The sequence below is a fragment of the Enhygromyxa salina genome, assembly GCF_002994635.1.
Classification (GTDB): Bacteria; Myxococcota_A; Polyangia; order Nannocystales; family Nannocystaceae; genus Plesiocystis; species Plesiocystis salina_B.
In genome coordinates this window covers 57,672-164,691 of record NZ_PVNL01000044.1, presented here as the reverse complement: position 1 = coordinate 164,691, position 107,020 = coordinate 57,672, and the positions used below count along the sequence as shown (strand labels likewise).

Genomic DNA, 107,020 nt, shown 5'->3' with positions numbered 1-107,020 from the left:
TTTCGGGGGCGAGAGTGGGTGCTGCGGCGTGCGCGAGGTGGATTTTTTGGCTCCGCGCGCCGAAGATTGGCGCGAAAGTGCGACTCTGGCGGCTTCACGGAGGGTCTCAGGCCTCTCGGTGACGGGTCGTCCGAAAAGACTCCCAGTCCGGATCTCCTCGGTGACGGGTGGGTCCGAAAAGACTCCCAGTCCGGCTCTCTGGATCCCTCCAAGTCCCCCCTCACCCCCCCGTCACACGCAAAGACTCCAAGTCCGGTGCCCGTCCTCCAACACTTCGCAGACGAACTCTGGCTAGCAACCGGCCCCCGCATACACATGCTCGGGATCCCATTCGACACCCGCATGTGCATAATCCGCCTATCCAACGGCGCCATCTGGCTACACTCCCCCGTAGCGATCACCGTAGAACTAATCGTAGCCGTCGAGTCCCTAGGCCCAGTCAAGCACATCGTCGCCCCCAACAAATTCCACCACCTATTCGCCCGCGAATGGATCGACGCGTTCCCCTACGCCACCGCCTGGGCCGGTCCGCACCTGACCGAGCGCGTCCAGACCCGCTTCGATCAAGATCTAGGTGACCAGGCCGAAGCCTGCTGGTCTCAGGACATCGATCAACTAATCTTCCGCGGCTCAAAGGTCCTCACCGAGACAGTCTTCTTCCACCGGCGCTCACGAACCCTGATCCTCACCGACATCTTCCAAAACCACGAGCCAACCGCCGACAACTGGCTGTGGCGAACCCTCAAGCGACTCAACGGCGTCGGCGCCCCCGAGGGCGGCGTCCTCCGAGACTGGCGCTGGACCCTACGCGACCGCGAGGCCGCGCGAGCGGCCAGGGATCGCATGCTGGCATGGGACTTCGATCGCTTGGTCATCTCGCACGGCCGCTGCATCGAGCACGGAGCCCACGAGCACCTCGAGCAAGCGTTCGCATGGCTCGACTAGCCGCGAGCAGGTGTGAACCAATGAGCGACGCCGTGCCCACGAACCCAGAGCACGGCGTCAGCAACCAATCCGCCGCCCTCACTCGGGCTTGGCAGGGATCGCCGCAGCGAACTTGCCCTTGAGCGAGTTCCCTTCCTTGTCGTGGCTCAGATCAATCTCGCCACACACCCAGCTATCGTCGAGGTGGCTCAGCGTGATCTGCCCCTTGTTGAAGAAGCGCTGCTTGTGATTGTCGTAGATCCCCGCAGCGTTGGTCGCCCGGTAGCTGGCGGTGTAGTCCGTGACGTAGGGCTCGGCCATGTCGGCTTGCTTCTGCACGACCTTCTCCTTGCCGTCGTCGCCGTTCTCGATCACCCACTTCTCGAGCCCAAATTTAATCCGCGCCTGACCGCCGCGCGGCATCGACCACTGGTTCTTCTCGTCCTTGTCGTAGTTCGAGAACTCGACCGCGTAGCCCAAGTTCTGCCAGGCCCACTTGGCTTCAATGTTCCGCACCACGAACGGGAACGGCTTGCCCGCGACGGTGGCGACCAGCTCGACCTTGCTCGGGCACCCCTCGGGCACGCCCGTGAGCTCGGCGACCTTGCCGTCGGTCGGCAGCGCGGTCGGCCGCTCGCCGTCGGCTTGCGGCGTCAGCTTCTCGGCCCCGACCTGGGCAGCCACGACCGGCTCGAGCCGATCGTCGAGCGAGCCATCGCCGAGCTGACCGCGGCCGTTCTTGCCCCAACACTTGACGCTGTTGTCCTCGAGCAGCGCGCAGGCATGGTGCACACCCACGGCGACCTGGACCGCGCCCGTCAGCCCCTTGACCGGCGCAGCCTTCTTCTTTCGATCGTCCTGGGTGCCATCGCCGAGCTGGCCATAGCTGTTCGGGCCCCAGCACACGACCGTCTTGTCGGCCTTGACGCCACAGACGAAGCCCTGCGCGTCGAGCTGGGTGATGTCGGTCGCGCCCTCGACCGGACCCGGCGTGTTGCCGAAGTCCTGACCCCAACACACCACGCTGCCGTCCTTCTTCAGCGCGCAGTTGGTGTTGGTCGCGACAGCGAGCTGGGTCGCGTCGGCGAGCCCGGTCACGGGGACCGGGACATTCGTCTTGGTGCTCGTGCCGTTGCCCAGCTGGCCACTCGAGGCGTAACCCCAGCACGACACGCCGCCGTCGGCCTTCATGCCGCAGCAGTGGTTTTGTCCACAGCCCACGTCGGCGGCGTCGGTGAAGTCCTTGACGGCCGTCGGGGTCTTGATGTCCGAGTCGTCGCTGCCGACCCCGCCCACGCCGAACGCGTTCGAGCCCCAGCACTTGGCGGTCTTGTCGGGCCACACACCGCAGGCGTGCCCGCTCGCGGCCGCGTACTCGACGAGGTTGGCGAGCGCGGCGTTGGCCATGGGCGAGGCCTGGTTCTTGTACTCACCATCGCCAAACACCAGGCCGTTGTGCCCCCAGCACTGCACGCTGCCGTCTTCCTTCTGCGCGCAGCTGGTGTCGGTGTAGCCGTCGGAGTGCCCGCCGCCCCACGAGTACGAGGCGGTCGACCACAGCTTCTTGGCCCCGCTGACGCCCACGACCTCGACGGGCGTGTAGCTCTCGAGGAAGTCGGCGGCCTCCTTGCCGACGCCGAGCTGTCCCTCGATGTTGGCGCCCCAGCAGCGCACGGTGCCGTCCTCGATCAGCGCACAGGTCGACAGCGCGCCAGCTTGAATCGAGACGATCTTCTTGGTTGCCGCATCAGCGGCGGCGTCGTCGCCCGGCGTCGCGCCTGGTTTGGCGGCGCCTGGTTTGTCAGACGAGTCGCCGGCGGCGGGCTCATCGGACTTGCAGGCGAAGGACCCGAGCGCGAGCAGGGCGAGGAGAGTGATTCGAGGTCGTTGCATCGGGGGACCATACACACGTTGTTGAGCCAAATGCGCGGTGTTTGGTCACATCAAACCCACTCGGAGGGCGGGCTCCGTGGCCCCCACTTGGGCAGGCTCAGCCGCGCTACCTTCCCGAGAGCGACCGCAATCGCTGAAATAGCGGCTCGGGAACCAGCCGAACGACGAGCATGATCAGCCACCAAAACCACGGGACGTAGATCGCATGGCGGCGACGCTCGAGCACCCGAACGATCGTCCGCGCCACGGCTCGCCTGTCGGCGAACAGGGCGTTCTTTCGATGGCTGGCGGTCATCGGCGTGTCGACCGGGCCAAGCTTGATGTTGTGCACGAACACGCCGCGCGGACGCAGGCGGCTGCGCTGGCCCTCGAGGTAGCGGGTCAGCCCGCCCTTGGCCGCGCCGTAGGTGAAATTTCGCGGACGGCCGCGCTCCCCCGCGACCGAGGTGATCGCCGCGAGGTGGCCTGCCCCCTGCGCCTCGAGCTGATTCGCCAGCGGGATCAGCAGCGAGATCGGACTGGCGAGGTTGGTGGCGAGGATCTTCAGCGCTTCGTCGAGCGACGCCTCCGAGCGCCGCTGATCACCGAGGTAGCCGTGGGCGATCAGGGCGACGTCGATCGTCCCCAGCGCCTCGATCGCCGCGGCGATCCGCCCGGCGTTGTGCTGGAGCTCGTCGAGATCACCGCTCGCGTGACCACGTAGATCCGCGCCAAGCTGCTCGAGCTCGCCGACCAAGCTGGCGAGGCGGTCGGGATCGCGGGCCAGCAGGTACAGCGAGCAGCCCTGCGCCGCGTACAGGCGCGCGACCTCGCTGGCGATCGCTGAGGTCGCGCCAACGATCAGGACCCTGGTACCGCTGCCAGCCATCGGCGCCTCAGCTCACCGTTGGCGCGAGGCCGAGGCCGGAAGATCCGCCCACCGCCGCAGCGCCTCGAGATCCAGCAGGTCCTCGCCGTCGAGGAAGCGCGCGAGATCGTCGAGGCTGTCCTCACCCCAAAACAGCTCGCCGTCGACGACCATCGCAGGAATGCCGAACACGCCCGCGTCGATCCCCGCCTGGGTCTGGGCCATGAGGCCCTGCTTGTGCGCGGGGCTGGTCGCGGCGGTCAGCAGCGCCTGGGCGTCGAGGCCCGCGTCGCCGAGGAGCTGACCCACGACCTGTGGATCGTCGATCCCGGGCCCGCCAGCCCACACGGCCCGAAACAGGGCGTCGATCAGGGCGCGTCGTTGCGGCGCAGGCAGGTCCAGCGCCGCGAGCCGAAGCCCCAGGAGCGGGTTGAAGGGGTGGCTCGGCGGCGGGATCATCGGCACGCCAAGCGCCCGCGCCCGCCGACTGACCTGCTTGAACGCGTGAACTCGCTTGGGTGGGATCTCGGCCGGCCCGAGCTGGCCCCAGTGATTGAGCAGGCTCGCAAACAACACAGGCCGATACACGACAGCCCGCCCGCGCGCCTCGGCGATCGGGTGAATCCGCTGCCACGCGAGGTAGGCGTAGGGCGAGATGAAATCGAACCAAAATTCGACGGGGGCGCTCACAGCGGTGGTTGTTTCATGATTCTCAGCACCGCGCCAGCAAAGTTGACGCCCGGCTACAGCCCGGCCGCGATCGCCTGGATCTCTGCGAGCAGCTCCTCGCCGGAGATGTTCTCGTTCCCGTTGGTGGTCCCGTGATTGGTCGAATACACGATCGTCATGGTCTCGCGCACGACGACGATGTCGAACCCGCGCGCCTGGCTGAACGGCGAGTTGTCGAAGGTGCCCGCGACCGGCATGGTCTCGGCATCGCCCACGCACCAGCCCAAGCTGCTGCCCTGGGAGTCGACGAAATTGCGGCAACCCTCGGGGGTGCCAGGCTGCAAGAAGCTGTCTTGCTCGAGCACCCAGATGATCTGCGCGCCCGCGTCCAGGATCTGCTGCTCGACTTGCACGACCGAACTGGCGTGCTGCACACAAGCCGGTCACCAGGCGGGTATGGATATGAACACGAGCAGCTCGTGCGGGCTCCAGTCGACGATCTCGTCGGTGTCGCAAGGCGCGTCGAGCAGCGCGAGCGCGGCCATCGTGCCATCGCCATGGATCGCCGTGGGCCACGAGTAGGGCGTGATGACCTCGTCGATCGCCATCGGCTCGACCGCGCCGAGCGGATAGCTGCAGCCGGGGTCGCCGTCTCCGTCCCCGCTGTCGCCGTCCCCGTCCCCGGGGTCACCGTCTCCGTCGCCGCTGTCTCCGTCGCCGTCGCCGTCGCCGCTGTCGCCGTCTCCGTCTCCGCTGTCGCCATCGCCGTCCCCGTCGCCGTCGGTGCCGAACCCGACGTCCCCGTCATCGGGGGTGTCGTCGACACAGCCTCCCGCGATCAACAAGAGTGAACACGAGAACGTCAAGATGGGGCTGCGCACCCCGTGATGGTACCTCAGCTCAGAGCCCGCAGCGCCGCGGCGATCCGCGGCAGCGCGTCGATGATCTGCTGCTCGGCGACCGCCCCCACGCTCAGGCGAAACCACCCCTGCCCCGCGTCGCCAGTGCCGAACGCCTGAAACGGCACGACGGCGACCCGCGCGGCGTCGAGCAGGTACTTGCGCACGTCCTCGTTGTTCTCGAGCGTCTTGCCTTCTGGCGTGGTCTTGCCAAACGGGTGCACGCGCACCGTCAGATAGATCGCGCCCATCGGCGCGATCGTGTCGACGGGGAGCCCCGCTTCGCGCAGCGCCTGCAGCCCGGTGTGGAGCCGCTGCAGGCGATTGAGCACGCCCGCCTTGAAGCTGGCGTGGTAGTCGGCGATCGCGGCGGCGTCGTCGAGCACGGCGACGGTCGCGAGCTGCTCGGCGCGCGGGGCCCAGGCGCCGACGTGGCCGAGCACCGACGACATCCGCGTGATCACGTCGACCGGCCCAACCGCCCAGCCCACGCGCACCCCCGTGGCCGCGAACGCCTTGGAGATGCCGTCGACGAACACGGTCCAGCGTGCCATCTCGGGGACCAGGCCCGGCGGGGTGTAGTGCTTGACGCCGTCGAAGGTCAGCATCCAGTAGATGTGATCGAACAACAGATAGAGCGGCCGCTCACCGTCGCGCTCGCGGCGGTGGTTCTCCTCGACGATCGCCTCGCAGATGCCTTTCAGCGCGTCCTTGTCGAACGCGGTCCCGGTCGGGTTGAGCGGCGAGTTGAGGCACAGCATGCGGGCCTTGGGCAGGGCCTCGAGCACGGCCTCGCGGGTGGGCAAGAACGATGACTCGACCCCGCAGACCAGCTGCAGACTGGTCGCGTCGAGCATGTGGCAGTAGTGATTGTTGTTCCAGCTTGGCACCGGGTAGGCGACGACGTCGCCAGCGTCGACCAGCGCGCGGTAGGCCGCATAGATGCACGGGCGCCCGCCGCCCGCGATCAGCACCGACTCGGCGGCATAGCCGAGGCCGAGCTCACGGGCATAGAAGCGCGCGACAGACTCGCGCAGCTCGGGCAGGCCGTTGCTCGGTGGGTAGTTGGTGTGACCCGTTGCGAGCGCGTCGATGATGCTCTGCTCGAGCAGCTTCGGGATCGGAAACTGGGCCGGATCGAAGTCGCCGACGGTCAGGTTGCAGACCTCGACGCCGCCACGCACCAGCTCACGGATGTCTGCCGCGATCTTGAGGATCTCGCTCCCGACCAGGCCGGTCGCCATGGTCGACACGCGCCGCGCCGACGCTTCGCTGGGTGCCGCCGCAAACTCCATCAAGTCCTGAACGTCGTCGCTCATGCGACGGACTATGCCGAGAACATTGCCAGCTCGCCAGTATGGAAGCCGGAGCCAAAACACCGCGAAGCACGTTGCGCGCCCTCCTTTGCGGGTACACTGCCGCGCAATGACCAGCACACGCCTGCCCTGGCTCAGCTCCCGTCTTCAAGGCTTTGGGACCACGATCTTTGCGGAGATGACCGGCCTCGCGATCGAGCATGGCGCGGTCAATCTCGGTCAGGGGTTTCCCGACTTCGAGGGACCGGACTTCATCAAGCAAGCCGCGATCGAGGCGATGCAGGCCGGCCACAACCAGTACTGCCGAACCCACGGGATCCCCGAGCTCAACCGAGCGATCGCCGAGCACCAGCAGCGGTTCTGGGGGCTCAGCTACGACCCCGACACCGAGATCACCGTGTACGCGGGGGCGACCGAGGCCATCTACGCGACCCTCGCCGCGCTGTGCGAAGTCGGCGACGAGGTCATCTTGTTCGAGCCCTACTACGACTCGTACCGGGCCAGCGTGGCCATGGCTGGCGCCCACGAGAAGCTGGTGACCCTGCGCGGGCCCGACTTCTCCTTTGATCCGCAGCAGCTGCGCGCCGCGTTCACTCCCAAGACCCGGGCGATCCTGGTCAACACCCCGCACAACCCGTCGGGCAAGGTCTACTCGCGCGCCGAGCTCGAGCTGATCGCCGAGCTGTGCGTCGAGCACGACGTGCTGGCTGTTTCCGACGAGGTCTACGAGCACCTGGTGTTCGAGGGTGAGCACGTGCCGCTGGCCTCGCTGCCGGGCATGCGCGAGCGCACCGTGGTCATCTCGTCGGCGGGCAAGACCTTCTCGTTCACTGGCTGGAAGATCGGCCACAGCTGCGCGCCCGCGCCGATCACCCGGGCGCTGCGCAGCGCCCACCAGTTCATCACCTTCTGCAACGGCACGCCCTTTCAACACGCGATGGCCCACGGGTATCGGGCGCCAGACTCCTACTTCGAACAATTCCAGGCTGACTACCGGGCCCGGCGCGACAAATTGTGCGAGGGGCTCACCGCGGTCGGCTTCGAGGTCCTGACCCCGGCCGGGACCTACTTCGCGCAGACCGACATCCGCCCGCTCGGCTGGGACGACGACTTCGAGTTTTGTCGCATGCTGCCAAAAGAGATCGGGGTGGCGGCGATCCCAACCTCGGCGTTCTACAGCGACCGCGAGGCCGGCAAGCACCTGGTCCGCTGGGCGTTCTGCAAGACCGACGCGGTCCTCGACGAGGCGCTGGTCCGCCTGCGAAAACTCCAAGGTAAGCGGCCGTGACCCCGAAGACTGGGATATAGAGAGCTACCGCCATGCGCATCGCCGCCTTGCAGACACAGATCATCTGGGAGCAGCCCGCCGCCAACTTCGAGCGCCTCATCCCCAAGCTGCGCGAGGCGGCGGCCGCGGGCGCGCGGATGATCGTGCTGCCCGAGATGTACGCGTGTGGGTTCTCGATGAACACCTCGCAGATCGCCGAGCCGCCCAACGGACCGAGCGTGAGCTTCTTGCGCGAGCAGGCCGCGAGTCTGGGCGTGTGGGTGTGTGGGTCGGTCCCGGAGCAACCTCATGCGGGGGCCGAGCGCCCGGCCAACACGCTGGTGCTGGCGGGGCCGGCGGGCGAGCTGTACCGCTACCGCAAGCGCCACCCGTTCACGTTCGCAAACGAGCATGAGCACTATCAAGCGGGGCACGAGACACTCACGCGCACGATCGAGGGTGTGCGCCTGAGCGCCTTCGTTTGTTATGACCTGCGCTTCGCCGATGATTTTTGGGCGCTCGCTGAACGCACGGACCTGTACCTGATCGTGGCCAATTGGCCCGAGCGGCGGCGCGAGCACTGGAAGACCCTGCTGCGCGCCCGCGCGATCGAGAACCAGGCCTGGGTGGTCGGCCTCAACCGTGTCGGCGAAGGTGGCGGCGTGGTCTACAGCGGTGACAGCATGATCATCGATCCGTGGGGCGAGGTCGTGGTCGCGGCCAGCCGTGACGAGACGATGCTGATCGCCGACATCGACAGCGAGCGCGTTCGCGAAGCGCGGATTAAGTTCCCGGTGCTGGCCGATCGCCGACCCCCGCCGACCTGACGTCCGCGTGATGCGCGATGGCCAAACTGGCGCGGGTGTGCGGCAGTGGGTGTTAGGCTTTCGCAAATGACATGGATGGTCCACGACCGCGGGTCGCGAAGGTTCGCGCCGCTCGCCCTCGCCCTGACGCTGCTGAGCGCGGGCTGCCTCGGGCCCAACCCGCTGATCGACGCGGGTGAGGACAACAGCGAGAGCGCGGCCGAGACTGGTGATGGCGATGGTGACGGCGATGGCGACGGCGACGGCGATGGCGATGGCGATGGCGAGACCGGCGACGGCGACACCTGCAGCAACGACGCGCTCGATCCAGGCGAGTCCGACGTCGACTGTGGCGGCCCGTGTGAACCCTGCAACAATGGCTTGGCGTGCGTCGAGCCCCAAGACTGCGCGTCGCAGGTCTGCGATGACTCGATCTGCGCGGTCCCAACTTGCGACGACGACGTCCACAACGGTGACGAGCTCGCGCTCGACTGTGGCGGCCCATGCAAGTTCTGCGAACACAGCCCATTTCGCGCCGAGCTCGACGACTTCGAAGGCAGCGCGGCGACCAATCCACGCGTTGCGATGTTCGCCGACGCCAGCTTCGCGCTGACCTACAACGGCCCCGCAAAGGCGCGGGCACGGTGGTTTGACGAGCTCGGCGCAGCGAACGGCCCCGACCTCGAGGTCCACGAGGAGATCGCGTTCACCGCTGGCGACCCGATCTACATGATCGCGGGGGCTGGCCGGGGCAACCCCATCCACGCGCTCGAGGCCGGGCTCGACGGGATGAGCGGGTCGACCGATCTATTCTTGGTCCAGCGCGATCCGACCACCGTGCTGACCAAGGCACGGGTCAACCCAGTCCACAAGAATGTCAGCGTCGGCGACCTCAGCCTCGACGGCAGCCGCCTCACGATCACCTGGCTGCAGGACAACCAAGTGCTCGTGCGCCGCTGGGACTACGAGGTCGCAGGCGGCAGCTGGATCGACATCACACCGTTCGCCGCGGAGACCGAACCCGGCATTTACATCGGCCGGCAACCAACGGTGTCCCGCAACAGCGCCGGCATGATGGTCGTCGCGTGGGTTCGGTGTCTGGGCGTGAACGATGCCGAGTGCGACGTCGTGGTCCGTCGCTTCGACGCTGGTTGGATCGACGCGGGGCCGATCGCGGTCTCGACCGTCAGCGAATATTTTCTGTTCCCAAAGGTCGCGCTCGCCGATGACGGCCGCGCGGCCGTGGTCTGGAACCGGCTCGACCTGAACGCCAACATGAGCGTTCGCGCGCGCATGCTCACCGAAGCCTTTGCCACCAACGGCCCACAGTGGGAGCTGCAGAACAAGCTGGTCATCGCCACCCGCGCCGACGTGGCCGCGCTGTCGGACGGCAGCTTCGCGTTCGCGTGGGGTGACACCGTCCAAGACCGGGTCCACCTGCGTCGCTTCGTTGGCCCCAACGAGCCCAAGCTGCCGGAGCTCGGCGACGAAGCGCCGTGGCCCGGAGTGACCTCCCCCGACACCGTCAGCATCTCGACCATGGGCAACCGGCTGGTCGTGGTCTGGTCGGGCATCGTCGACATGGCGTCGCAGATCCAGGGCCAGGTGCTGAGCTTTTGAGCTCAGCGTGAGTGCAGGAGCCGATAGACTATGACGATGAAGTTGCGACTGGTTGCGCTGGGTGGGCTCGGCGCGCTCATGGGCTTGCTAGGCTGTCTCGGTCCGAATCCGCTGATCGACGCCGGCGAGCACGGGAGCGAGTCCGCGACCAGCGACAACGCAGGTGACGGCGAGTCAGGCGACGGCGATCCAGGCGACGGCGATCCGGGTGACGGCGATCCGGGTGACGGCGACCCAGATCCCGGGCACTGCGACAACGGCATGCTCGACGGCAACGAGACCGACCTCGACTGCGGCGGCAGCTGCAGCGCGTGCGAACAGGGCAGCGCGTGCGAGATCGGCGACGACTGTCAGAGCTTGGTCTGCGACGCCGACGAGTGCGCGGCGCCGAGCTGCATCGATGACGTCGAGAACGGTGACGAGCTCGAGGTCGACTGCGGCGGCAGCTGCCGGTTCTGCGCGCACTCGCCCTACGTCGCCCAGCTCGATGACTTTCCGGGCGCCCACGTCGGTTATCCCGACGTCGCAATGTTCGAAGATGGCGTGTTCGCGGTCACCTACTCGTCGTACGCCACCTCGGAGATCCGAGTGCGGTGGTTCGACGAATTCGCGGTGCCACTCGGCGGCGGCGTGACCACGGGCGGTGAGTTCATGCTGTCCGACGTGCGCGCTCTGATTGCGAGCGAGGACCTCGACACCCACAACCTCTACGCCGTGCTCACCGGGCTCGACGCGATGAGCAGCAGCCGCGACGCGTTCTCGATTCGGCTCGGCCCAGACACCCCGGCCTCGTCCTGGCCGATCTATTTCGGCCCTGCTGCCGTGAACACTGCCAACGGCGTGCTCGACGGCGACATCGCCACCTTTGTGTGGCTGCAAGATGGCCAGGTGTTCCTGCGGCGCTACAACTACGCGCTCGACATCCCTGTCGCGGTCGCAAGTCTAGCCAACCCCGACTTTGCCCAGCGCCCGGCCGGGTGGCCCGTCATCGCCCTGCGCAACGGCGTCTCGGTGGTCGCCTGGGTCGCGTGCGACGCGATGGATCCGAACAGCTGCGATATCGAGCTACGCAGCAGCGACTTCGGATGGATCGAGGACGCGCCTGTGCAGGTCAGCCTCCCCCCTGAGAAACGCTCCGGCCTCAAGCTGGCGATCGCCGAGGACGATCGCGTGGGATTGATCTGGACCGGGGGCGCGAGCAACGACCGCAAGATCTGGGCTGCGCAGCTCAATCCCGAGCTCGCGCCCGATGGCGCGCCGTGGCTGCTGCAGGATTCGATTCCAAGCATCGGGTATCCGAACGGTGACGTCGCTGCGCTCGAGGACGGCACCTTCGCGTTCGCGTGGCCCGACAGCGTGGACAAGCGTGTCCACATCCGCCGCTTCAGCGGACCCGAGCTGCCACTGGTCACCGACGTCGGAGACGAGGCACCGTGGCCGGCGAGCGAACTAGCAACTCAGGTGCACATGTCGGCGAGCGGCAACCTCCTCACCGTCGTATGGTTGGGCGGCGTGAACAACCTCGTCCGGCTGCAGGGCCAAGTGCTGAGCTACTGAGTGGTTCAGCTCGGCAGGCACGTGATCTCGCCCTGATCTGCACGTGACCAAGCACCGGTTGACTCGCGCCGGGGCTCGGTCTAGTGAGGACCAGTGGCAACTCGCTACTTCACCCTCGAGCAGGCTCAGGCGCTGCTACCGCGAGTTCGAAGCTTGATGGGTCAGGCGCTGCAGCTGCACGGTCACCTGCGCAAGGCGATCTCGCGCCTGAGCGACAACGGACACGAGATCAACTGGGCGCTGCTGCGCGGCGAAGAGCAGCTCGCCGCGCCCGACGAAGACGAGCCCAACTCCGACGAAGGCAGCGACGCGCTCGAGCGGGCGCGCATGATCTACCTGGCCCTGCGCGAGAGCGTCGCGCAGATCGAGGCGCTCGGCGCCGAGGTCAAAGGGGTCATGGACGGCCTGGTCGACTTTCGCAGCTGGCGCGACGGCACCCACGAGGTGCTGCTGTGCTTCAAGCTGGGCGAGGCCGAGATCAGCAGCTTCCACGGGGTCGATGACGGGTTCGACGGACGCCGCCCGATCGCGGGGCACCGGTTCTCCGCCGAGTTCGAGGGTGAGACCGAGACCGAGCCCGAGCCCGACGACGCCGAGCCCGACGACGCCGAGCCCGAGCCTGGCGACAAGCGTGCGCAGGCGTCCGACGGCGCCGAGCGCCAGCGCGTGGCCAACCCTCAGCGGCAGTAGCTCTGGGCTCCGAGTTCGCACGCCTTGGCGAAGAACTTCTTGGCCGCGCGCTTGCTCTTGCCCACGCCAACGCCCTGCTCGTGGAGCTTGCCCATGCCGATGCAGCCGAACGCGTAGCCCTGCTCGCAGCCCCGCGCGTAGCGAGCGACGGCCTGCTCGGGGTTGGCTTCGACCCCGCGCCCGCGGTGGTACGCCAGGCCCAGCCAGGTGCACGCGAGCTCGTCTTTGGCCGCGCACGCGCGCTCGAACAGCGAGACCGCGCCCGCGTGATCGGGCTCGACGCCGGTCCCGGTCATGAGGATCTGGGCCTGGTGGGTGCACGCCACGATCACGCCGCCGTCGCAGGCCTGGCCATACAGCTCGAGCGCGCGGACCGTGTCCTTCTCGACCCCGAGGCCGCGCACGTAGTAGGCCCCGAGCACGATGCAGTCCTGGTGCTCGCCGGCCTTGCACGCCTGATCACGCAGCTCGCGACCGCGAGCCCACAGCTGGCGGGTCTCGTCCCCGTCGCCCGATCCGTCGGCTAGCCAGGTCGCCAGCACTTCACACCCGTCGACGTCACCGAGGTCGCACGCATAGCGAAAGTAGGCCTCCGCGGTGCTGCGATCCTCGTCGATGTTCCAGCCGAGCGCGAAGATCTGCCCAGCCAGCGTGCACCCGGCCGCGCTGCCCTCCTGGCAGCCGTAGCGGGCCAGGTCGATCGCCACGCGCTGATCTCCCGCGCTGAGCTCTCCGTCGATGAACGAGACCGACAACGCCGTGCACGCGTCGGGGCTGCCGAGCTCGCAGCCGCGTCGCCACCAGCGGGGCGCGGCCGCCTCGTCGCCCTGCTCGGCCGCGTACAGGCCAAACCGATAGCAGCTGCGCCCATCGCCGGCCTCGCAGGCGCTCGCGAGCAGCGCGACGCCGCCGTCCTTGTCTTGCGCTCGGCCGATCCCACGCAGGTGCATCCAGCCGAGGTTGCCGCACGCGATCGCGTCGCGAGCCTCGCACGCGCTAGCGAACAGCTCGCCCGCTCGCTCGAGATCACGCGGGACGCCGGTCCCGAGCGAATACAACAGCCCGAGGCTGCCGCACGCGTAGCCGTCGCCGGCCTTGCAGCCTTGCTCGTACAGACGCACCGCCTCACGCTCGTCGACCGCCACGCCGATCCCAGAGATGTGTGCGGTGCCCAGCGTCGCGCAGGCCCGGGGCTCGCCGGCGTCGCAGGCCATCCGCAAGCGCGCGACCCCAGCCTCTGGGTTGGCGTCCGGTCCCGTCGCTAGCAGCAAATCGACGCCCTGCTGCACGCACGCATACAGGTAGCCGCCGGTGCAGGCTTGGCCATAAAAATTGTCGCTGCGGTCCGGGTCGACGCCACGCAGCAGCTCGGCCGCGGTCCCGCAGGCCTCGACGTCGCCAGCAGCACACGCCACCGTGTACAGCTGCAGCCCCAGCTCGAAGTTCGCCTCGACGCCGATCCCCTGCACGTACACCAACCCGAGCGCGCCGCAGTCGGGACCGGGCGTGGCGCGGCAGCTCTCGGACAGTCGCTTGGTCCCGCGCTCGAACAGCTCGGTGGCCAGACCGGGATGCTCGGCCTGGATCAGCGCGCCGAGCCCCACGCAGGCCCGCCCGTCGCCAGAGTTACACGCGGTCTCGTAGTGACGCTGGGCCCGATCGCGATCGGCCTCGACGCCCACGCCGAGCTCGTAGCTGGCCCCGAGATAGGTGCACCCGCTCGGGTACCCGGCGTTGCAGGCTTGCTCGAACAGCGAGAGCGCGCGCTCGGGCTGGCGACCGCAGCCGATCCCAACCGCGTACATGCGGCCGGCCATGAAACAAGCGTCGGGCGACCGCGCCGAGCAGGCCCGCTCACAGGTGACTGGATCGGCGCAACCAGACTCGGGCCCCGGCCGGCAGCCCAGCAACACCAGCGAGACCAGCGAGAGCCAAGCGGTTCGCCACAACGCCCCTGCACCGCGCGTCCGTTGCATTCGCGGGGAGTCTACCTGAACCCAAGCGGCGACGTCAGGCGTACACTGGCCTGGTCTACATGCTCGACGCCCGCGCCATGGCCCGCCCGCCGCTGTCTGCTGCGCCCGCTTGGCTGCTCGCCATGATCCTCATGGTCATCGTGATCATCTCGATCAGCGGGTGCCCCACGACCGCGCCCGAGTGGCCCGAGGACGACGGCTTTGATGACCACACGTTCGCGCGCATCGACGACCGCGCCCACTTCGACGCCCACGCTGCGATCGGCGTGACCGGGGCCGCGGCGCTCAAGTTCGTGATCCTCGACTTCGGCGAGCCCAAGACCCAGCAGATCCGCTACCTCGACGCGCGCTTCTACGAGTTCCACGACCAGTGGTACTGGTTTCGGCTGCTCAACGGTGTGCCGGTCCCGGGCTCGCGCGAGCGACCGGTGTCGGGCCACGCGTTCGCAACGGTCGAGGAGATCGTCGACTGGGTCCAGACCGACAAGACCACCCCGCCGCTGGGCATGCGGATGATCGACGGGCGCCTGTACTCCGACCACTTCTATGAGATCTCGATCCGCCGTGAGCGTCGGGTGCTGGGGATCGGCACGATCGTGCACACGCCGGCCCGCACCGGGGAGCACCCGCGCGATGAGCTGTGGGGGTTCGAGCTCGAGTACAGCGACGCGGTCGATCGCCCCGCGCTCGAGCTGTTCTTCGCGACCTTGCGCGGCTCGCTGCCAGCCGAGATCGCCGACAACCTGCGCTACATCGCCCGCTCGCCCTCGCAAGAACAGTTGGTCGCGCAGCTGCAGTCGCGCGACCACCCGCTGGCCAAGCAGCTCACCAGCTACGCCGAGCTGGCGATCCCCGGTGAGATCGAGGTCTACAACCCAGGCCTGATCGCCGGGCGCCTGCGCAAGCTCCCCAGCGATCCGCAGCAGGCCGCCAAGGTCCTGACCGAGGGCAACGCGGGCGTGATCTGGATGATGGGCTCGGTGCCCGACGAGCTGCCCGCCGCGGCCGGACTGCTGACGGCCGTGCCCCAGACCCCGCTCGCCCACGTCAACCTGCTCGCCCGCAACCGTGGGATCCCCAACGCGTACATCGGTGGGCTGCTCGAGGACGCCCACCTCGATCAGCTGTCTCGCGTGCACGCGCCCGTGGTCTTGCTCGCGCAGCCAGACGGCGAGCTCACGCTCGAGCCGATCACCGAGGCCGACTACGCCCGCTGGCGTGGGCTCGCGCGCCAACGTCAGCCCACGCTGTCGCGCGTCGATCCATCTACCCTGCCCTATGCGTTGGATCTCGACCGCGAGGTCGCGTCGCGGGTGCCCGAGCTGCGCGGGATCATCGGGGGCAAGGCGGCGGGGTTCGTGGTGCTGCGAGCCGCGGGCGCGACGATGCCCGATCGGCCGCTGGCGATCACGACCCGCGCCTACGCCGAACACCTCGCGCCGCTGCGTCCGCTGATCGCCGACGTGCTGGGCGATCCCGGCTTCACGAACGACCCTCGGGTCCGCTATCTGTTGCTCGAGGGCCGCGAAGCGTTTGATCAACGGTTTGCGAGCGACGCCGACCAGACGTGGGCCAAGCAGCTCGCAGCTGCGCACCCGCCCAACAAGGCCAAGCGTGACGCGATCGCCAACTTGTTGGTCCGCGACGGGATCAAGCGAGCGATCCGGGATCAGCCGCTCAGCGCCGACGTCCACGCCGAGCTCGAGGCGGCTCTGCGCGCCCACTTTGGCTCGTTCGCGGCGAACCAGGGCCTGCGGTTTCGCTCATCGAGCACCGTCGAAGACGTAGAGGGGTTCTCGGGCGCGGGGCTGTACGACAGCAACACGGGGTTCTTGCAGGCCGACGCGCAGGCCGACGAGTCAGACCGCAAGAAGACAGTCGCGTGGGCGATGCAGAAGACCTGGGCCTCGTACTGGAGCTGGGAGGCGTTCGAAGAGCGCGAGCTGGCGGGGATCGATCACCTCGCGGGCGACATGGCCGTGCTCGTGCACGCCCGCTTCGAGGATCACCTCGAGCTGAGCAACGGGGTGCTGACCTTCACGCTGGATCTCTCGGCCGATCGCGGCGGCGCCCAGCAAGCTGCGCCGGGGCCCCGCGCGAGCATGGAGGTCGACGTGCAGCGGGGCGCCCTGAGCGTGACCAACCCGCCGCCCGAGCACGTCGGCGAGCTGCCGGAGGTCGATCGCGTGGTCTGGCGCGGGGCCGATCAGCACCCGCAGATCGAGCGGGTCCAGCGGGCCGGGAAGCCCAGCGAGGTCTCGGCCAGTGACGCGTATGTGCTCGACGACGCGGCGCTGGCCGGACTGTTCGACGAGTCGCTGGCGATCGCCGCGCGCTGGATCGAGATCGAGAACCAGAGCCTGCCGCGCCCGCGCGCGCGGGGGCGCGTCACCCTGGACATCGAGTTTCGTGAGCTCGACGCGGGCTGGCCAGCGCTGGCGAGCGGCAGCCGCTCGGCGCCGCGGATGATCATCAAGCAAGTCCGCAGCCTCGACCCTGGGGTCCCGGCGGGCGCCGAGCAGCTGCTCACGCAGCCGGTTCCGCGCGACCTGTTGCTGTTCGCGGATCGCATCGAGAAGCGCAGCTGCCGGGGCCCGCACACCCACGTCGATCTGCTCGAGCTGTGGACCGACCCCATGACGCCGTCGCTCGGGTACGCGCGCTCACCGTTCCTGGCGCGGGTCCGGCTGCAGGCGCACGGGCTCGCGGGCGGGCTGCGGCAGTTCGACCTGGACCACCTCGACTACGCCGCCGTCACCCATCCAAACATGGAGCTCGGAGCGCCGTGGTCGGTCGAGCTGGTCCTGGATGGGGGCGTCGCCAACACCGAGGGCGTCGGGCTCGATCGACTCGAAGCCCGCGACGGGCTGCTGCGGGTCCTGTTTGGCGGCAAGCTGCTCAGCGAGGAGGCGGCGCCGTGCGGCGTCGAGGTCCTGTACGCGTCGCCCGACGGGTTCCTGCGCTCGCTGATCCGCCGCTGAGCGCGGCGCTGATTCAGGGGTCCGGCGTCTGCAGGCAGTCGTCCGGCGGCAGCCCGTCGATCCACGCCCGCAGCAGTCCGATGCCGTCCTCGTGCACCAAGCTGCGCCCGATCAGCGGCATCATCGAGCCCAGGTCCAGGGTCTCGGTTCGGTAGACCAAGATCGACGCCTCCGCGTCCCCCGGCACGATGTCGAAGTGGCGGTTCTCACCGCCCTTGCCGGCGGAGCCGGGCTTCTTGCAGAACCCGAGGTGAAACTCGTCCTCGTTGTCCCAGTTCAAGAACAGCTGCGACGAGATGCCGTTGACCCCGCGCGGGTTGTGGCAGTACGAGCAGTTGATGTCCAGGTAGTCGCGCGCCGCCGTGGTGAGGGTCGCGTCGTCCATCTGATCGACGGGCGTGTCAGCCAGAGATCGGTGGTCCCAGGCCTTGGGCACCTGGTCGATCGCCGGCACCCCGGTCAGCCACCCCGCGTCGGCGAACACGCTCAGCTGGTTGCTGTCCGGCACGACGCTGGACTCGCGGTTGAGGTAGCGGGGCCGCGGCCCGATCGGGACCACCACGGTCTCGTCGAGCTCGTCCTTGACCTCATGGCACTCGAGGCACTGGTTCTTCTGCGGGACCAAGTAGGTCGCCGTGCGCTCGATCCCGTCGGGGCCAATGAAGTCGACCGGCCGGACCTCGCCCTGCACGGTCAGCACCGCGTCACCGAGCTCGTGATCCCAGATGTACGGGTAGCCCTTCCACTTGTCCGGGTAGCGGATCAGCGCGCGCGTCTCGATGAGATCGATGTCGAGCTCGGGCTCGCGCAGATCCGCGGGGAACATGAAGGACTTGAGGATCACCGTGCCGACCGGGAAGTCGATCACGCCGTTGTCGACGTAGGTCGCGGTCTCGCCGGGCGGGATGTAGATCGCCCGGCCCTTCAGCGCGAAGTCGCTGAACAGCACGGTGTTGAGGTCATACGCGTACACGTTGTCCTCGTACTGCAGCTGATCGCCATCCCAGCGGACCAGGCACATGTCGGACAGCAGCTCCGGCGGCGGGCTGTCGAGGTCGACGCCCTGGGTCGGGCACAGCTCGACCCCGGTGTCGCCGGTCTCGGTCTCGGTGTCCGTGTCCGTGCCCGCCGACTCGTCCGAGCTCCCCGACCCCGACTCGGTGGTCGTGTCGGCGCTGGTGGCCTGATCGTCACCCCCGCTGTCACCACAGCCGATCACGATCACCAGCCCCAGGCCCATCAGAACGCTCGTGAGGCCGCTCGATAATTTGGAGCAGGCGCCGATGCCGAGGTCGCGCCCCGGTGTGGGTGTTGGGTGACGCATGCCGACTTAGTCCATGTCCGGGGGCATGATCGGCCCGCCCGCGAGGTCACTGCAGTCGAACGGGGTGTAGGGGGCCGCCGGCCGGAACAGATCGTCGACCGTACCGCCCATCACCGACAGCGGTTCGATGTTGATGCTGGCGAAGCTCCCACCCTCGTTGGTGCCGATGCAGATCTGGTTGTCGTTCGAGTTCATCCCGGCGTCGCTCGGCGAGAACGAGGACTCCTCGACGGTGTCGTACAGAATCTGATCGATCGGTAGATCCTGGCCGTAGACCACCGCGAGCAGCAGGCCAAACTCCTGATCCATCGTCGACAGATACGGGTTGGTGCCGCTGCCCGAGTGGGTGTTGTCGTGGATGTAGACGTTGTTGGTCCGGTAGCTGTAGACCGTGTCGCCGTTGGTCGGGAGCTCGAGCCCCGAGATGTCGCCGACGAGCTCGGCCATCGACAGGGCCCACGCCTCGGGGTCGCCCTCGATCACCAGGCCGCTGAGGATCGCAATGTCGGACGTGCCGTTGTCGGCGTAGGTGTTGTTGTTGATCTCGACCCGGCGCGAGGCCATGGCGAAGGTCCCGGTCCCGACCGGGATCGCCTTGACCGTGCCACCCGGCGCGAAGTTTGGCCGGTTGTTGTCGATCACGATGTTGTCGTGGATGTGGATGTCACGCCCGATCACCGGGTTGCCCGGCAGATCGAAGATCAACAGGCCGCCGGTGTTGTCCTCGGCCAGGTTGCCGTAGACGTCGGCGAACTGGGTGTTCTCGATCTCGATGCCCGCGACGTTCTGCTTGGCGATGTTGTTGCGCACGATCGCGTGCTGACACTGGCCCACGTAGATGCCGGCATCCGACGAGTTGTACGCCGCCGAGTCCTCGATCAGCACATGCGAGACCTTGACCGGATACAGCCCGTACGAGCCGTTGCTCGCGTCACCCTCGAGCCGCCAGGTCGCGCGCACGCGCTGGATCGTGACGCCGTCGGAGTCCTCGATGCGCAGGCCGTCCTTCTTGGCGTCGACGATTGCGAGGTCCCTGACCGTGAAGTTGTCGCCGACCACGTCGAGGCCGTTGGACTGCGTGGCCTGGGCCGCGAAGTCGAGGCTGGTGCCAGCGTCGAAGCTGCCCTCGACGCCCATCCCCTGACCACAGACGGTGATCCCGTTGGCGCGGATCGTGACCTGATTGTCGAGCTCGAAGGTGCCGAGCCCGAGCACCAAGGTGGTGTCGTCTTCGAGCGAGTTCGCGGCGATCTGCAGGCCCTCTTCGTCGTCGGCGCTGACCTGGACGCAGGCGCCCTCGAACTGGTCGCACGAACACAGCGGATAGTTGGGATCGGGCTCGGTGTCGCCGTCTCCATCACCGTCGCCATCACCATCACCGTCACCGTCACCGTCGCCATCACCGTCACCATCGCCGGTCGTGTCCTCGGTCCCGGCCGTGTCTGCGGGCTTGTCGTCGCCGCATCCGATGAGCGGAAACGCGAGCGGCAGCGCGAGTAAGAGAGTGCGAGAGGCGGTGCTGAGCGAGTCGATGGTGTAGTTCATGTCGAGTGGTCTCCGGAGCGGACGGGCGCAAGCATACCCAAAGAACTCCCGTGCACACGATCCTCGGGTCAGTGGCCAGATTCATCGCCGTCTGACCCCGGTGTCCGATCGGCGACCCGGTGCGCGGTTCGACACAATCTAAAACTATAATGATATCAATAACATCGACCGAGGGCGCCGGTTGGTACAGCGAGTGCTCTATCGGGCCGCATGACCGTATGGCCCAGTGAGCTTGTCCCGCGATCGAGCGAACTCGTTGCCCTGCCCCATGACCCACGCGCACCCGCGCTCCGCGTGATCGACGATGTGCTCGACGCCAGCAGCTGCCGCGCGCTGATCAAGCAGGCCGACACCGACAGCTGGCTCACGACCACCGCCGAGTTGCTCCGCGCCGCCAACGGTCCTCACGCGTTGCCGCCGCGCCGCGCAAACGATTCCGACCGACCCTGCCGCCTGGTCGGTGACGACCGCGACCGCCCACGCTTCGCCGTCCTCGACCTGCCGATCATGGCCCTGCGGCTGTACTACCGGTTGCTCGCGCAGCTGCCCACCGCCCGCGAAGGCGCCGAGCTCACCGGGCTCAAGCCACTGCTGCGCTGCATCGAATACCGCCGGGGCGAGGGCACGCGGTCCCACACAGATCCGGCGCGCGAGACCGCGGACGGGCAGCTCAGCCAGCTGAGCGTGTTGGTGTTTCTCAACGATCATTTCACGGGTGGCGGCGTCGAATTTCCCCAGCTCGGTCGCACGGTTCAGGCCCGGACCGGTCGGGTCTGCGTGTTCCCACACTCGCTCACCCACATCGATCATGTGGTCTCGCGCGGCCGCAAGTTCGTGCTCGAGACCGAGGTGTTCTACAGCGCCGACTGGCCACAATATCGCGCCGATCGCGTGTAGTCTGTGGCAGACTCGAGGCTGAGGCTCTCCCGCATGAGCGACCGCCAGCGCAAGATCAACCATGCGATCCACAGACGGGCGCCGCTGTCGGCGGCGCAAGTTCGAGCCATCGCGCTGGATCCTGCATCGACTGACGTTCAGGTGTTGATCACGGGCAAGGCGGGGCTCGGCCTCGAGACCGCCCAGGTGCTGGCGAGCGCCGAGCCGCTGATCGGGCTCGAGTGCCTGGGCCTGGACGACAACCCGATCGGTGACGAGGGGCTCACCGCGCTGGCGAGCTCACCGCTGATCGCGGGGCTCAAGCGGCTGTTCGTATGTCGCTGCGAGATCGGTCCGGCGGGGATCATCGCGCTGGCCAGGGCGGCGCCGCCGAAGCTTCGCCAGCTCGTGCTCGATGACAACACCGCGCTCGATAGCGAGGCCCTGTCGCCACTGGCGAGCCTGCCCGCGCTCGAGGAGCTCTCGCTGCTGGGGACCAAGATCGACGGCGCGGGGGCGATCAGCCTGCTGCAGGGGAGCACGACGCTGTGGGGGATGACGCTGTGGCGGACGCAGATCACCCTGGCCGGGGCCCAGCAGCTGCGCGAGGCGGCGCGGGTGCTGGGGCGCTACGTCTCGATCGTGACGGACTTCGACGACCACCTGTCCGCGTGGTGAGCGATCGTCAACTCCGGAGCCAGCGCTCGCTCGGCCCGCTCGCCAGGCGCTCGCGCAGCGCGGCCACGCACGGCCCGATCACGGCCTCGACCCCCGCGCGGCGCAGCTCCTGTCGGGCGACCGGATCGAGCAGGCCGTGCGCGCGCAGCTGCCCGTCGTCCTCGCCCGGCGCGCCTCCCTCGGCGGCCGTCGCCATGCCCAGCGACTCCACGCCAGCCTCGAGCACGAACAGCGCAAACCGACGCAGCTCTGGCTCGGCGCCATCGAGGATCCACGCCAGCGACCGCCACCCCAGCTGGGCGTGGCGCCACTCGTCGGCGGCGATCTGCTCGAGCACCGCCGCGACCACCGGATCTTCGGCCCACAGCGCGGCCTCATGCGCCTCGATCGCCGCGAGCGTCTCGCCCATGCACGCCTCGACGATCAATCCCTCGACGATCCCGCGCAGATCCGTCTCGCGCTCGAGCGCCGCGCCGACATCGAGCCCGCCGGGTCCCACCGGCCCGCCCGCGTAGGCCGACGCCAACCCGAAGGCCAGCCGCGCGTGCACGATCTCGTCGGCCAGCGCGCGCTGGTTGTCGCGCAGCAGCTGCGGCGGCGCGCCGAGCTGCATGAGCTGCAGTCCAAACCGGGCGAACGAAGCGACCGACGCGTGCTCGAACGCGGCGATCTCCGACCAACGCGCCGCCAACACCTGACGCGTGCGCGCGTCGAGCAACCGCGGCCGCAGCTCGTCGCACCAGTCCGCCCGCGCGAGCGTGGCCGCGACCCGAGCTTCGCCGTCGACGAAGAAGGGTCGCCCGCAGTCGCACCCGCACCAGCCCGGCGGCTTGCAGGTCCAGTCGCCCGCGTCCTCACCAGCGTCGCTCTCGGCCGCGCACTCGTACATGACCAGCTCGCTCTCGGGCAGGCTCGGGTCGCACAGCGCCTCGCCGCACTCGCTGTCGACGTGGCAGCTCGCGTCTGGGGCCGCGCACGCGGTCGAGAAGCTGGTCCCACAGCAGCCTTCGTACTCGCTGAGCCCGCACAGCCCCTCACCACACTCGTCGTCGATCGTGCAGTGCGCGGGGATGCAAATCGAGTGATCCCCGGTCACGCCCGCGCACGCGCAGATCAACCCCGCGGCGCAGTCGGCATCGGTCGCGCAGCCGTACTCGCACAGGCACCCGCCGAACGGGTCCTCGACGCAGCGACCATGCTCGTGGTCGATGCAGTCGGCCCCGGTCTGGCAGCTGCCGCCCCCGTCGCTCGCGCACGACGCCGCGTCCGCGCCCTGCGGGTCGACACACTCGAGCTGCTCCCTGCGGTGAATGAAGCCGTCGTCGCAGCGCACGAACCCGCTGGGCAGCTCGGTGCCCGCCTGCAAGATCGGCTCTGGGTTCTCGCACACGTGGGGCTCGACCCCGCCGGTCTCGGTCCCGCCCGTCGTGTCGGTCCCCGCGGTCCCGTTGCTGGTCGTCGTGGTTGCGCCGTCGTCGTCGAGAGCCGGACGCGAGGCGCAGGCCAGGCCGAGAGCGGCGAGGATCGTCAGGTGCAGGGAGTCCAGCTTGATCTTCATGGTCGTGACTCGAACCCAACGACTGGGCAGCCGCGCGAGAATGTCACAGCCACGCCAAAAACCATTAATTCCTGCGTCCCCGAGCTGATCATCGTTCCGCGTCGGATCGGAGCGACGTATGATCCGGCCATGCGTCGATCTGCCCTGAACCTGTGCACCTTGCTGGTCCCTGCCCTCGCGCTCGCCTGCGGCGACAACACGCCCGCGGTCGACGACGAAGAGGGCACCGGAGTGACCATGGCGAGCCAGTCGGGCACTGCAGACTCCGACTCGACCGCAGGCGACGGCGACGGCGATCCAGCGGGCGACGGCGACGGTGATCCGTGCCCGGTCGTGTGCGGCGGCGAGTGCTGCAACGCGGACGAGGTCTGCGATCTCGACACCAACAGCTGCGTGATCGACTGTGGCGGCGACCCGGTGTGCGGCAGCGATCCCGGTCAGTGCTGCACCGCAGATCAGGTCTGCTTCGCGGGCGGGTGCATCGTCCCCGGCGATCCCTGCCAGCCGTCGAGCTGCGCCACGGACACCCGCTCGGTGTGCGGCACCGGTGAGGTCTGCGATCCCGATCTCGGCGCCTGCGTCCCCGACCTGGCCGACGACACCTGCGTGTTTCAGCCCGAGCCTGGCGTGTTCGACCCGGTCCCGCGCTTCACCTGGGGCGCGCGCAAGAATCGACCCTGCGTCGACGCGGCGACCGACTGCCAGACCGAAGAGATCTGCGAGATGGGCACCTGCGCGGTGACCTGGTCGCACCTCGACCCCGCGCCCGACGACCTCCCCGCCGCGGTCCAGTCCGTCGCGACCCCCGTGGTCGGCGACCTCGACGGCGACTGCATCCCCGAGATCGTGTTCAACTCCTTTGCCCCGCCCAACTACACGGAGAACGGGGTCCTGCGGGTCATTCGCGGAGACACGGGCGCCAAGGTGTGGACGATCGACGACCCCGCCTGGCAGACCGATTCGGCCGCGAGCGCGGCGATCGGTGACCTCGACTACGACGGCGTCCCCGAGATCGTCACCCCCGGCGAGGGCCTCAACCTGCTCGCGTTCGCGGCCGACGGCACCCCGCTGTGGAAGTCCGACAACTACACGGGCGGAGGCAAGTCCGGCGGGGTCAGCATCGCCAACTTCGACGGACAGGGCAACGCCGAGATCGCCTACGGCCGCGCCGTGTTCGACAGCAACGGCGCGCTGCTGTGGCAAGGCAGCAACTCGCACGGCAACAACGGCAGCGTCGGCAAGCTCTCGTGCGTCGCCGACATCAACGACGACTTCCGCCCCGACCTGATCGCTGGCGGCACCGCCTACGCCTTCACGGGCACCGTCGGCGTCGACTTTGTCGGCTCCGTCATGTGGAACAACACCGACCACGGCGCCGATGGTTACTGTGGGCTCGGCGATCTCGACCTCGACGGCATCCCCGAGGTCGTGGTCGTGCGCTCTGGCTGGATCGACGTGCTCGACGCGATCGACGGCACGACCGTGGCCAGCATCCAGATCCCCGGCGGCGGCGCGGGCGGGCCCCCCAACATCGCCGACTTCGACGGCGACGGCCTGCCCGACGTCGGCCTCGCTGGTGGCGACTTCTACGTGGTCGTGCAGTACGACGGGCTCAACACCCTGACCGAGCTGTGGCGCGCCGACACCAAGGACGGCTCGTCGAGCCGCACCGGCTCATCGGTGTTCGACTTTGACGGCGACGGCCGCTCGGAGGTCGTGTACTTCGACGAGTGGTACCTGCGGATCTACCCCGGCGTCGAGCCCGACTGCGCGCTCATGGTCCCGGGCCCGGCCTGCGACGGGATCATGACCGACGACGAGATCCTGTTCATCGACATCAACTCGTCGCAGACCCGCAGCGAGTACCCGGTGGTCGCCGACGTCGACGGCGACTTCAAGGCCGAGATCGTGGTCGCCACAAATAACTGGAGCGGCCAAGGCAACATTGGCGACGCCGGGATCGAGGTATTCGAGGATCGCCTCGACAACTGGGTCGCGACCTTGCCGATCTGGAATCAGCACACCTATCACGTGACCAACGTCGACGCGAAGGGCGGGATCCCGGTGATCGAAGCGTCGAATTGGCTCTCGCCGATGGGCAACCCCGAGAACTCCTACCGCCGCAACTCGCAGGGCGGCGTCGAGAACTGCGCGCCCGATCTGGTCCCGCAGGACGTTCAGGCCGTCGGCCCCTGCCAGCCTGACCTGACCTTGAGCGTGCGGGTCTGCAACCAGGGCTGCCTGGGCGTCGGTCCCGGCGTCGCCGTCAGCTTCTTCGACGAGGACGCCGGGCTGCTCGGGGTCGAGTATACCGACGGCGCGATCATTGCGGGCACCTGCGAGAAGGTCCAGCTGACCGTGGCTGCGCCGCACGACAATCCGTTCACGGTCACCGTCACGGTCGACGACGACGGCATGGGGGGCGGCGCGCTCAACGAGTGCATCGAAGACAACAACGCGACGCTTCCGGTCGACGTGTGCCCGAACATTGGCTAGGTCGCGCTCGCGTGGGGTCGAGCTGTTGGGAGGTCTGAGTGCTGATCGGGCCCGACCGTCACGTCCTCAGCGGACCGGGATGCCCTCGATGATCGAGGCGCCGGCGTCGGTCGGGATCACGCGGGACAACGTGAAGCCCGCCCGTTCGTAGAGCGCCGCGAGCTCGGCCTCGGTGCGCTGTCGGCCGCCGGTGACGACCATCATGTTGCAGTCGTTGCGCGCGGCGCCAGCGGCGACGAACGAGGCGTCGACCTTCGCCGGATAGAGGCCCTCGACGAGGAGCAGGCGCGCGTCAGCGTCACCAATCGCCTCGCGGATCCGGGCGAGGATTCGTGTCGCCCGCTCGTCGTCCCAGTCGTGGATGACGTGCTTGATCAAGTAGGCGTCGTACCCAGCCGGCACCGCCTCGAAGAAGTCGCCGCCCACGAACTCGCAGCGAGCCTCGACCTCGGCCGCGGCGATGTGGGCCCGGGCGGCGGCGCCCACCCGCGGCAGGTCGAACACAGCACCTTCGAGGTGGTGGTGCGCACGTACCACGCCGGTCATCATCGCCCCCTCCCCGCCCCCGATGTCGATCACGCGGCGGAGCTCGGAGAAGTCGTAGGCCTTGGCGACGCCAATTGCGATCCAGCGAGTGAACGACGCCATCGTGCGGTCGAACCGCTCCCCCTCCTCGGGACGGTCGGCGAGGTACTCGAACGGCCCCTGCCCGTAGACGCGCTCGAACGCGTTGTCGCCGGTGCGGATGGTCTCGAGCAGGTCGCCCCAGGGTCGGTGCACCATCGACCCGGCGAAGACCTGCACCGCGTCGGCGAACCCGCCGGCGAGCGTCTCGGACAGCGGCGTCGACGAGAAGCGCCCATCGTCCTGCTCGACGAACACGCCCTCGGTCACGAGCAGGCGCATCACCCGGCGCAGCGACGGCGCGTGCGTCCCGGTGGCGGCGGCGAGCTCCTCGGCCGAGCGGGGGCGATCGGTCAGCTGCTCGGCGACCCCAAGCGCCGCGACCGCGTGGAGCGCGTGCGAGACGTAGTGGGCGGTCGCGAGGCGGTAGAGGAGGCTAGCGGGAGGTGTGTCCACGCCCCTGTGTACCGTCGCGCGAGCGGCGTGCCTTGGAAAAAAGTTCCGTCAGCGATCGGCGGCCGTCGACCCATCACCGACCGGGTGCCGCGCCCGCAGGAACGTCGAGGGCGTCACTCCGCCGAGCGCCCGAAACTCCGCGTTCATGTGCGCCTGGTCGTAGAACCCGGCCGCGTGCGCGACCTCGATCAGCCGAGTATCCGGCGCGACGCCCTGCAAGGTCGTCAGCGCGTGGCGAAACCGCAAGACCCGAGCATAGCGCTTCGGCGTCAGCCCGACCTGATCCCGGAACGACGCGAGCACCCGCCGCTTCGAGAATCCCGCGTGGTTCCGCAGCGCCTCGATCGACGCGCAGCCGCGGCTCTCGACCAGCGCGTCCACCATCCACGCCGCCGCGTCGCGCGGGTGTGGCTGCAGGCGCGCTCGCAGCCACGCGGCCAGCAGCCGCAGCCGATCCTCGACCTCGAGGCCCGCGCATCGATCCCGCAGCTCGCTCGCGACCGGGCCCAGGAGGTCGCCGAGCGCCACGTGCCGATGCGCGAGCTCCTCCATCGGCAGCCCGAGCAGCGCCCGAGCCCCCGCTGGCGTGAGCCGTGCTGCGATCACGTCCTGCGCTGCCGGCTGCTCGATCACGAGCGGTGCAGTGGAGAGCCCCGAGACGACGACGCTGTCGTGAATGAAGCCGTCGGTTCGGTAGGGCTCGGCGAAGTTGATGATCAGCTCCACACACCCGTTTGGAAACACGCGCTTGAACCGGTTCACGGTCGGGCCTCGGAACGCCCACTGGTGATCGACCCACGGCCTGAGCCCCTCTGGCCGCGCCCACGCGTACTCCCATGCCGCCCCGCGCGTGATCTCGATCCGCATCACCTCCGGGTTGCCTGTTCGCCGACCGCAATGCAAGCGATCGGCGAGATGACGCCGCCAACACCCACAGCTCAGCCCCCGGAGCCGGACGCACACTGCTGTGCGGCTCCGTCGGCGACCTCGTACTGGGGCGGCCCGTCGCTGCCGGACGGCCTGACGACGGGCCGCTCGAGCCAGAGGCTGGCTTCGAACAGGCCGGCCGCGACCGTGAGGCCCGCGGACTCGAGCCGCTCCTTGAAGGTTGGATCGTTCTTCAGCGCGCCGATGTCTTCCCACAGCTGCAGCTCGGGCGCGTCTGGATAGTACCCCGCCACGAGGTCACGCATGATCGCCCCTTTGCGGAGCATCATGATCAGGCTGACGCCCTTCGTATCCTTGTACGCGGCGATCGCCTGCTCGGAGACCGCCGGCAAGAACGCGGTTCGGACCGTGAGGTACGGGCTCTCCGGGTGGTCGGGATACGCGGTGGTGATCCACACGACGAACGTGGTGGGGTCCTCGCCGTCCATGACCAGCTCGTAGTCGAGCAGGTTGTCCTTTGCCGAGATATAGGTGAACGCGAAGCCGGTGTAGCTCTCGTAGTCTCGCTCGCGCGTCGTCTCGCGCGTCGTGTTGATCAGCCCGACGTGGGACGATTGCGGTTCCCCGGCGGCGTTGGCCGAGATCACCAGATACACGGAAAAGGCCGCGCTCGGCTCGGACCGAAACAGGTACACGGCGAACAACGCCGGCGAGAAGATCTTGCCGTTGACGAGCTCGGGGGCGATGTAGAGCTCACCGCTCGCCTGCTTGGCCCAGTCGATACCCTGGGTATGGTTGAACACCTGCTCGGCCTGCGCGCTGTCTCGCAGCGCGAAGGTCTCGTCGAACGCCGCGCGCGTCGTCATGACCCGCTCAATGCTCGCCCAGTCGGGGAATTGATTGTTGTCGTACGCCGCCCGGGCTGGAAACGAGCTGGTTGGGGAGATCTCGTGACGCTCCAACAGCAGGTTGGCGCTGAAGGTCGCGTGCATGGTCTGACCGCCATCGCCCGTGCCCGTGATCGGTCGGGCCTGATCCTTGGCATAGAAGGCGTCGTGGCGCTGGTGGGTCGCGTTCGCCATGTAGTAGCGGGCCGGGCCCGAGCCGGCCGCGGGCAGGCACGACTGGTCCTCGATGAACTTATCGACGTCGGCTTGGCCCAGGGTCAGATAGTCCTCGAACTGCTGGTCGAGATCGGCGTCGGTGAAGGAATGGTTGTCGCCATGCACGTATTTGCGCATGATCGTCTTGAAGGCCTCGCTGGACCTGGTCCACTGCTCCGTTCCGCGATGATCGTCGAGCACACGACCGATGGTGCCCGCACACGAGGTCGTCAGAAGCACGACGCACACAGCCACCAGGAACCGTCGCATGACATCTATTATCATGGCACCTCACACAGGCGCAATCGAGCTGCGCGCCAGTTCGGTCCTATCGACATCGCTGCCCAAGGTGAACCAGTCGACGAATGGCGCCTGCAAGCGGGCGAGGAGCCTCGCCCGGGCTGAAAGCATACCGTGAAAAGTCGCGCCATTGCTATCACGATCCGTGGCGACTCGGCCGGCGAAGGCGGTAGATCAGATCGAGTTGCCTGGGGCCGCACGCGAGCGAGGCAGTGAGCGCCCGCGACGTTGTGCACAGCACAGCTCGGTCGACGCGGGCCGGCTCGAAGAAGGTGAAGCGCGTGTCCTCGGTTCGACGGCGCTCGCAACCATTCCCGGCGTGAGGCCGTCGAGCACGCGGCGGACCCGTGCGCCACCGGCCTCGACCGCGACCTCGGCTCCGCCGGCCGCAACCCGCGGATCGCGGATCGAGCCGGTACCGCACGCCCACGCGCACAACCCGGGCTGGTGGCCGACGCCCATTCCGCACGTGGAGCGGCGGGTCTCGGGGCTGCTACCCTGCTGCTAGCGAAGCATGAGCGTGAGCAAGGCCAAGACATGGGGCATCGCGGCGCTGGTCGCCGCCTCCCTGATCGCCGGTGGCGTCGCCCTGCGCGTGTGGGTGTTCCCCGACGAGCAGATCGGCGCGGCCGCGGACAGCGGCCCGGTTCCCGTCGAGGCCGCGGCCGTCGAGCAGGGGCCGATCGAGCGGCGGCGCGAGTTCACGGGCACGCTCGAGGCCGCGGCCGAGTTCACCGTCGCGCCCAAGGTCGGCGGGCGGATCGAGCAGATCAACGTCGACCTCGGCGATCTGGTGACCCGCGGGCAGGTCGTGGCCGTGCTCGACGACGAAGAGCTGCGTCAGGCCGAGGCCGAGGCGCGCGCGGATCTCGTCGTCGCCCGGGCCCGGGCGAGCGCGGCCGAGAAGGTCGCCGCGCTGGCCCGGCGCACCTTTGGCCGGATCGAGGGCCTGCGCGGGCGCGACATCAGCTCCGAGCAGGAGCTCGACACCGCGCGGGCGGCCAAGGTCGAGGCCGAGGCCGCGCTCGAGGTCGCCGAGGCCGAGGTGGTTCGGGCCCAGGCGGTCTTCAAGGCCGCGCAGATCCGCCGCGGCTACACGGAGGTCACCGTGCAGTGGAGCGAGGCCGAGGGGCGCGAGGCCGACGAGCGGCGCCTGGTCGCGGCCCGGTTCGCCGACGAGGGCGGGCTGCTCGCTGCCAACGCGCCGCTGCTGACGATCGTCGACCTCGATCCCGTGATCGTCGTGGTGTTCGTGACCGAGGTCGACTACGCCGAGCTCGCGCCGGGCATACCGGTGACCCTGCGCGCCGACGCGTACCCTGGCGAGACCTTCGCGGGTGAGATCAGCCGGATCGCGCCGGTGTTCCGCGAGCAGACGCGCCAGGCCCGGGTCGAGATGCGCGTGCCCAACAGCGACGGTCGGCTCAAGCCGGGCATGTTCGTGCGCGCCGGGGCGGTGCTCGAGCGCGTGCCGCAAGCCACGATCGTACCGGCCTCGGCGCTCGTCGAGCGCAACGACGAGGTCGTGATCTTCGTGCTCGGCGAGGCCGGCGAGACGGTCGCGCTGCGGGCCGTCGAGGTCGGCGTCCGCGAGGGCGAGCGCGTGGCCGTGAAGGCCATCGACGGCGCGCCGATCACCGGCCGCGTGATCACCCTCGGGCAGCAGCAGCTCGTCGACGGCTCGGCGGTCGTGGTCCCCGAGCGGCGCATGTCCGAGGGGGGCCCGTCTTGAAGATCGCCCGAGTCAGCGTCGAGCGGCCAGTGCTCACGATGATGCTGACGCTCATCGTGCTGGTCCTCGGCGGCGTCTCGCTCAGCCGCCTGCAGATCGATCTGCTCCCCGAGATCGAGCTGCCCACGGTCACGATCCGGACCGAGTACGACGGGGCCAGCCCCGAGGTCATGGAGCAGCGGGTCACGACGATCATCGAGGAGATCGTCGCGACCGTGCCCGGCGTCGAGGACCTCGAGTCGACCTCGTCCGAGGGCGACAGCAGCGTCAAGGTCACCTTCGGCTGGGGCATCGACGTCGACATGGCCGCGATCGACGTCAACGCCAAGCTCGAGGACGAGATCAACGAGCTGCCCGACGACATCGTCCGCCCGCGGGTCAGCAAGTTCGACGTCGGCAGCTTCCCGGTCGTGATCCTGGGCATCTCCAGCCAGCTCGACCCGATCGAGCTCACGACCCTGGTCGACGAGCAGCTCCGCCATCGCTTCTCCCAGATCCCCGGCGTCGCCCAGGTCGACCCCTGGGGCGAGTACGCGCGCGAGGTTCGGGTCGAGCTCGATCCGGCCCGGCTCCGGGCGCTGGGCATCCCGCTCGACCAGATCCGCCAGGCGCTGATCGACGCCAACCTCGACCTCCCAGCCGGCAAGATCGAGCGCGGTCAGGAGGCGGTGACCGTGCGCGCGCCGGCCCAGTTTCGCAACCTCGAGCAGATTCGCTCGACGGTCGTGGCCGTGCGCGGCGGCGCGGCCGTCGAGCTGCGGCAGATCGCCGAGGTCCGCGACACCTACGAGAAGCTCGAGCGCCTCGCGCGGGTCAACGGCGCCCAGGGACTGCGGCTGGCGATCCGCAAGCAGTCCGACGCCAACACCGTCGAGGTCTCCGCGCGGGTGCTCGCCGAGGTCGAGGCGATCAACCGCGACTACCCGCAGATCGAGGTCGTCCCGGTCATCAACCAGGGCAACTTCATCGAGCGCTCGATCGCCAACGTCGCCCGCTCGGTCCTCTACGGCGGCGCGCTGGCGATCGTCGTGCTGCTGTTCTTCCTGCGCAACCTTCGGAGCACCGCGGTCATCGCCCTGGCGATCCCGATCTCGCTGATCGCAACGTTCGCCCTGATCTACTTCACGGGCCTCACCATCAACCTCATGACCCTTGGCGGCCTCGCTTTGGGCGTGGGCATGATGGTCGACAACTCGATCGTGGTGCTCGAGAACATCTTTCGCCGTCGCGACGAGCTCGGCGAGGACATCGCCGCGGCCGCCGTGGCCGGGACCGCCGAGGTCGGACCGGCGATCGTCGCGAGCACGGTCACGACCCTGGTCATCTTCCTCCCGCTGGCGTTCGTCGGCGGGGTCTCTGGTGTGCTGTTCGAGGATCTCGCGCTGGTCGTCGCGTTCGCGCTGGCCTGCTCGCTGCTGATCTCGCTCAGCGTGGTCCCGATGCTCGCGGCCAAGCTGCTGCGGCCGCGGGCCGAGGGTCGGCGGCCGGGCTGGGTCGGCGAGCTCGCGGCGGGTGCGGATCGGGCCTTCGCCAGCCTCGACGAGCGCTACGGCCGGCTGCTCGACGGCGCCTTGCGGCACCGGGCGGCGACGATCATCACGGCCGCGGTCGCGCTCGCGGCCAGCTTGCTGCTGCTGCCGACGATCGGGACCGAGTTCATGCCGCCCAGCGACGAGGGCGAGGTCCGGGTCACCGGCGAGATGCCGGTTGGCAGCAAGCTCGCGCTCGTCGACCGCCAGACCCGGCTGCTCGAGTCTCACGTCTACCCGCAGGTGCCCGAGACCATGTCCTCGGTGGTCAGCGTGGCCGAGGCCGCCTCGCGCAATCCGAGCGAGTCGTTTCGAGGCGAGCTGCGGCTGACTCTGACGCCGGCCGCCGAGCGTGAGCGCTCGAACGTCGAGATCGCGGCCGAGCTGCGCGAGCAGCTTCGAGCCAAGGTCCCGGGCATGGAGATCCGAACTCGGGCGCCGCAGGGCCAATTTTTGCTCGAGCGTGTACTCGGCGGCGACGAGGGCCTCGTCGTCGAGGTTCGCGGCTTCGAGCTCGAGACCCTCGATCGCCTCGGTCGGCGCGCAGCCGAGGTCATCGCCGAGGTCCCCGGCATCACCGACGTCGATCTCAGCCGCGAGGCCGGGATCCCGCAGGCGACGATCGAGGTCGATCGAGCCAAGGCCGCGAGCCTCGGACTGAGCCCCCGGGACATCGCCGTCGCCCTCGAGACCGCCGTCGCCGGGGCCCAGGCCGGCGAGTACCGGGTCGGCGGCTACTCCTATCGGATCCTGATCCAGCTCGCCGAGGCCGAGCACCTGCCGCTATCGGAGATCCTCGACCTCACGCTCCGCACGCCCGCAGGCGAGGAGGTCGCCCTGCGCAACGTCGTCACCTCCTCGCCGGGGCTCGGGCCGATCGTGATCGAGCGCAAGGACCAGCAGCGCCTGGTCAGGATCACCGCCAACGTCGCGGGCCGCGACCTCGGCTCCGTGGCCGCCGACGTCGAGACCCAGCTGGCCGAGATCCCGCGCCCGGTCGGCTACGACTTCGTGGTCGCCGGTAGCTTCGAGGAGCAGCAAGAGGCCTTCAACGAGCTGCTGGTCTCGCTGTTGCTCGCGCTGCTGCTCGTGTACATGGTCCTGGCCGCGCAGTACGAGTCGCTCCGGGATCCGCTGATCGTCATGCTCTCGGTCCCGGTCGCGGCGATCGGCGTGCTCGCGGTGCTGTCGGTGACCAACACGACGCTCAACGTTCAGTCGTACATCGGCTGCATCATGCTCGGTGGGATCGTCGTCAACAACGCGATCCTGCTCGTGGATCAGGCCCGGCGGCTGCAGGACGAAGAGGGGCTCGCGGGCGTGCAGGCGGCGGCCCTGGCTGGGCGCAGGCGGCTGCGGCCGATTCTGATGACGACGCTGACGACCGTGCTGGCCCTGCTGCCGCTCGGGCTGGGGATCGGTGAGGGGGCTGACGCCCAGGCGCCGATGGCTCGGGCTGTGCTCGGCGGGCTCGTGGCTTCGACGCTGCTGACCTTGGTGCTGATCCCGGCCGTGTTCACCCTCGTCCACCGCGAGCGCGAAGACTGAGCCGAGCTCCCAAGCCGAAGATCAGCCGGCCCGAGCCAGCGCGCCGTCACTCGGGGCAGACGGCGCCGCTGTCGAGCCAGGCCTGGAACAGCTGCCCGAGCAAGCGCTGGTTGCCAGGGGCTGGCTCGAGGTGGGCCGGCGGCGCCCAGCCGTAGCCGACGAGCTCGTCGTGTGCCACGTGATCGGCGAGCTCTGCGGGAGACTTGCCGCCGTTGCGCTGGGGATCTTGGATCTGCTGACAGATCGCGCGTGCCGACTTGGCTTCCCACGCCATCTCGAGCGGCGCCAGCTGCCAGTGCGGGCTGCCGGGCATGTTGAGGTAGCTCGACTCGCCGTGGCAGGTGTCACAGCCGAGCGCCGGAGCACCGAAGCCGTCCTCGCCGCGAACGACCAGGGGCTGGTGGGGCGCACCGGAGCCCTGCAGCGGGCGCTCGCCTGCGGGGTGGCAGTTCACACAGCGGTCGTGTTGGAGGACCTTGGCCACCTCGAGGAACAGGGCGCGTGAGCGCTCATCAGGATCGGCGATGACCGCGAACTCGGCCACCGAACGCAGCCCGCGATCGGCGGGCAGCCAGGTCGGCTCGCTGGTGGGTGGACGCGAGTGCTGGCAGCTGACGACGCATCCCAAGCCGATCGCGACGCACAGGCTGGCTGCGGCCCACAAGTTGCGCGAGTAGGACTTCATTTCGCGTCTCCGGCGGCCTGGTGGATCGCGCGACGAATCCGAAGATAGGTGGCGCAACGGCAGATGTTGCCACTCATGGCGTGATCGATGTCGTCGTCGCTCGGACGCCGCAGCTTCGTCAGCAGCGCCACGGCGGTCATGATCTGCCCCGATTGACAGTAGCCACATTGGGGCACGTCGATCGACACCCATGCGTTGCGCACGGCGTCGGCCGTTGGCCCGGAGACGCCCTCGATGGTGGTCACGCGCTTGTCGACGACCGAGCGCACCGGCGTAACGCAGGCGCGGCGGGGCCGGCCGTCGACGTGCACCGTACAGGCGCCGCACTGGGCCACGCCGCAGCCGTACTTGGTGCCGGTGAGACGCAGCTCATCACGCAGCACCCACAAAAGCGGCGTCTCTGGATCGACGTCGACATCGTGGCGGTCGCCGTTGACCTCGATGGTGAGCTTCATTGCTTGACTCCCTTCACCGCGAGACGGTCGCGGCGATCGGGTCCAAAGATGGGCAGTCGCCGGATCCGAAGGCCACACGCCGCGAAGATGGCGTTGGTCAACGCCGGGGCGGCCGGCGGCGTGGGCGGCTCACCGATGCCCCCGGGGGGCGCGTCGGATTCAATGATCGTCGTTTCCATGTGTCGGGGTGCCTCGTTCATTCGCATCACCCGCCAGGCGGGAAAGTTGTGCTGCTCGACGATCCCCTGCTTGGCGGTGATCTCTCCGTAGAGCGCGTTCGACAGGCCGAACAGCGTGCCGCCCTCGAGCTGCGTCCTGGCGTGGTTGGTGTTGACGACCGTGCCGGCGTCCATCGCCGACCACACGCCGACGATCGCGAGACGGCCCTCCTCGTCGACCGCGACCTCGACGACGGTGGCGACGTAGGTGGTGAACGAGCGGTGGGCGGCGATCCCCAAGCCGTGACCGTTCGGCAGCGGGCGAGCCCAGTTGGCCATCGCCGCGGCGGTGGTGGTCACCGCGGCCAGGCGGGCCGTGTCGATCGGGTAGTCGTCGAGCGAGCTGCCGTAGTTGTCGTACTCGGCCCCCTCTTTGTTTGGATCGACGTGACGCGGCGGTCCGATCAGCGTGAGCAGGTAGTCCTTGGGATCACGCCTCGCCGCGTGCGCGAGCTCGGCGACGAAGCTCTGCACAGCGAACGCGTGGTAGATGTTGCAGACCGATCGCAACCACCCGATCCGCAGGTGCGCGTCAGCGCGACCCGTCTCGAGCTGCAGGTTGGGGACAGCGAATGGCGTGTCCGAGGCGCCAAGGCGAAGCTCGCCCCAACTCGGCTGATCGGCCCCCGCCTCGAAGGTCGAGTCGATCACCGGGAACGCGGTGCGATGGAGAAAGGCGACACAGCGCCCCTCGGCGTCGAGCCCCGCTTCGAGCCGCTGGGCGCTCACGGCGTGGTAGTAGCCGTGCGTCAGGTCGTCCTCGCGCGTCCACACCAGCTTGACCGGCGCCTGGACGGCGCGGGCAACCACGGCGGCCTCGGCCACGAAGTCTGGCTTCGACTTGCGCCCGAAGCCGCCCCCGAGCCAAGTCACGTTGATCGTCACGTTGTCCTCGGGGATCTCGCAGACCCGCGCCACGGCCTTGCGCGCCGCCTGGGGCGCCTGCACGCAGGCCCAGCAGGTGACCTCATCGCCGTCCCACTTGGCCGTGGCGACTGGCGGCTCGATCGGCGAGTGGGCGAGATGCGGGACGTAGTACTCCGCCGCGACCCGCTCAGCCGCGCTCTCGAGCGCCGCCGCGACGTCTCCACGTTTGCGTCGCACCTCGCCTGGTTCGCGCACCTTGGCCATCAGCTCCTGCGCGTAGGTCTCGGAGTCGTAGCTCGCGTTGGGCCCTGCCTCCCACTCCAGCTCGAGCAGCTTCCGGCCCTGGAGCGCGGCCCAGGTGTTGCGGGCCACCACCGCGACCCCGCCGAGCGGCTGAAAGTGCGCCGGCGGTGTCGGCGTGTCGAGCACGACCGTCTCGACCACGCCGCTCACCAGCTGGGTTTGGCTGTCATCGACGCGCTTTAGCTTGCCGAACACCCGAGGCGGTCGTGCGATGACCGCGACGAGCATGTCCGGCAGCTGAACGTCCATGCCGAAGGTCCCCTCGCCTCGCACGATCCGTGGCACCGTGAGCGACTTCACCGGCTTGGTGATGTAGCGCCAGTCTGCGCGCTTCTTGAGGACGATCTCGCCCTCGGTGGGGATCGGCTGCGCGCGTGCATCGGCCGCCAGCTCGCCAAAGCTGATCGAGCGGTTCGTCGCCGGATGGGTGACCTTGCCCAGCACGGCGCGACACGAGGATGGGGCGACCTTCCACCGTTTTGCCGCGGTGCGCTCGAGCATCGTGCGAAGCGCACCGCCCGCGACACGGAGCCGGTGGAAATTATAGCGGACCGACCGCGAGCCATCGGTGTTCTGATCCCCGTAGCGTGGGTGCCCCACGGCCTGCACGACGCGCACGCGCTCCCAGTCGGCCTCGAGCTCTTCGGCGATGATCTGTGCCATCGCTGTCCAGACCTGCTGGCCCATCTCCGAGCGGTGGCACGTGATCTCCACGGTCTCGTCGGCGCGGATCTCGATGAAGAGATCGGGGCTGGCGTCGCCGCCTCGGACCTTGGTCAGCGGGCTCCCACCAGCCGCTGCATTCCTACCGCCGAGAGTCAAGCCAAGGATCAGCGAAGCGGACGTGACGAGAAAGTTACGCCGTCCCACACCTGTGCGCGTCTTTGTCGTCTCGCTCATACGGGACGAAGCTGACCGATTAAATCGAGGGGGTCAAAGCAAAGACTGCGCTCGCGCACTGCTGGTCCGGCCGCGAGGTCCTGCACTCGGCGGCGCAAATTAAGCGGTAACGGTACGGGCGGAGCTGCGTATGTGTGGGCCATGCCCAGTGCTCGCGTTCGTCTGTCCTTGATGTCCCTGATGGTTGGCGCGAGCGTGCTCGCGAGCGGCTGTGATAGCGCCGCCAAGCAGGACAAACCGGCAGCTGAGGTGAAGAAGGCGGAAGCTGTGAAGACCGAGCCGGTCGAGGCCGTGCAACCGGAGGAGCCCAAATTGGCCGCGGTGTTGGCGGATCGTGCCACGGCATCGAGCGCCAAGCGCTCGCCAGAGGCGGCCGCGATCATGCAGGCGGCCGAGGATCAGCTCGCGGCGTCAGACATTCTCGAGCGAGCGATCAACGTGGGTGATGTCGCGCCCACCTTCACCTTGCCCAACGCGGCGGGCGAGCAGGTCAGCCTCGCCAAGCTGCTCGAGAAGGGGCCGGTCGCGGTCCTGTGGTATCGCGGTGGTTGGTGCCCCTACTGCAACCTCACCCTCGCCGGCTATGCAGCGGCCGGTAAACAGATCACCGAGGCTGGTGGTACGCTCGTTGCGATCAGCCCAGAGCTGCCCGACAACTCGCTCGATACCCAGCAAAAGAACGAGCTCGAGTATCAGGTCCTCAGCGACGTCGGCAACGCGGTCGCCAAGCAGTTCGAGATTGTGTTCGAGCTCCCGCCGGATCTGGCCAAGATGTACAATGAGAAGTTCTCGCTCAATACGCGCAACGGCGATACGAGCAATAGCTTGCCGCTGGCGGCGACCTACGTGATCGGGCAGGACGGCAAGGTCGCCTGGGCGTTTCTCGATGCTGATTATAAAAAGCGCGCCGAGCCGAGCGAGGTCGTGGCCCAGGTTCGGGCGCTCGCGGGCGCCGAGCACCCGCCCGGCTGATACGGCGCGGGCGGCTGGTTTCGGCTGCGATCTCTACCGCCGACGCCTCGTCTACTCTCGCGGCTTCCCGCGCTCTCGTTGCTGACGCTCGCGTCCCGCGGCAAATGTGGCGGCCGAGTGACCCGGCCGATTCGGCCGCATGGGTCAGGGCGCGGGCGCCAGATCCATGACCGCCGGGGCCGCGGCCGTGATCGAGTCTACCCAAAATGCGCCGCCGTAGCCGAACTCATCGGCGACCGACCACCGCTCGATCGCCCAGGCGGGGCCTTCAACCGCGCCAGACAGCTCGGTCGCTCCACAGCCGTCGGACATGCAGATCCACGCGCTCCCGCCATGGTGGCGAAGGTCGAGGCTCAGGGCGTCGGGCCGGGCGGCGTGGATCGACATGCCCATCGGGCGCGCCTCGGAATCCCAGGGGAGGCCCTGGACCGTGCGGTTGTGCAGGTTGCCAGAGAGCGTGACGACCAGCGCGTCTGGATGTGCCTGGGTCTCGGCGAGGATCCGCGCAGCCATGGCCGCGTCACGCTCATTCCACGCGTGCTCGCCGTCGACGTCGAAGGGAAACACCGCGATCGGGAGCCCACCTGCTCGCCACTGGCGGGCGCGCTCGAGCAGCGCCCCCATGGCCACGCTGCTTCGACCGTCCTGGTCCTCGCGCTGCCAGTGGGCGCCAGCCAGCAGCGCGGCGCGATCGGACTCGAGGCCGCTGCTCGCCAAGTAGCGCTGCACCGCGTCGTTCTGCGCAGCCGGCACCTCCAACCCCAAGCGCACCTCGACCCCCGTCGCCAAGCCCTGACACACGAACCCGCCGACAAACTCGGCGACTTCGTGGGTGCCGTGAATCTCACCAAACAGGATCAACGCGCCGGCTCGGGTGAGCGCGCGTGCGCCATCGATCGACCGGCCGCAGTCGATCGACGGCGGCGCTGGGGCTGCGCTCACGGGCGGGGCCGTCGGCGCTTCGGCCGGCGAGCAAGCGAGCATGGATGCAGAGAGGACCAGTGGATAAATTCGTGAGTTCATCGGTCTCGCTCGGGTCCGGCAGGCGCCACGATACTCACATGACAACCCTGTCCAACCATTAACTCGGGCGCGTCGACCAGGTCCGTGCGCTGCAGCTGCGCCTCCACGAAGATCATCTGAGACGAGAGGTCGAGCTCGGGCGCCAAGTGTTGGATGATACCTGCCACCCGCTCGCCGCGGGGCATCAGGGAGACCGTGATGGCGTCCCCTGGCGCGACATCACCGAGATCCGCGATCGGCACGGCGAACCGGACCCAGAGGTCGTCGACGGCGGTGACACGCACGACGACGTCCCCGACCTGCACCAGCTCTCCCTCGGCTCGGTACCAGCTGGAGATCTTGCCGGTAAAGGGCGCGACCAGCTGACCGCTCTCACGCTTGGCTCGCAGCCCGGTCAGGGCCGCTTTCCCCTGGCGCAGCTCGGCCGCGGCCTTGCGCCGGTTGGCCTTCGCCAGCTCGAGCTCGAGCCGGGCGCGCTCACGCTCACCCTCGGGGCTGATGCCAGCGTCAGCCAGCGCCGTCTCGCGCAGATCCTGACGCTGCGCGTCGGTGGCCGAGAGCCGACGCTGCGCCAGGTCAGCGCTGTGGGCTTGGAGGGCGGCCTGGGCGGCCTCGAACTGCGCGTCGAGGCCCGCAACCTCGACCTGGGCGAGCAGCGTGCCAGCCTCGACGCGGGTCCCGATCGGCAGCTGGGTGCCTGTGAGCGTACCGCTGATCTCGGCCGACAAGTCGATGGCTTCGCGCGCAATGATCACGCCGACATGAAATTTCTCGGGGGGCGCGTCCGTGGTCGCAGCCTCGCTCAGCTCGCTGGTGCGCGCAGCCTCGGTGCTGTCGAGCATCGGCTGGTCTTGAGCGCGCGACAGACCACAGCCAAGCATGCACATCGACATCCACCCCAGCGTGCCCCCCCGCGTGATCTGGCGCAGTACGTTCACGACTGCGCCTCGACCAGCGAGAAGTAGCGCCCGCGAGCGCGGAGCAGCTCGTCATGGGCGCCACGCTCGATGATCCGACCGCCCTCCATGACCAAGATCATGTCGGCCTGAGCGACGGTGCTGAGCCGGTGGGCGATCACGATCCGAGTGCACGCCCGTGTCTGAAGCCTCGCCATGATCGCGTGCTCGGTCGCGGTGTCGAGGGCGCTGGTGGCCTCGTCGAACAGCAGGATCGCCGGATCTCCGACCAGCGCCCGCGCGAGCGCCACCCGCTGACGCTCGCCGCCAGACAAGGCGTCACCGTCATCTCCAACGAGGGTCTCGTAGGCCATCGGCATGGCGTTGATGACCTCATGAATACCAGCTTCGCGAGCGGCCTGAATGATCCGCTCTCGACCGGCGCCGGGCGATCCCAACCCGATGTTGCTGCGGATCGAGCCACCAAACAGATGAGGCTTTTGCATGACGATCCCGAGCTGCCGACGCAAGCCGCGGGGATCGAGCTGCGACAGCTCTTGCCCATCATAGCGAATGCTGCCCGAGCTCGGTCGATACAGGCCCAAGATGAGCTTGGCGAGGGTCGACTTGCCCGAGCCCGAGCTGCCGACGATCGCTACACATTGACCTGCAGCGATCTCGACGTTGATGTCCGTGAGCACGGGGACGTCGCCAGCGTCGTAGCTGAAGCAGACTCCAGACAGCTCGATGCGCCCCGCCAAGCGCGGGCACGGACGAGGCCCCTCGAGCTGCCCTGGCCCCGATCCCGCGCGGACCCGAGGCTCGGGCTCGGCCGCGAGCACGTCGTCGATCCGATCGACGTAGCCCCGCAACAGCTGGATCTGCAACGCGGTCTCGACCAGCATGTCGAGTGGCCCGAGGAAGCTGGCACACAGCGCGGCGAGTGCCAGCATCGCGCCGAGGCTCAAGCTGTCGTTCATGACCAACACCGCCCCAGTCGTGAGCACCGTGAGCGGGGCGAGCGTCGCAAACCCGCTGCGTAGCGCGTCGGTCAGGACCGTTAGCCGACCACGCTCGAGCGACACGTTGACCTCGTCGACAAACAGGTTGGACCAGCGCTCGACCGCGGCGCGCTCGGCCCCTTGGGCCTTGAGCGTCTCAATTCCGCCGATCATCTGAACCAGGAAGCTCTGGGCGTGTGCGCGCGTCTCGAGCTCCTGCGCGGCCAATTCGCGCAAGCCCCCGCGACTGAGCGCGAACACGACCAGCTGGGCCAGCCCCAGCGCGAAGACCAGCACGCCCAGCGTCGGGCTGGCGATCAAGATGATCACCAAATAGGCGAGCACGAACGGCCCGTCGAGCAACGCCGACAGCGTGCTCGCGGTCAGGATCTCGCGGATCGTCGCGTGGCTGTTCACGCGCATCATCAGGTCGCCAGCCGAGCGGCGCTGGAAAAAATCAAAGGGGAGCGAGGTCAGGTGGTCGAGAAACCCGAGGCTCATCTCGAGGTCCAGCCGGCCGCGCAGGTGCAAGAGCATGTGCCCGCGGATCAGCGTCGAGGCGACCTGGAACAGGACCATGATCAGCAGCCCACCCGCGACCGCGAGCAGCATGTCCATGTCGCTGCGCGGCACCACGCGGTCGACCACAAAGCCGGTCAGCAGCGGCAGCGAGAGCGCGAACAGCCGGAGCATCAGCGACGTCACGGCGATCCGGGTCACCGCTTGTGGCTGCATCGCGAACTTTCGCAGGTGCGCCCACAGCTGACTCGGCGGGGCCGGAGCGTGATCTGGCTTGCCGCCAAAGCTGTCCCCGGGCTCGAGCGCGAGCGCGATGCCGGTGAACGACCGGCCGAAGCGAGCCGGCGAGATCGTGCGCCGACCAAAGGCTGGATCGACGATCTCGATCCCGCGCGCGCCGACCCGCTCGAACACGACGAAGTGATTGAAGCCCCAGTGAAGGATCGCCCCGGCCGGCAGCAATTGTAGGTCGTCGAGGTCGACCCGTAGGCCCCGACCACGCAGGCCCAAGAGCTCGCCCGCCCGCAAGATCGCGGCCGCGTCCGCGCCGTCGCGGCCGATCCCGACGGCCTCTTGCACCGTGGCCAACGGCACCCGCCGCCCGTAGTGTGCGAGCACCATGCTCAGGCAGGCCGCCGAGCAATCGCCGGCTTGCAGCTGGCGGACGACGGGGATTCGCCGGCTGGGTCGGGCCACTACAGCTCCTCCAGGCTGGGGATCAGCGCCTCGAGGACGCTCGTCGAGCGAACCTCGATCTCCGCGCGCCCGCGCATGCCGTCGTGGTAGCGGAACTGGGTGTCCTTCGACTCGAACTTTTCACTCGAAAGCGCGGCGCGGACCAACACCACCGGCCCGGTGATGACCATGTCGCCCGCGACCTCCGGGCCCAGCACGCGCAGGGCCTCGGCCGGACCCACGACATCTTCGTAGACATGCTCGATGCGCAGGGCTCGGTCGGCGTCCCGATAGCCGTCAATCTCGAACACCAGGGTCATCCCCACCTCGATGCGTGGACGATCGTCGCCGGGCAACAGCGCCAGCACGTGTGGGTTGGACTCCTCGCTGGCGATCGTGAGCAGCACCTCGCCAGCTGCCAGCGCCTGCCCCGGCCGGGCACGAATATCTCGGACCACGCCGGCCGTTGGCGCGCGGATAAGGTGCTCGCGCAAGCGCCAGGCCGTACGTTCACGCTCGGCCCGGAGAGTCGTGACCGCGCGTTGGGCCGCAGCGTCGCCCGGGTCGCGCAAGAGGTTGCGAAGCTGCAGCTCGAACTCTTGCTCGAGCCGCTCGGACTCGGACGCGTCGTCGACATCATGGAGCCGGATCAACTGCTGGCCCGCCTCGACTCGGTCGTTGGGCGAGACCATCACCTCGACCACGCTCGCGTCGGTCAGCGCCGTGATCTGGGTGCGACCGCCGAGCCGAATCAGGGCTGGGCCTCCGCTGTACTCGCCAACGTCGACCAGACACAGGTACGCGAGGCTGACGATGACGAGGCCAACGACGGCTCGATACACGGCGCCGAGCCAGGGCGACGCCAAGCGCAGCACCGGACCCTGACTGTGGCTGCCGCGGTAGGCCTCGAGGGCCTCGGCGCGATACAAAAAGGTGGGGTCGTCGTCCTCGGCCCCGAGCTCGAGCGTCGCGCTGGCGTTCAGCACGGCCGCGAGCGCCAGCTGGTCGAGCAGCGGCGACAGGCGATGGGCGAGCGCGACGATCCGGCCGCCCGCGCGGGCATCGAACGGCTCGCGCGCGGCCTCGCGGATCACGATGAGGACCGCGTGCGCGCTGCGATCGGGGCTCGCCGGAGTCACGGTCGCAGCCGCGAGCGCGATCGCAGCGATCCGCTCGTCGCCCGCGCCGCGAGGATCGTCGACGCTCGCCTCGTAGGCGGGCTCTCGCCCACAGTTAGCCGTGGTGATCAGCTCGAGCCCGAGCAGCGCGGCGCCAGCCAGCCCGCGGCAGGCCTCGACACCATATTCGTCGTCGACGGCCGACCACAGCGTGCTGTCGGTGGCGTCGTGAAAGCGCAGGAACGCCCGATCGCCGATCCAGTCCATCGCAAATTCTTCGACGATGCGCGTCAGGTCAGCCGGATTGTCAGTCGTCGCTGACGCGCGCAACATCGCGAGCATTGCTCGGGCGTAGTCGGGGTCTGTCTCCAAATTCCAGGGCATCGCGGGACTGATCGGTGGCGGGAGACGTCACATGAAAATGGCCAGACAGGGCACGAACGCCCTGCCTGGCCACACTGACTAGTTCTGCTGCTGATCGCAGTCGTCGGCACCGCCGCAGCTGCAGCTGGTCGTGCCACCCGTGATCGAGTGAAGCTCGGTCGAGGACAGCTCCTTCGCCAGACGGCGGCCGAGGATGCGATTGCTGGTGTCTTTGTTCTTGTTGGGTTTTTGCATGGTTTTGTCTTCTTTCTCTTGCGACGCTTTCACGTCAATCACGGGGCATCCCGTGAAACTCTTGGCGGAGAACCTGGCTGCTGCCAGCACCACCAACCGGCATACTGCGAGCGCCGAGCGACAACGGCAGGAGCGGCCCCAGATGTACTAGGCCGCTGCGTCCCCGCGGGGGTCGTCGGGGAGCAGGAGCACGTGCGGCCGATCGACGTGCCGTTGGTCGATGGCGGTCTGGGTGGCCTCGTCGGAGAAGTCTTTGAACCGCAGGCCTTCGTTGGGCGCGGGGGCTCGCCACCGGAAGTCTGGGCGACCCTGGATCAGGAACTCGCAGAACGCGTCGAGCAGCGGCATTTCGGGGGCCAGCTCCTCCAACCATAGGAACTGGCCCATCTGGTTGACCTCGAGGAACACGTGTTTGCCGTCTGGCGTCACGATGAAGTCGAAACAAGCGAACACCAGCCCCAATGTGCGCATGAGGGCTCGGCAGGCCATCTCGACCTTGGCAGGCAATACCCCGACCTCGGTGGCCACCGCACGGGTCTTGATGCGCCAATCTACCTCCGCGCCGTCGACCGCCTGCGAGCCCAATCGAGCGACAAACATGTGCTCGCCCATGAACGTGACCCGGAGCTCGTGGGCTTTGGCGAGTCGAGGTTGAAAGATCCCGGGAGTCAGGCGCAGGATCTCGTCCGGTGGGAGCCCGGCCTCATCGACGACCGCGGTGAACAGGTACGCCGCGGCCCCGTCCCCGAGATCCCACTGGGTGGTCGCAAACGGCTTGTAGATGGTCTCTGTTGGGCTGTTGGCGCGGATGAACGAGCGGATCCGCTGAGGATCGTTGCTCAGCAGGGTCGCAGGGATGTCCAGACCCACGCGTCGGGCGGCCGCGAGCTGGGCTGGCTTGGATTCCGCCCGCCGGGCCGCGATACGTGGGTTGATCCAAAACCCGGACGCCGACAGCGTGTCCCATACACCCTCGAGCGCGCTTCGCCACTCTTGGACCGCGAAGGTGTGGTCGCCCGGGTGCATGGTGTCCGGCAACACGGGGCTAGCCGGGCGCCGCAGCCAGACCACATCAAAGGTACCATGGTGGTCGAGATCGACGCCGTGGAGCTCGAGCTGCGGTTCGTCACGGCCATCGTAGTTCAACGACATGGTCTGCTGGGTCGGCAGGTCGCTCGCGTACCAAAGTACAGCTTCGTGGCCCTTTGTTGCGATCGCTGCGGCGACGGCCGTTGCATGAATGTCGTGACTTTGAGTCGGAATGAGGATCTTCATGGGGATAAGTGCTACCTGGCCCATACTCGCGGCCTGGGCGTCCAACCGTCGTCTCGGTCAGTCGCCACCTCGTGATCTATTGGACACACTTTATCAGTTGGATTCGGTGCGTCGTCGCCGGGAGACAAAGTACGAGCGAACTCTGACGGCGCAAGCATTTTTTTCATTGGTACATCGAGGCGGCCTGGCGCAAGGATCTCTGAATAAGTTCAAGGGCCCAAACGGGTGTGGGATCTACCCGGCTGCCTGCTTTGCCCCCCAGTGGGTGGGCTTCGTCCATCCATCCACATGATCAAGCCTCGGGGCGGGCCTGACCACGGGGCGCTATCCGGAGCTGCACATTGCTCTGTGACTGCCAACACCTAACTCGTCGGCTTCGAGCATGGTTCGAGACGCCGACCCTGGATCGACATGAGATCGAGTTGCGGGATAGGAAATATGATCCCCGCGTAGTTGCTTCGGAAGAGCGTTCATTCGCCAGGCGATGATCCAGCTGTCGCATCTCAATCCAAGCAAGCCAGCCCACGAGCAGGCGCAAGAATGCCTCGCTGGACCGGGCCCACTGCTCCGTTCCGCGATGATCGTCGCGGACTTGACCGATGGTGCCCGCACACGAGGTCGTGAAAAGCACGACGCACAGAGCCACGAGGAACTGTCGCACACGTCTTTTTATCCTGGCGCCTCACGCGGTCGCAATCGAGATGCGCGGCAGGTCGGTCCTATTGATCTCGTAGGTCGCGCTATTGCGATCACGATTCGCGGCAATTCGGGCCGCGAAGGCGGCAGCTCAGGTCGTGTGCGACACGCAGATGTCCAGGTTTTCGGCGCAGAACTGGCTCGAATAGCAGTCAGCGTCAGTCTGACACGGCAGTATGCATCGACGGACAGCATCCTGTCCGAAGCTCGCGCACACGATGTTGGGGTCGAAGCACGCTTCGCTTCCCGGCCCGAAGTCACAGTCAGCGTCGGTCTCACAGACCGGCGAGCAATTGCCGACCGGCGAGACTCCGTACATGTCTGTGGTGTCGTAGAAGTTGCAGCTCCAGTCGTCTATACAGACCAAGAACTCGTTGTTGCAGGCAGCCATCATGTAACCCAGTGAGTCGCATGAGCCACCCCACACGTCCGCGATACCGGCTTCGTCGGCGCTGGTGTCTCCGGTGTCACCATCGCCTTCGAGATCGCCGTCACCGTCGCCAGGGTCACCGTCACCGTCACCGTCACCGTTGGAGGTGTCGCCGTCTGCGTTCGGACCGTCACTGGACGACCCGCCGGGTTGCTTGGGGCCGCACGCGAGCGTGACCCTGCTCGTCGATCTCGACGCGCAGCTCCCGGTCGGCGGACTCAAACGGGCGAGCGGTCGCGGCCGGGCCCGGTGTGTCGGTCATCGGTCGCTGTCGTCTCGCCGGTGTCGGCGTGTCAGCGGATCGCAGGGCAGCAGCGGGCTCGGGACCGAGTGGTCAACCAACCGCAGCAAGAAGTTGCCAATGCCGGCCCAGCCGAGCATGAGACCAGGGGCGGCCCAGCCTCCGGGGACGCCGCAGCCCCACGCGTGTCCGCGGCTGGCATGGGCGATCGCAGCCTCTGCGTGGGCCTCGGCCTCGCGGCGGAGCGCGGGCCGATCGAGCTGGGTCGCGGCGAGCAGCAGCAGCTCGGCGACGCCAAAGGTCCCGTGGCACAGGGAGTGGTCGGGGCCCTCCGCGCTGCCCACCAGCGAGGCCGAGGTCGCGACCAGGGCACGCTCGAGATCCTCGCGCAGGTCCGCGTCCTCCCCCACACACGAGAGCATGCCCAGGCGCGCGAGGCCGATCCCGGGGGCGCCGTGGCACCACGCCAGCATTGATCCGGGCTGTCCTTCGGTGGCCACCACCCAGGCGCGCCGATCGGGCCAGTTGCCGGCCCGAGCGTCGAAGTGAGCTCGCTCGTAGCGGGCGGCCTCGCGGGCGGCGTGCGCGGGGCCGGGCGCACCGGTGACGGCGTGGAGTTCGGCGAGGGCCCACGCGACGCCAGACGCTCCGTGCGAGAACCCGAGCAGCGGCGCGTCCCCGGGGTCGGTGGGCGACGGCCACGCGACGCCGTCGTCGCTCACCCGCGCGGCGTCGATCAAGAACGCGCCGTGCTCCGCCGCGCGCTCGACCAGATCGTCGCGACCGAGGGTTTCGGCGGCCGCGAGCAAGACCGGGATCACCCCCGCGCTGCCGTCCATGACGTCGAAGTCCCAGGCGTCCGCCGCAGCTAGGCGCAGCCGCTCGCAGGCGATCGCCACCCGCTGGTGGAGACCGACGTCCTCGAGCGCATGGCCGAGCTCAAGCAGCGCGTAAATGTGACCGGCGACTCCCGAGTAGAAGCCGCGCGGGCCCTGATCGAGGTCGACGGCGAGCGCCTGATTGAGCGCTCCGATCGCGGCCCGGCGCTGGCGCTTGTCGCCAGTGTGCGCGTGCAGGCGGGCCAGGAACAGGGCGACGCCGAGGGTGCCTTCGTAGAGGTCCGCGCCGAAGCTGCGGTAGCTCGGGGTCGGCCGCCCGCTCGCGTCCGGCTGCAGGGTCCAGCCGAGCCAGGTGCACCGCGCTCCCGACCACAGCGCCTCACGGCACAGGCCGTTGCCGACCCGATCGGCCTCGACCAGAAAGTCGACGGGGGTCCCGAGCGCTGGGTTCACGACGTCACCTCCACGGCCCTCGGCCAGGCCTCGACCGCTCGCAGGCCTGGGCCGAGGTGCGGGCGGTCGAGGTCGAGACCCTGCTCGGAGAAGGCCGCCCGAATCGCACGCAGGCGATGCTCGAGATCCTGCCCGGCCTCGGGCCCGAGCGCCCGCCACACGTCGACGAGGGCCTCGGCGAGCAGGCGACAGCGGTGGGTTCCGAAGCTCTCCGACGGGCCCGGGTCGTCGGCCAGACCGACTCCGGCGAACAGCTGCGCCGAGAACAGGGGCACCTCCGGATCGAGCAGCGCGTCGCGCCCGGCCAGATCCGCGACCACGTCGATGACGATCGGGGCGTACTTGCGCGGCACATACAGTACGGTCGCGTCGGCGCGCGCGTAGTGGTCGGCGGACGCCGGGGTCTTGGCGTGAAAGGGGATCACAGCCCGCTCGAGATCGTCGACGAGCGCCCGCAGCAGGGCCTCGACCGAGTCCGCGCGCGTGTTGAAGTACAGCCGTGCGCAGTCGATGTCCTCGAGCGCGTCGCCGAGCTCGCTGCCGAGCACGTGGTAGTAGCCGGCCTGCAGCTCGAAGCTGCCGACCGTGAGCCGCAGATCGACCCGGCCGCCGACTCGGACCGGAACGCCGGGCGGTCCCCACTTGGTGTAGTCACCCGCGAGCGCATGCCGATGGCGACCACCCTTGCGCACGCGGACCAGGCCGCTGTCCTCGAGCTGGTAGACCTCCCACCCGCGGTCCCACCCGAGGGTCCCGATCGCAATGGTCGCCAGGCGATCGCGCAGGCTAGACTTCGGCCAGCCCTCGAATTCACCGACGCAGTCCGCCGCGACCTCGCGCGCGAGGTCGGCCCGCAGGCGACGGCCGTGCGTGTAGCAGCCCTGGTAGAGCAGGGCCCACAGCCCGAGCGTCAGGTCGTCGCTCGGCGCCGCCCCCCCAAGGTCCTCGACGAGCGGCCCCACCGAGCGGGCGAGCGCGGCGACGTCTGGCTCGACCCCGTCGACGCTCAGGCGACACTCGGAGTGGATGATCAGTCGCGCACACAAGTCGGCCACGATCGCGGCGTTGGTGTCGTTCACGCTCGCACCTCCGCCGCGACCGACACCCCGGAGGACAACGGCGACTCCAGCCCCAGCAGGGCCGTGTGAGCCCGTCGAGGAGCACGCATGACGTTGGCGGCGAGCTGCAACAGCACCAGGGTCGAGCGCGCCAGCGGCTGGTCCAGCGCCTGAGCCTCGACGGCGCTCTGGACCAGCCGAGCCCCGGCCAGGCGGGTGCTCTGGACGAGCAGGGCCGCCGACCGACGCGGCGACAGCCCGCGACACGCGATGTAGGTCGACCACAGCGCCCGGGCTACGGCCAGACGCCGCGCCTCGACGGTCGGCGGCCGCCGGGCGCCGGCCGCCTCTCCGTCCTCGCTGATCAAGTCGAGCAGGCACCCGTACAGCATTCCGGCGACATCCCACGCCGGATCGCCGACGTCGGCGAGCTCCCAGTCGACGAGCACGATCCGCGGCTCGCCGCCCGCGTCGGGGACCAGCAAGACGTTGTCCCACTTCACGTCGCCGTGGATCAGCGTGTCGCCGGACCACGCCCCACGCAGCTCGGTGAGCGCCCCGGCGAGCTCGGGCAGCTCGTGGATCGCCTCAACGATGCCCGGGTGGACCGAGGGCGACACGACACACTCCGAATCCGTCAGTAGGAGCACGGAGGGCGGGTGCCGGGGCAGGCGCTCGTCCGTCTCCTGCACGAGCGACGCGCCCCCCTCGTGGGCCCGAGCCAGCGCCGCGCCCAGCATGACTGCGAGCTCGACCGAGTCGACGGCGGCCCCCGCGGCCCCGATGGTCAAGCCGTCGAGCAGCTCGGTCACCAGAATTGATCGGTGAGCGTCGAAGTGGAGCCGACGCGGGGTGATCGCGTCGAGCTTCGGGGCGCGCGCGGGCACCTGCGCGTAGACCCAGGCCTCTCGGTCCAGCGTCTCGCGCAGGCTCGGATCCTCGCTCGCGGCCTGCTTGAGGAACAGGCCTCGGCGGCCGTCCACGGACACGCGCAGGTTGTTGTTGCGCCGACGCTCCTCTTGGACGACGACCCGGCCCGCGACGACGTCCTCGACTTCGAGGAGGCCACGCGCCAGCAGATAGCGGATGACGGTTTGAGCGACGACGAACATGACTCTCCCGCAGCTCGGCTCAGCGACAGAGCAGCGTCATGGTGTACCGGCAATTGCCGGTGGGAAGCTTGCAGAGCTGCGTCTGCGTCACGCAGCGCTGACTGGGCGGGAGCGGCTTGCAGGCCAGCGACTCGGTCACGAGACAGGTGCCGGTCCGCGTGGCGCAGTTGGTCGTGCATCCCCTGGCTTTGCTGGTCGCGCAGGTGAAGAAGGTGGCGCCGCAGGTTCGAGTCCCGATCCCCCCGGGCGGGCGGGCCTGGGCCTCGGGCGTGCTCATGGGCGGCGGCGCCTGGGCAAAGCCCAGGCCGACAGCGGCGGCCGTGTGCATCTCGGCCGCAGCAGTTAACGCCAGCGCCTGCAGCCGGGGATCGAGGTCCAGCCACACGCCGGGATCGGGCTCGACCTCCGCGACGAGGGCTGCGTCGTGGAACGACCCGATCGGCAACCTCTGGCTGAGCGCACCGTGGTCGCTCGAGTGGGTGATGAGGGCACCCTCCTCGAGCCAGATGACGCGAGCCGGCAGACCGAGCTCGCCGTCTACGGGCCGCTCGTGGACCACGTCCTCGACGCGGTAGTCGACGTGCTCCGAGAGGTCGATGTCGAGGTAAATCCGACGCTGCCCGGGCGCCGCCGCCTGGCCGGGGTAGCCGACCAGCGTGGACAGGCGCGGGGGATGATGAGGGTCACGGACGATCGCGTCGACGAAAGATGGAGTGGGGTTCGAATCAGTCATGATCTGGGTACGCTCCTCGAGCCTCGATGGCGACGATCGACGACGAGCTCGAGTGAACGCTTGTCGGAGTAGCACCCCTCCGATCGAGGCGGGATGGAGGGTTTGCATGGATCGCGTTGAGGCATTGGACCCGTGTCGGACTGAGGTGAACACCCTAGTGAGGCCGGCCCCGCGGGCATGATCGAGGCGCCGTGCGGAAGACACAATCGGGTGTGGCCCAAGCAGCAGCCGATCCTGCACCGATTCGCGTCGTGCTCGCCGACGATCACCAGCTCGTCCGAGAAGCGCTCGCGCGGCTGCTCGACTGCGAGCCCGACCTGACCGTCGCGGCCACCTGCGCGGACGGGGACGAAGCGCTCGAGACCATCGCGCGCGTGCGCCCGACCGTGGCCGTGCTCGACATCTCGATGCCCCGACGCACCGGGCTCGAGGTCGCCGCGGCGCTCGCCCAAGCCGATCTCGGCGAGCTCCGCATCGTCGTGTTGACGGCCCTGCGCGCGCCCGAGCTCGCCCGCCGAGCCTTCGACCACGGCGCTCAGGCGATCGTCCTCAAGGACGACGCATTCTCGGATCTCCTGGCCGCGATCCGGGCGGTCGTGGCGGACCGCGCCTTCGTCAGCGCGGCCCTAGGCGGCGCCGTGATCCAGGCCCAGAGCACCAGCCGAGCGCTGCTGACCGACCGCGAGCTCGAGATCCTGGGCCTGATCGGCCAGGGCCTCACCAACCGACAGATCGGCGTCGCGTTGGCGATCAGCACCAAGACCGTGGATAACCACCGGACCCGGATGATGCGCAAGCTCGACGCGCACGCGGTCGCCGACCTGGTCCGCCACGCGATCCGAATCGGGCTGGTCGAGCCATGAGCGCAGGCACGGTGTACCGCAACCGGGACCTTCACGGCTTGCGTCCGGGTCGTCGATGCTCACGCGCGGCGCGAGGTAGGCCTCGGCGTCGGTGAACGACTGGGCGGTCCCAGAATCGGGTGTCAGCATCTGAAGCCACGACCACGTTGAAGGTCGGCTCGAGCGCCCCAGCGTTCACGCCCGGCCGCCGACGGCACCAGCGTGAGCCTGGCCGACACGCTGGCGAGCGGCCCCGCGGTCGTCGTGTTCTACCGCGGCGATTGGTGACCACACTGTCGAGAGCAGCTCGGGCGGCTGCAGGACGCCAAGGCTCAGTTCGCTAGCCATCACGCCACGGTGGTCGCCATCGTCGTCGACGACCCCGCCACCAACGCCGCGCTGATCGAGCGGCTAAATCTCGACTTCACGATCCTCAGCGACGCGGATCTCGCGACGATCCGCGCGTGGGGGGTCGAGCACGAGGGCAAGGACATCGCGTTGCCGGCCACGCTGGTGGTCGACCGATCGGGAAAGATCGCGTGGGCCTACGTAGGGGACAATCCTCGCTACCGTCCAGTGGTCGACACCGTGCTCGAGGTGCTCACGGCGCTCGAGCACGATCGGTAAGCTGAACGACACCCCAAGTCAGTCGCAACCAGCGGTGTAGACATGCCAGCGAGTGGTCCCGACCCCGCCAATGTCACAGTTATCAGTGACCACGAGATCGGGAGCGGCGCTGCCCATCAAGTTCAACGTCACCGCCCGGTACACCCCTTGGTCGCAAGGTGCCGAAGACGCCGCGTAGGTCTCGTCGAGCTGCTCCGCGTAGAGCCCGGGCGGCAGCGACCACGAGCTCGCGTTCGCGGAGAACCCCGTGCCCGTGTTCTCGTGCACGAGCCAATGTGTCGTGCCCACGCCGCCGACATCACAGTTATCCGTGACCACGAGGTCCGGGCCTCCGACACCCGTCACATTCAGCGTCACTGCCCGGTACACCCCTTGATCGCACGGTGCCGACGACGCCGCGTAGGTCTCGTCGAGCTGCTCCGCGTAGAGTCCGGGCGGCAGCGACCACGAGCTCGCGTTCGCGGAGAACCCCGTGCCCGTGTTCTCGTGCACGCGCCAGTGCGTCGTACCCACGCCGCCGATATCACAGTTGTCCGTGACCACGAGATCCGGGCGCCCGTCACCACTTAGATCCATCGTGATGGCCCGATACACCCCTTGATCGCACGGTGCCGACGATGCCGCGTAGGTCTCATCGAGCTGCTCCGCGTAGAGCCCAGGCGGCAGCGACCACGAGCTCGCGTTCGCGGAGAACCCCGTGCCCGTATTCTCGTGCACGAGCCAATGTGTCGTACCCACGCCGCCGATATCACAGTTATCCGTGACCACGAGATCTGGGCGTTTGTCGCCTGTGATGTCCATGGTCACGGCCCGATACACGCCTTGATTGCACGGTGCCGACGACGCCGCGTAGGTCTCGTCGAGCTGCTCCGCGTAGAGCCCAGGCGGCAGCGACCACGAGCTCGCGGTCCCGGAGAACCCCGTGCCCGTGTTCTCGTGCACGCGCCAATGGGACGTCCCCACGCCGCCAATATCACAGTTATCCGTGACCACGAGATCCGGCCGCCCGTCGCCTGTGAGATCCATGGTCACGGCCCGGTACACCCCTTGATTGCACGGTGCCGACGACGCCGCGTAGGTCTCATCGAGCTGCTCCGTCACCAGCCCGGGCGGCAGCGACCACGAGCTCGCGGTCCCGGAGAACCCCGTGCCCGTGTTCTCGTGCACGAGCCAATGCGTCGTACCCACGCCGCCGATGTCACAGTTATCCGTGACCACGAGGTCCGGGCGCGCGTCGCCGGTGAGATCCATGGTCACGGCCCGATACACGCCTTGATTGCACGGTGCCGACGACGCCGCGTAGGTCTCGTCGAGCTGCTCCGTCACCAGCCCGGGCGGCAGTGACCAGTCGACGCTGGTCGCGCTGAACTCACAGGCCGGGTCGGGTGGCGGATCGCCATCACCGTCGCCGGTCGGGTCTCCGTCGCCGGTCGGGTCTCCGTCGCCGGTCGGGTCTCCGTCTCCGGACGGGTCTCCGTCTCCGTCCCCGGTTGCATCGCCGTCCCCGGTCGCGTCGCCGTCCCCGGTCGGGCCAACCGTGGTCAACGAGTCGAACTGGCTGTCATCAGCCGTCGAATCGCCGCAACCACTCGCGCTGAGACTCAGCGCCAGGCAAACGCCCAGCGCCCAGACTTCGCCAACCAGACACAGCGCAGTCTCCCGAAACCAGGCTCGATTCCCCATGCGCGCGTTCTACTTGGTAGTCGAGGCGAAAGAAACCAACCGACCCGGGATTCGGCAAACTGGTTCAAAGTCGCGCATGTGTGGAGAGGTCGCAGACTTTGCCGCCCCGACCGCGGCCAGCTGCCGCCCGGCCTGCGAGCCCGGGAAGCCGCCTGCGCAAAAAGACAATCCCACTTGATCGGCTCACCCCTGAATGGCACCCCCAGGCGTGCACCACATTTCGTCCAAGCCCAGTCTCGCGCTGCTCGTGCTGTTCACGATGCTCGGCTGTGAAGACCCTGGGCAAGCTGACTCGTCGAGCTCCGCCGAGACCGGTACCGAGGGCGAGACCAACGACGAGCCGGTCGAGTGCCCTGCGGACGAGATGTTCATCTCGGAGGACGTCGAGCCCTACTTCGAGTGCGCCGCCGCGGGCCCCTGCGAAGCCATGTACCAGGTCTGGGACTACTCGCTCAGCGGGGGCTTCACGGCGAGCATCGCTGGCTACGAAGCCGTGGCGGAGTGCTGGTACGAGCAGCTCGCGGCCGGCACGATCGGCCGCTATCGGATCGACAAGGACTTCTACGGCGACCCCGGCTACAACACCTACGACGTGTTCGCGGGCGGCATCGTCGAGTGGCGGCAGGTCGATCTGCCCGAGGGCGCCGTCGAGGTCCGGCGCGGGCCGAGGAACCTCGCCTCGTCAAACTACTGGACCACGTGCCGGTCGCAGTGGGACGGGGGAGAGTTCCTGCCAAACTGTTTCTACGAAGGCTTCGCGCCGTGCATGGTGTTTGCGAGCGAGGACCAGGCCTGCGGCGACGGTTCGGGCGGAGGCACGGGTGAGGACCCGCCGATCGAGGAGCTCCCCGAGTGGCCCGACGGTGGCCAGTACTCGGGGCCGTGCGACTCGATCGGCGAGTGCGCCGGGTTTGAATCCGGACAGGCGGTGACCTGCGCCGTCGAGACCCGGACCTGCACCACCGGCTGCTTCGACGCTTCGGAATGCGACCCCGCGCCAAACGGCGACGCGGTGCCCGTGTGTGCCGATGGAGCGATCGGTGCCTGCCACCTCGACTGCGCGGGCGGCCAGACTTGCCCGACCGGGATGGCCTGTGCCGCTGGACTGTGCGGCTGGCCCTGAGCCACTCGGCGATCAGCTGCCCAGCGCCACGTCGAAGTCGACCGCGAAGCGCAGCTGCAGGCCCCAGCCCGGCTCATCCGCAAAATACCGGAGCAGGCTGTTGAAGTCGCGGTAGCGCATGTTGAGCAGGTTGGTCCCGGTCACGCTCAACCGATAGATCTCCCGCTCGCCCAAGAACTCGACCCCCGCACCCGCGCCCAGCAACACATAGGCCGGCGGCGGCGGGGCAAAGTCGAGCTCGGGCTGGTAGCGGGTCTGCCGGGTCACCACGGTCCCACCGAGCTCGAGGTACGCGCGCGTGGTCAGGCGCGAGTCGGGGAACAGGTAGCGGCCCGTCAGCGAGTAGCGATCGGCGGGCATGAACGCGAGCGGTCCGGCGGCCTCGAGGTCGTGGCCTCGCACCCACGCCGCGCTGCCGGCCAAGGCAAACGGGATCCGCGGGGCCTGGAGGTCGAAGCGAACCTCGCCACCGTTGAACAGCGCGTTGGTCGGCTGGAACACGAACACCGGAAACGGCCCGCGGGTCGTGCAGGTCAGCGGCGCGCACTGACCCTCCTGCTGCTCGGCCACGAAATAGATGTAGTCGTCGACGAAGCTCGAGAACGCGGCGGCCTCGACAAACCACCACGCGCCAGCGTACTGCACGGACAGCTCCCCGCCCCAGGTTCGCTCGACTCCGAGCCGCGAGTCACCGAGGCCGAGCATTGGAAACGAAGGCGCGGCCCCGTTCATGAAGTGCTCGTCGATCGCCGGGATCCGGGCCGAGGAATTGAGCTGCCCGCGAATCGTGAAGTCTCGCGCGCGCCGGATCGGCCGCCCGAGCACCCCGAAGGTCGCCGAGGCGGTGTTGAACAAGTGCTTGCAGGTGCCGCCGTTGTCCGCGGTGGGCTCGCACGCCTCGGCGTCGATCCGGCCGCCGGCTTGCTGCCCGAGGTAGTCGCGCTCCGCGAGCGCGGCGCTGCGATGCAGCCCTTCGTAGCGGGCACCAAACTCGATCTCGACACGGTCGTGAACGAAGCGCTCGATGTCGTAGACGCTCCAGCCCCACTGCTCGTAGTCGGGCACCAAGCTGGCCGTGGACTCGAACTCGTTGCGTTGCTGGGTCAGCCCTGCCCCCAGCGCCCCGACCAGCGTCCAGCGGCGCAGGTCGACCGCGGCGTGCTCGTAGCGAAGGTCGAGCGAGTGGGTCGCAAGGCCGAAGTCGAGCTGGGGCCCGACGACGCTCTCGCGCACGATCGCAAACTCCTGACGATCGTTGAACTGGTACGAGTAGGTCGCGTGCAGCTCGCCCGCGTGGCCCAGGGCGACCCGCGTGCGGGCGAGGGCGAGGTGATGCCAGATCTCCTGGCGCGGCCGCTCGAGCTCGAAGTCGGCCCGATACGCGTCAACGGCGACCGGCTGGCCGAGCGCGACGCTGCGCTGAAATTCTTCGGCCGTGGAGATCTGCAGGCAGGTGCAGATGCCCAGCTGCTGGCGCATGAGGTGATAGCCGACCTCGACATCGATGGACTCGCTGATGTAGCCGATCCGCGCGCCGACGTTCCAGGTCAGCGACCCCGTGTTGTCGAGCGGGTAGTCGGGCGTGAGCGCAGAGCGGTGGCGGGCGAGGTTGCCCTCGACCCGGGTCGCCAGGCCCTTGCCGCGCTTGGGCGCGTAGTCGAGGCGAAACGAGCCGCCGCCCCCGAGCGGGTTCGAGTAGCCGAACCCGCCGACCTCTCCGCGGAGGCTCGGCGTCCGCGGCAGCGGCCGCGGCTCGAGCAAGACCACTCCGCCGGCGGCCTCGGGACCGAACCGGGTCGTGCCCGCGCCCTTGATCACCGTGACGCGATCGGCCGCCTGCGGATCGACCTCGGGGGCGTGGTCGATCCCCCACTCCTGGCCCTCGTGGCGGATCTGGTCGAACACGATCATGTTGCGGCGCCCGAACTGGCCGCGGATGATCGGCTTGCCCAGCCCGCCGGCCGTCCCGCGCAAGGTCGAGACCCCGGAGATGCCCGTGAGCACGTCGGCCAGGCCCGCGCCGCGCCGCCGCGAGAGCTCGGCCCCCGACAGCGACTCGCTCGCCGCCAACGTCGGGTCACTGTCGTCGTGGACGACGATCACCCGCTCGTCGTGGTGACCGTGGAGCGCGTCGAGCTCGACGAGGCTCTCGGTCGTCGCGGCCGACAGCTCCAGGTGGACCCGGCGCGAGTCGTGCTCGGCCTTGCTCACGGTCACCTGGAGCGGCCCCGGACACAGCCCAGTCACCCGCGCGCGCCCATCGGCCCTCGTATGTAGGAAGGCTTCGGTGCGTAGGCGCGGGCTGCTGGGGTTGGCCGGCGCGCGCAGGGCCAGCTGCGCGTTGGGGATCGCCTCGCCGGTGTCCGACTCGAGGACGAGGACCTCCCACACGAGCGTGCACGCTCCCGCGTCCTCAGAGTTCTGGGCAGGGGCGGGCACGGGCGCTGCTGGCGATACCGGCGGTGAAGCTAGCAGCGCGCCGAGGAGGACAGGGACGAACACCAACGACAGGCTCGATTGGGGTAGAGGTCAACGCGAGCGATGGGCCGCGGTCACTGGACCAGGAGCTCGAACGTGACGTCGACATCGACGCTGCCCGGGAGGCTCTCGCCGTCGGCGAGCATCTGCGGGAGATCGGCAGATTTTTGGGGCACGTCGTTGACGTCCGGAAGGTGGCGGAGGAGCACCCGGAACTCGCCCATGCCCGCCGTGTCCGCCGTGATCGTGTTGGAGAGGCCGACGGGCAGATCGTCGCCGACCGCGTTGTCGCCGTAGTCCGACTCGAGGTCCGCGTAGGCGTGGGTGAGCAGCGCGGCCGCGGGCATCGACGCGGGGCCGGACACGTCGCCGACGATGAACACGAAGTGATCCTCGGCCTCTTCCGCGACCTCTTCGGTGATGTCCTCGGCCGGGTCAGCGAGCCCGTTCACGAACCGGATCGAGAGCGTGTAGCTGGTTCCCGCGGCCAGCTCGATGCGCTCGGCGCTGCCCGACATCCCGCCGTCGCCGTCGGGATCCTCGAACGAGAACACCAGGGCATCGCCGCCGCCGTCGGGCGTGAAGCTCAGCTCGACCTGCGAGATGACCTCGTTCTCGTCGTGACCGTGGTCGTCGTGGTCGTCGTGGTCGTCGTGGTCGTCGTGGTCGTCCCCGGCGCAGGCCGACAGCCCGACGACCAACGAGAGAAGCGCGCCAGCGAGGCTGAATTTCTTGCAATTTGATTGCATATGGCGGAACATAGTTGCGACGAATCGAGCATGTCAAGCGGCACCTGGAGACGGCGCCTGGCTCGTGGTCCTGGGCCCGACGTGTCGGGCCAGCCGCGCTTTTGCTATTGTCAGGCGCAGATGCCCCGCCGTTCGAGCCAGTCCCGCCGAGCCGAGCACGAGCAGCGCGTCCGCGAGCAGCTGCGCGAGGCCGGCTTGCGCATCACCGGCGCGCGCCTGGCCGTGATGGACGCGCTCCTGAGCGCGACGGGGCCGATGTCGCACGCGGAGATCGTCGAGCAGCTCGCGGGCTCGGCCGGCGATCCGGCCACCGTGTTTCGCAACCTCACTGCCCTGACCGAGGCCGACCTCGCGGTCCGCACGGACCTCGGCGATCACGTCTGGCGGTTCGCGGTCAAGCGCTCGAGCACCAGCAAAGGCCACGAGCACCCGCACTTTTTGTGTAGCGAGTGCGGGACCGTCGAGTGCATGCCGACCCTCGAGCTACGCGCGGCCCCGGGCCAGCGAGTCCCTCGCTCGGTCCGCAACCTCGACACCGAGGTGCAGATCAAGGGCCTGTGTGACGACTGCGCGGACGCGGCCGACACCGCCTGTGGCTGATCCGCACCTGCCGATTCAGGGGGGTCTGGGTGGCCCCGCGCGGCGATCTGGTAAGTGCAATTCGATTGCAAGTGTAGGGGCGGCGCTCTAGACTGCTCCGGACATGGCCAGCCCCAGCGCACTCACCGAATCCCCGGGCCTCGATCTCGTCGACATTCACAACCCTGCCGCCTGGGATCGCGTCTCCGACGGCTACGCGAGCTACATCGCCACGCACCTGCGCAGCTACGCCGTCGACGCGCTGCAGCTGGCCGGGATCAACGAGCACGACGAGGTCCTCGACGTCGCCACCGGCCCGGGGACCCTCGCCCTCGAGGCCGCCCGCGTCGCCCAAAAGGTCAACGCCCTCGACTTCTCGGCCGGCATGCTCGAGGCTCTGTACAAGCGCACCGACGAGCAGCAGCGGGCTCGGCTCAGCTTGCGGCAAGGCGACGGTCAGGCCCTGCCCTACGCCAGCGACAGCTTCGACGCAGCCTTCTCGATGTTCGGGCTGTTCATGTTCCCCGATCGCGCCAAGGGCTTCGCCGAGCTCGCCCGGGTCCTGCGACCAGGAGGGCGCGCAGTCGTCGCGAGCTGGCAGCCGCAGGACCAGATTCACGCCTTCGCGGTGATCAACGCCGAGCTGGCCGCCGAGCTGGCCGCGGAGTCGTCCGTGAGCCGCCCGAGCAGCGGGCCGCCGCTCGGCGACCCGGTCGTGTTCAAGGCCGAGATGGAGGCCGCCGGCTTCGACGTCGAGATCCACCCGATCGTCCACGTGCTCGAGAGCCCCTCGTTCGACGCGCTCTGGGACGGCCTGACCCGCTCGCACGTCGCCCTCGAGATCGCCCGCGAGCAGCTCGAGCCAACTCGCTACACCGACCTGCTCACGCGCATCCGTACTCGGCTCGAGGGTGACCTCGGGAGCGGGCCGCAGTCCGTCGCCATGCCCGCGTGGTTGGGCCTCGGCCGGCTCGGCTGAGCGCAGCAGCGCTGCGGGCTCTCACGGCAGCTCGTCGACGATCGTGACGCAGCGCCGGTCCTCGTCGGTCCAGCTCGGGCTGCTCGCGGCGACGACCAAGCTGCCGCGCTATTCGATGGCCCGAACATCTTGCAATTTGATTGCAAGATGAGCTAACCCGGGGCGATGTCCCTCGACTGGTTGATCGTTGGTGCCGGCGTCCATGGAGTGCACCTCGCCCTCGCCTTGCTCGGCGGCGCCGGGGTCGAGCGCGATCGCCTGCGGCTGCTCGACCCGAACCCGACCCCGCTCGCGCGCTGGCATCGGTGCACGGCCACCGTCGGCATGAAGTTCATGCGCTCGCCCTCGGTTCATCACCTCGACGGGCCGGCCTTCTCCCTGGCCAGCTTCGCCCGGGAGCGCGGCTGCGACCCCAAGCGCGACTTCCGATCTCCCTACAACCGCCCGTCGACCCAGCTATTCAACGATCACTGCGAGGCTCTGGTCACGACCCAGCGCCTGTCCGAGCTGTGCATCCGCGGACTCGCGATCGATCTCGTCGACGCCGGTGACCGGCTCGAGGTCGTAACCGAGACCGAACGGATCGCCACCGATCGGGTCGTGCTCGCGCTCGGCTCCGATCAGCTCGAGCGGCCGAGCTGGGCGACCGCGCTCGCCCGCGAGGGGTTCCACGTCGCCCACCTGTTCGACGACGACTTCGACGACTCGACGCTCGCCGATGACCAGCGGATCGTGATCGTCGGCGGCGGGATCTCGGCCGTGCAGTTTGCCCTCGCCCAAGCCCGCGAGCGCGCCGAGCCGATCACCTTGGTGATCCGCAAGCCCCTGCGCGAGGCCCAGTTCGACAGCGACCCCGGCTGGCTCGGGCCCCTACACCTCGAAGGCTTCCGCCGCGAGCCCGACCTCGGGGCTCGGCGGGCGATGATCGACGGCGCGCGCAACCGCGGGACCGCTCCTCGCCGACTCCTGAGTGAGCTACGACGGGCCGAGCGTCGCGGCCGAATCGTCATCCGCGAGACCGCGATCGTCGACGCCCGGATCCAGCGCCGCGGAGGCGTCGAGCTGTGGCCGCAAGCTGGGCCGCTCCTTCACGCCGATCGCGTGGTCCTTGCGACCGGCTTCGCCCGCGGCCGACCCGGCCCCTGGCTCGACTCGGTCATCGCCGAGCTCGGCCTGCCCTGCGCCGAGTGTGGCTATCCCGTCGTGGATCGAGCGCTGCGCTGGCACCCACGAATTCACGTCAGCGGCGCCCTGGCCGAGCTCGAGCTCGGACCCGCAGCGCGCAACATCGCGGGCGCACGCATGACCAGCAGTCGCATGCTCGAGCATTTGTGCGGGCGCCCGCCGATCCAGGCGGCCCGAGTGGTCCGGCTCGGCGACGTATGAAGGCCAGCCCGACGGTCTTCCTCAGGTGGCTCCGCTCAGTTCGCGGGCGGAGGCGGGGGCGTGCCATCGAAGCAAGTGGTGATCTCCAGGATCATATAAACCAACACCAACTCCTGAGGGCTCAGCCCATTGTGCTCGAGGTCTCGAAGGTGCTGTACATCATCCGGCCGCAGCCGTACTGCCCGCTGACCGCCATCGGCCGAGCGAGCTGAGGGTTGGTGCAGCTCTGGCACGGACCCTCGGCCGCCTCGGCTGAGGTCGTCCGAGTCATCTACACGGCTCTGGCGCGCTACCTCGCAGGATCATGGCCGTCCGCCAACTGCTGTCGATCCGCTTCGATCGCCGCGAGCAGGGTCTCGCTGCCGAGCGGCGCTGCCTGGCGCAGCTCGGTCGCTAGTTCACCCAGCGCGGCGGCGGTCTGCGCCGCGTCGAGCGTGCCACCGTAGTGGGCGGACCACAGCAATCGGTAGCGCAGATAGGCCGTCCATGCGCACCATTGCCTCAATAGCTCGGGGCGCGGGCAATGATCGATCTCGGCCCAGGCGCGCTCGGGGCCGGCGACGGGGCAGCTGATCTCCAACGCGGGCTTGGCTGCGGCGATCGCCTGGGCGCGCTCGAACGTGGCCCGGGCCTGGTCGTGTGCGCCCGCGAGCTCCAGCGCGTGCCCGTACTCGACGAGGGCCGAGCCCGTGCACTCGGCCTGGGTGTCGAGCATCGCCGCGCTCGCGCCCGCGTCCTCGAGCTCGCCGAGGCGGCTGGCGGCGATCGTGTGCAGGCACGGCAGGTCGCGGGTCCACTGGCGCTCGACCGCTTCCGGTTCTGCTCCCGCGAGCGCGAGCCCTTGGGCGCTGGCGGCCATGGCTGCGCGCAGGTGAGCGAGGATCTCGGGGCGATCGGGACCCGGGATCGGCCTGGCTTCACGCTCGCGCGCACACAGCCGACTGACGCCGTCTTCGAACAGTGCCAGGTGGTCGTCTGCGATCGCGGTCAGCAGCGCGCCGCGCAGGGCCGGGTCAGGCTCGTCGTCGAGCCGCCGCGTCGCGCTGGCGAGGGTCTGCTGGCGCAGGTCGATGCTGTCGCCGCGGCAGAAGGGGGCGAACACCTCGGCCGGGTAGAGCGGCCGCGCCGGGCCTTGCTGGCGCGTGCAGTGGACGACCTCGGGGCCGTGATCGAGTGGGTCCGCGGCAGCCGTGGGCGTGGGCTGAGGCGCGGCCACGCACGCGGCTGCGGTGGCGGCAGCGAGCGCGGTCGAGCGTGCGAGCGTCCTCAGCATCCTAACTTTTCGCGGATAATCTGCGGTTCCTCAATATCGTTGGCGAACGAGCCCCCGAGGACGGGTGGGCGTGGGCCTTCGCCTGTTCCCTGGGCCCCTACCAGGACGCGTCCGTGGGCGTAGGTCTTCGCCACCCGCCCCTCGACGATGTGTTGGTCGTCGCCGAGATCAGCCTTCTTTCGCCCTCCGAGGTCGCTGAAGCGCACTTGTGAGATTTGCTGGTACGAGATGTGACGGAGCGTGTGGACCTCCTGACTCAGATCGTTTCGGGCCATCAGGAAAACCGAGAAATCCATCCTCCGGCTGACGGCTTTGATCCTGTTGTCCACTTCGCAGATGTCATGCGTCAGCGGAACTTCCATGTTGGGGGAGTCGACGACCTCCAAGCGACTCGGCTTGCGGTCGAGAAGCGAGGCCGAGATTGCCCCTCCGTGCCGCCCGATCCCCGTATCGAACGGCAGCCCATGCATTCCTGGGCGAACGTCGATGGCGCCATCGGGCGCCGCCTCGGAAAAGCGCTTGCTGACCTCACTCTTGTCGAATGAGTACAGCGAGTAGTCCTCGTAGATCGAGCGACTGATCCCGACGGTCCAGTCGGCGAGTCCTGTTTGTCCTGCGGGCGTCTTCGGCCTGGCACATACGTCCGCGGTGACGACCGCGTTGGGATTCTCGAGGGTCGGGTTGACCATGTTTGGAAACCCGAGCGCGCCCGTGGTCTTGACTTCGAAGCGCCCGACATGAAAGCCAAGTTCGGTGACATCCGTCGTGCTCGAGCACAAAGTCGGGCCCGTCGTCGGTGGCGGCGGCGCAGCCGTTGGACCGGCGGGCGCTTTTCGCGAACGAGCGGAGAGCGACCGCGAGGAGTTGTCGGGAGCGGGCCGTCGTAGGTAAGTCATTGCCATGTCTGGTCTCCGTCTGGAGCGTCGAGTATAGACGAACCCGCGCGTTGGTGGACGGGCCAGGCCGGGGGGTGAGCGGGCCATCTCGACTGCTAGGGCGGCCAGACGTGCCCGAGGACGACGGCCTGGACCACAGGACTGTGCGGCCCTGCGTCAAGGTTGGCGCCCGGGCACTGGTATGCGTGCAGCGAACCGCGTCGTGACCCGATCTGCGTCGTAGGCTACGCCACGGGCAATGCCCATCCCGACGAGGTGGCTCGAGCATATCCGGGCCTGGAAGGCCAGTGGTGACACGGCGCTCGACTATTGCGGTCGCGTCGGCCTCAACGCGGGCACCTTGAAGTGGTGGGCCTGGAAGCTCGCGTCCGACGTGACATCCATCGAGCCCGCGCCTGCTGCTGCGGCTCCCCAGATCCGGCCGACCTTCGTCGAGCTCACGCCGCTCGCTGTTGTTCACGCCCAGCCCAGGTGAGGGAGAAACGCCTCGTTCTGGACACGCTCACTGAGGGAGACAGGTCAAAGCAGGCGAAAAGGCCATCACTGGACGTGTTCAAATCCTATGGTCTGGATCTAGTTGAAATCACCGACCTTTCTGGCAAGAAAGCCGATACTGGCCTTGTCCATGTTGCTCTGCGACCGTCAAGGGGGCACGAAGTGCCCCGCCGCAGGCGGCCCAAAGGCCCTTGACGGTCGCAGAGCAACATGGACCCCCTCAACTGGCGTGGTCGGTGGACCATCATCAAGCGCGCCTGGTAACACCCCAGGACGATCAGCGGTGCCGCTGGCCGAGCGGCCAAGGTCGTCGTCGTTCGTGACAACGTCGGTGAAACCGTACGAGCGCGCGAGTTCGGCCAGCTCGTACTGAAGCTTCTGGCTCTAGAGATTCACCTGGGCCTGCATCATCGTCGACTCCCGCACGTAGACGATAGCTCCGCGCTCGACAACCATCTGGGCCAGTTCACGACGCATCATCGTGGACCTCACTTTCCCTTGGTGTCGTCGCAGCCCGCGGAACACCAGCTCAGACGTGACGCGCTCTGGCGCGGGAATGACATGGATCACCCGATCCTCGCGCTCCACGCTGGATCCGCAGCGCACGCATGCGTCCCAGGTGAGCGGCAGCTGGTAGTTCGCGGCTCTTGTTTCTCTTGGGCGACGAGAAGTCGTGCTTGCGTGAGTGTGTTCGCTGCACGTGCAGCCACCCACGAACGAGAGCGATGTCTTCCCGCCAGCGAAGCGACGCCCTCTCGCCGACCCGTAGACCCGTTCGCATCGCTCCGCTCAATTCGCAGGCGGAGGCGGGGGCGTGCCATCGAAGCAAGTGGTGATCTCCAGGATCATATAAAGCAACACCAACTCCTGAGGGCTGAGCCCGTTGTGCGCGGTGCTCGAGGTCTCGAAGGTGCTGTACATCATCCGGCCGCAGCCGTACTGCCCGCTGACCGCCATCGGCCGGGCGAGCTGAGGGTTGGTGCAGCTCTGGCACGGACCCTCGACCCACACGCGGTGACCCACGTTGACGTTCTGGCCCATCATGTCTTCGACCCAGACGTCGCTGACCTCGTCGATCCCAGAGTAGTTCTTCTCTGTCGTGAGGTTGGGCAGCTGGAACAGCGTGGGGTTGCCGCCGCCGATGTTCTTGAGCGGGTCCGGCAGGGCCTCGAGCCAGGCCAGGAGCTCGGGATCGAGGACGGTGCCGTTGGAGGTGTAGGCCGGCTGGATGTCCGGCATGCCGGGGTTATGGAATTGCTGGTAGCTCGGGAACGGCCCCTCGATGTACTCGTTGGAGTGGTCGGTGGCGTACCATTTGCCGCCGGACTCGACGTAGGCACGAATGTTGTCAATCCGGCCGTTGGGGATGTTGGGCGCGCCGCCCCAGTACTTGGTCGAGGCGCAGGGGACAAAGATGATGTGGTACTGGCTCATGTCGACGAGGTCGTCCATGAACGCGCCCTGGTCGTTGTCGTCGATGAGCGTGAACTGCTCGGTCCCGGGCACGAGAGCGCCGTTGCCCGCGACCTGGCCAAGGCCGAACTTGGCCAGGACGTTGTAGACGGCGTCGGGGTTGGTCTCGTAGACGGCGATCCGCGGGATCCACATGCCCGCGCCCGGATTCCACTCGCCAGGGAGGTTGCTCTGATCGTTGGGGATCTGGTTCATCCCGGGGTTGACGTCGAGGCTGACGATCCGGAGGAACTGGCCCTTTTGGACGACGAGCTGGAGGCCCTGACCCGAGTGGGCGGGGAAGCTGAAGCTGCCGTCGGCGCCGGTCAGGGTGTAGGGGGTCTCGCAGTCGAGCTCGACACACTCCGCGCAGTAGACCTCGTCGGGGATCGCCTCGACGTTCTGACTGGTCAGGTAGACCAGGGCCCCGCTGATCGGCAGCTCCATGTTCGGGGCGTAGACCTTGCCCTGGACCAGGGCGTCGGGGGCGTCGCCGCAGTCTCCGTCGCCGGGGTCGGGCTCGGCGAGATCGAACTTGACGCCGCTGGTGTCCGTGTCGCCGTCGCCGTCTCCCGCTGGGTCGCCGTCGCCGTCGCCCGTCGCGTCGCCGTCGCCGTCGCCGCTGTTGCTCGCGCTCTCGTCGGTCGGGGTCGTGGACGGGGTGGTGATCCCGGAGTCGGTCCCCAAGCTGGAGACCGCGCTGTCCTCCGCGCCGTCGACTTCTCCGCCGCAGCCGACCACCAGACACGCCACACCGATGAGCAAGACCGAACGAGCCATCGAAACCTGCATGTCGCTACGGTACTCGACGGCCCATGCCGCATCAACGGCTGATGTAGGGGTTCACGCCGCTACCCGTCGACGTGGGCCAGAACATTGCCCAGGGCGCGCACCCGCGCGCGGCCGAGCTGCTCGAGGTCCGCTTCGATCCCCCACTCGAGGTCCACGATCGTCGAGTCGATGTACAGCTTGCCGACCGGGTTGCGCAGCCACCACGCGAACTCCTGCTTCGGTGAGTCTTCGCCGGCCCCGAACGTTGCGGCGGCGTCGTTCGAACCGGCGGCGCGGTAGCGATGTTCGAACCGCTCGTTCAAGCTCCGCAGCGTCTCCCCGCGATCGAACGCCCAGCCGATCCCCGGCGGCGCTTTGGCCCGATCCGGCAGCTCCGCGTCGCCGCTCTCGAGCCGCTCGAGGGTCTGCGCGCAGGCCAGATACTCGCCGATCACGACCCGCTGCAGGTTGATCGCCTCGATGTCCACCGCCTCGACGACCTGCGCGAGCTCGGCCATTGCGACGCGCGTGTCAGCCGTGACCTCGCGCTGGTCGAGCCGGGACGCCAGCATGTTCGCCTGCGTCAGCGCTGCCCTCATGTTCGCGCTGGCGACCAGAAAGCTGACTATATAGCGAGCGCTCTGCAGGTGCGCCGTGTCCATTCGGATCAGATCACGCAGGAGCAAGCTCGCGTCCGCCGACTCCCCCGCGCGGGCCAGCGCGGCCGCCCGCAGCACCCCGACCCGATGCACGTCGCGCCACGCGATCGTCAGACACGCACCCCCACCACCGAGCTGACAGGTGTCGGCGAAGCCAGGCCGCGCGCGCGCCTGGTCGAGCTGATCGCTGACCTCCCGCGCCGCATCGGTCGCCAGGAACGCCTGCAGCGCGTCGGCCTGTTGGTCGACGTCAGCCCAGTAGCGCTCGGCGTCTCGCTCGCTCCCGTCGACGAGCTTGGCCAGCGACTCGGGGACCTTCACGTGGTTCTCCGCCACGACCAGGGACCATCCGTTGTCAGCCTCGGGCACGTCGTTGTCGAGATCCGCCTGTGTCCACAGCGGCGGTGGGACCTCTGTCGTGCAGACGTTGGCGCCGACAAACACGACGCCCGCTCCCAGGACGGACAGCGCCACGCCGCCAAGCAAGAGGGCACGCCGACGCCCTGGCGGACGGGCCGTGGCACCTCCCCGCATCAGTGACAGCAACCAAGAGAAACGACCAGAATCAGTTGAAGTACGCATTGGTCGCGTGCATGTGCAACGAGCGTGCCCACCGTGCAGACCGTGCAGGACAGGCTCTTCGACGCCATCTTGGACCGACCAGGGACACCGCGGCGAAGGCCCGACGGCGGCGCGACAAATCGGCGAAGCGACTCGTCCCCACTCCAGATCGAGTAGCATCCCCAGCATGGCCGACATGACCATGCTCAGCGACGCGCTGACCGCCTACATCCACGATCACACCACGCCCGAGCTCGACATCTTCGAGCAGCTTCGCGCCGAGACCTACGCCAAGCTCTCCGATCCCCAGATGCAGGTCGGCCGGGTCGAGGGTCGGTTCCTCGAGCTCATGGTCAAGGTCACTGGGGCCAAGCGCGTGCTCGAGATCGGGACCTTCAGCGGCTACTCCTCGATGGCCATGGCCGCCGGGCTGCCCGACGACGGCAAGCTGGTCACCTGCGACGTCGACCCGGTCGCAACCGAGATCGCCCGTCGGTTCTGGGATCGGAGCCCGTGGGGGCACAAGATCGAGCTGCGGCTCGGCGATGCCAAACAGACAGCGAGCGAGCTGGTCGCCGCCGGCGAGCGCTTCGACCTGGTGTTCATCGACGCCGACAAGTCCGGCTACGTACGCTACTTCGAGCTCGCGCTCGAGCTGCTGCCGATCGGCGGGGTGATCCTGGCCGACAACACCCTGTGGAGCGGCCGGGTGGTCGATCCGCAGTCGGACAGCGATCGCGCGATCGTGCGCTTCAACGCACACGTCAAGAACGAGCCCCGCGTCGAGCACGTGCTGCTCTCGGTCCGCGACGGGATCATGTTCTGCCGCAAGCGCGCATGAGCCATTGTGGGTGCAGCGTAAGTAATAAATGACTAGACTGGCCGTACGTGGACGCAGTGATCGCAACATCCCCTCCCCCGGCCGCGAAGCTCGTCACCCTCGCCGATCACGCCAAGACCCTCGCCGACATCCGCCACGCTGTCGCAGCCCGCATCCACGGCAAAGACGAGGTCATCGATCTCGCGCTGATCTGCCTGGTCGCCCGGGGCCACCTGCTGATCGAGGACATCCCGGGGGTCGGCAAGAGCACCCTGGCGAGGGCGCTCGCCGCCGCGATCGGTGGCAGCTTCAGCCGCATCCAATTTACCAGTGACCTGCTGCCAGCGGACCTGCTGGGGGTCAACGTGTGGCTGTCCAGCCGCGAGCAATTCGAGTTCCGCGCGGGCCCGATATTCGCCAACCTGGTGCTCGCCGACGAGGTCAATCGGGCCCCACCGCGAACCCAGAGCGCCCTGCTCGAGGCCATGGGCGAGGCGCAGGTGTCGATCGACGGGGTCAGCCACCCGCTGCCGGATCCCTTCGTCGTCATCGCCACGCAAAACCCGGAGGAGCACCACGGCACCTATCCCCTGCCCGAGTCCCAGCGCGATCGCTTCTTGCTGCGGCTGAGCATGGGCTACGCCAACCCCGAGGTCGAAGCGGCGCTGTTGCTCAGCGGTGGGGTCGAGGCGTCGCCGCGGTCTCCCGAGCCGACCGGGCGCGGCTCGAGCAGCGTCAACTCACCGGCCGCGCTGCTCGAGCTGCAGGTCGCGGCCAGGGGCGTTCACCTGCACCCGGATCTGGCCCGCTACGCCCAACAGCTGGTCCAGGCCACCCGCGAGGCGGGGGAGATCCGGCTCGGCGTGAGCACCCGGGGCGCGCTCGCCTGGGTCGCAGCTGCGCGGGCGCGCGCGCTGCTGGGTGGGCGCGGACAGGTCAGCATCGATGATCTGCAGGAGCTCGCGGTCCCGGCCCTCGCCCACCGTGTGGTGCCCGCTCAAGCTGGCAGCGGTGATCAAGTCGCGCTCGCCCAGGAGCTCGTGCGCGAGCTCGTCGCAACCACCCCGGTACCCGTCTAAGTCGTTCGCTTTGTCGCGCCCGCGCGCGCAATGGCGGAGATCAGCTCGGCGGTACTGAACGGCTTCGACAACACCTCGATGTCGGGATCCAACAGCCCGCCGCGACTGAGGTGGTCGGCGCTGTACCCCGACAGATACAGCACGCGCAGCTCCGGGTGGGTCTCGAGCAGGGCTTCATATAGCTCAATGCCGCTCTGGCCCGGCATGAGCACGTTGATAATCAATAGCCCGGCGCCGGTCCGGTCCAGCAACGCGGGCGCGGCCTCGACGGTGGTGCACATCGCGGTCGCTCCAAACTGCTTGGCTGCGCGCACGACCACCTGGCCGACGAGCTGCTCATCGTCGACCACCAGCACCGTCATGCCGGACAGCGCCGTCTGGCCGTGGTCCACGTCCAGCGCGGGCGCGGTGTCGACCCGCTCGACCTGATCTGTGCTCAGCGGGAAGAACACCCGAAACGTGGTGCCGCGACCGAGTTCGCTATAGACCACGATCCCACCACCGTACTGCCGAACGATGCCGTACGCGCTCGCCAGCCCCAGCCCCGTGCCCTGCGACTGCTTGGTGGTGAAGAACGGCTCGAAGATGCGCGAGCGAGTCGCGGCGTCCATCCCGATCCCGTCGTCCTCGACGATCAACTCGACATAGGGCCCGGGGGGAAGCTCGGCGTGACTCGTCGCGTCTAGCACCCGGGCGCGGGTCTCGAGCCGGATGTGGCCACCAGACGGGAGCGCGTCGCGAGCGTTGAGCACCAGGTTGACGATGATCTGCTCCAAGGGCGAAGCCTCGCCGTCGACGAAGTGCGGGCCGCTGCGCACCTGTGAGGTCAGCGTGATCGTGTCTGGAAGCAGGGTCTCGATCAGCGGGAGCACGGCACGCGCGACGTCGTCGAGATCGACGCGGCCGCGGCGGATCGCGCGATTGCGGCTGAACGAGAGCAGCTGGGTGGTGAGCTGGCGCGCTCGCTCGGCGGCCTCGAGGATCTCGTCGAAGCTGCGGGCGACGTCACGCGGGTCGTCGGCGGTGCGGCCCAGATCCGCGTTGCACATGATGACCGAGAGCATGTTGTTGAAGTCGTGGGCGATGCCGCCAGCGAGCCGGCCGAGCGCGTCCATGCGGACGGCTTCGGCCAGCTCGCGGCGCAGCTGGACCCGCTCGGTGATGTCGGTCAGACTCGAGCAGGCGAACAGCTCATCGCCAAGTCGAATGCCGACACCATAGACTTCGACGTCGAACCGGCCACCGTCCGCGCGCAGGCCCTGGGCCTCGCCCCGATACTCGCGGCCATTGGCCAGGGCTTCGCGAAACGCGTCGAACACATGGATGGATTCGGGCGCGATGAAGTCGGCCGGTGCCATGCCCAGCATTTGCTCACGGGTATACCCGTGCAGCGCACAGGCGGCCGGATTCACGTCTACGAGCTTGCCATCGAGCGTGTAGATGAACATGGCATTGGATGTCGCCTCGAAGACTTGCTCGTACCACGCCGCCTTCATCGCCGCTGACTTCATGATCGCTGGCCAAGCTAGCATGAGCGATCGCGTGGGGCGGGCGCCAGCGCGGGTCGTCACGAGCCCCGAACGACCCGCGCCACACGTACACGCCGGTCTCGCCGTCGATCAGCCGGGCGAGCCCGCGCAGCACGGCCTTGCCGCCGTGCGCCACAGCCAGGGCACCGCGCTACCGCGTGTGGGTCGCCGACCGAGCAGGCCGAGCTTCGCCCGTGTCAGGCCTTTGGCGCGACCTTGCCCTTGTACATGTTCATCCCGCACGCGAACCCGACCTCGCCGCTCGCCGGCACCACGACCTCGATCTCGACGGCCTCGTTGAGCGGCAAGGTCCGCTTGATCTCCATGGACTCGACCACCAGCTCTTGCCCGCAGCCCGCGTCGGTCGTGCGCGTGAACGCGAGGGTGACCTTGCTGCCCGCGGGGGCCCGGACCTCGGCTGGGTGGTAGCCGCCGGCGTCGACGAGCACGTCGATTCGTCCGTCCCCGTTGATCTCGACCAGGTCCGCGGCCGGCTCGGGCTGCTCGGGCTTCGCTTCGGTGGCCGGCTCGTCGGCCTTGTCGGCGCCAGCTTTGTCCGCGCCAGCCTTGTCAGCGCCGGCCTTCTCCGCGCCAGCCTTGTCGGCGGCGCCCTTGTCACAAGCAGGGAAGCACAGCAGCGCAGCCGCGAGGCCGAGCGCCAGGGTGGTTGTGAGGGTCTGGTTGCGCAACATGTCGTGTCTTCGCTGCTATGGATCTTCGCTCGATTTGGCCTGCGCTTCCACAGGCGGGTCTACGCGCACACGCACGCTCGGCTCACGCCGGTCCGAGCCACGCTCCTGCACTGCTGCGGCTCGGTTCGCGCGCGCGAACCGGATCTCGTCGTTGGATCAGCACCACGCTCCTGCCAGAAATTCTGCAACAAGCCCGTCCGCGGGCCGATGAGCTCTACATGGCCACGACCGCGCAGGAGCAAGCCAGCGCCGCCCGTGGGCAACCAACCGCGCCCAGGGCGCGGCGCACGGCGACGACCGCGTCCGCGCGCGGCCGATCTACGCTGGCCGTCGCTGCGAGATCAACCGGCGCTGCATCAGCCGAATGATGCTCTTCGCGCCCGGCACGGATCCCGCGGGGCTCGCCAACTTCATCGGCTACAGCCTCGCTCACAACGCCGAACGCTACGGGATCCAAGTCACGCCAGCCTGTGGATGCCCGACCACCACCACACGGACGTGACCGATCCCGATGCCAGCGTCGTCCCGTTCAAACAGCAACTGCACAGCTTCGGTGTTCGTACCTTGGACTTTCGGCAGTACTCGAAGATGAACTGGCAGAAGACGACATTCATGCCGCCGTCAGGCCGGACTCCGTGAAGTCAGGTGCCGGTCGACCTCCTCGAGCATGAACTGGGTCTCCCAGCGATTCTTTCGCATCCGCGACCAGTCGCCCTCGACAACCAGAGTTCCGGTCTCGCTGCTCACGAGCCAGTGCATCAACAGTCGCAGGTAAGGGTAGACAAGCCCGCGACTCGCGAGCGCCTGAACATCAGCTTGAAACCGGACGGCGGTGGCCTCCGAAAAAGGCTCTTTTGTCGTGGTTGAGCGCGCTAACCACTCACCCGGACACGCCTCGTAACGCTTGATCAGGACTACGCTCCTCCCCTCGCTTCCGATCTGAATCAGTCCGACGACCTTTGGTGCGATCGTGAGCGACAGGTCGTCGATGGTCTCCAGCGCCTCGACTTCTAATCGAGCCGTTTTCAGGCGACACGCATATGTCACACTCATGGAAGCGAAGGTGGTTGTGCCTGAGCTTCTGAATTCCTGGCAACTTTGCGATCTCACGTGCGACCTCGATGGAATGCGGGATCTCTGAAGTCGCCGACGCCACACGTGTGACAATTGCTTCAATCTGGGCACAAATTTCATTTGGCAGAATCATCGCTTGACGGCTTTCTTGTTCCTGTTGACGATGAAAAAGTGTGCAAATTCCTCGGCGAACACACCACTGTTATTATCTGGCGACATGTAAGAAAACGCCAACGACAACGCGTTGCCCCCCAATACCGAAATCCCTGACGAGTCCATCGATCATCTCTCGAGATGCTTCACTCGAGGGCGCTTCGATGACGTCGTCGTCGTGCTCGGCCTCCAGTTCGGAGGCCGGGCCGCCCGTAGCCGAGGCTTCCCGCGTCTGCGGGGTCCCCCCATGAGGCCGAGGAGAACTTGTTGCGGGTTGGCTTGCGCTGGGCTTTGTCTTTCGCCCCAGGGTTGGGCTTGGGGGACAGCGCTGCCAATCGCATGTCACGACAGTACGCACGTCGCTCGTGACGAACCATCCTCCGCGGGGTCGGTTTCTTGCCTATCTTGCGGGCAGTGACAGATCGAGTGGCAAGCAACCTGTCCATCCCACCGGATGGGTTCCGCACGAAAGTCGGAATGTATGCACCACGGCATACTCCGGCTTGGCCGGCTCGCCGGCCTTGTCGGTGCCAGGCTGGTCAGCACCGCAGCGGCTATGGATCTTCGCTCGATTTGGCCTGCGCTTCCACAGGCGGGTCTACGCGCACACGCACGCTCGGCTGACGCCGATCCGGCCCACCCAGCTGCACTGCGGCGGCTCGATTCGCGCGCGCGAACCGGAGCTCTTCCATCCAACACCACAGCACGGGCACCACAAATAGCGTGAGCAGCTCGATCAACATGCCGCCAAGAATCGGCACGGCCATGGGCGCCATCACATCACCACCGCGCCCCTGCGAGGCAACAACCGGCATCAGCGCAAGCAACGTCGTGGCGGTGGTCATCAAACATGGCCGCACCCGTCGCTTGCCCGCGTCGAGCGTGCGCTCGCGGATCTCCGCGACCGTCCGCGGCGGCGCGCTCTCGAACTTCTGCGACAGATAAGTCGCCATGACCACGCCATCGTCGGTCGCGATACCAATCAGCGCGATCACCCCAACCCAGACCGCGACCGACAGATTGATCGGCCCCACCCCAAGCAGCGCCCCGATGTTGGTGCCGAGCAGCTCGAAGTCCAAGAACCCCGGCTGCCCCCACGCCCACAGCAGCAAGAACCCACCGCTGACCGCGACGGCGACCCCCGAGTAGATCATCACCGTGACCGCGACCCGACGAAATCGCAGGTGCAGCAGAATGAACACCAACGCGAGCGCGACCGGGATCAGCACCAACAACCGGGCCTCGCTGCGCAGCTGGTTCTCGTAGCTGCCCGAGAACCGATAGCTGACGCCGTCGGGCAGGACCAGCTCACCGCTGGCCAGCGCGGCCTCGATCCGCGCGCGAGCGGCCTCGACGGCCTCGACCTCGGCGACGTCCGCGACCCGATCAAACAACACGTACGCGGTCGCAAACGTGTCTTCGGCCTTGATCATCTGCGGCCCGCGGACGTAGCGAACCTCGGCGATCTGCCCGAGCGGGATCGGCTCTTGGCCGGCGACCGCGATCGGCAGGTGCTCGATCGCCGGGAGCGAGTCGCGATCTTCTCGCATGTAGCGGACCCGCACCCCATAGCGCTCGCGGCCCTCGACGGTCCGCGTCAGCACCATGCCACCCAGCGCGACCTGCAGCTGATGCTGGACCTCGGCGATCGTCAGACCCTGGTGGGCGATCTCGCGGCGATCGAGCTCGAGCTCGAGGTACGGCTTGCCCACCACCCGATCGGCGAACACGGTCTCGGCCCGCAGCTCGGGCACCTCGCGCAGGATCGGCTCGAGCGCCAGGCCAAACCGCTCGATGCTGGCGAGGTCGGGCCCGGCGATCTTGATGCCCATCGGGGCTCGCATGCCGCTCTGCAGCATCACGATCCTCGCGTTGATCGGCATCAGCACGGGCGCGCTGGTCAACCCGGGCATCTGCGCGGCCGCGACGATCTCGTCCCAGATGTCCTGGGTCGAGCGGATCTGGTCACGCCACTGGCGAACTCGGCTGCCGTCGGCCTCGGTCCGGTACTCGGGCACATAGGTGATCACGGTCTCGATCATCGAGACCGGGGCCGGATCCAGCGCGCTGTCGACCCGCCCGAGCTTGCCGACCACCCGATCGACCTCCGGAATTGCCGCGATCGCGGCGTCGATCTGCTGCAACATCTCGAGCGACTGGCCGAGCGACGCGTGCGACATCGTGGTCGGCATGTACAAGAACGCGCCTTCGTCGAAGGGCGGCATGTACTCGCGTCCAAACCCCGGGGCCGCGTTGACCAGCGTCGTCGCCAGCGCCCCGCGCTGGGTCTCGTCGTCGTCGATCGCCCAGCCGAACACCCGCGGCGCGCCAAGCCAGACCGTGCAGCCGAGCACCACGATCAGCGTGGGCATCAGCATGAACGCGAGCTTGTGACGCAAGAACAAGCGCAGCAGCGCCGGGTACAGCCACATGAAGGCGCGCAGCGAGACGACCACGCCGCCGACCAGCCCGCCCACGAACAGCGCGTTGACGGCGAGGCCGGGCGCCGGCCCGAGCGGCAGCCAGCTGCGCGTGAGCGCCAGCGCGACGACGACGATCGCCAGCACGTTCTCGACCATCACGCCGATCGTCACGACGCGCGCAGGCAGCAGCGGCCGCGCCAGGCGAAACCCCGCCATGGCCAACACCAGCGCGCCCAACCAGGCGTGCACCCAGACCAGCAGCGCGAGCCCGAGACCCGCGAGCACCCAGTCGCGCAGGTGCTCCCAGCGGAACATGGAGGCCAGCGCGCGGCGGACGGGGCTGCGCCCGACCCGGGTAGGCGCGGCCGGCTGCGGGCGCATCAGCACCAGCGCCAGCGCGGGCAGGATCAGCAGCGACAGACCCAGCGCGCCGACCATCGCGTAGGTCTTGGTCAGCGCCAGCGGGGTGAACAGCCGTGACTCCGCCGCGGTCAGCCCGAACACGGGCAAGAAGCTGACGACCGTGGTCAAAACCGAGGTCACCACCGCGGGCGCGACCTCGGACGCGGCCCGACGCACGATCTGGGCCCGCTGCTCCAGCGTGCTCGACGTGGGATCCGCGTTCGCTGCCAGACGCGTCGCGATGTTCTCGGTCAGCACGATCCCGATGTCGACCATCGTCCCGATTGCGATCGCTATCCCGCCCAGCGCCATCACGTTGGCGTCGACGCCGGTAAGCTTCATGACCACGAAGGTCGCGAGCACACCCAGCGGCAGCATCGCGGAGATCAACAGCGAGCTGCGAAGGTCTCGCAGCAGCACCAAGACCACGATGATCGTGATCAGGATCTCCTGCCACAGCGCGGTCGAGAGCGTGTCCAGCGTCTCGTGGATCAGTTGGGTGCGATCGTAAAATGGCACCACGGTGACCTGGCTCTCGCGCCCGTCGGCCAGGGTCTTGCGCGGCAGCCCGGCCTGGATCTCGGCGATCCGTTGCTTGACCGCCTCGATCGTCTCGAGCGGGTTGGCGCCGTAGCGCGCGACCACGACCCCACCGACGACCTCGGCCCCCGCGTCGTCGAGGGCCCCGCGCCGCTGGGCCGGACCCAGCGTCACCCGGGCCACGTCGCGCACGCGGATCGGCGTGTGCTCGCGCGACACGACCACCGCCTCTTCGAGGTCACGCTGATCCTCGATGAAGCCGACGCTGCGGATCAGGTACTCGACCCGATTGATCTCCAGGGTCCGCGCGCCGACGTCGAGGTTCGAGCCCGCGACCGCCCGCGCGACCTGATCCAGGGTCACCCCTTGCGCGCGCAGGGCCTCGGGATCGACGTCGACCTGGTACTCCTTGACGAACCCGCCGACCGACGCGACCTCGGACACGCCCGAGACCGACTGCAGGGCGTAGCGCAAGGTCCAGTCCTGGACCGAGCGCAGCTCGTGCAGATCCCAGCCACCCACGAGCTCGCCGGTCGCCGGGTCGCGGCCCTCGAGCGTGTACCAAAACACCTGCCCCAGCGCGGTCGCGTCGGGGCCCAGGGTCGGACTCACGCCGTCGGGCACGGTCCCCGGCTGCAGCGACGCGAGCTTCTCGAGCACGCGGCTGCGGGCCCAGTAGAACTCCACGTCGTCCTCGAAGATCACGTAGATCGTCGAGAACCCAAACGCCGAGGCGCTGCGCACCGTCTTGACCGCCGGGATCCCCAGCAGCGCCGTGGTCAGCGGGTAGGTGATCTGATCTTCGATGTCCCGCGGCGACCGACCTGGCCACTCGCTGAACACGATCTGCTGGTTCTCGCCGACGTCGGGGATCGCGTCGACCGGGACCGGTGAGCGCGGCAGCGGCCCGGTGTCCCACACGAACGGCGAAGCCCACACGCCGGCGAGCGCGATCAACAGCGCGAGCACGAACACCGCGAGTCGGTTGGCGACGAACCACCCGAGCAGCTTGGCCCAGTTGTCGTCGTGCTCGAGTGGTTCGAGGGGCTCGTCCTCATCGAGATCGACGTCGAGCTCCAGGCTCTCAATCTCCCCCGACATCGACGCCGACACGCCCGAGTCGCCCGGCTCGACCACGGCTAGCCACCCTCCGAGCTGACGTTCGCCAGGCCGCCAGTCGCAGCCAGCAGGTACTGACCCGGATCGATCGTCGAGCGGAACTCACCGCAGCTGAGCATGCTCTCGCCGAAGTAGCTGTTGGCGAGCACCTCGCCGGCCTGGATCCATTCTGCACCCTGGTTGGCGCCCGCCATCGGGCAGAACGCGAGGCGCAGCGGGACCGCGAGCGGGTTGCCGAACACCGACACGATTTGCTGCGACAGCGCGCTGAGGTGCAAGAAGGCCCCGCGCGCGCCCTCGATCGCCTGCGACTGCGCGGCGTCGTTGGCGTGCTTCTCAATCGCCGGGCCGATCACCGCCCACGCCTGCGCGGCCGCGGAGTCACTCGCTGGCGCCACCGCCTGCGACGCCTCGGCCAGGCGCGCGCCCGCAGCCTGGGCCGCGTGCCAGTCGTCGTCGGCCAGCGCGACCTGCATGTCCAGGTACGCGCTCATCACCGCCGCGAGCTGGCCGCGCAGCTTGGGGTCTGGCTCGACCCGCTCGAGCTCGCGCTGATCCTCGCTCTGGTTGGTCTGGGTCATCATGCTCGCGCCGCCGCGGATCTGGAGATCCGCGTCGATCGCAAAGGCCCCGTGCACGACCACGCGCTCGCCCTCGGCGAGGCCGGCGACGACCGGATACAGCTCACCCATCCGCGGTCCGAGCTCGACGACCCGCGGCACGTAGATCGGCCGCCCGCCCGGCTCGGTCGCGGGCAGCTCGACGTAGACCAACGAGCGCCGCCCCGTGAACAGCGGCGCCGTGACCGGGACGACCAGCGGCTTTTGCTTGGCCTCGACCGCCGCGCCGCCGCGCACCACCGCCTCGACGAACATGCCCGGGCGCAGCCGCCCGTCCTCGTTGTCGACCTCGACGCGCACCCGCGTGACCCGCCTGCGCGCGTCGAGCATCGGAGCGATGAACGCGACCTCGCCCGTGAACCGCTCGCCGGCCAGCGCCTCGGCCTCGATGTCGACGCTCTGGCCCTCCATCAGGGCCGGCAGGTCGCTCTCGTAGGCGTCGAGCTGGACCCACAGCCGCGAGAGATCGGCGACCCGAAACAACACGGCGCCGGCCTCGACGTACTGGCCCTGGGTCGCGAGCCGCTCCATCACCGTCCCGCCGTCGGTCGCGTTGATCGAGACCGACTTGCGCGGCGCGCCAGCCTCGGCCATGCGATCGATCTCGGCGTCCGACAGGCCGAGCAGGCTCAGGCGCTGGCGCGCGGCCGCGAGCGTGGCCTCGGCCGACGACCGGGCCAGATCGCTGGCGTTGCGCAGCTTCGCGACCGACTTGGTCGCGGTCAGCAGATCCTGGTGCGCGGCGTAGACCTCGGGGCTGTAGAGGGTGGCGATCGGCTGGCCGCGGCGCACGACCGTGCCGGTCTCGCGCACGTAGAGCTTGTCGACCCGACCACCGATCCACGCGCTGACGTTGCGCACCCGGCTCTCGTCGACCTCGACCCGGCCGAGCAGGCGCAGGTCGACGCCCGGGGTCGCAATCCGCTCGACCGCGACGGTCTCGATCCGCGCGAGCACGGCCGCGCGCTCCGACAGCTGGACCTGCTCGCTGCCGCCGTCGCCCAGGTCCGAGAGCGGGATCAGGTCCATGCCACAGATCGGACAGGCGCCCGGATCGGGCTGCCGGACCTGCGGGTGCATGGCGCAGGTCCAGACCTCGTCGCTGGTCTCGTGGGCGTGGCCGTCATCCTCGGCCGGGGGCGCGGCCAGCTCTGGCACGCAGCGGCCCAGGCCGAACATCAGCACCGCCACGATCGGCACCAGCAACCACGGCAACCATGAACTCGGCGCTTCACTCGGGAACTTGTTCATGGGTCGATCTCCTGCGGTTGCGCGTCGACGCTGCGACCCACGATCGCCTCGAGATCCGCCCACGCGATCGCATGGGCGGCGTGTAGCTGCACCGCGGCCAGGCGCAGCTCGAGCAGCTCGCGCTCGGCCAGCAAGATCGCGGCAAACTGGACATCGCCGGTCGCGTAGCCGCCGAGCGTCGACTCGAGCGCGCTCTGGGCCTGGGGGATCAGCGTGTCTTCATGCAGCGCCGCGCGGCGGGCCGTGTCGCGGATCTGCGAGAGCGCCATGCTCAGCTGCGCCGCCGCCCGGTCCCGCGTGGCCGCCCACTCGGCCCGGGCGGCCGCGGCCTCGGCCTCGGCCGCGCGCTGATCCTCCGCATAGTTGCGCTGCCACAGTGGCAGCTCCACGCCGACGCTGATCGACACAGCGTCCTTGCCCGAGTCGGCGACGTTGCCCATCCGCGCGGGCCCAACCTCGACCCAGTCGACCCCCAGCGAGAACCCGGGCGCCCGCGCGTGGCGAGCTTCCTTGACCCGCAGATCCCCGACCTCGGCCTGCGCCTGCCAGCGACCCAGGCTGGGGTGATCGACGAGCGCCAGCCGCAGCGACGCCTCATCGGCGCCGGGCTGCTCGAGTCGGGGGAGCGCGGAGGCGGTCGGCGTCGGGGTCTCGGGCGGGGCCGCGACGGCGGCGACCAGCGCGGCCTGGGCCGCCTGCTGCGACTCGTTGAGCCCGTCAATTTGATCGGCCAGGCGCGCGCGCCCGAGCTCGAGCTGCTGAATGTCGGCGAGCGACGCGTTGCCGATCTCGAGCCGCGCGCGGGCGATCTCGATCAGCCCCTCGTACAGCTCGAGCTGCTCGCGCTCGATCACCTCGATCTCGCGCAGGGTCCACAGCCGCCAGTACGCGATCACCACCCGCGCGCGCAGCTCGAGCGCCGCTGCCTCGAACTTTCGCTGCTCGACGCGGGCCGCGGCCGTCGCTGCGTCGGCGCCCGCGAGCAGCTCACCCGGCCACGGAAACCGCTGCTGCACGCCCAGACGATGCCGCTGCGGACCCACGCGGGTCTCGACCGGCGACACGAACACCGCGTAGGTGAGCATCGGCGAAGGCAGCCGGCGCTCCCGCGCGACCCGATGCGTGGCCGCCCGCCACCGCTCCCAGCTCGCGCGCAGGTTGTGCTCGTGAACCAGCGCGTAGGCCACGTAGGGTTCGGGGGTCCCGTCGAAGTTGGGCTGCTCGCCGTTGGCCCAGTCGTCGCCGAGCGGCGCGTCGGCGGCCACCTGCGGCGCGGCGGCCAGGGTCTGACCCGCGCGATCGAGCGAGCCCTGCATGGTTCGCTCGGCACGGGTGACGCAGCCCGCGAGCGCGAGCGAGCCCGACAGCGCGAGCCACATTGCCCACGCGCGCCCCCGAGCCCGGCGCTGGACCAGCGCGTCAGCTCGGGCGAGATACGGCAAGGTGGGTTCGAGCACTCGAGGCCTCGTCAGTGGGGTTGGAGAGCGCAGGGCTTGGCGGTCCCGGGGGATACGGTTGCAGATGTTCCCGGTCCACGAAAGGGCTCCCGTGCGGGCAGCCCCCCGCGTGCGGGGTTTGGTAGGGTGATAGGGGCTCGCCCGGTTGGCACTCCCATGGCTTCCAGCACGATTACCGCCAGCTGGACCCGTCGCGTCCTCACTCACGCACGCGAACGCGGCCTCGACGCGACAGACCTGGCCCTCGAGCTCGGCATCGCTGGGAGCGAGCTCGCGGCGCCGCACGGCCGGGTTTGCTTCGCCGCGCACCAACACCTCCTCGATCACCTGGCGCGGCGGCTCGACGACCCGGGTCTCGGTCTCGCGATTGGGACCGGGGCAGCGGCCGCCGACTTCGGCATGATCGGGCTGCTCGCGGAGTCCTGCGACACCCTGGGGCAGGCGCTCGCGATGATCCGGCGCTTCAACGCCGTGGCCAACGAGGCCTCGTTCATGACCTTCTGGGTCGAGGGCGGTCGGCTGATTGTCCAGGACGCGCACCACCGCGATGGCCGGCCGATGTCGCCGACGGTGGCCGAGGCGACGCTGGCCTTCTACCTGGCCGTGGTCCGACGAACGACGGGTATCGCCCAGCCGCTCGTCGAGGTCTGGCTGGCCCACGCGGCCCATCGCGGCTGGACCGCCGAGCGGGCCGAGACCTTCGGCGTCCCGCGCCGGTTCGGCCGTCCCATTCACGCCCTGGTGTTCCCCGCGGAGCTGATTCGCGCCCCGCTGCTCACGGCCCGGCCGGAGCTCGCGTCCAACCTCGAGCCGGTCGTCCATCACATGCACGACGCGCTCGCGCCACTCGACTCACCGGTCGCGCGCGTGGCCCAGCAGGTTCGTGTCGACCTCGCCCGCGGCGGTCCGGTCTCGCTTCGACGCTTCGCTCGCCGCGCCGGAATCAGTCCGCGCACGCTGCAGCGCCAGCTGACCGACGCCGACCACAGCTACCGAGAGCTCGTGGATCGCACGCGCCGCGACGCCGCGTACCGCCTCCTCACGACGTCCACCGTCACCCTCGACGCGGTCGCCGAGACCCTCGGGTACGCAGACATTCGCGCGTTCCGACGCGCCTGCGTGCGCTGGTTCGGCGTCCCCCCGAGTCAGCTCCGGCTGCGCGAGGGCGGCGCGGCCTGCTGACAGCTGGCGCGAACTGTCCGGTTTGTGGCGGCAACCGTCCTTTGTGGCTGCGGCGCGCGCCCGCACCTTGATGGCATGCACGCCGTCCTCCGAGGCTCCCTACTGTCCGGCCTCGCCGCGGCCGCGTGGCTCGGCCCGGGCTGCACGAGCGCCACGGATCCCCACCTCGTCCCGGCGACGGTGGTCGATGATCCCACGCTGCCTCGGCTCGCGCTCGCCGACGGACGCCTCGTCCACCTGCAGACCTTCGGCGATCCTTCGTGGCCCCTGGTCATCGTCCTGCACGGCGGGCCGGGCGGCGATCACCGCGACTACCTCCACCTCGCGAGCCTCGCCGACGAGTACTTCGTCGTGCTCTGGGACCAGCGTGGGACGGGGCTCTCGGAGCGCGTGCCCGACAGCGAGATCGACGGGCCGACCTACCTCGACGACCTCGCGTTCCTCGGCGAGCACTTCAGCCCTGATCGCCCCTTCCACCTCATCGGCCACTCCTGGGGCGGCGCGTACGCCACATACTTCGTGCAACACCACCCCGATCGGGTCGACAAGCTGGTCCTCGCCGAGCCCGGAGCCCTCGACACCAACGCGGCCGCGGTGGGCAACGACGCCGGCGTGGACTTCGTGTCGCACAGCGTCCAGGAGTACCTCAACACCAGCGACTACCTGCTACCGGACACCGACGCGCGCGCCGACTACTTCTATGTGATCGCGCTGGCGAGCTTCAAGCCCGACGAGCGGCTGCTCGGCTACGAGTTCTGGCGGCTGGGCCTGCGCGTTAATGTGGGCATCAACGAGTGGCAGGGGAACTTCGGCGGACCCAACACCTTCGACTTCACGACCGGGCTCGCCGACTTCGATCGCAAGGTGCTGTTGATCGCGGGGACGAGCGACGGCCGGCTCGGCTACGAGTTCCAGCGGACCCATCACGCCATCCACTTTCCAGACGTCGAGCTCCTCCACCTCCCCGACGCCACCCACAGCGAGCTCCTGCGCCGCCCCGAGTCGCTCGAAGCGATCCGCCGCTACCTGGCCGAGCCGCCCGCTGCCCACAGTGAAACAGCTGACGAATGGCGCATGCAAGCGGGCGAGAAGTCTCGCCCGAGCTGGGAGCAGTCTCGCCCGAGCTGGCGTTGTTCGCGGGCGGCGCGGTCGGCTTCCGCATCGAGAAGCGGGTCCGCCTCGGGCTGCGCTTCGCGTGGCGGGTCCCCTACACCTTCAAGGCCTACACCCCCTACGTCCAGCCCTACACGGTCGGGGTCGAGATCGGCGTCGAGCTGTGACGCACCGGTGTTCTGAATCCGCCCGCGCACTTGTCCGCAACCCGCGCCACCCGAGCTAGCGAGCGCGCCGCTGCCAGGGCTATGCTGCCCGCAGTGGCAAACATCGGCTACATCCAGGTCGTTCGGCACTGCAACCACTTTTGTGGGTTCTGCTCCAACCCGACGACCCCCTACTCGCACACCTTCGAGTCGATGAAGGTGCTCGTCGATGACTTCGTCGCGCGCGGCTACTTTGGCGTGATCCTGACCGGCGGCGAGCCAAGCCTGCACCCCGAGCTGCCGAAGATCTGTCAGTACGCCAGCGACAGCGGCCTCCACGTCCGGATGATCACCAACGGCACGCGGATGGCCGACAAAAAATTCGCGAAGGCCATGGCCGACGCCGGCCTGAAGATCGTCCACGTGTCGATCTACTCGGTCAAGGAAGAGGTCGAGGACATCCTGCGCGGGACCCCGGGCACGCTGCCGATCGCCCTGCGGGCGCTGGACAACGCCGCGGAGTTTGGGATCGACGTCAACATGAACTGCGTGATCAACAAGCTCAACGCGGATCACCTCGATCTCAACATTCGCTACTTCATCCAGCACCACCCGTACATCCGCCACTTCGTGTGGAACAACCTCGATCCCTCGATGGGCCGGGCCGAGGTCAACCAGGATCAATACACCCCGCGGCTGGCAGAATTCGAGCTCTCGCTGCACCGCGGATGCCGGCTGCTCCAGCGCAGCGGGCGGACCTTTCGGATCGAGAAGGTCCCGCTGTGCTACATGACCGACTTCGCCTGGGCCAGCACCGAGACCCGCAAGATCGTCAAGTCGGAGGAGCGCATCGTGCACTTCCTCGACGACAAGCAGACCGTGCGGCAGCGCGAGTGGGGCCACAAGTACGCGCCAGCGTGTGAGCAGTGCTCACTGCGTTCGATCTGCGGCGGCGTGTTCGACCGCGGCAACGCCTACGATCCGGCCGAGCTCTCGCCTGTGTTCGTCAGCCGCGACGCGATCGTCGAGACGATCCTGCGCGACCCGACCGACCCCAGCTTCGGCAAGCTGACCCTCGACGAGTGGAAGGACAGCTTCGACGGCCCGCCGGTCGCCGCCAACAACGACAGCGATCTGCCGCCCGCGAGCATGCGCGGCGACGGCCCGAGCGTGGGGGCCGTGACCGACAGGAGCCGCAAGCTGTTCGAGGCCAAGCGCCGGGCCGAGGGCAAGAAGGCCGAGAAATCCGGGGTCGCGCTCGAGAACACCAAGCTGATCGAGCGCGCGCTGCTCCCCGAATAACTTTGATATTTTAGGTACTTCGAGTTACCGACATCACGCACACCAATCTCGGGGTTGGCGGGTGGCTCAATTTGCCTGCGGGTCTGGATAAACAGCCATGAACTGATACTTTGCGGCGATGCGTCGGCACCTCCGGATCTTGGCCCCTGCCCTGTTGTTACTCACGCTCCTTCCGGTCGGCGTGAAAGCTGCTGAACCTGAAGTCGAGGCGCCGACCACCGACCCGCTGATCTCGAGCGGCACGCCGGCGCAAAATTGCCAGTGGCCGACGACGGTCTTGATCTCGGCCAACGGCGGGCTGTGCACCGGCACGCTGGTCCACCCGCAGATCGTCGTCACCGCGGCCCACTGCCCGACCGTCAACCAGGTCCGGTTCGGCGAGTCGGCGAACAATCCGGATCGCTCGGTCGGCGTCGACTTCTGCATGCGCAATCCGGCCTGGAACCCCAACGACAACAACGGGGTCAACGGCGACGACTATGCGTTCTGCAAGCTCTCGCAGCCGGTCAACGACGTCCCGATCACGCCGCCCATGTATGGCTGTGAGCTCGACATGCTCACGCCCAACAAGCCCTCGATGATCGTGGGGTTTGGCGCCAACCAGGGTGAGAACGGCGCGGGGACCAAGCGCTGGGCCCAGACGATCATCCAGATCCCGGTCCTGCAAGACAGCGAGATCGTCGCTGTCGGCGAAAATGGAACCGCGGCGTGTGGCGGCGACTCGGGCGGCCCGGCCTACTTTCAATTCCCCGACGGCAGCTGGCACGCGTTTGGGATCGTCTCGGGCGGGCCGCCGTGTGGGCAAGGGGCCGACACTTACTCGTTGATGCACCGCGCGGTCCCGTTCATCGAGGAGAACTCCGGGATCGACATCACGCCCTGCCACGATGTCGACGGGACCTGGAACCCCACCGCGGCGTGCGGCGGGTTCGCGACGGATCCGACCAACAGCTCGGTCTCGTGGAACAGCGGGTGCGCAACTCAGCTGTCTGGCTTGAAGTCCACCTGCGGGCCCGCGTTTGGATCCCCACCCGACAACAACCCGCCGACTGTCGCGATCGTGGACCCGCTCGACGGCGCCAACCTTGTCCCGGATGAGCTGCTCGACATCCTCGTTGACGCCGAGGATCCCGAATTCGCGGTCGTCAGCGTCTCGCTGCTGATCGACGGCGAACAAGTCGCAACCGACACCAAAGCGCCGTGGGTGTTCGCGAACGCCAGCTTCCCGGTCGGGACCTTCGGCCTCGTTGCGATCGCGGAGGACTTCGCTGGCAACACGACCGAGTCGGCCACGGTCACGATCATCGTCGGGGACGGCGGCGGCGATGGTGACGGCGATCCCGGGGACGGGGACGGGGACGCCGGAGACGACGGCGAAGACAGTGACGGCGAGACCGGGAGCGTTGATACGGGCTTTAGCACCGGCTTCGACTCGGGCGTTGACACCGGACCGGGGATCGGCGACGGCGACAACGGCTGCGCGTGCACGATCGGTCCGCGCGACGGGGCCGGTGGGGCGCTCGGGTTTGGGTTGGGTCTATTGCTGCTGCTCGGCTTGCGTCGCCGATCCTGAGTGCTCGGAAGCTGAGCAGCCGGCTTGACAACAAATAAGCCGTGGCTTATTTGTTGTCAATGCGGCGCGCGACCGTGATCGAAGACAAGATCTTCCAGGCACTGGCGGACCCCAGCCGTCGGGCGATCTTCGAGTCGCTCACGCGCGGCGAAGCGGCGGTGAAGGACCTCACGGCCCGCTTCAACATCTCGCAACCGGCGGTCTCGCAGCACCTCGCCACTTTGAAGAGCGCCGGTCTGGTGACCAGCCGACGAGAGGGCCGCCATGCCCACTATCGCGTGGAACCGCGCGGACTGAAGCCTCTGATCGACTGGATCGCGCACTACCAGGCGTTCTGGACGGAGCGCGCCGATCGCCTTGAACAACTGCTCGAGAAAATGGACCAATGACTGCCAAAGACACGACACCCCCATCCCAAACCGAGTCGATCTCGTTCGAATTCAAACTGCGTCATTCGCCGGAGCGGGTGTGGCACGCACTCACGGACCCGGTGCTGCTCAGCGAGTGGCTCCTGCCCATTGTCGGACTCGAGCTCGATCCGGGAGCCACGTTCACGTTCAAGACCCAGCCCTACCCCGGCTGGGACGGGACCGTGAACTGCCGGATCCTCGAGGTCGATACCCACCGGAAGCTGAGTTACGCGTGGGTCGTGGGCGACATGGAGCTGGACACGGTGGTCACCTTCACGCTCGAGCCCACCTCGTCGGGCACCCGCCTCTCGCTCGTACAGTCGGGCTTCAAGCCGTCGCAGAAGCAGAACTTTGGTGGTGCGCGCTACGGCTGGAAGCTCATGGGCGGGAAGCTCGTCGACCTGCTCGACCGGGAAGGACGAGACGAGGTATGAACATTCTCTTGTGGGTGCTTCAAGTCTTGCTCGCTCTGCACACCGTCACGGGTGCGGTGTGGAAGCTTTCCAATTCCGAGCAGGTCGTGCCTTCGCTCAGCGCGATGCCCCACGCCGCCTGGCTGGCGCTGAGCGTCATCGAGCTGCTCTGCAGCCTGGCCCTGATCCTGCCGGCCTTCAACAAGCGCCTCGCCAAACTGGCGCCAATCGCGGCGGTCTGCATCGCGGCCGAGATGCTGCTGTTTGTCGGATTGCATCTCTCATCCGGTGACCCAACTTACGGCCCCATGATCTATTGGCTGGTCGTGGCCGGCATCTGCGCGTTCATTGCGTACGGCAGGATCTTGCTAAAGCCGCTCTAGAGCGCCGATCAGTTTGGAGTCGCGTCGTCAGGTGCGTCTGGGGCCGTTCCTGCCTAGGAGGGAGGCCGAAGCTGTATCCGGCATACTGCGAGCGCCGACCGACAACGGCAGGAGCGGTCCCAGATGTGCCTGGCGTCGTGAATTCAAACTGATTGGCGCTCTAGCAGGGTGTGGTGTGCTGCATCGTGTCGCCTGGGAGCCAATCCCAACTTGCGCGGATCAGATCTACTATAGGTCATGCCCAGCGCTGGCCAAGGTCTGTCTTCGCACACGCGGCTCGAGCCGCGCGCGAGGGCTTGGCGCGCCGTCCCGGTTGCGCTGGTGTTCCTCTCGGGCTTTCTTGGTCTGTCCTCGGGCGTCGAGGTCAGCGAGCGCGAGCTGAGCGAAGTCGGCTACTGGGCCAAGGCCTACGCGCTCGGCTTGTTCGTGGTCGGCGGCGTCGACCTTGGCACCCCGCACGGCGGGTCCCGATCTGGCGCGGCGCGCTGTGGGGAGCCTACTTTTGCGCGCCGGTCGTCGGCGACATCCGCAGCGACGAGGTGCTCGACGCGGTCGGCATCGGCCACGCGCGCCGGGTGATGCTGCTGACCAGCGACGACTTCGGCAACCTCGACACTGCGTCGCGGATCTTGACCCGCCGAGCTGATCACCCGCAGCATGCCGCCCCAGTGGTGCGCGGACGCTTCGGGCCAGTAAACGCTGTGCGCACGGATCTATGATTCAAACCCGTGGGCCAAAATGTCGATCGCGCGGATTTGATTGACCCCGCGAGTCGCGCTCAGACAAGATATACCATGCTCACCAAAAAGAGTCTGTTCGCGATCGTGTCCGAGGATCCGACAAAGCTCCCGATGCAGCTCGCTGCCGCGGCGCTCGACGACCCGGTCTACTTCGACGAGGGCATGGGCATGCCGGTGGTCCTCTCGACCAAGTGGATCGAAATTATGCTGCGCGACGGGCAGACCTTTAGCACCAGGGTATTCGCCAACGGCCTGATGAAAGACGCGCTGATCGCGACATCGGGCACCGCCCACACCCAGATGCGCAAGCTCTACAACCAGTTCTTTGCTCCCCAGCAGATCCGGGCCTACGAGCAGAAAATAGTCGTTCCGGCGGTGGCCGGCGTGCTCGACTCACTCGCCAACCAGGACCAGCCCGACCTCATCGATCACTTCTGCGTGGCGGTGCCGCAGCAGGTCGTGTCCGCCCTGTTTGGGCTCCCGGCCGACCGCATCGCCAGCAACGACGCGCTGGTCCGCAAGATCCTGCTGGCGATCGTCCGTCCCTTCGATCCCGAGGTCGTCAGCGCGGGCAGTGACGCCTACGCGGAGATGGCCGACGAGCTGCGATCGATCGCCGCGCGTGAGCTCGAGAACCCGAGTGACACGATGCTGGGCGAGATCGCCAAGGCCCTGATCGCCGGGGGCCAGGGCACCGTCGAGGCCTGCGAGCGGATCGTGTTCACGCTGATCCTCGGCAGCTACGAGACCACGATCTGGGGGCTCGCGTCGACCCTGGCCGGGCTGCTGCGCTACCCAGAGGCCCTGGCCCGGGTTCGGGACGACGCAGCCCTGCTCCCGGCCGCGATCGAAGAGTCGTGGCGCTGGTGCGGGAGCTCGTCTGGCACCGTGCGCTTCGTCGAGCAACCAACCACGATCGCTGGTCACGACTTCGACGCGGGCAGCGTCGTGCAGCTCGGCTGGCAGGCGATGCACTTTGACGCGAGCCTGTATCCCAGCCCCGAAACATTTGACATCGAGCGCAAGGTCAAGACCATGATCTTCAGCGGTGGCGCGCACTATTGCGTGGGCGCACCGCTCGCTCGCATGGAGACCCGCGTGGCCATCTCGCAGCTGCTCGCACGCTTCCCCAACCTTCGCGCCGACCCCAGTCGCGCGGCACCCAAGTACATGGTTGGCACCCGCGGGTCTATCGCGTTTGGGCCTGACCACCTTCCCGCAACCCTCAACTAGGTCGCGCGATACACGGGATCGCTCGCGCGCCGTTCGCGTTTGTGCCGCAATCGCTCGATGTCGGTCTCACCGTGCCGTAGCATCGTGCCAGCGTCCTGGCTGTTACGCTCGCATGATGCCCCTCGACGGGATTCGCGTGACGGAGACGCTCAGCGAGTCATCGCGCAGCGTCGTCGCGCGCGGCGTTGACGGAGAGGGTCGTCTGGTCGTGATCAAGCGACCGCACTCGGCCTTGCCGCTCGCCGAGTGTCGTCCGCGCTTTCTCAACGAGCGGATGATCTATGAGCAGATCGAGTCGTCGCGAGCGCTGCGTCTGCGCGAGTTCATCGACCACGGCGACGAGCTCGCGCTGGTGTTCGACGATCCAGGATGTCAGTCGCTCCCGGTCCACACCCGCGAGCGCGCGCTCGGTGTGCTCGACAGCCTCAGGATCACGCTCGGCATCCTCGAGGCGCTCGTGGGGCTGCACCGTGCCCACGTCGTTCACCGCGACGTCAAGCCGGACAACGTGCTGGTCGACGCCTCGCGCTCGCGGGTCTTGCTGATCGACTTTGGCATCGCGTCGGTCGTCGAGCGGGCCACCGGCATCGCGCGGACGCGCGGGCGGCTCGAGGGCACCCTCGAATTCATCGCGCCCGAGCTCACGGGCCGGGTCAACCGCGACGTCGACTATCGCAGCGACTACTACTGCCTCGGCGCGACCATGTATTGGATGCTCTCGGGCGAGTCGCCGTTCGGGCGGCTGGGCGTGTCCGAGCTGGTCCACGCCCACATCGCCCGAGCGCCCGAGCGCCTCGACGCGCGCAACCCCGCGATCCCTCGGCCGGTCGCCGACATCGTCGCCAAGCTGCTGGCCAAGTCACCGGACGAGCGCTACCAGGGCGCGTTCGGTCTGCGCCGCGACCTCGAGCGCTGCATCGAGGCGCTCGAGCGCGATGAGCCGGTCCCAGACTTCGCGCTGGCCGTGCTCGATCCCTCGGAGCGGCTGACGCTGACTCGGCGCGCCTACGGGCGCTCGCGCGAGCGCGAGGCGCTGGAGTCCGCGCGTGACCGGGCCCGCAGCTCACCGCAGCTGGTCGTGCTGTCGGGCCCTGCCGGGTGCGGCAAGACGACGCTGGTCGAGGAGTTTCGCGGCGGCGTCGAGCAGCGGGGCGAGGGCATCCAGTTCATGCAGCACAAGCTCGAGGCCGTTCGCGGCGAGCCGATGGCTGCGGTCAAAAACACGCTGTCGAGGCTGCTGCGTCGGTTCGAGCGGGGCCCCGCTCAGCTGCGCGACGAGGTTCATCGGCGGCTCCACGAGGCGCTGCACGAGACCGGCGCGGCGCTGGCCGAGGTGCTGCCCGAGGTCGGGCTGATCTTGGGTCCGCTACCCGAGCTGCCGCAGGTCGAGCCCGGGGCCGCGCGCGCGCGATTCTGGGCCAGCGTCGGGCGCTACGCCGACGCCCTGCTGCTGCCCGACCACGAGTACATCCTGTTCATCGATGATCTGCAGTGGGCCGACGAAGCCAGCCGCCATCTCGTCCAGCACCTGCTCGCGGGCGAGCACGGCGTGCTGGTCATCGCAACGCTGCCCCACGACGACACCAACCTCGATGAGATCCACGCGTGGCTGCGCGGCCTCCCGGGCGCGCACCAGACCCTCGAGCTCGGCCCGCTCGACGACGCGGCGCTGCTCGAGTGGGCGCAGGCGCTGCTCGGTGACGCCGCAGCCGCGTCGGCGTTCGCCCAGCTGCTGAGCGAGCGGACCCGGGGGATCCCGCTGTTCGTCGAGCAGTCTGTGGTCGCGCTGCACGACGCGGGCGCGATCTCGATCGATCACGACACCGGCCGCTGGACGGTCGACCTGAACCTCGCGCGGGCCCAGCAGGCCTCCGGCGACGTCGTCGAGTTCCTCGTCGGGCGCCTGCAGGAGCTGTCCGCGGGCGCCTTGAAACTGCTGGGTCTCGCCGCCCACGTCGGCGGGCACTTCGATCGTCCCACGCTCGCCGCGCTCGCGGGCGTCGACGAGGCCAAGCTCGCGGCGTCGCTCTACGAGGCCAGCGCCGCCGGGTTCTTGCTCGAGGACTACCAGGCCGACGCGCCGACCTTCACCTTCGCGCACGAGCGCATCCGTCACGCGGCGGCCCAGAGCCTGAGCGAAGACCCGGCCCAGCTCCACCTCGCGCTGGCCCGACGAATGCTCGAGTCGGACCACGCCGCGCAGGATCCCGAGCTCATGCACGTGCTCGTCAGCCACGTCGCGCACGCGTCCGAGCTGATCCAAGATCCCGACGAGCGAGCCCAGTTCGCCGCGCTGTGTGTACGCGCAGCCGGGCGCGCGCGGACGGCCGCGGCGTTCGTCACGGCCGCGCTCCACTACCAGACCGCCACCCGCCTGCTCAATGACGACGTCAGCCACGAGCTGCTGTTCGAGTCGCTGCTCGCCCTCGCGGAGTGCCAGTTCATGGCCGGCGACGCCGAGCGCGGCACCCAGACCTACCGCGAGCTCAGCGGCCTCGTGCGCACGCGGCTCGAGCGAACTCGCGTGCTGCTCAGCCGCGAGCTGCTGCTGATGGTCGGCGAGGACATCGAGTCGTGCCTGCAGATCTTGGTCGAGGCCGCGGCGCTGTTCGATCTGGATCTACGCCGCGGCGGCTCGTCCGGGTGGAGCGGCGCGCTGCTTCAGCGGGTGCTCGCCAACCTCGCGCAGCGCAGCTTCGAGTCGATCCTCGAGCCCTCCCCCATTCGCGAGCCGGACCTCCAGGTCCTGCTCGCGCTGCTGCTCGCCGCGACCAAGCCAGCCTACGTGTCCGGCGATCTCAACTTGATGACGGCGCTGACCCTGACGATCGTCGAGCTCTCGCTCGAGCACGGGTGCAGCGACGCCTCGGCCACGGCCTTCATGCAGCTCGCGCTGCTCTGCGCGTCGGCGCTCGGGGACTTCGAGGGTGCCCGGCGCTACTCCGCGATCTCGTTCGCGCTGTTCGAGCGGTTGCCCGCCAGCGTGCTGCGGAGCTTCGCCGCGATGATCTACACGGTCACCGTGCAGCCCTGGATCGCGCCGGTGGGGCCCGATAACTCGTCGCTGCGCGAGCAGTTTCAAAAGCTGCGCAACGCCGGGCTGCTGACCGACGCCGGCTACACGGTCAACACGCTCTCGTCGCTCGAGCTGCTGCTCGGGGCCCCGCTCGAGACCACGCTCGCCGACGCGCGGCTCGGCACCGCCTTCGTCAGCCAGATCGGCGCCAGGTCGCTCGCGGCCGTCACCTCCGCGACGGCCGAGGCCTGCAGTGTGCTGCTGGATCAGGAGCCTGGTGCTGGGCTGCGGGCTCGCGGTGACAACGACAGCTCGGCGGTGCTTCACCCCACCGACGTCTATCAGTCGAGTGTGCACGCCGCGTTCGTGGCCTGGATCCTGCGCGACGACGAGGCCCTCGCGCGGGCGATCGCCGCCGGTCGACCCGCCCGCATCGCCGGCACCGGGCTGTTCTCGACCGGCCTGTTCGACGTGCTCGAGGCGATGCTCGCGTGTGCCGACTACGCCAACCTCGACGACGACGGCCGCGCCGAGCTCACGGCCGAGCTCGACGCTCGCTTCGCTCAGCTCGAGCGCTGGGAGGCGAGCTGTCCGGCCAACGCGACGCCGCTGCGCCTGCTCCTCGCGGGCGCGTGGGCGCAGGCGCGTGGCGAGCTCGTCGACGCGTTCGAGCAGTTCGACGCCGCGGCCAACGCCGCGGCCGACGCGGGCTGGGTCAGCATCGAGGCCCGCGTGAACGAGCACGCGGCCGACGCCCTCGTCGCCCGCAACCAGCCCAAGCTCGCCGTCGGCTACTTCGAGCACGCCCGACGTTGCTACGCCCGCTGGGGCGCCCGGGCGGCCGTGCGTCGGCTCGGCGATGGCCCGCTCGCTGGCAGCGAGTTCCCCCGAACCAAGTCCGCGTCGGCCCACACCTCATCGAGCGACACCCAGCTGACCCTCGATATCAGCGCGCTGGTCAAGATGGTCGAGACGGTGTCCAACGTGACCAGCGTCGAGGACGTCGTGATCGCGCTGCTCGACGGCACCGTGCAGAACGCGGGGGCCGATCGCGGTGTGCTGCTGCTCGACGGCGACGACGGCCTGCACGTCGCCGGGGTGTTCGAGTGCGACAGCACGGGCGCGCGACATGTCGACGCGGTCCCGCTCGCGCAGGCCGGCGACCAGGTCCCGGTCTCGCTGATCGAAGAGGCCGCCAGCGGCACCGAGCCGATCGTCGTGGATGACGGGCCGCTCGACGAGCGGTTCGCCAACGATCCCTTCGTCGTGGCAGCCCGCCCCCGCTCGCTGCTGGCGCTGCCGATCGTCAAGCAAGATCAACGGATCGGCGTGCTCTACCTCGAGAACAGCATGCTCAGCGCCGTGTTCTCGGGGCTCGACCTCCAGATCCTGATGACGCTCGCTCGCCAGGCGGCGATCGCCCTCGACAACGCGCGCCTGTTCGACGCCCTGCGCCAGCGAGAGGCCCAGTGGCGCTCGCTCGTCGAAAATGCCCCCGACTTCATCGCAATCGTCGACCGTAATCACCGGTTCGAGTTCATCAATCGCGTCGACTATGGCTTCGACGTCAACCACATCGTCGGCATGACGGCCGAGCAACTTCTCGATCCGGTCCACGCAAGCCTCACGCGCGCGGCGATCGACAGGGTCCTTGCGAACGGGACCCACGAGTTCTTCGAGGCGCAAATCACCACCCCCGGGGGCATCCGTCACCTGTCGACCAGGCTCGGACCGATCAAGCGGGGCGACGTCATTGAGCGCGTCACCCTGATCACCGCCGACCGAACCCATCAGCACCAGCTCGAGGACCAGCTCCGTCAAGCCCAGAAGATGCAGGCGATCGGGACCCTCGCCGGCGGTGTTGCCCACGACTTCAACAACTTGCTGACCGTCGTGCTGGGCGCCTGCGAGCTCGCGATCTTGCAGGTCGACAATCCGAGCGAGGTCGGGATCTCGCTGGCGGATATCCGCGACGCGGCCGAGCGAGCCTCGGACCTGACCCGACAGCTGCTCGCGTTCAGTCGCCGGCAGGTGCTCAAGCCCAAGCGGGTCGACGTCAACGCCCTCGTCACCGACATCGCCAAGCTCTTGCGTCGCTTGATCGGCGAGAACATCGAGCTGCAGTCCGAGCTGACCTCGGAGGGCTGCGGGGTCCATGTCGATCCCAGCCAGCTCGAGCAGGTCCTGATGAACCTGGTCGTCAACGCCCGCGACGCGATGCCCGACGGTGGCGTGCTGACGGTTCGGACCCGACGCGCGCAGATCGGCGCCGAGGATCCCCCTGCCACGCCCGCCGTCGAGCCCGGCGCCTACGTCATCTTGGAGGTCGAAGACACCGGGCTCGGCATCCCCGCGGATCAGCTCGAGCGCATCTTCGAGCCGTTCTTCACCACCAAGCCCGCGGGCCTCGGGACCGGCCTCGGGCTCTCGACCGTGCTCGGGATCGTCGAGCAGAGCGGCGGGAGCCTGTTCGTCGACAGCGAGCCCGGTCGCGGCACCCGGTTTTGCATCTTTCTGCCGTTTGGCGACACCAAGCCCGATCGGGCCCCGCTCGCGCCAATTCCGATCAGCGAGGTCGACAGCCGCACGGTCATCCTCATCGTCGAGGACGAGGCCGCCGTCCGCGGCCTGACCGCGCGCATGCTCCAGGGGCTCGGCTACCAGGTTCTGGTTGCGAGCAACGGGGACGAGGCCGTCTTCGTGGCTGGCCAGGCTGACGCCATTGATCTGCTGCTCGTCGACGTGGTCATGCCCGGCCTCAATGGCCGTGAGCTCGCCGATCGCATCATCCACGCATGGCCCGATATCAAGGTGCTCTACATGTCGGGCTATACCGACGATGCGATCATGCGACTGGGCGTGCTCGATGGCTCACGGGCGTTCTTGCAAAAGCCCTTCTCACGCCAGTCGCTCGCCCACGCGATCGATGGGGTGCTGCGCGAGGACTGACCCGATACCGGCGATAGCCGCAACGCGGCGAAGGTGCTGGATGCCGTGACCGGTCCGACTCGAGCTTCAACATCTTCAACGTCGCCGGCGTCCCCCGGCACTGAGGGATCGGCATTCACTGCGTCCGCGTCAGCTGGTCGGCTGGGAGGCCACGCGCTACGAAATCCGCATGGGCACGCCCACGATCATCACCATCGCGCTTGCGTTCGCGCTCGCGCTCGCGCTCGCTCAGCCCCTGCCGACCGGCGCAGCGAGCTGCTCGAGCTCGCCATCAGCGACGCACGATCTCGCCAGCGCTCCCGAGGAGTACGAACCGCCGCCCAAACCTCCCCAAAAAGAAGACGCCTACTTTTGCTGCGACTCGCTCAATCCCCAGGGCAAGGGCTCCGGCGAGGGCTGCGAGCAAATCCTGCACACGGTCGTGGCCGGATGCGCCAAGGTGCTCCACTGCACCGACCGCTACACAAACGACGAAGGGAAGGTGACGTGCACCGGCTGATCCCCCGGAGACGCCCACGACGGCTCACGCTCAGCGGGGACCCGTCAGCGGGGGCCCGTCAGCGGGGGCCTGTCAGCGGGGGCCAGGTGGAATCGCGGGCCCGCACTCGATCCGCACCAAGTCCTGCCCGGCCCGCGGGGCCTGCTGCTCGTCGATCTGGCGGCGGGTCTCGGGCGAGTCGCCGCGCCCAGCCGCGACCCAGTCGGTGCCAAAGCTCTGCAGCGCCGTCCCGGCGTCGTCACGGATCGGGATGGCTCCGGCCGCGTAGTGCAGGAACAGGGCTGTCTCCGCGCGAACCCCCGGCGGGGCATAGTCACTGTAATTGTCGAGCTGGCGGCAGTAGTGCTGCGGGACCGCGGGCGCGAAGTACAGATCCAGCTCGAGCGTGCCCACCCGCGCGCCGGTGAAGCGCAGCGGCTGGCCGTACGCCCGGTACCCAAAATCGTAGTAGTACGCGTAGGAGTAGCCCGCTCGCGGGTTGATGTAGACGCTCAACACGCTGACTCGAAAGTCGTTGGGATCGACCGCACCGAGCGGCCCGATCGCCTCGCTAAAGTGCAGGCGCAGCTGCGACGCCGACAGCTGCTCGGCGCGGACGATCCGCGGGGGCCCTGGATCGTCGCCGGTCTTGCGCGGCTTGACCTTGGTCGACTCCGGCTCGCCTGGCTCCGCGACCTCGGCCGTCTTCGACGGCGGCGGGATCACGATCGTCGCCGGAACCCGAGGGACGCACGCGATCGCCAGGACCGAGCCCCCCAGCGCACCCCAGCTGTGTTTGTGGCTGTCCACCTGCCTCCACCCTATCGGGAAAAGCCTATCGGGAAAAGCCGAGCTCCGCCAAGGCCACCTGCGCGCGCTCGACCCCGCCGCCGAACAGCGAGCCACGAAACACCTCGATCCGTCCGACGCCGGGCGGCCGCAGGAACAGCGCGGGCGCCGATGAGCCGACCAACATGCCCCGTCCCGCGCGGACCTGCGCGAGCGGAGCGATCAGCTCGCCGTGTTCGTCGAGCAGCGCGCCGGTTGCTCGGTCGGCCATCACGATCGGCCGCATGTCCGCGCGCCGCTGCCCGACCCGACGCTGCCGGAGCGCGAGCGCGGCCCGGCAGATCCCACCCGCGAGCGCGGCCACGCCACCGAGCGCCAGGACTCCCCACCATGACACGCCAAGCCCCGCGCCGCTCAGGTTGCCGAGGGCCATGACCGCCGCGTTGATCAAGGTGATCGCAGCCACGCCGCCGCTGACCGCCGCCGCGATCCCGGGGCCGCGGGTGCGTCGATCGAAGAACCACACCCGCCCCTCGACCTCGACGATCTCGAAGCCAGCATTCGCCGCGATAATCCGTGCGCCGCGGTCGTCGGGATCCATTCGAGCCATTGTCGCAGCGTCGCGGGTTGCCGCCAAGCGTGACGACCCAGTCTGTGCGACGGGACACGGGAACGGCGCAGGCTCGCGCGGGCGGCCGGGCAAAAACTCTGTCATCGCCCGAGCGGTGGTTGGCAACGGTTTGAGTAGGGCCGCGCAGCAGTCGCGCTGAACGCCCGAAAGACCGACACATGACCAAACAATCGCTACTTCAGCTCACCCTGACCGCCCTGGCGCTGCCTCTGTGCGCGATCGGCTGTGACGCCGAGCCCGTCGACGCCGACGCTGACACTGAATTCGAGACCCCCCGCGCGGGTGGGATCTGGCAGCCCAAGCCGATCAAGCCGCAGTGGTGCGAAAACCCCGAATTCGAGCCCTCACGCCCGCCCGATCCCGGTGGCTGTGACATCGAGCTTCGCCTGATCGAGACCCAGTTCGTGACCGGTCAGGGCATCTCCGAAGGCCGCGGCGAGCTGTCGACCGACGTCACCTCGACCAGCAACGGCGGCTCCGTTGGGTCGGCCAGCGTCAGCGAGCGGACCTACACGGTCGGCGAGCGCAAGAACCACGAGCTGATGATCGACACCTATCACCTGGCAATTGGCGCGGTCGAGCAGGTTCAGGTCTGCGCTGACTTCACCGAGCACGACGGCGGCGGCGGCAACGGCCAGGACGACGTCGGCACCGCCTGCACGCAGATCAACCTCGAGTGCGACCCCGGCAACGGCGTGCCAACGCAGACGGTGACGCTCGGCCCGGTCGCCCTGTGCGGTCCCAACCAGTGCAACGGCAGCGCCGCGGCCAAGGTCGAGATCATGCGCGAGGACGCCGACGGCGACAACGTCCCCAACGCCGACGACTTCACGCCCGAGCCCTGCGACGAGCACGACAAGGCGTCCGAGGGTGTCGCCCTGCTGCTCTACTTCCACTACGACGACGACGCGTTCACCACCCTCGCGCAGTCGATGGGCACCAACCTGTCCAAGCACTACGGCGCCTACGACTATGTCGCGCTGGTCATGGACAACGCCACCTCCAACGCCAACGGGACCAGCAACAAGGCGTTCAGCCACGCCGATGTGGTGTTCGAGCCGACCCGCGACGGTCTGATGGACGCCATGCAGCACCTCACCGCCAAGGGCTATCGGTTCGACACCTTCGTCCACGCCCACGGCTACAAGCGCGGCAGCGTGCCGAGCGACTCGAAGTTCGAGGTCCTCAGCGGCGGGATGATCAGCGGAGACTGGCTGGTCGACGCGACCCACCCCGACAATATCGGCACCGCCCGCGGCGGGATTCCGATCATCGCGTGGTGGGCCACGACTTGCTACGCCGCCCGCATGATCGACGCTTGGGAGACGATCGGCGCGATCGTGGCATCCGCCGCGATCGACGTTCAGTTCTACCCCAACGCGTGGCTCAACTTCTGGGACGGCTGGGTCGCTGGTGATCAATACCGGCCGGCCGTCGACGACAGCGTGACGCCGTCGGTCGTCACCGCGTCAGACAGCATGATCGTGGCCCAGGGCGAGGTTGGCCCGTACTGGTGCGTCGCGCCCACGGCGATCGGTCAAAACCCGTGCGCCGAGGACTTCTTCAACGACGACGTCGGCGCGAACGAGGCGATGTACAACCTCGACGGTATCTACGACCACGGCATGTCTGGCAAGGACAACATGGCCGCGGCCTCGGTCCGCGACTTCATTGGGATTCAGACCGTGACCTTCGGCGCCGCGTTTGGCTGGCCGTAGGTCGAGGGCCGCGACGTCGGGCGACGCACCGGGGCTTTCCGACCGCGACGGCACCAACCTGCCCGGGACCTCAAACCCGCGGTGGGTCGGTGCCGCTCGTGCTTGATGATCCAAGTCGGTGTAGAGTCCCGTGGACATGTCACGACGAAAGGGAAGCTGCCTGTGTGGTGCGCTCAGCTATGACATCGACGGCGACGTCGACGGCGTGTGGATGTGTCATTGCTCGAACTGCCGCAAGGCCAGCGGCGGGAACGGCAATGCCATCGTCATTGTCAAGCGGGAGAACTTTCACTGGCTGACCGGCGAAGACCACCGCGTGACCTATGAGCTGCGCCCGACCTACACGATCACGCGCTGCAAGACGTGCGGTACACCGCTGCCGGCCGAGGAAGACGAGACGAATGTCTACCTGACGGCTGGTACCCTCGATGATCCGATCGGGGTGGGTGTGAAGGCGCGGATCTTCTGTGGGTCCCGAGCCGACTGGGACTTTGACATGGAGGGGTCCCGCCACTTCGATGAGCGATCCTCTTGAGGAGTACCAGGCACGCCGTCCGATCTTCGACCCGATAGCGGCGTGCACGCACGCACGACCCGACCTGAAGGCTAGCTTCGGGACCGTGCAGGTTCGCGCACCGGCGATCCATCCAGCCTCGCGGATCGAGGCCGCCTGACCTACGCAAAGCCCCGAAACCCGGTCCCAGACGACCCCGGAGCGCCGACCGGAGACAAGGCCGAGGCTGCCGCCCGCGCCAAGGCCCGCGCCGCCGGCAAGCCCTGGACCGACGCCGACGCGGCGAAGGTGGTGGAGACGGCGCGCGCGAAGGCGGAGGCGAAGTATGTCGAGCCGGAGGCAATCTGCCACGTTCGAACCACGACTACGTGCCATCCGCATGAGTCGAGCCCGCAACTTTTCTCGTCGTTTTATGCGAGGCGGCGTCTATTGTGCGGTTGCTCGACGACGTGCTGCGACACGCGCGCTCGCGCGGAATGGCCTTCGGGCTGGCACCTCTCGCCCAAGGAATGTCGAGCGGGTTGCTTGGCGAGCACCTCGAGATCGGTCGCCGCGAGCGTCGTTCTGCGCTCGAGTGACACGATCTGCGAACCGGGCTTGCCGCCGGCGAGGCCTCTCCGCAGGCCCGAAGACGTTGCGTGTTGCCGCGGTCCAGAATTGCCGCAGCTTTTGTCCATGTTGGTCCACGCGATACTGCCACTGGTGTTCGCTTCAGCTCCAACGTACCAACCGCCGCCGCGAGCCGTGGTCAACGAGTACACCACCTCGGACGGACACCGCACACGGTGGACGTCGGTGACGTACACACTGCCAAACGGCGAAACGGCAGAGGTCGTCATTGTCGCCGACGACACGAACCGTGGCGATGGCTACCTGTACGTCGATGGAGAGGCGATCGCTCACACGAGTTGGGACGCCGCGACTGGCGTGTCCAACTGGGCATCATCAGATCCAGCGGCTAGCGAGTTGGCGCAGGCAGCCCTGGTTGCACTTGGAGGCGAGGCGGGAGCCGAGCTCTTGGACGCGTTCGCGGGCGACTCACAAACGTTCAAGTGCAGCGCGTGGGGCAAGAAGGTGTTGCGGGCAGGGAAGTACATCTGGGCCGGCGTCGTGGCGAGCACAACGGTGGCGTGTTGCGCAGCGTTCCCCGCATGTGGTTTGTGCGCAGGGGCGGGGGCAGCGGCAGCAGGGATCGGAACGGACGCGCTGGAGGACTATTGCGATTGAACGACGACCCGAACGACGAACGTCTGGTCTCGCGATTGAACGACCACCCGAACGACGAACGTCTGGTCTCGCCAGGTCCGGTCGGTCCCACGCTGTTCCCGTTGCAAAAGCGAGAGTGGGACAGGGTGAAGACGATCGTCCTGGTTTGGAATTTGGCGGTCTTCGTGTTCGTTCTCTGGCTCGATCTGCGCCCACTGATCGCGGGGTTGGTCGCGGCGGGGCTCATGTTGCTGCTGAATGTGGCCATCGAAGCCATCCTGCGGCGGTGGGCGAGTCGGCAAAATCTCTGAGCAGTCCGCTCGACAACCGCGCCGAGTTTCGACGCTTCGACGAGCGAAAAAATGGCGCCGAGATCGACGCGAGCGACGCCGCCATCTCCCAGCCACCTGCCGCCGCCCATCGGGAGTCGTGGAGACGGGCGAGGTAGCCAGGCGCACCACTTCTTTCTGGCGCCCACCCGGTCATCCCGGTGGCGCTCCCCGCGTTCGTTGCCGGGCTGGGCTGCTGCGAGGCTGCGTCTGTCGAACCATATGCCCAGCGGGCCTCGCTACTGGACCGCGAGACCGCGACGGAGGCCGCAGGGGCTTCGTCGGTGCGACGCTTCTGCTGCCCGCCATCCGCGGGCGGAAAGAAGCATCATGTTCACCAAAATACAGGTACTCACGTTCTTCGCGACGCTCACTCCTACCAGTGGGGGGGCGCCCGATCTCTGCGACGTCGTCTACACCGATACGGGGCGGCCGATCCTCTGTGAACCTCACCGCGATGGTGCACCGATCTACGACGACACGGTGTGCTGTGAGGGGCGCAGCTGCGTCGGCGCTCGGGATGGTCGGTGCTCTGCGGGCGAGCCCTTCTACTGCGAACTCGGGGAGCAGTGGGCCACCGGCGCGGTGACTTGCTACTTCGAGGTTCCCGACTTCTGCGAGGCGTTCCCGTGCAAGCCAGGGTTCCAGTCCCAGCCGCAGGCGAATTACATGTGCTGCCATGGGGGGGTCTGCTGGAACACCTACGGTGCATCAAACGACTGCGAACTTCAGGACATCTACTGGTGCGACGACGGTGTCACCAACGAGGATGGTACCGTAACCTGCTTCGACTAAAAGGAGCAGCGCAGCGGGGACAGCCCTCCGGTCCCCGCTGCCTATTTACTTCCCAGTTCCTCGAGCGCGTGATCCAATCGCGCTACCTCGTCAAGCAGGCCGCGTTCGATGGCCCTGGCTCGGCCTGCACGAAGCACTTTTGTTGCGCGGCGGTGTTCCCCTGCATCGGCGTAGTTTTTGCCCAGCCAGTGCGCGTCGGTGGTGTACCGGCGCCATTGCTGGGTATCCCTGTCGAGCTTCAAAATCGTTCGCTCAGCAAACTCCGCGTTGTCGAACTGCCTGAGCTCGACCAGCGCCCTGAACTTCTGCAACAAGATCCCGCGCGTCCGCCAGCTCCCGTGCCCAAACTCCTCCTGATGCACCCGCAGCGCCAGATCGAGGTACTCCAACGCCTCATCAGCCCGGTTCACCGCCAGCAACCCGCGCGCGTAGCTCTCGTGCGCCGCGCTCAGCAGCTCCCGCGTTCCGCCATGCTCCTGCAGCTCCGCTTCACGCAGCTCCACCGCGCGGAGCAACAGCCCGACTCCACGCACACGCACTCGCTCGGGCCCGGCCACCAACGCCAGCCCGTGCACCTGCAGCAGCTCCGCCATGCGATCCGGCCGATACTCGGCAAACACCGCTTCGGCGCCGTTCGCATGGGCCTCCACGCCGCCGATGTCCCCTCGCGCCCCCGCGACCGCGGCCAGCTTCATCTGCACCTCCGCCCCAAACACCCCCAGCCCGAGCGCCCACGCTTGTCGGTACGCCCGCTCGAAGTCCTCGACCGCGCCGTCGAGTTCGCCTGCGAGTCGGCGGATCTCCCCCCGCCAAAAGGTCGCCCGCGCGATGCCGTATTCGGATCGCAGCTCGAGCGAGAGATCCATGTAGTCCTGCTGACGAGCGCGCGCGACCTCGAGATCCCCCATCCCGACCAGCGCCTGGACCTCGACATCGATGTTGCGCAGCTCGAGCAGCCCACCGTAACCCCACTCGGCATCCTCTGGGTGATCGATGCAATGATCCGGAGCGGGCAGCGCTGCGATCACCGTCGCGTAGCTCAACCCCTCGCGCAGGTGCGGCGTTCGAAACGCCTGCACCGTCGCCTGAAACCGGTCGCGCACGCTCGCGCTGCATGGTGTGGCCTTCGGGCTCGCGCCGCTGCGCTTGGCCGCGTTGCACTCTGCGGCGCGAACGTTCACCCACCGACCGGCCCAGCGCTCGAGCCCGTCGCCGGCCTGACGGCTGCCGAACGCACCACGGAGCTCGGCTTGGATCTCGTCGTCCCAGATCTGCTCGAGCTCGCCGCTGATGTCGTCGCACGCGTCGGCGTGAGCTGGCCGCGACACGGCCAAGAACCCGAACACCAGCGACGCCGCCATCCCCAGCCCAGCTGCCGCCGCCGCCCATCGCCAGCGTCGCTGCGCCGGCTGCTGCACATTCTCCAGCGCGTCTAGCAACGCCGCCATGTCCGGCCAGCGCTGCTCGGCGTTGGGCGCCAGCCCCCGCTCGAGGATCTTGACGAGCGCGCGCGGCAGTCGGTCCGCGCGGGTCGACTTCGTCACTCGCCCAGCCCCGCGCGCAGCCACGCTGGCAAATGGCGAGTGGCCGTAGAACATCTCGTAGACGATCATGCAGTAGGCGTAGAGGTCGTCGCGGACGTCCTGAAACCCGCGAGCGATCACCTCGGGCGGCATGTAGTCCCTGGTGCCGACGCGATCAGCCATGGACGCAGTGTCGCTGAGCAGGCACGAGAGGCCGAGATCGATGATGAAGGGCCACCGCTTGCCGTCAAACACAATGTTGTTGGGCTTGAGGTCACGATGCAGGATCCCGGCGTCATGGATCGCCGCGAGCCCTCGACCGATCTGGACAGCGATCGCCAGCACATCCTGCCATCGCTCCGTGAACCGCCGGTTCTCCAGCGTGCCGCCCTCGAGGTAGGGCATCACCAGCGCGACGACGCCGTCTTGGAACAAGCCAACGTCGATCAGGGGGATCACGTTGGGGTGCACGACCAGCGCGAGTAGCCGAGCCTCGCGCAGCGCCGTGTACTTCAGTATCGGCGCCTTCGCGGCTTTGAGCTGCGCCCGCACGGGCTCGGTGAGCCCGGCCTCGTCGAGCAGCTCGGGGTCGACCGTGTCGACCGCCGACACGTCAAACGAGATCTTGCATGCGACGCGACGATTGAGCTGCCGATCCCACGCCTGCATGATGCTCGCGTGGGTCCCCGAGCCAACGTCTTCGAGCATGAGAAACCGCTGAGGCGGGAAAGTCTGCAGCTCATCCAGCGGTTCGGTGGAGAGGTCACCCATGCACGGGCGATGGTATCAGACCTGCAAAACTGTCGACTCGAATGATGTCGGCCATGCCGAGCTCTCCGTGCGCGGAATGAGATCAGCCTGGTCCTCGCCCACGCCAACGGACGTGGCTCGACACCGCGCTCGTGGTGGCCGAGCAAGCACCCTCTTGAGGTCATCCCAGGTGACGGTGCTGACGACGAGCCGCCGGCTGATCAGCTATCCGCGACCATGCCCTGCGCGAGGCGCATGAAGAGCTGGAGCGCCCGGGGCCCCACGGCCGCGACTCGTGTCGTGAAACTCGAGCGCTCGAGGCCATACCCGAGGGGGACCGATCCGCTGTTGTTGCTGACCGGTCGATCCCCCGGCACGACCTTCGTCGCGCGCTCGTCGCGATAGTCGGCCGTGCCGATCTCGACGAGCAAGTCGCGTTTTGTGAGGGGCGCATCGGTGGCCACGTCCGCGTCGAATCGCAGTCTGTACACGAGCGCCGCGGGGTCGAGCTCCTCCGCATCGTCATCACAGCTCAGGCACGTCACCTCGAGATCATGCACCGCCACGCCCTCTCCCAGTGACACGATCGTTCCGGGGCCTGGCACGAAGATGCCCTCAATCGTCGCGGTGAGATCCTGGTGGGTATCGCCGGCTCGCAGCGTTGGCAAGTCCGCGCGCACGAGGCCGGTTGGGCCGTCTTGCACCGCGAACGAAGCGTGAGCGACGAGCGTCGCGGCGTCGCTCAGGATCTGGGGCCCCGGTCCCGCGCCGAAGATCGCGTCGCCGGGGATCGTGTGGCTGACGCCAGCGACGATCTCGTAGTCGACCTTGACGGCGTGGGGCCCCTCGATCATCGGGGTATAGACCGCCGCGTACACCCCGTCATCGGCGAGCCCGTCCCCGTGATCGCCGTCATCGAACATGGGAATCCACCAGCTGTGCCCCGCCGCCGACAGCCGGGACGCGACCTGTATGCCGCCGACTGCGGCGCCGGCCTTGATGACGTTGGTGGAGATTGTGACGTCGTCGCCGAGTTCCCACACGGGTCGATCAACCCAGGCGGCAGGCGAATAGCCCGACTCGACGACCGAGGCCACCCAGCCGACGTCCAGCTTCGCTCGGGTAGTCGAGGACAGCTGGCTCGTGTCGAGTCGCATGGTCCACAGGCCCGGCTCCGGTGAGTCGACCTCCATTCGACGATAGAGCGCTTCGTGCTCGCTCGAATCTCCAATTGGATGACTATATAAAATGCTGGTTGGTGACTCGAGCTCAAAACCCAGGCTGTTGAAGGCGTGATCGGTGCCTTCGCCGGTGACCACGAGCGGACTGCCGAGCCACGCCACGTCGAGCGCCCGAGCCCCCGCGGGCACCACGAAGGTTCGAGCTTCGGTGGTCGTGGTGGCCACGAGCGGCGCGCGCTCGTGCAGCGCGATGACGTCGCCGGCCACCACGGCCTTCGCTACGGCCTCGTAGACCTTGGCCGCGTGGGGCAGCGAACCGCCTGCGGCCTGCTCGTCGCCCGCGTAGTAGTGCCAGCCGCTGCAGCTCTCGGCTAGCCAGCTCGCCAGACCGATCCGAGGTGAGGCCCCCGTCGTGATCACGTTGACGCGCATGCCCGCCTCCGCGCAGATCTGCGCCGCGATCTCGGGCTTGTTCACAATCCAGGTCTCGACGCCGCGGCAGCCAGCCGGGCCGTTTGGATCGTGCTTGGGATCGACCCGGGTGAACTTGGCGTCGGTGAGCAGCACCACCTCGCGGTCGCCGGCCGGGGCCTTGGCGTGCGTGAACGCAGCTTTGGCGCCCTCGAGCACGGCGCACAGGTTCGTGTGGTGCTTGGCGTTGACATAGGTGTCGATCTCGGCGCGATAGACCGCGACATCGTCGGGAGCGAGATCAACCGGGGTGCCCAGGGCGAGGTCTTGGTTTGGCACCCATGCCCCGTTGATCTCGGTCGCCGACTTTACCGCCCACAGATCGTCACCCCACGCATAGAGGCCCGCGCTGGTCTGCTTGCCGACCGCGACCTGATTGAAGTACTCGCCCCCGTCGACCGCGTAGGTCCAGCCTGGGTTTCCATTGGCGTCCTGACCCATGGAGCCCGAGGCGTCGATCATGACCATCGACCAGTCCGCGAGGTTCTCGGTGTCGGTGTAGTCGGGGACGTTCCAGGTGCAGAAGTCGGGATTGTCCTCGTTGGGCGGGAGGCCGATGTCGTCGTCGTATTGGCCATTGAACTGGAGGCTGCCCCACTCGAGCTTGGCTTGGTCCCAACAGTTGAAGTCTTCGGCGCTGGACCAGGGAATGGGGTAGTGGTTGAGGACCGTGCCGAGCACGCCCCAGTGCTGGGAGAGGCTGGCGCCGGTCTTGGGGTCGAGGTGGATGTGGGTGCTGGCGTCGCACCAACGTCGCTTGGCGCCGTCGGCCATGATGCAGGTGGACTCGCCGACGCAGACGGGGCGCTCCCAGACGGCACCTAATCGCTCAGTACAGCGCCCATCGCCGCGCTTGAACGCGGTCTCGCAATGTTCGTCTATCAGGCAGTCATTCCCCCAGTTCGGCCAGAACTCTGGGCCGCCAAATGGATAGCTGTGCGCTCCTGTCGGATCATAAAGAATACAAACAGGGCGTGGACCGCTCCCTCCCTTCGCCGCGCACTGATCGGCAGAAACGATTCCAAGATTCGAGATTAGTTCTGGAGACGGACTGCCCGTTACGATGAGCCAGCCGTCATACGTGCCGGCTTGTGTGATGTCAGCGCCTTCGTTTACGCACGCATTATGACGGATACACCTCGCGCCGCTCGAGCAGCTCGAACTCGGAAAGCCCGTGCATGTCTCACTCGAGGTCGCGTAGCGTGAGTCCGCGCAAAGGCCGAGATCGCTGGATGTGGCATACTCATCGGGGAGACCGTAGAAGTAGTGTCCCC

84 protein-coding genes and 1 pseudogene are annotated in these 107,020 nt (G+C 68.2%); 39 read left to right on the top strand and 46 right to left on the bottom strand.

All coding sequences use genetic code 11. From position 1 onward, the window contains the following. The first annotated feature begins 315 nt into the window (after positions 1 to 315). Positions 316 to 945 (top strand): DUF4336 domain-containing protein, encoded by a 630-nt coding sequence (locus tag ENSA7_RS11050; RefSeq protein ID WP_146157573.1) that lies wholly within the window; start codon positions 316 to 318, stop codon positions 943 to 945. 78 nt (positions 946 to 1,023) lie between these two features. Here the strand turns inward: ENSA7_RS11050 and ENSA7_RS11045 are convergent, their stop codons facing one another. The 6 genes from ENSA7_RS11045 to ENSA7_RS11020 form a co-directional block, all read right to left on the bottom strand. Next, positions 1,024 to 2,817 (bottom strand): RCC1 domain-containing protein, encoded by a 1,794-nt coding sequence (locus ENSA7_RS11045; RefSeq protein WP_106089199.1) that lies wholly within the window; start codon positions 2,815 to 2,817, stop codon positions 1,024 to 1,026. A 106-nt stretch (positions 2,818 to 2,923) separates the two neighbouring features. Further along, positions 2,924 to 3,685 (bottom strand): SDR family NAD(P)-dependent oxidoreductase, encoded by a 762-nt coding sequence (locus tag ENSA7_RS11040; RefSeq protein WP_106089198.1) that lies wholly within the window; start codon positions 3,683 to 3,685, stop codon positions 2,924 to 2,926. 12 nt (positions 3,686 to 3,697) lie between these two features. Further along, on the bottom strand, positions 3,698 to 4,354 hold the full coding sequence (locus ENSA7_RS11035) for a 2-hydroxychromene-2-carboxylate isomerase (RefSeq protein WP_106089197.1): 657 nt from the start codon (positions 4,352 to 4,354) through the stop codon (positions 3,698 to 3,700). A 53-nt stretch (positions 4,355 to 4,407) separates the two neighbouring features. Next, entirely contained in the window at positions 4,408 to 4,767 is a 360-nt protein-coding gene (locus ENSA7_RS11030) for a hypothetical protein (RefSeq protein ID WP_106089195.1), read from the bottom strand. A gap of 9 nt (positions 4,768 to 4,776) precedes the next feature. Continuing rightward, entirely contained in the window at positions 4,777 to 5,214 is a 438-nt protein-coding gene (locus ENSA7_RS43510) for a hypothetical protein (protein WP_181233632.1), read from the bottom strand. A gap of 14 nt (positions 5,215 to 5,228) precedes the next feature. After that, positions 5,229 to 6,551: a pyridoxal phosphate-dependent aminotransferase gene (locus tag ENSA7_RS11020; protein ID WP_342352821.1), complete on the bottom strand. Its 1,323-nt coding sequence runs from the start codon at positions 6,549 to 6,551 to the stop codon at positions 5,229 to 5,231. 106 nt (positions 6,552 to 6,657) lie between these two features. Here ENSA7_RS11020 and ENSA7_RS11015 point away from each other — a divergent pair, with 106 nt between their 5' ends. The 5 genes from ENSA7_RS11015 (at position 6,658) to ENSA7_RS10990 (ending at position 12,488) form a co-directional block, all read left to right on the top strand. Then, positions 6,658 to 7,836, top strand: coding sequence for a pyridoxal phosphate-dependent aminotransferase (locus ENSA7_RS11015; protein ID WP_106089193.1), 1,179 nt, complete (start codon positions 6,658 to 6,660; stop codon positions 7,834 to 7,836). Positions 7,837 to 7,868: 32 nt separating this feature from the next. Then, positions 7,869 to 8,642: a carbon-nitrogen family hydrolase gene (locus ENSA7_RS11010; RefSeq protein WP_106089191.1), complete on the top strand. Its 774-nt coding sequence runs from the start codon at positions 7,869 to 7,871 to the stop codon at positions 8,640 to 8,642. Between the two features lie 66 nt (positions 8,643 to 8,708). Further along, positions 8,709 to 10,241: a hypothetical protein gene (locus ENSA7_RS11005; protein WP_146157572.1), complete on the top strand. Its 1,533-nt coding sequence runs from the start codon at positions 8,709 to 8,711 to the stop codon at positions 10,239 to 10,241. Positions 10,242 to 10,277: 36 nt separating this feature from the next. After that, on the top strand, positions 10,278 to 11,798 hold the full coding sequence (locus tag ENSA7_RS10995) for a hypothetical protein (RefSeq protein WP_181233631.1): 1,521 nt from the start codon (positions 10,278 to 10,280) through the stop codon (positions 11,796 to 11,798). Positions 11,799 to 11,891: 93 nt separating this feature from the next. Continuing rightward, positions 11,892 to 12,488 carry a DUF2203 domain-containing protein gene (locus ENSA7_RS10990; protein WP_106089188.1) on the top strand — a complete coding sequence of 199 codons (597 nt, stop codon included), beginning with the start codon at positions 11,892 to 11,894 and terminating at the stop codon, positions 12,486 to 12,488. Here ENSA7_RS10990 and ENSA7_RS10985 read toward each other — a convergent pair. After that, on the bottom strand, positions 12,476 to 14,464 hold the full coding sequence (locus ENSA7_RS10985) for an SEL1-like repeat protein (protein ID WP_106089187.1): 1,989 nt from the start codon (positions 14,462 to 14,464) through the stop codon (positions 12,476 to 12,478). The two genes, ENSA7_RS10990 and ENSA7_RS10985, sit on opposite strands and share 13 nt — an antisense overlap. Positions 14,465 to 14,523: 59 nt before the next feature. On the opposite strand from ENSA7_RS10985, the gene ENSA7_RS10980 reads away from it, so the two are divergent. After that, positions 14,524 to 17,445 (top strand): PEP/pyruvate-binding domain-containing protein, encoded by a 2,922-nt coding sequence (locus ENSA7_RS10980; RefSeq protein WP_106089186.1) that lies wholly within the window; start codon positions 14,524 to 14,526, stop codon positions 17,443 to 17,445. A gap of 13 nt (positions 17,446 to 17,458) precedes the next feature. On the opposite strand, the gene ENSA7_RS10975 is transcribed toward ENSA7_RS10980, so the two are convergent. Together ENSA7_RS10975 and ENSA7_RS10970 are read right to left on the bottom strand one after the other, a co-directional pair. Beyond that, positions 17,459 to 18,769, bottom strand: coding sequence for an SO2930 family diheme c-type cytochrome (locus ENSA7_RS10975; RefSeq protein ID WP_106089185.1), 1,311 nt, complete (start codon positions 18,767 to 18,769; stop codon positions 17,459 to 17,461). A 6-nt stretch (positions 18,770 to 18,775) separates the two neighbouring features. Further along, positions 18,776 to 20,314: a parallel beta-helix domain-containing protein gene (locus tag ENSA7_RS10970; protein WP_106089184.1), complete on the bottom strand. Its 1,539-nt coding sequence runs from the start codon at positions 20,312 to 20,314 to the stop codon at positions 18,776 to 18,778. Positions 20,315 to 20,608: 294 nt separating this feature from the next. On the opposite strand from ENSA7_RS10970, the gene ENSA7_RS10965 reads away from it, so the two are divergent. Continuing rightward, complete coding sequence (locus tag ENSA7_RS10965; protein WP_106089183.1) at positions 20,609 to 21,211, top strand: 2OG-Fe(II) oxygenase family protein; 603 nt, start codon at positions 20,609 to 20,611, stop codon at positions 21,209 to 21,211. 33 nt (positions 21,212 to 21,244) lie between these two features. Further along, positions 21,245 to 21,868 carry a leucine-rich repeat domain-containing protein gene (locus ENSA7_RS10960; protein WP_106089182.1) on the top strand — a complete coding sequence of 208 codons (624 nt, stop codon included), beginning with the start codon at positions 21,245 to 21,247 and terminating at the stop codon, positions 21,866 to 21,868. A 7-nt stretch (positions 21,869 to 21,875) separates the two neighbouring features. On the opposite strand, the gene ENSA7_RS10955 is transcribed toward ENSA7_RS10960, so the two are convergent. Beyond that, positions 21,876 to 23,426, bottom strand: a complete 1,551-nt coding sequence (locus ENSA7_RS10955; protein ID WP_106089181.1) for a ferritin family protein — start codon at positions 23,424 to 23,426, stop codon at positions 21,876 to 21,878. 129 nt (positions 23,427 to 23,555) lie between these two features. Here ENSA7_RS10955 and ENSA7_RS10950 point away from each other — a divergent pair, with 129 nt between their 5' ends. Next, positions 23,556 to 25,922 (top strand): FG-GAP repeat domain-containing protein, encoded by a 2,367-nt coding sequence (locus tag ENSA7_RS10950; protein ID WP_146157571.1) that lies wholly within the window; start codon positions 23,556 to 23,558, stop codon positions 25,920 to 25,922. 66 nt (positions 25,923 to 25,988) lie between these two features. Here ENSA7_RS10950 and ENSA7_RS10945 read toward each other — a convergent pair whose 3' ends face one another. From ENSA7_RS10945 to ENSA7_RS10935, 3 genes are all read right to left on the bottom strand, one after another. Continuing rightward, positions 25,989 to 27,002: a methyltransferase gene (locus ENSA7_RS10945; protein ID WP_106089177.1), complete on the bottom strand. Its 1,014-nt coding sequence runs from the start codon at positions 27,000 to 27,002 to the stop codon at positions 25,989 to 25,991. 48 nt (positions 27,003 to 27,050) lie between these two features. Then, entirely contained in the window at positions 27,051 to 27,869 is an 819-nt protein-coding gene (locus tag ENSA7_RS10940; RefSeq protein ID WP_146157570.1) for a helix-turn-helix transcriptional regulator, read from the bottom strand. Positions 27,870 to 27,940: 71 nt separating this feature from the next. Continuing rightward, positions 27,941 to 29,263, bottom strand: a complete 1,323-nt coding sequence (locus tag ENSA7_RS10935; RefSeq protein WP_106089175.1) for a hypothetical protein — start codon at positions 29,261 to 29,263, stop codon at positions 27,941 to 27,943. A gap of 544 nt (positions 29,264 to 29,807) precedes the next feature. Here ENSA7_RS10935 and ENSA7_RS10930 point away from each other — a divergent pair. Beyond that, a complete protein-coding gene (locus ENSA7_RS10930) occupies positions 29,808 to 31,025 on the top strand; it encodes an efflux RND transporter periplasmic adaptor subunit (RefSeq protein WP_106089174.1) in 1,218 nt (405 codons plus the stop codon). Beyond that, positions 31,022 to 34,102, top strand: a complete 3,081-nt coding sequence (locus ENSA7_RS10925; protein ID WP_106089172.1) for an efflux RND transporter permease subunit — start codon at positions 31,022 to 31,024, stop codon at positions 34,100 to 34,102. The genes ENSA7_RS10930 and ENSA7_RS10925 overlap by 4 nt, the downstream gene beginning before the upstream one ends. A 46-nt stretch (positions 34,103 to 34,148) precedes the next feature. Here ENSA7_RS10925 and ENSA7_RS10920 read toward each other — a convergent pair whose 3' ends face one another. Genes ENSA7_RS10920 through ENSA7_RS10910 form a run of 3 tightly spaced genes read right to left on the bottom strand, consistent with a single transcriptional unit; the run spans position 34,149 to position 37,452 of the window. Then, complete coding sequence (locus ENSA7_RS10920) at positions 34,149 to 34,787, bottom strand: Isoquinoline 1-oxidoreductase subunit (RefSeq protein ID WP_106089171.1); 639 nt, start codon at positions 34,785 to 34,787, stop codon at positions 34,149 to 34,151. Beyond that, complete coding sequence (locus ENSA7_RS10915) at positions 34,784 to 35,242, bottom strand: (2Fe-2S)-binding protein (protein ID WP_106089170.1); 459 nt, start codon at positions 35,240 to 35,242, stop codon at positions 34,784 to 34,786. Before ENSA7_RS10915 ends, ENSA7_RS10920 begins: the two co-directional genes overlap by 4 nt. After that, entirely contained in the window at positions 35,239 to 37,452 is a 2,214-nt protein-coding gene (locus ENSA7_RS10910; protein WP_244923771.1) for a xanthine dehydrogenase family protein molybdopterin-binding subunit, read from the bottom strand. The genes ENSA7_RS10915 and ENSA7_RS10910 overlap by 4 nt, the downstream gene beginning before the upstream one ends. A 219-nt stretch (positions 37,453 to 37,671) precedes the next feature. Here ENSA7_RS10910 and ENSA7_RS10905 point away from each other — a divergent pair, with 219 nt between their 5' ends. Then, positions 37,672 to 38,502: a peroxiredoxin-like family protein gene (locus ENSA7_RS10905; RefSeq protein ID WP_106089168.1), complete on the top strand. Its 831-nt coding sequence runs from the start codon at positions 37,672 to 37,674 to the stop codon at positions 38,500 to 38,502. A 144-nt stretch (positions 38,503 to 38,646) separates the two neighbouring features. Here ENSA7_RS10905 and ENSA7_RS10900 read toward each other — a convergent pair whose 3' ends face one another. The 11 genes from ENSA7_RS10900 to ENSA7_RS10855 all read right to left on the bottom strand — a co-directional run bounded on the left by ENSA7_RS10900 (position 38,647) and on the right by ENSA7_RS10855 (position 51,189). Continuing rightward, a complete protein-coding gene (locus tag ENSA7_RS10900) occupies positions 38,647 to 39,444 on the bottom strand; it encodes a M14 family metallopeptidase (RefSeq protein ID WP_106089167.1) in 798 nt (265 codons plus the stop codon). 77 nt (positions 39,445 to 39,521) lie between these two features. Continuing rightward, complete coding sequence (locus ENSA7_RS10895) at positions 39,522 to 40,463, bottom strand: efflux RND transporter periplasmic adaptor subunit (RefSeq protein WP_106089166.1); 942 nt, start codon at positions 40,461 to 40,463, stop codon at positions 39,522 to 39,524. Continuing rightward, positions 40,460 to 42,637, bottom strand: coding sequence for a peptidase domain-containing ABC transporter (locus tag ENSA7_RS10890; RefSeq protein ID WP_106089165.1), 2,178 nt, complete (start codon positions 42,635 to 42,637; stop codon positions 40,460 to 40,462). Before ENSA7_RS10890 ends, ENSA7_RS10895 begins: the two co-directional genes overlap by 4 nt. Further along, entirely contained in the window at positions 42,637 to 44,118 is a 1,482-nt protein-coding gene (locus ENSA7_RS10885) for an efflux RND transporter periplasmic adaptor subunit (RefSeq protein ID WP_181233629.1), read from the bottom strand. The genes ENSA7_RS10890 and ENSA7_RS10885 overlap by 1 nt, the downstream gene beginning before the upstream one ends. Before the next feature lie 78 nt (positions 44,119 to 44,196). After that, positions 44,197 to 44,352: a hypothetical protein gene (locus ENSA7_RS43505; protein WP_181233627.1), complete on the bottom strand. Its 156-nt coding sequence runs from the start codon at positions 44,350 to 44,352 to the stop codon at positions 44,197 to 44,199. Positions 44,353 to 44,499: 147 nt separating this feature from the next. Beyond that, on the bottom strand, positions 44,500 to 45,627 hold the full coding sequence (locus ENSA7_RS10875; protein ID WP_146157569.1) for an MvdC/MvdD family ATP grasp protein: 1,128 nt from the start codon (positions 45,625 to 45,627) through the stop codon (positions 44,500 to 44,502). A 787-nt stretch (positions 45,628 to 46,414) separates the two neighbouring features. After that, positions 46,415 to 46,975: a hypothetical protein gene (locus ENSA7_RS10870; protein ID WP_106089161.1), complete on the bottom strand. Its 561-nt coding sequence runs from the start codon at positions 46,973 to 46,975 to the stop codon at positions 46,415 to 46,417. Between the two features lie 36 nt (positions 46,976 to 47,011). Further along, on the bottom strand, positions 47,012 to 48,286 hold the full coding sequence (locus ENSA7_RS10865) for a lanthionine synthetase LanC family protein (RefSeq protein ID WP_181233625.1): 1,275 nt from the start codon (positions 48,284 to 48,286) through the stop codon (positions 47,012 to 47,014). Continuing rightward, positions 48,283 to 49,365 carry a T3SS effector HopA1 family protein gene (locus ENSA7_RS43500; protein WP_181233623.1) on the bottom strand — a complete coding sequence of 361 codons (1,083 nt, stop codon included), beginning with the start codon at positions 49,363 to 49,365 and terminating at the stop codon, positions 48,283 to 48,285. The genes ENSA7_RS10865 and ENSA7_RS43500 overlap by 4 nt, the downstream gene beginning before the upstream one ends. Then, entirely contained in the window at positions 49,362 to 50,456 is a 1,095-nt protein-coding gene (locus ENSA7_RS10860) for a phosphotransferase (RefSeq protein ID WP_106089160.1), read from the bottom strand. Before ENSA7_RS10860 ends, ENSA7_RS43500 begins: the two co-directional genes overlap by 4 nt. Before the next feature lie 19 nt (positions 50,457 to 50,475). Continuing rightward, a complete protein-coding gene (locus ENSA7_RS10855; RefSeq protein ID WP_106089159.1) occupies positions 50,476 to 51,189 on the bottom strand; it encodes a hypothetical protein in 714 nt (237 codons plus the stop codon). Positions 51,190 to 51,380: 191 nt separating this feature from the next. Between ENSA7_RS10855 and ENSA7_RS10850 the strand changes: the two genes are divergently transcribed. Together ENSA7_RS10850 and ENSA7_RS10845 are read left to right on the top strand one after the other, a co-directional pair. Further along, on the top strand, positions 51,381 to 52,052 hold the full coding sequence (locus ENSA7_RS10850) for a response regulator (protein WP_106089158.1): 672 nt from the start codon (positions 51,381 to 51,383) through the stop codon (positions 52,050 to 52,052). Between the two features lie 279 nt (positions 52,053 to 52,331). Further along, a pseudogene (locus ENSA7_RS10845) lies at positions 52,332 to 52,658 on the top strand (peroxiredoxin family protein); the annotation flags it as partial. 18 nt (positions 52,659 to 52,676) lie between these two features. On the opposite strand, the gene ENSA7_RS10840 reads toward ENSA7_RS10845, so the two are convergent. Beyond that, on the bottom strand, positions 52,677 to 54,341 hold the full coding sequence (locus tag ENSA7_RS10840; protein WP_106089156.1) for an FG-GAP repeat domain-containing protein: 1,665 nt from the start codon (positions 54,339 to 54,341) through the stop codon (positions 52,677 to 52,679). A 208-nt stretch (positions 54,342 to 54,549) separates the two neighbouring features. On the opposite strand from ENSA7_RS10840, the gene ENSA7_RS10835 reads away from it, so the two are divergent. Beyond that, a complete protein-coding gene (locus tag ENSA7_RS10835; RefSeq protein ID WP_106089155.1) occupies positions 54,550 to 55,464 on the top strand; it encodes a hypothetical protein in 915 nt (304 codons plus the stop codon). Positions 55,465 to 55,476: 12 nt separating this feature from the next. Here ENSA7_RS10835 and ENSA7_RS10830 read toward each other — a convergent pair whose 3' ends face one another. Both ENSA7_RS10830 and ENSA7_RS43495 read right to left on the bottom strand, forming a co-directional pair. Continuing rightward, positions 55,477 to 57,903, bottom strand: coding sequence for a TonB-dependent receptor (locus ENSA7_RS10830; protein ID WP_146157567.1), 2,427 nt, complete (start codon positions 57,901 to 57,903; stop codon positions 55,477 to 55,479). A gap of 113 nt (positions 57,904 to 58,016) precedes the next feature. After that, positions 58,017 to 58,691: a hypothetical protein gene (locus tag ENSA7_RS43495; protein WP_181233621.1), complete on the bottom strand. Its 675-nt coding sequence runs from the start codon at positions 58,689 to 58,691 to the stop codon at positions 58,017 to 58,019. 120 nt (positions 58,692 to 58,811) lie between these two features. Here ENSA7_RS43495 and ENSA7_RS10815 point away from each other — a divergent pair, with 120 nt between their 5' ends. From ENSA7_RS10815 to ENSA7_RS10805, 3 genes are all read left to right on the top strand, one after another. Next, positions 58,812 to 59,291, top strand: coding sequence for a Fur family transcriptional regulator (locus ENSA7_RS10815; protein ID WP_106089212.1), 480 nt, complete (start codon positions 58,812 to 58,814; stop codon positions 59,289 to 59,291). A 103-nt stretch (positions 59,292 to 59,394) separates the two neighbouring features. Further along, positions 59,395 to 60,249, top strand: coding sequence for a class I SAM-dependent methyltransferase (locus ENSA7_RS10810; protein ID WP_106089151.1), 855 nt, complete (start codon positions 59,395 to 59,397; stop codon positions 60,247 to 60,249). A 165-nt stretch (positions 60,250 to 60,414) separates the two neighbouring features. After that, on the top strand, positions 60,415 to 61,635 hold the full coding sequence (locus ENSA7_RS10805) for an FAD/NAD(P)-binding protein (protein ID WP_106089150.1): 1,221 nt from the start codon (positions 60,415 to 60,417) through the stop codon (positions 61,633 to 61,635). A gap of 121 nt (positions 61,636 to 61,756) precedes the next feature. Here ENSA7_RS10805 and ENSA7_RS43490 read toward each other — a convergent pair whose 3' ends face one another. The 3 genes from ENSA7_RS43490 to ENSA7_RS10790 are packed head-to-tail and all read right to left on the bottom strand — an operon-like array spanning position 61,757 to position 63,810. Then, on the bottom strand, positions 61,757 to 61,906 hold the full coding sequence (locus ENSA7_RS43490) for a hypothetical protein (protein WP_181233620.1): 150 nt from the start codon (positions 61,904 to 61,906) through the stop codon (positions 61,757 to 61,759). An 18-nt stretch (positions 61,907 to 61,924) separates the two neighbouring features. Continuing rightward, positions 61,925 to 62,908 (bottom strand): hypothetical protein, encoded by a 984-nt coding sequence (locus ENSA7_RS10795; protein WP_106089149.1) that lies wholly within the window; start codon positions 62,906 to 62,908, stop codon positions 61,925 to 61,927. Continuing rightward, positions 62,902 to 63,810 (bottom strand): hypothetical protein, encoded by a 909-nt coding sequence (locus ENSA7_RS10790; protein ID WP_146157565.1) that lies wholly within the window; start codon positions 63,808 to 63,810, stop codon positions 62,902 to 62,904. The genes ENSA7_RS10795 and ENSA7_RS10790 overlap by 7 nt, the downstream gene beginning before the upstream one ends. 232 nt (positions 63,811 to 64,042) lie before the next feature. On the opposite strand from ENSA7_RS10790, the gene tnpA reads away from it, so the two are divergent. After that, the gene (gene tnpA / locus ENSA7_RS10785; RefSeq protein WP_106089147.1) at positions 64,043 to 64,279 is read left to right on the top strand and encodes an IS66 family insertion sequence element accessory protein TnpA; all 237 of its coding nucleotides are present in this window, start codon (positions 64,043 to 64,045) and stop codon (positions 64,277 to 64,279) included. 404 nt (positions 64,280 to 64,683) lie between these two features. On the opposite strand, the gene ENSA7_RS10780 is transcribed toward tnpA, so the two are convergent. The 3 genes from ENSA7_RS10780 to ENSA7_RS10770 form a co-directional block, all read right to left on the bottom strand. Continuing rightward, positions 64,684 to 64,887 (bottom strand): hypothetical protein, encoded by a 204-nt coding sequence (locus ENSA7_RS10780; protein WP_106089146.1) that lies wholly within the window; start codon positions 64,885 to 64,887, stop codon positions 64,684 to 64,686. A gap of 201 nt (positions 64,888 to 65,088) precedes the next feature. Beyond that, positions 65,089 to 66,531, bottom strand: a complete 1,443-nt coding sequence (locus tag ENSA7_RS10775; RefSeq protein WP_244923770.1) for a hypothetical protein — start codon at positions 66,529 to 66,531, stop codon at positions 65,089 to 65,091. A 71-nt stretch (positions 66,532 to 66,602) separates the two neighbouring features. Then, positions 66,603 to 67,655, bottom strand: coding sequence for a hypothetical protein (locus ENSA7_RS10770; RefSeq protein WP_106089144.1), 1,053 nt, complete (start codon positions 67,653 to 67,655; stop codon positions 66,603 to 66,605). Between the two features lie 274 nt (positions 67,656 to 67,929). Here ENSA7_RS10770 and ENSA7_RS10765 point away from each other — a divergent pair, with 274 nt between their 5' ends. Both ENSA7_RS10765 and ENSA7_RS10760 read left to right on the top strand, forming a co-directional pair. After that, complete coding sequence (locus ENSA7_RS10765; RefSeq protein ID WP_106089143.1) at positions 67,930 to 68,583, top strand: class I SAM-dependent methyltransferase; 654 nt, start codon at positions 67,930 to 67,932, stop codon at positions 68,581 to 68,583. A gap of 47 nt (positions 68,584 to 68,630) precedes the next feature. After that, the gene (locus ENSA7_RS10760; RefSeq protein WP_106089142.1) at positions 68,631 to 69,641 is read left to right on the top strand and encodes an AAA family ATPase; all 1,011 of its coding nucleotides are present in this window, start codon (positions 68,631 to 68,633) and stop codon (positions 69,639 to 69,641) included. Here the strand turns inward: ENSA7_RS10760 and ENSA7_RS10755 are convergent. Further along, on the bottom strand, positions 69,638 to 71,152 hold the full coding sequence (locus ENSA7_RS10755) for an ATP-binding protein (protein WP_181233618.1): 1,515 nt from the start codon (positions 71,150 to 71,152) through the stop codon (positions 69,638 to 69,640). The genes ENSA7_RS10760 and ENSA7_RS10755 overlap by 4 nt on opposite strands. A 215-nt stretch (positions 71,153 to 71,367) precedes the next feature. Further along, a complete protein-coding gene (locus tag ENSA7_RS10750) occupies positions 71,368 to 71,862 on the bottom strand; it encodes a cupredoxin domain-containing protein (protein WP_146157564.1) in 495 nt (164 codons plus the stop codon). Between the two features lie 367 nt (positions 71,863 to 72,229). On the opposite strand from ENSA7_RS10750, the gene ENSA7_RS45750 reads away from it, so the two are divergent. After that, entirely contained in the window at positions 72,230 to 72,364 is a 135-nt protein-coding gene (locus ENSA7_RS45750) for a hypothetical protein (RefSeq protein WP_280523994.1), read from the top strand. A gap of 119 nt (positions 72,365 to 72,483) precedes the next feature. Here the strand turns inward: ENSA7_RS45750 and ENSA7_RS10745 are convergent, their stop codons facing one another. From ENSA7_RS10745 to ENSA7_RS42210, 4 genes are all read right to left on the bottom strand, one after another. After that, positions 72,484 to 72,915, bottom strand: coding sequence for a hypothetical protein (locus ENSA7_RS10745; RefSeq protein WP_106089139.1), 432 nt, complete (start codon positions 72,913 to 72,915; stop codon positions 72,484 to 72,486). 728 nt (positions 72,916 to 73,643) lie between these two features. After that, on the bottom strand, positions 73,644 to 77,591 hold the full coding sequence (locus ENSA7_RS10740; RefSeq protein WP_244923769.1) for an efflux RND transporter permease subunit: 3,948 nt from the start codon (positions 77,589 to 77,591) through the stop codon (positions 73,644 to 73,646). A gap of 2 nt (positions 77,592 to 77,593) precedes the next feature. Then, entirely contained in the window at positions 77,594 to 79,444 is a 1,851-nt protein-coding gene (locus tag ENSA7_RS10735) for an efflux RND transporter periplasmic adaptor subunit (protein WP_106089138.1), read from the bottom strand. Then, positions 79,441 to 80,901 carry a TolC family protein gene (locus ENSA7_RS42210; RefSeq protein ID WP_181233616.1) on the bottom strand — a complete coding sequence of 487 codons (1,461 nt, stop codon included), beginning with the start codon at positions 80,899 to 80,901 and terminating at the stop codon, positions 79,441 to 79,443. The genes ENSA7_RS10735 and ENSA7_RS42210 overlap by 4 nt, the downstream gene beginning before the upstream one ends. Before the next feature lie 156 nt (positions 80,902 to 81,057). Here ENSA7_RS42210 and ENSA7_RS42205 point away from each other — a divergent pair, with 156 nt between their 5' ends. The 11 genes from ENSA7_RS42205 (at position 81,058) to ENSA7_RS10670 (ending at position 95,860) form a co-directional block, all read left to right on the top strand. Then, positions 81,058 to 82,083 carry an AraC family transcriptional regulator gene (locus ENSA7_RS42205; RefSeq protein ID WP_181233614.1) on the top strand — a complete coding sequence of 342 codons (1,026 nt, stop codon included), beginning with the start codon at positions 81,058 to 81,060 and terminating at the stop codon, positions 82,081 to 82,083. A 75-nt stretch (positions 82,084 to 82,158) separates the two neighbouring features. Continuing rightward, positions 82,159 to 83,379, top strand: coding sequence for an alpha/beta fold hydrolase (locus ENSA7_RS10720; RefSeq protein WP_106089136.1), 1,221 nt, complete (start codon positions 82,159 to 82,161; stop codon positions 83,377 to 83,379). Positions 83,380 to 83,456: 77 nt separating this feature from the next. Beyond that, a complete protein-coding gene (locus tag ENSA7_RS10715) occupies positions 83,457 to 84,644 on the top strand; it encodes a radical SAM protein (protein WP_181233612.1) in 1,188 nt (395 codons plus the stop codon). Positions 84,645 to 84,762: 118 nt separating this feature from the next. Then, positions 84,763 to 86,217: a trypsin-like serine protease gene (locus ENSA7_RS10710; RefSeq protein ID WP_106089134.1), complete on the top strand. Its 1,455-nt coding sequence runs from the start codon at positions 84,763 to 84,765 to the stop codon at positions 86,215 to 86,217. 59 nt (positions 86,218 to 86,276) lie between these two features. Beyond that, a complete protein-coding gene (locus tag ENSA7_RS10705; RefSeq protein WP_106089133.1) occupies positions 86,277 to 86,606 on the top strand; it encodes an ArsR/SmtB family transcription factor in 330 nt (109 codons plus the stop codon). Then, positions 86,603 to 87,061, top strand: a complete 459-nt coding sequence (locus ENSA7_RS10700) for an SRPBCC family protein (protein ID WP_106089132.1) — start codon at positions 86,603 to 86,605, stop codon at positions 87,059 to 87,061. The genes ENSA7_RS10705 and ENSA7_RS10700 overlap by 4 nt, the downstream gene beginning before the upstream one ends. Next, positions 87,058 to 87,423, top strand: a complete 366-nt coding sequence (locus ENSA7_RS10695) for a DoxX family protein (RefSeq protein ID WP_106089131.1) — start codon at positions 87,058 to 87,060, stop codon at positions 87,421 to 87,423. The genes ENSA7_RS10700 and ENSA7_RS10695 overlap by 4 nt, the downstream gene beginning before the upstream one ends. Before the next feature lie 237 nt (positions 87,424 to 87,660). After that, on the top strand, positions 87,661 to 88,002 hold the full coding sequence (locus ENSA7_RS10690; RefSeq protein ID WP_106089130.1) for a hypothetical protein: 342 nt from the start codon (positions 87,661 to 87,663) through the stop codon (positions 88,000 to 88,002). A 215-nt stretch (positions 88,003 to 88,217) separates the two neighbouring features. After that, positions 88,218 to 89,396: a cytochrome P450 gene (locus tag ENSA7_RS10680; protein ID WP_106089128.1), complete on the top strand. Its 1,179-nt coding sequence runs from the start codon at positions 88,218 to 88,220 to the stop codon at positions 89,394 to 89,396. A gap of 115 nt (positions 89,397 to 89,511) precedes the next feature. Further along, a complete protein-coding gene (locus ENSA7_RS10675; protein ID WP_181233610.1) occupies positions 89,512 to 95,361 on the top strand; it encodes a protein kinase domain-containing protein in 5,850 nt (1,949 codons plus the stop codon). A 169-nt stretch (positions 95,362 to 95,530) separates the two neighbouring features. Beyond that, the gene (locus tag ENSA7_RS10670; RefSeq protein ID WP_106089126.1) at positions 95,531 to 95,860 is read left to right on the top strand and encodes a hypothetical protein; all 330 of its coding nucleotides are present in this window, start codon (positions 95,531 to 95,533) and stop codon (positions 95,858 to 95,860) included. 72 nt (positions 95,861 to 95,932) lie between these two features. Here the strand turns inward: ENSA7_RS10670 and ENSA7_RS10665 are convergent, their stop codons facing one another. Together ENSA7_RS10665 and ENSA7_RS10660 are read right to left on the bottom strand one after the other, a co-directional pair. After that, positions 95,933 to 96,649, bottom strand: coding sequence for a hypothetical protein (locus tag ENSA7_RS10665; protein ID WP_106089125.1), 717 nt, complete (start codon positions 96,647 to 96,649; stop codon positions 95,933 to 95,935). 25 nt (positions 96,650 to 96,674) lie between these two features. After that, the gene (locus ENSA7_RS10660) at positions 96,675 to 97,229 is read right to left on the bottom strand and encodes a hypothetical protein (RefSeq protein WP_106089124.1); all 555 of its coding nucleotides are present in this window, start codon (positions 97,227 to 97,229) and stop codon (positions 96,675 to 96,677) included. Positions 97,230 to 97,417: 188 nt separating this feature from the next. Here ENSA7_RS10660 and ENSA7_RS10655 point away from each other — a divergent pair, with 188 nt between their 5' ends. From ENSA7_RS10655 to ENSA7_RS10630, 5 genes are all read left to right on the top strand, one after another. Then, positions 97,418 to 98,977 carry a hypothetical protein gene (locus ENSA7_RS10655; RefSeq protein ID WP_106089123.1) on the top strand — a complete coding sequence of 520 codons (1,560 nt, stop codon included), beginning with the start codon at positions 97,418 to 97,420 and terminating at the stop codon, positions 98,975 to 98,977. Positions 98,978 to 99,113: 136 nt separating this feature from the next. Continuing rightward, on the top strand, positions 99,114 to 99,512 hold the full coding sequence (locus ENSA7_RS10650) for a GFA family protein (protein WP_146157559.1): 399 nt from the start codon (positions 99,114 to 99,116) through the stop codon (positions 99,510 to 99,512). Positions 99,513 to 100,286: 774 nt separating this feature from the next. After that, positions 100,287 to 100,718 (top strand): hypothetical protein, encoded by a 432-nt coding sequence (locus tag ENSA7_RS10640; protein WP_146157558.1) that lies wholly within the window; start codon positions 100,287 to 100,289, stop codon positions 100,716 to 100,718. Beyond that, the gene (locus ENSA7_RS10635; protein WP_106089119.1) at positions 100,715 to 101,008 is read left to right on the top strand and encodes a hypothetical protein; all 294 of its coding nucleotides are present in this window, start codon (positions 100,715 to 100,717) and stop codon (positions 101,006 to 101,008) included. The genes ENSA7_RS10640 and ENSA7_RS10635 overlap by 4 nt, the downstream gene beginning before the upstream one ends. A gap of 348 nt (positions 101,009 to 101,356) precedes the next feature. After that, positions 101,357 to 101,821 (top strand): hypothetical protein, encoded by a 465-nt coding sequence (locus tag ENSA7_RS10630; RefSeq protein WP_106089118.1) that lies wholly within the window; start codon positions 101,357 to 101,359, stop codon positions 101,819 to 101,821. Positions 101,822 to 101,862: 41 nt separating this feature from the next. Here the strand turns inward: ENSA7_RS10630 and ENSA7_RS10625 are convergent, their stop codons facing one another. Then, positions 101,863 to 104,115: a serine/threonine-protein kinase gene (locus ENSA7_RS10625; protein ID WP_106089117.1), complete on the bottom strand. Its 2,253-nt coding sequence runs from the start codon at positions 104,113 to 104,115 to the stop codon at positions 101,863 to 101,865. Positions 104,116 to 104,315: 200 nt separating this feature from the next. Then, positions 104,316 to 106,520 (bottom strand): choice-of-anchor X domain-containing protein, encoded by a 2,205-nt coding sequence (locus ENSA7_RS10620; RefSeq protein WP_106089116.1) that lies wholly within the window; start codon positions 106,518 to 106,520, stop codon positions 104,316 to 104,318. Positions 106,521 to 107,020: the final 500 nt, after the last annotated feature.

Coding starts and splice junctions, on each gene's coding strand:
- ENSA7_RS43490 (WP_181233620.1), bottom strand. CDS start 61,906: ATGACTCGGACGACCTCAGCCGAGGCGGCCGAGGGTCCGTGCCAGAGC.
- ENSA7_RS10700 (WP_106089132.1), top strand. CDS start 86,603: ATGACTGCCAAAGACACGACACCCCCATCCCAAACCGAGTCGATCTCG.
- ENSA7_RS10950 (WP_146157571.1), top strand. CDS start 23,556: ATGCGTCGATCTGCCCTGAACCTGTGCACCTTGCTGGTCCCTGCCCTC.
- ENSA7_RS10630 (WP_106089118.1), top strand. CDS start 101,357: ATGTTCACCAAAATACAGGTACTCACGTTCTTCGCGACGCTCACTCCT.
- ENSA7_RS10985 (WP_106089187.1), bottom strand. CDS start 14,464: ATGCAACGGACGCGCGGTGCAGGGGCGTTGTGGCGAACCGCTTGGCTC.
- ENSA7_RS10860 (WP_106089160.1), bottom strand. CDS start 50,456: ATGTTCGTCGTCGCTCAAACCGTCATCCGCTATCTGCTGGCGCGTGGC.
- ENSA7_RS10625 (WP_106089117.1), bottom strand. CDS start 104,115: ATGGGTGACCTCTCCACCGAACCGCTGGATGAGCTGCAGACTTTCCCG.
- ENSA7_RS10980 (WP_106089186.1), top strand. CDS start 14,524: ATGCTCGACGCCCGCGCCATGGCCCGCCCGCCGCTGTCTGCTGCGCCC.
- ENSA7_RS11040 (WP_106089198.1), bottom strand. CDS start 3,685: ATGGCTGGCAGCGGTACCAGGGTCCTGATCGTTGGCGCGACCTCAGCG.
- ENSA7_RS10695 (WP_106089131.1), top strand. CDS start 87,058: ATGAACATTCTCTTGTGGGTGCTTCAAGTCTTGCTCGCTCTGCACACC.
- ENSA7_RS10935 (WP_106089175.1), bottom strand. CDS start 29,263: ATGCGACGGTTCCTGGTGGCTGTGTGCGTCGTGCTTCTGACGACCTCG.
- tnpA (WP_106089147.1), top strand. CDS start 64,043: ATGCCCATCCCGACGAGGTGGCTCGAGCATATCCGGGCCTGGAAGGCC.
- ENSA7_RS10765 (WP_106089143.1), top strand. CDS start 67,930: ATGGCCGACATGACCATGCTCAGCGACGCGCTGACCGCCTACATCCAC.
- ENSA7_RS10755 (WP_181233618.1), bottom strand. CDS start 71,152: ATGAAGTCAGCGGCGATGAAGGCGGCGTGGTACGAGCAAGTCTTCGAG.
- ENSA7_RS10690 (WP_106089130.1), top strand. CDS start 87,661: ATGCCCAGCGCTGGCCAAGGTCTGTCTTCGCACACGCGGCTCGAGCCG.
- ENSA7_RS10680 (WP_106089128.1), top strand. CDS start 88,218: ATGCTCACCAAAAAGAGTCTGTTCGCGATCGTGTCCGAGGATCCGACA.
- ENSA7_RS10805 (WP_106089150.1), top strand. CDS start 60,415: ATGTCCCTCGACTGGTTGATCGTTGGTGCCGGCGTCCATGGAGTGCAC.
- ENSA7_RS10915 (WP_106089170.1), bottom strand. CDS start 35,242: ATGAAGCTCACCATCGAGGTCAACGGCGACCGCCACGATGTCGACGTC.
- ENSA7_RS10960 (WP_106089182.1), top strand. CDS start 21,245: ATGAGCGACCGCCAGCGCAAGATCAACCATGCGATCCACAGACGGGCG.
- ENSA7_RS10955 (WP_106089181.1), bottom strand. CDS start 23,426: ATGAAGATCAAGCTGGACTCCCTGCACCTGACGATCCTCGCCGCTCTC.
- ENSA7_RS10675 (WP_181233610.1), top strand. CDS start 89,512: ATGCCCCTCGACGGGATTCGCGTGACGGAGACGCTCAGCGAGTCATCG.
- ENSA7_RS10775 (WP_244923770.1), bottom strand. CDS start 66,531: ATGGCTCGTTCGGTCTTGCTCATCGGTGTGGCGTGTCTGGTGGTCGGC.
- ENSA7_RS10920 (WP_106089171.1), bottom strand. CDS start 34,787: ATGAAGTCCTACTCGCGCAACTTGTGGGCCGCAGCCAGCCTGTGCGTC.
- ENSA7_RS10905 (WP_106089168.1), top strand. CDS start 37,672: ATGCCCAGTGCTCGCGTTCGTCTGTCCTTGATGTCCCTGATGGTTGGC.
- ENSA7_RS10995 (WP_181233631.1), top strand. CDS start 10,278: ATGAAGTTGCGACTGGTTGCGCTGGGTGGGCTCGGCGCGCTCATGGGC.
- ENSA7_RS10940 (WP_146157570.1), bottom strand. CDS start 27,869: ATGCGGATCGAGATCACGCGCGGGGCGGCATGGGAGTACGCGTGGGCG.
- ENSA7_RS10970 (WP_106089184.1), bottom strand. CDS start 20,314: ATGAACTACACCATCGACTCGCTCAGCACCGCCTCTCGCACTCTCTTA.
- ENSA7_RS10815 (WP_106089212.1), top strand. CDS start 58,812: ATGCCCCGCCGTTCGAGCCAGTCCCGCCGAGCCGAGCACGAGCAGCGC.
- ENSA7_RS10750 (WP_146157564.1), bottom strand. CDS start 71,862: ATGTTGCGCAACCAGACCCTCACAACCACCCTGGCGCTCGGCCTCGCG.
- ENSA7_RS42205 (WP_181233614.1), top strand. CDS start 81,058: ATGGCTTCCAGCACGATTACCGCCAGCTGGACCCGTCGCGTCCTCACT.
- ENSA7_RS10720 (WP_106089136.1), top strand. CDS start 82,159: ATGCACGCCGTCCTCCGAGGCTCCCTACTGTCCGGCCTCGCCGCGGCC.
- ENSA7_RS10655 (WP_106089123.1), top strand. CDS start 97,418: ATGACCAAACAATCGCTACTTCAGCTCACCCTGACCGCCCTGGCGCTG.
- ENSA7_RS10855 (WP_106089159.1), bottom strand. CDS start 51,189: ATGACTGATTCGAACCCCACTCCATCTTTCGTCGACGCGATCGTCCGT.
- ENSA7_RS10790 (WP_146157565.1), bottom strand. CDS start 63,810: ATGGCAATGACTTACCTACGACGGCCCGCTCCCGACAACTCCTCGCGG.
- ENSA7_RS11020 (WP_342352821.1), bottom strand. CDS start 6,551: ATGAGCGACGACGTTCAGGACTTGATGGAGTTTGCGGCGGCACCCAGC.
- ENSA7_RS10710 (WP_106089134.1), top strand. CDS start 84,763: ATGCGTCGGCACCTCCGGATCTTGGCCCCTGCCCTGTTGTTACTCACG.
- ENSA7_RS10875 (WP_146157569.1), bottom strand. CDS start 45,627: ATGAAGATCCTCATTCCGACTCAAAGTCACGACATTCATGCAACGGCC.
- ENSA7_RS43505 (WP_181233627.1), bottom strand. CDS start 44,352: ATGCAAAAACCCAACAAGAACAAAGACACCAGCAATCGCATCCTCGGC.
- ENSA7_RS11010 (WP_106089191.1), top strand. CDS start 7,869: ATGCGCATCGCCGCCTTGCAGACACAGATCATCTGGGAGCAGCCCGCC.
- ENSA7_RS10650 (WP_146157559.1), top strand. CDS start 99,114: ATGTCACGACGAAAGGGAAGCTGCCTGTGTGGTGCGCTCAGCTATGAC.
- ENSA7_RS10745 (WP_106089139.1), bottom strand. CDS start 72,915: ATGAGTGTGACATATGCGTGTCGCCTGAAAACGGCTCGATTAGAAGTC.
- ENSA7_RS10930 (WP_106089174.1), top strand. CDS start 29,808: ATGAGCGTGAGCAAGGCCAAGACATGGGGCATCGCGGCGCTGGTCGCC.
- ENSA7_RS10975 (WP_106089185.1), bottom strand. CDS start 18,769: ATGCGTCACCCAACACCCACACCGGGGCGCGACCTCGGCATCGGCGCC.
- ENSA7_RS11045 (WP_106089199.1), bottom strand. CDS start 2,817: ATGCAACGACCTCGAATCACTCTCCTCGCCCTGCTCGCGCTCGGGTCC.
- ENSA7_RS10620 (WP_106089116.1), bottom strand. CDS start 106,520: ATGGCCGACGGCGCCAAGCGACGTTGGTGCGACGCCAGCACCCACATC.
- ENSA7_RS10735 (WP_106089138.1), bottom strand. CDS start 79,444: ATGAACAAGTTCCCGAGTGAAGCGCCGAGTTCATGGTTGCCGTGGTTG.
- ENSA7_RS11005 (WP_146157572.1), top strand. CDS start 8,709: ATGACATGGATGGTCCACGACCGCGGGTCGCGAAGGTTCGCGCCGCTC.
- ENSA7_RS10795 (WP_106089149.1), bottom strand. CDS start 62,908: ATGCTGAGGACGCTCGCACGCTCGACCGCGCTCGCTGCCGCCACCGCA.
- ENSA7_RS10705 (WP_106089133.1), top strand. CDS start 86,277: ATGCGGCGCGCGACCGTGATCGAAGACAAGATCTTCCAGGCACTGGCG.
- ENSA7_RS10670 (WP_106089126.1), top strand. CDS start 95,531: ATGGGCACGCCCACGATCATCACCATCGCGCTTGCGTTCGCGCTCGCG.
- ENSA7_RS45750 (WP_280523994.1), top strand. CDS start 72,230: ATGCTCTTCGCGCCCGGCACGGATCCCGCGGGGCTCGCCAACTTCATC.
- ENSA7_RS10810 (WP_106089151.1), top strand. CDS start 59,395: ATGGCCAGCCCCAGCGCACTCACCGAATCCCCGGGCCTCGATCTCGTC.
- ENSA7_RS10660 (WP_106089124.1), bottom strand. CDS start 97,229: ATGGATCCCGACGACCGCGGCGCACGGATTATCGCGGCGAATGCTGGC.
- ENSA7_RS43495 (WP_181233621.1), bottom strand. CDS start 58,691: ATGCAATCAAATTGCAAGAAATTCAGCCTCGCTGGCGCGCTTCTCTCG.
- ENSA7_RS10885 (WP_181233629.1), bottom strand. CDS start 44,118: ATGCCCTGGAATTTGGAGACAGACCCCGACTACGCCCGAGCAATGCTC.
- ENSA7_RS10840 (WP_106089156.1), bottom strand. CDS start 54,341: ATGGGGAATCGAGCCTGGTTTCGGGAGACTGCGCTGTGTCTGGTTGGC.
- ENSA7_RS11050 (WP_146157573.1), top strand. CDS start 316: ATGCTCGGGATCCCATTCGACACCCGCATGTGCATAATCCGCCTATCC.
- ENSA7_RS11015 (WP_106089193.1), top strand. CDS start 6,658: ATGACCAGCACACGCCTGCCCTGGCTCAGCTCCCGTCTTCAAGGCTTT.